Source organism: Ferrovibrio sp. (assembly GCF_019636075.1).
In the GTDB taxonomy this organism is placed as follows: Bacteria; Pseudomonadota; Alphaproteobacteria; order Ferrovibrionales; family Ferrovibrionaceae; genus Ferrovibrio.
This window is the reverse complement of sequence record NZ_JAHBYG010000001.1, coordinates 1-115,343: the sequence shown is the minus strand read 5'-3', so window position 1 is coordinate 115,343 and position 115,343 is coordinate 1. Positions and strand designations below refer to the sequence as shown.

Sequence of the window (115,343 nt, the reverse complement as noted above, 5' to 3'; positions counted from 1 at the left end):
GCCTCGGGCTATGTGCCGAAAAACCAGGCACCCGATTTGCCAGCGAACAAGCATGCCGGAACCCTTTGGTTCAAGCCACTGCGTCGTTTACAATCATATCCACGCGATAATTCACTATCAAGGGGCCGTTCGTATAACTGCACTGTGATTGCCTTTTACTGCGGCATTTCTGCAACAGTTTTGGCCAATTACCGGCAGTCTCCGCCTTTCGAATAATGTGTCGGGGACGATTAGCGGATCAGCGGCGAAAGCGGCGACCAGGCCGGATCGGATGCATCGATCGGAGTCGGCAACTCGCGCTCATTGTAGCCGGTGAGATCGATGGAGAACAGCCGCACCCGCTGGCCGCGACCGCGACCATCCCAGGCCCGCTCACGATAGAACATCAGCACACGGCCATTCGGCGCCCAGGTGGGGGCTTCCTGCACCGACGGCGACGTGCTCAGGATACGCTCGCCGGAGCCATCCGGACGCATCACGCCAATGGCGAAATTCCCCTGGAATTCCTTGGTAAATGCGATCAAATCGCCGCGCGGCGACCAGACCGGGGTGGAATAGCGGCCCTGCCCGAAGGAGATCCGCTTCTGGTCCGACCCATCGGCATTCATCACATAGACCTGCTTGGTGCCGCCACGGTCGGAATTGAAGGTGACCTGGCGCCCGTCGGGCGAGAAAGACGGCGAGGTATCGATGCCGGGATCGGAGGTAAGCCGGCTGCGCGCCCGGGTGCGCAGGTCCATCATGTAGATGTCGGAATTGCCATCCACGGCCAGCGACATGATGACGCGGTTGCCATCAGGCGAGAATCGCGGCGCGAAGGTCATGCCGGGGAAATCGCCCACCAGTTCCTGTTGCCCGGTATCGATGTTGAACAGATACACCCGCGGGCGGTCGTTGAAATACGACAGATAGGTGATTTCCTGCTGGCTCGGGCTGAAACGCGGGGTCAGCACCAGGAATTTGCCATCGGTGAGGAAGCGGTGATTCTCGCCATCCTGATCCATGATCGCCAGGCGCTTCACACGCTGATTCGGCGGGCCGCTTTCGGCCACATAAACCACGCGGGTATCGAAATAGCCGTCTTCGCCGGTCACGCGCTTGTAGATCGCATCGGAAATCAGATGCGCCAGGCGGCGCCAGTTATCCGGCGTGGTGAACAGCGCCAGGCCGGTCATCTGATTTTCAGCCGCCACATCCCATAGCCGGAATTCCCCGCGCAGGCGGCCATCGGCCTGCACTTCCATGCGGCCGGTCACCAGCGCATCCACATTGATCACGCGCCAATCCTGAAAGCGCGGCTGCACCCGCATGGCGGCGGGCTGCTGGATATGCGCCTTGGGATCGGCGGGCGCGAACAGGCCCGAACGCTCCAGATTGGCGCGGATCACGCGGGCCACATCCTGGCCCAGTTTCAGCGCCTGCGGGTTATCGGCATCGAAATCCGAAATCGCGATCGGCACCGGCTTGATATTGCCCTTGGTGATGTCGATCTCCACCCGCGCCTGGGCAGCCGAGCCAAGCAGCGCCGCGAAGATCAGCGCGGCGCCAAAAGCCAGGGAACGGGAAACCAGCGAGCGAGCAGCCAGCGAGCGAGCGGAGAAACGGCCCGTGAATGTCATGAATTGCATTGTTGCCTCGGGTCGAAGTTCAATACGATTTCTTGCGTGAATTTACCAACATCGGTGTTGGGCGGAAACTTGAACGGCACGGCCTTGTGCACCGCGCGGCGCGCCGCTTCGGCGGAAGCGCGGTAATTTTCCTGGGTGTAGAGCTTCACGGCATCGAGCACTTCCGGCTGGGTTTTCAGCGTGCCGTCGGGATTGAGCATGAACTGGATGCGCACCACATGCTCGCGGGCATCGCGGCGGCCGCAATCCAGGTTCCACTTATCGTAAATCTGGCTGGCGATGAAATCCTTCTCGCTGATCGACAGCGGCAGATTCGGATTGCTCGGGCCCTCGGCACGCGGCGCCGGCGCGGGCGGCGCGCGCGAAGCCACCTGCGGCGCCGGCTGGCTGGGTGTGGGTGCTGGCGGGGTTTTCTGCAGGCGGTTCACCAACGCGGCCACATCGGTGAAATTGGTCGTCTTGGGCTGTTGCGGAGCCTGGGTCTGCACCTGGGGCTGCGGCTTGGGCGGCGCGGGTTTTTCAACCGGCTTGGGCGGCGCGGGCGGCGCCTCGGTCTTTTCCACCTTGGGCAACGGCTTGGGCGCAGGCAGCGGTTCCGGCGCCGGCGCGGGCTTGGCGGCCTCCACGGGTTTGGGCGGCTCAGGCGCGGGCGGCGGCGGAGGGGGCGGCGGCGCGGCGGCGGCCGGTGCCGGCTTGGGCGGCTCGGGCTTCACTTCCGGCTTCGGCGGCTCCGGATCCGGCTTGGGTTCGGCCTTGGCTTCCACCGGGCGCGGCTGCACCTTCGGCACATTGCTCTGCTCGGCGATCGGCGCCAATTCGGCCAGGATCACCGGCGGCTCGGCAGGGCGCTCCGGCTCGTAAAAAGGCAGGCCGAAAACTGCGAACAGCACGATGCCCGCATGCAGACCTGCCGAAAATACATACGAGTTACGCTGCACCGAACCTGTCTCCTGTTGCCTCAGCGACGACGCTGCGCCTGGCCAGACCCGCTCCCGGAACCACCCTGGGACGGATTGCCGATCAAGGCCACCTTGGTGTAACCGGCGGCATTCACCACACCCATCACTTCCAGCACCTTGCCGTAATTCACCGCCTGGTCGCCGCGCACGAAAATGCGGCGATCCAGCGCACCCTTGGCAATCGCCTGCAGGCGCGGCACCAGTTGATCCAGCTCCACCGGGGTTTCCTGCAGATAGACCAGGCCCTTGCTGTCGATGGTGATCGACAATGGCTCGTCCTGGCCCTGGATGGCGGCAGCCTGGGTCTTGGGCAGATCAACCTGCACGCCCACGGTGAGCAGCGGTGCGGTGACCATGAACACGATCAGCAGCACCAGCATCACGTCGACCAGCGGCGTGACGTTGATATCCGACATCGGCCGGCGCCGCATGCGGCTGCCGCGTCCTCCGCCCTGAAGCTGAACGGCCATCTCAGTTTGCCTCTTCGTCGAGCTGGCGGCTCATCAACGCCTGGAATTCGCCGGCAAAGCCTTCCAGCCGGATATTCAGCCGGCCGAGATCGTTGGAGAATTTGTTGTAGGCCATCACTGCCGGAATGGCGGCCAGCAGGCCCAAAGCCGTGGCGAACAAGGCTTCGGCGATACCCGGCGCCACCACCGCCAGCGAGGTGTTCTTGCTGGCTGCGATGCTGTGGAAGGAATTCATGATGCCCCAGACGGTGCCGAACAGGCCCACGAACGGCGCCACCGAACCGACAGAGGCGAGAAAGCCGAGATAGCGTTCCAGCCGCTCCATCTCGCGGTCGATGGAAACCCGCATCACCTGGCCGATACGCACCTGCAACGAGCCAAGCCCCTGCTTGCCGCGCACCAGGCCGCGCTCGGTGGAGCGGCGCCATTCGCGCATGGCGGCCACGAACAGCACCGCCATGGGATGCTGCGGGCCATGCTGCGAGATGCGGTCGAACAGCATGTCGAGCGAACCGCCGGACCAGAAATCATGTTCGAACTGGTCGGTGGCAGCCAGGGTCTTGCGGATCTTGATCAGCTTTTCAAAGATGATCGCCCAGGACCAGAAGGATGCCAGCACAAGCATCAGCATGACCGCCTTGACCACCCAGTCGGCCTGCAGAAACAACGCCCACATCGAAAGATCCGCGACGGGTGCATCAGCCCCTAGTTGCGCCGCGTTTACTGTCCTGTCCATGTTCTAACCGTCCTTGCTATCCAGCGTGCCAGAGATTTGCGAAAAATTTGTTGAAAGTGTGGCAAACAGGTCCACAACTTGCCTGGGAACCCGTTTTGGCCGCCCATTGCCGTCGATGCAGGCCAGAACCACCTTGGCGCGCGCCAACTCGTCCAAACCCCGCCAGACCGCCTGGGCCAGCGTGAGCGTGGCACCGGATGCCCCGGAAAACTCGGTCAGAATGGTTAATTCTTCGTGGAGACGGGCCGGCTTGAGGTAATCGATGGCGCAGGATCGCACGGCAAAGGCCAATCCCTGCTCGCGCATCAATTCCTGTTGATCGATACCGGCCCGCAGCAGCACATCCGACCGCCCCCGCTCGATGAAGCGAAGATAATTCGCGTAATACACGATTCCGGCAGCATCGGTATCTTCCCATTGCACCCGCAGCGGATAGCGATGGGGCGCAGTGCCGGGTGCAGTACCGGGTGCAGTGCCGAGTGCAGTGCTGGGCGTGGCTTTGGCGCGGGTTTCAACCATCGGCTTCCTCGTCGGCAAGGAAACCGAGCTGGCTGTCGGCCGGGCGGGCGGGCGCCGGCAAACCCAGATGCGCAAAGGCCTGGGCGGTGAGCAGCCGGCCGCGCGGGGTACGCTGCAAGAAGCCCTGCTGGATCAGATACGGCTCGATGATGTCTTCCAGCGCGTCGCGCGGCTCGGACAACGCGGCGGCGATGGTTTCCACCCCCACCGGGCCGCCACCGAAATCCCGCGCGATGGTGCTGAGATAGCGGCGATCCATGGCATCCAGCCCGCGCGCATCCACCTCCAGCCGGGTGAGCGCGGCATCGGCCTGCACGGCGGAGACCACTTTCGCCTTGGCCACGGCGGCGAAATCGCGCACCCGGCGCAGCAGGCGGCCGGCCACGCGCGGCGTGCCACGGGCCCGCTTGGCGATTTCATGGGCGCCGCTGGCATCCAACTCGAAGCCGAGAATGCGGGCGCCGCGCGACACGATGAATTCGAGTTCGGACACTTCATAGAAATTCAGCCGCAGCGGAATGCCGAAGCGTTCGCGCAGCGGCGTGGTGAGCAGGCCCGAGCGCGTGGTAGCGCCCACCAGGGTGAAGGGCGGCAGGTCGATGCGCACGCTGCGCGCCGACGGCCCCTCGCCGATGATCAGATCGAGCTGGAAATCCTCCATGGCGGGATAGAGAATCTCTTCCACTGCCGGATTGAGGCGGTGGATTTCGTCGATGAACAGCACGTCGCGGGCTTCCAGATTGGTGAGCAGGGCGGCCAGGTCGCCGGCCTTGGCGATCACCGGGCCCGACGTGGCCTTGAAATTCACGCCCAGTTCGCGCGCCACGATCTGCGCCATGGTGGTTTTGCCCAGGCCCGGCGGGCCATGCAGCAACACATGATCCAGCGCATCGCCACGCGCCTTGGCGGCAGAGATGAATATCTGGAGATTCTCGCGCGCCCGCGCCTGGCCGACGAAATCCGACAACACCTGCGGCCGCAGATGACGATCGAGTTCGTCGCCCTCGGCGGATTTGCCTGAAACAATCCGGCTGGCTTCGCTCATTTCGCCAATTCCTTGAGCCCGAGGCGGATCAGCGCGGAAACATCGGCCTTATCGCCCATGCTGCGGGCCGCGACGGTGACAGCGGCAAACGCATCGGCGCGCTTGTAGCCCAGATTGACCAGGGCGGAGAGCGCATCGGCAACCGCGCCGGGCGCCTCGGCCACGGCACCGGCTTCCGGCAGGCCGATGCTGGCCGCGCCGAGTTCGAGGCCGCCGAGCTTGTCCTTCAATTCGGTGATCAGCCGCACGGCAAGCTTCGGCCCCACGCCGTCGCACCGGGTGAGCATCGCCTTGTCGCCGGCCGCCAGCGCGCGGGTGAGTTCATCCGTGGCCAGGCTGCCGAGAATGCCTAAGGCCACCTTGGCGCCCACGCCCTGCACGGTCTGCAGCAGATTGAACCAGGCGCGTTCGCTCTCCGAGGCAAAGCCATAGAGATGGATATGATCCTCGCGCACATGGGTTTCCACGAACAGCTTCACGGCCTCGCCCACACGCGGCAAGGCGCGCAGCGTGCGCGCCGAACAGAACAACTGATAGCCCACGCCGCCCACATCCACGATACAGGCGGTTTCGGAAGCGGAATCCAGCAAGCCGCGCAGCCTGGCGATCATCGGCCTACCTGCGATTGCCTGGCCTGCTGCTTGAGATGGGCGGCGGCATCAGCCATGCGCACCCGCGCCGCCGTGCCGGCCAGATGGGCATGCGCAATCGCCACCGCCAGCGCATCGGCGGCATCGGCGCCGGTCACCGCCACGCCGGGCAGCAAGCGCTTCACCATGGCATGTACCTGGGTTTTTTCGGCATGGCCCACGCCAACAACCGCCTTCTTGATCAGGTTGGGCGCATATTCCGCCACCGGCAGGCCGGCCTGGGCCGGCACCAGCAGCACGATACCGCGGGCCTGACCGAGCTTCAGCGTGGAGGCCGGATTCTGGTTCACGAAAGTCTCTTCCACCGCCGCCGCCTCGGGGCGCCATTCGGCCAGCATTTCGGTCAAGGCGTCGTGCAGGAAGCGCAAGCGATAGGCCAATTCCTCATCCGGGTTGATGCGGATGGTGCCATGAGCCACATGGCTCAGCCGGTTGCCCGCCGCCTCGATCACGCCCCAGCCGGTGGCGCGCAAACCGGGATCAAGACCGATGATGCGCATGGCCTTCAGCAACCGGGCAGGCTCGCCATGACGGCGAGACGGCAGCCTTGCTCAAAAAAACCGATGCAACCGGCCATGATTCCCCGGGCGACTGCCCGCTCCACCGATAAAAGCCTGGCACCGTGCCGCAGGCCCTGGCAGGGCCGGCACAGACACAGCGAATCGGGGATGTTTACCATATTTTCCCGCGTCGGTCGCGCCGGGGAAATGCAAATGCGGCAGGAAAAGCCCGGAAATCGCAAACCGGCCTTCAACTTGCAGCCCCCTGCCCCGCCACCCATATGCAAAGCATAGGATTTTTAAAAACTTTGCGAATACGGCTTGTAATGCGATCACGATACAAATGGATATTGGGCATAACCGGCGGCCTTGCCTTTGGCATCGGCCTTGGGCTGGCCTTTTTCGACTGGAATTGGCTGCGCGGTCCGTTGACCAGCCTGGCCCATCAGAAGACCGGCCGCGAAATCGCCATCGGCGGCATTGCCGGCGAATGGGCGTTGAAACCGCGCTTCAGTTTCGATGCCGTGCATGTCGGCAATCCAGCCTGGGCCGGCAAGGGCGACGTGCTGGTTGCCGAACGCATCGAGGTGGTGATCGACCTGCCGGCCCTGCTGCGCGGCAAGCTGATCCTGCCGGAATTGACCGTGCAGAAGCCCAAGCTGGGCCTGCTGCGCGAGGCGGCAGACAAAGCGAACTGGCTGCTGGACGATAGTACCGACAGCACGGAAACTGGCGGCGATAGCGTGCAGATCGGCCGGCTGCGCATCCGTGATGGTGAAGTCCGCTTCCGCGATACCGTGCTGGGACTGAACGTCCAGGGCAAGATCGCTTCCGGCCTGTCGGGCTCATCCATCGACGATCTGCGCTTTCAGGGGCGTGGCGATTGGCAAAAACAGCCCTTTGCCATCCAACTGACCGGCGGTTCGCTGCTCAGCCTGCGGGAGGCCACGGCCCCCTATCCGCTTGCCGTGGATTTTTCTGCCGGTGACAGCAAGGCACGCATCCGGGGCCATGTGGGCGACCCGCTGCGTTTCGAAGGGCTGGATCTGGAATTGCAGATGCAGGGCCCCAACCTGGCGCTGTTGAGCGAATTGACCGGCATCCCGCTGCCGCTCACCCCGGCCTATGATCTGAAAGCGCAAGTGGGCCGCAAGGGCGCCATCTGGACACTGCGAAACCTGAGCGGCACCATGGGCCGCAGCGATATCGCCGGCAATCTGCAGATCGATATCGGCCGGCCGCGCCTATTCATCGAAGCCGACCTGCGTTCGAAGCGGCTGGATTACCGCGATATGGGCGCGCTGATCGGCGTGGGGCCTCAGGCGCCCGTGGCGCCTCCCGCGATCGCCCAAAACCCTGCGCCAGCCGCCGGCCAGCAATCTCAGCTCACACAACGAACCGCGCCGATACGCGTGCTGCCCGATGCGCCGCTGATGGTAGAGGAAATCCGCCAGGTGGATGCCAAGGTGAAATTCCAGGCCGACCAAGTGGTGGCGCCGAATGCACCGCTAGATGGCGTGAAGCTGACCCTGGATTTGCAAGACGGCGTGCTCAGCCTGGCGCCGCTGGCCTTGGACATCGCCGGCGGGCGGACCGTGGCGCGCATCACGATAGATGCCCGAAAGGATCGCGTGCGCTCGGATTACGATATCGCGCTGATCGGCTTTCAGTTGGAACGGTTTCTCGATGCCGCCGGCATGGCCGGGCGCGGCGAGGGCAAATTACACGGCCGTATCAAGCTGGTCGGCTGGGGCGACAGCCTGCGCAAATCCCTGGCCAGCGCCGATGGCGAAATCAAGCTGACGATGCACCGGGGCAAATTGTCGAATTTGGCGATGGAACTGGTCGGCCTGGATGTGGCGCAGGCCTTGGGTTTTGCGATAGCGGGCGACAAGACCACGCCGATCAATTGCATGGTGGGCGATATCGCCGTGGCCAAGGGCGTGGCCACGCCGAAGCTGTTTTTGCTGGATACCGACGACAGCACGCTCACCATGGAAGGCAATATCGACCTGGCATCCGAAAGCCTGGGCCTGCGGATGCTGGCGCATCCCAAGGATACCAGCCTGCTGAGCCTGCGCGCGCCGATCACCATCGGCGGCCATTTCAGCAAACCATCCATCGGCGTTGAGGGCGCGCCGCTGGCCGCGCGGGCCGCCGGCGCGGTATTGCTGGGTGTGATTTTCACACCCCTGGCCTCGCTGTTGGCCTTCATCGAACCCGGCCTGCAGGGCGACAGCGACTGCGCCACGCTGCTGCAACAGCAGAAGCGCTGACGAAATCAGGAGGCGAGCTTGCTCAGTTCGTCTTCGGAGATTTCGAAATTGGCGTAGACCTGCTGCACGTCGTCGGAATCTTCCAACACGTCGAGCATCTTGATCAGCGTTTCCGCCTTGTCGCCGGCAATCGGCACGCTGTTCTTGGGGCGCCAGATCAGGCGGGCGGATTTCGGTTCGCCCACGGCTTTTTCCAGCGCATCGCGCACAGCGGCGAAATCATCCTGGCTGCACACCACCTCATGCTCCTCGTCGGAGCTTTGGCAATCATCGGCGCCAGCCTCGATGGCGGCATCCATCATCTTGTCGGCCGAGGCGATGCCGGCGGCAAACACGATCTGGCCGATACGATCAAACATGAAGGCCACTGAATTGGTTTCGCCCAGCGCACCGCCATTCTTGGAGAAAGCGGCGCGCACTTCGCCGGCGGTGCGGTTGCGATTGTCGGTCAGCGCCTCCACGATCACCGCAACACCGCCGGGGCCATAGCCCTCGTAACGCACTTCTTCGTAATTATCCTGGCCATCGCCGCCGGCGCCGCGCTTGATGGCGCGATCCACCGTATCCTTGGGCATATTGGCCACGCGGGCGGCCTGGATGGCGGCACGCAAACGGGGATTGGCCGCCGGATCGGGCTGGCCCATCTTGGCCGCCGTGGTCAATTCGCGGATCAGCTTGGTGAATACCTTGGCCTTCTTGGCATCCTGGGCACCTTTGCGGTGCATGATGTTCTTGAATTGTGAATGACCGGCCATGGGCTACCTGCGCAACGAAAGTGTGGGACAAGCGGGAATAAATCCCCCGGCCCCGAAATGCAAGCCACGTCCTAGAAAACTGCGGCGATCCGCTGCCTGAGTGCCGGCAAAAGCCCTTCCCCAAACCAGGGATTGCGCTTCTCCCAGGCCGTGGTGCGCCAGGAGGGATGCGGCAGGGGCAGGAAATCCGGGCCATATTCGGCGAAACGCTGCACGGTTTCGGTCAGGCTGGCGCCGCGCCGTTTGCCCAGATACCGGGCCTGGGCATAAGCGCCGACCAGCAGGGTGAGGCGGATATCGGGCAGTTGGGCCAGCAGGCGCCGATGCCAGAGCGGCGCGCATTCCGGCCGGGGCGGCTTGTCTCCGCCGCGGGCATCCACGCCGGGATAGCAGAAGCCCATGGGCATGATGGCGATGCGGCCGCTGTCGTAGAAGGCTTCGCGCTCGATCCCCAGCCATTGCCGCAGCCGGTCGCCGGAGCGGTCGTTCCAGGGAATGCCGGTTTCATGCACGCGGGTGCCCGGCGCCTGGCCGATGATCAGCAGCCGGGCGGTGGGCGCCACGCGCACCACCGGGCGCGGGCCCAGCGGTAAATTTGCTTCGCAATGCCGGCAGGCCGCAACCTCGGCCAGCAGGGAAGCGAAAATATCAGAGCGTCGCCTGGGCAAGCCGGCCGCCCAGCCGGATCGGCACGATGCGGCTGGCCAAGCCGGTCTTTTCATCGGTTTCGACAAACACCGCGCAAAGCGTGGCCTCGCCATTGGCGGGCTCGAAGCGGCCATTGGCCACCTTGCGCAGAAAGCGATGGATCGGCTCGGCCTTGTCCATGCCGATCACCGAATTGTAGTCGCCGCACATGCCGGCATCGGTTTGGTAGGCCGTGCCGCCGGGCAGGATCTGCGCATCCGCCGTGGGCACATGGCTGTGGGTGCCGCAAACCAGCGAAACCCGGCCATCCAGGAAATGCCCCATCGCCATCTTCTCGGAGGTGGCCTCGCCATGGATATCCACCACGATGGCATCCAGCCCGGCACCGGGGCCGAGGCGATGCTTGGCCAGTTCGGCCTCGATGCCGGCGAAGGGATCGTCCAGCGGATCCATGAACACGCGGCCCATCACCTGGGCTACCAGAATCTTGCGCCCGCGCGGCGTGGTGAATACCGCAGCACCGCGCCCCGGCGTGCCCTTGGGATAATTCAGCGGCCGCAGCAATTTCGGATCGGACTGGATATAGGCCTGGGTTTCGCGTTGATCCCAGGCATGGTTGCCCAGCACGATGGCATCCACGCCGGCTTCGTAGAATTCGGCGCAGATGCGGCTGGTGATACCGAAGCCGGCCGCCGCGTTCTCGCCATTCACGATCACGAAATCCAGTGCCAGGTCGCGGCGCAATTCCGGTATGCGCTTGATCACCGCATCGCGCCCAGACCGGCCGACAATATCTCCGCAATACAAAATCCGCACGTCACCCTACATTTCCGGCGCACCAGATCGCACCGCGTTCCGTTACCACCCAATCCAGCCGCTGGTCTTCCGGCCGCGCCGGTATTGCAGGCGCCTGCTGCACGGCAAAAGCATAACCGACGGCCAATGGCGCCTTGCCGCCATCGCTGCGCAAGGCCGCCAGGGTGGCATCGTAATAGCCCGCCCCCATGCCCAGCCTTTCGCCCTTTACATCGAAACCCACCAAGGGCACCAGCATTATATCCGGCCGCAACGCCGCCGCCTGGGGCCCGGGCGCGGGAATGCCGTAACGTCCGGGCAGCAAAGTTGCGCTTTCGGTCCATTCACGAAAATCCAGCGCTCCGCCCTTCTGAGCCGGCGTCACCGGCAGCAGGATGCGCGCGCCATGCTCTGTCCGCAACCGCGCCAGCAGCGGCCTGGGATCCAGCTCATCGGCCATCGGCCAATAACCGGCGATGGCCAGATCGGGTTTCACCAGATCGGGCTTTAGCGGTATCGCTGCGAGAAAGCGTTCGGCGGCCACCTGTGCAATCGCGGCGCCATTGGCCGCCGCTGCCTCGGCCCGCCGCGCCCGCAACCGCGCCCTCAGCCGCGCCTTCTCGGCATGAACGGCTTCAACAGCGACGGGATCGGGGATAGCTGCCTGCACAATGGAAATTTCGGCTTGAGGGGGAATTATCGATTTTAATCCAAAATGTCGATTTTAGAGATAAATATCGACATTAGAAGTTAAGGTGGACGATGCCCGCCATGGCCGTCGGTATGTATCCAACCTCCTAAGGCCTGGCGTACCAGGTGGGTGCCATATACCCAAGGCCTCGGCCAAGGGCAGGGACAGCTCCCTAAGAGATCGACATTGGCCCCAGGGTTGCGAAAACCAAACGCACCGGGCAGGAACATCGTCCGGCTACAATCTAGGGCGCTTCCAGCTTGGCGGCAATGTCTTCCAGCCGCCGGGCGACGCTGAGCAGAGCTTCGCTGCCGGTTTCGGCCTCGACACGCGCCAGGTTGCCGGATTGCGCGTCGGCCTTGCTGGCCTCTTTCAGCGCGGCCAATTCACGCTGCGCGCCTTCCAGGTCGTCGGCCATGGTAAGCGCGGCCATCAGCAGCAGGCGCGCCTCGCCAACCTGCCCCACCAGGGCCGCCAATTCGCGCACGCGGCCATCCACCAGGCCGGAAAGCCGCTGCACCTGGGCTTCCTCGCCATCATCGCAGCCAATCGGATAGCTGCGGCCGTTCACGGTAACGTTCACCTCTGCCATCGCGCCCTCTCTATTCCACCGGCGCTAGGCTGCCGGCTCGGCCAGGGCCTGCCGCAACCGCGCCATGATGGCATCCAGCCGCTGCAAAAGCTCCGCCTCATAAGCCCGGCATTCGGCCAATTCCGCCTTCAATGCGGCGATTTCATCCGCCGCGGCATCGGAAACCGCGGGTGCCGCTGCGGCTGGCATGGATACGACAGGCGGAGCGTCCACCGGCTCCGGCTGCTTTTCGCGCTCGGCCTGCATGGCGGCAAGCTCGGCACGCAGTGCATCCACCAGATCGGCGCGCTCACGCAGCCCGATAGCCTCTGAGCGCGCTGCCTGCAGGGCCTCGGTGGTGGTGCGCAGTTCCAGGCTGAGCTGGCCATGCTGTTCGCCGAGCGCCCTGAAGGCAACGGCGCGGGATGCCAGAGCGGCATCCAACCGGCGCAAAGCCTGCTCCATCGCGGCAACGGCCGCCGCCATTGCGGTTTCCATGCGATCGTGATGCTTTATGAGGTTGAGTGACAAAGTTAACATGCAGGATAAACTCCGGCGGCCATCACCGTCAACCGAACCAGCCCCCGAACCATCTTCTGAACTACCCCCTGAACTCCCCCCCTGAACCAGATCACCGATCACCGCGAACCGGGCAAGACATGTTTGAATCCCTGCCGATGCTGCACGACCCCTGGTTCTACACCCTCGCAATTCCGGCAGTATTGGTGGTGGGGATGAGCAAGGGCGGCTTCGGGCCCGGCACCGGATTGCTGGCCCTGCCGCTGCTGAGCCTGACAATTCCGCCGCTGCAAGCCGCCGCCATCACCCTGCCGCTGCTGTGCGCCATGGATCTGGCCGGCCTGTGGAGCTATCGCAAGCATTGGGACCGCGCCAACATGGCAATCATTCTGCCAGGCGCATTGGTTGGCATCGTGATCGGCGCATTGACTGCCGATTGGGTGAGCAACCAGGGTGTGCAGATCATCGTCGGCGTGGTGGCGGTGGTGTTCGTTCTGCACAAATGGTTGGGCCGCAACAGCACCGAGCCGATGCCGCGCCATCTCGGTCGCGGCCTGTTCTGGAGTTGCATTTCCGGCTTCACCAGTTTCGTGGCCCATGCCGGTTCGCCGCCGCTGTCGGTCTATCTGCTGCCCCAGCAGATCAACAAGACCATGTTCGTCGGCACCAGCCTGGTTTATTTCGCCGTGCTGAATTACGTGAAGCTGGTGCCCTATGCCTGGCTGGGCCAGCTTAGCGCCGTGAATCTGGGCACCGCGCTGGTGCTGATGCCGGTGGCGGTGACCGGCGTATATCTGGGCATCTGGCTGCACAAATATATCGACGACAAGCTTTTCTACCGCATCGCCTATGGCCTGACCCTGCTATGCGGCCTGAAACTGCTGGCTGACGGCTTCGGGTTTTAACCCGGTTTGCAACTCAGGCAAAAAACATTGGCGGCGCTGGCGGTTGCCCGCAAGCGGCCAAAAAGTTAGCGTTTGCCGCTGAATTTCTGGAGGTGCCCGAAATGGCCTCGATTTACGATCGCGATCTGGACAAGACCCCGGCGAATTACGAGCCGCTGTCGCCCTTGAGCTTTCTGCGCCGCACGGCGGAAGTGTTTCCGCACCGCTTGGCCGTGATCCACGATGCCTGGCGTTATGATTACGCCGCGCTTTACACGCGCAGCCGCCGGCTCGCCTCGGCGCTGGAAAAGCAAGGCATCAAGCCCGGCGATACCGTGGCCATCATCGCCCCCAACACGCCCGCGCATCTGGAAGCGCATTTCGGCGTGCCGGCCACGGGGGCCGTGCTGAATGCCATCAATATCCGCCTGGATGCCGCCGCCATCGCCTTCATCCTGGAACATAGCGAAACCAGGCTGCTGCTGGTGGATGCCGAATTCGCCGGCGTGGCGCGGCAGGCGCTCGAATTGCTGAAAACGCCCAAGCCTATCGTGGTCGATATCGACGATGCCGCCGTGCCGGATGCGAAGCATATCGGCTCCATCGAATACGAAGCCTTCCTGCAGCAGGGCGACCCCAACTACGCCTGGTCTGGGCCGAAGGACGAATGGGATGCCATCGCGCTGGGCTACACATCGGGCACCACCGGCAATCCCAAGGGCGTGGTGACGCATCATCGCGGCGCCTATCTGAATACCATGGGCAATTCCGTGACCTGGAACCTGCCCAAGCATCCGGTCTATCTGTGGACCCTGCCGATGTTCCATTGCAACGGCTGGTGCTTCCCCTGGACCATCACCATGCTGGCCGGCGTGCATGTCTGCCTGCGCAAGGTGGAACCGGCAGCCGTGTTCAACGCCTTCGCCAATCTGGGCGTAACGCATTTCTGCGGCGCCCCCACCGTGCTGACCATGCTGATCAACGCGCCCGAGGATGTGCGGGCCAAGCTGAAGCCCGGCGTGAAATGCATGACCGCCGGCGCGGCGCCGCCGGCCGCGGTGATTGCCGCCATGGAGGAAATGGGCTTCGACATCACCCATGTTTACGGCCTCACCGAAGTATATGGCCCGGCCGTGGTTTGCGACTGGCATGAGGAATGGAACCGGCTGTCGATTTCCGAGCGCGCCGGGCTGAAGGCCCGCCAAGGCGTGCGCTATCACGTTGAGGAAGGGGTTACCGTACTGAATCCCGAAACCATGCAGCCGGTGCCCGCCGATGGCCAGACCATGGGCGAGATCATGTTTCGCGGCAACGTGGTGATGAAGGGCTACCTGAAGAATCCCAAAGCGACGCAAGAAGCCTTCGCCGGCGGCTGGTTCCATTCCGGCGATCTCGGCGTGGTCTATCCGAACGGCTATCTGCAGATCAAGGATCGTTCGAAAGACATCATCATCTCCGGCGGCGAGAATATCTCCACGCTGGAAGTGGAAGGCGTGCTCTACATGCATCCCGATGTGATGGAAGCCGCCGTTGTGGCGCGGCCCGACCCGCATTGGGGCGAAACCCCCTGCGCCTTCGTTACCCTGAAGCAGGGCAGCAAGGCCACGCCTGACGACCTCATCGCCTTCGCGCGCGAACGACTGGCGAAATTCAAGGTGCCGAAAACGGTTGTGTTCAGCGAATTGCCGAAAACATCCACCGGCAAGATTCAGAAATTCGAATTGCGCGAGAGAGCCCGGAAGCTCTGAACGAGCCCCGGGCCACCCACCCGCTTCACACCATCGCCCCACGCCACCATCGCCCCATGCAAGGCGATAGGCGATAGGCGATGGGCGATGGGATGATCGCGGTGTTTATCGTATAGGGCTAGATGGTGAGGCGGTTGATCTCTTCCTTCAACCGCAGTTTCTCGCGCTTGAGCTGAGCAATGCGCGTGCTGTCGGGCAACGGGCGATGCGACTCGTCATCAATCACCGTCTGCAGATGGGCATGTTTTTCGACCAGCGTATCAATGTGAGTTTGCGGCGCGGCATACTGCATGTTTGCATTTTGCATCTGTTGAGCCATCGCGGTCTCCTCCTTGGCAGGTTCGGAGCGCGTCGCCGGGCGGCACTTAGGCGCGGCCGCACCGGGACGCGCACAGACTCATGTAAGCACTCCCCCCTCGCTTTGTCAGTAGGATTCGTGCAAATTATCTTTGACGGATCGATACAGCATGACGCGACGCACAAAACCATCCACAAGATCGGCTTCCGAATCGGCGAAATCCAACGATTCGCCGCAGCGCGCGCGTGATTCGGCGCAGCGGATCATTGTCGGCATCACCGGCGCGTCCGGTGCGATCTATGGTATACGCCTGCTGGAAGCATTGCGCGCCATGGGCATTGAAACCCATCTTGTGCTGACCCGCGCCGCTGAAATGACCATCGCCTACGAAACCAGCCATACCGCAAAAAGCGTGCGGGCATTGGCCAGCAAGACATACCCGCTGGGCGATGTGGGTGCGGCGATTGCATCGGGCTCGTTCCGCACGCTCGGCATGATCATCGCCCCCTGTTCGATGAAAACGCTGAGCGAGATCGCCTACAGCCTTTCAGGCAACCTGCTCACGCGCGCCGCCGATGTGGTGCTGAAGGAACGCCGCAAGCTGGTAGTGATGCCGCGCGAAACGCCGCTGCATCTGGGCCATATCCGCGCCATGGCGGCCGCCACCGAAATCGGCGCCATCATCGCGCCGCCCATGCCGGGTTTCTATGCCAAGCCGAAAAGCCTGGACGACATGATCGACCACAGCATCGGCCGCGCGCTCGATCTGTTCAATCTCGATACCGGCAAGGTGCATCGCTGGAGCGGCAAACCCCCGGCGGATTAAGCGCCCCGTATCCCTGTCGCTTCCCGTATCCCTGTCGGGTCACTGCCCAGGCAAGGCCGGGTCGGCGGTGTAAACCGCGCGCAACAATTGCAGCGCCAAAACATCGGCTTCGCGGCCGGCATTGGGCAGCGTGGCGGTATATTCCGCCAGATGGCGCACCGCTGCCGCCATCTCGTCGGCCTTGCCGCCGAAATGGCTCAGGGCGTGGCTCAATTGCGCCATCGGCTCCAGCGCCAATTGCGCCTGCGCTTCGATGCGCAATTCCAGCTCGATGGTGTCGTCGTAAAGCGGCTGCAGGCTGTCATCCTCCAGCACCATGTTCTTCAGCGCGCGGCGGGCCTGGCGGTAGGGCAGCAGCACGGCATTCACCGGCTTGAGCACGTCGATGGCCCGCTGCATCTCGCCCGGCGCCCAATTGGACAGGCCGAGCCGGGCGCGCCAAAAGCAGAACAACACAAGATTGACATCGGCGCCGTGCAGATCCTGCAGGCTGAGCACCGCCTCTGCCACGCCCGGACGGGTGTAGATGGCGGTGGAAAACGACCAGAAGCCGGTGCCGGTGATGCTCATTCCGTGTTATGCTACCATATGATGTTGCCTGGTAAACCGGCCTGGAAGGCCCGACCAGTCCGGCAGCCTCCGAAGGTGGGCAGAATGAGTTTCACGAGCAGTATCGATACCGAGGAATTGCATAAGCAATTGGCCGATCTGCGCGCCGAACACCGCGATCTGGACGATGCCATCAATGCGCTGGCGGAGCAGGCCCATATCAACCAGATCCAGATTCAGCGGATGAAAAAGAAAAAACTGCTGCTGAAAGACCAGATCATCCGCATCGAAAGCCTGCTGCTGCCCGATATCATCGCCTAACCATCTGATATAAAAAAGAAAAAGGCCGGCGTTTCGGCCGGCCTTCGATATTTACCGGATGTCTGCGGCGATCACGCCACTTCAAACAAGCCGGCCGCGCCCATACCGCCGCCGATGCACATGGTGACCACAACCAGCTTGGCGCCACGGCGCTTGCCTTCGATCAGCGCATGGCCGGTGAGGCGGGCGCCCGAGGTGCCATAGGGATGACCCACGGCGATGGCACCGCCATTCACGTTGAGCTTGTCGTCCGGGATGCCCAGCTTGTCGCGGCTGTAGATCACCTGGCAGGCAAAGGCCTCGTTCAGCTCCCACAGGTCGATATCGGAAACCTTCAGGCCGGCCCGCTCCAGCAGGCGCGGCACGGCATAAACCGGGCCGATGCCCATTTCGTCGGGTTCGCAACCGGCCACGGCGAAACCGCGGAAGATGCCCAGCGGCTGCAGGCCGCGCTTCTCGGCCAGCTTGGCATTCATCACGATGCAGGCCGAAGCGCCATCGGAGAACTGGCTGGCATTACCGGCCGCGATCACGCCGCCGGGGATGGCGGTACGGATCTGCGACACGCCTTCGTAGGTGGTGTCGGCGCGGATGCCTTCATCGGAAGATACGGTGACTTCGCGGGTGACGGTCTGGCCGGTTTCCTTGTCGGTCACCGCCATCAAGGTCTTCACCGGGATGATTTCGTCGTTGAACTTGCCGGCATCGCGGGCGGCGGCAGCACGCTGCTGGCTGCGGGCGCCATAACGATCCTGATCTTCGCGGCTGATATTGTAGCGCTTGGCCACCGTCTCGGCGGTCTGCAACATCGGCCAGTAGATTTCCGGCTTCTTCTCCTCCAGCCACGGATCCTTGAGGTTGGAGACATTCATCTGGTTCTGGGTCAGCGAGATCGATTCCACGCCGCCGGCGGCCATCACCGGCACGCCATCCACGATCACGCGCTGCGCCGCCATGGCGATGGATTGCAAGCCCGAGGAGCAGAAGCGGTTGACGGTGACGCCCGAGGCGGTGATCGGCAGACCGGCGCGCAGCGCGACCTGGCGCGCGATGTTGCTGCCGGTGGCGCCTTCAGGAGTGGCGCAGCCCAGGATCACATCCTCGATCTCGGCCGGATCGACCTTGGCGCGCTCAACCGCAGCGGCCAGCGCAACACCGCCCAGGGTGGCGCCATGGGTCATGTTGAAGCCGCCCTTCCAGGACTTGGCAAGCCCGGTGCGGGCAGTGGATACGATAACAGCCTGGGTCATGGCGTTTTTCCTCCGATGGTGTTCTTTGATCTGGTTGCAGAAGCTACCCCCGCCCCTGCCGGCTTGGCAATCATCCGACAGGGTTACAATCGGCGCTTGACGCTGCGGCAGCCCTTGTTGGGACCAGCCTGCGGCGCGGGCTGATACCACAGCCTGTGGCGCGGGCTTAACGCAATTGCGGCTCCAGCCGGTCCATGGCTTCCGACACCTTGGGCAGCGAGGCGGCGAAACACAGCCGGATGCGCCCCTCGCCGCTATCGCCGAAGGCAATGCCGGGCGCCAGCCCCACTTTGGCGGTTTCCAGCAACTTGAGACAGAAGGCCAGGCTGTCGGTCATGCCATCCACGGCGAAGAAGGCATAGAAGGCGCCTTCCGGCCGCGCCAGGCGCACGCGCGGCAGGCCGGCCAGGCGCTGGAATACCAGATCGCGGGCCTGGCCATAGCGGGCCACCAGGCTGGCGGTATAGGCATCGCCCTGATCCATCGCGGCGATGCCGCCATGCTGCACGAAGGTGGTGGGATGCGAGATGTTGAACTCGGTCATCTTCTCGATCTCGGTCTGCAGGCGCGGCGGCGCGATGATCCAGCCGAGCCGCCAGCCGGTCATCGACCAGCTTTTGGAGAAGGAATTGACGATCACCACCGGATCATCGGGATCCGCTATGGTGAGAAAGCTGGGCGCATAGGGCCGGTCGTAGACGATGCGGGAATAGACTTCATCCGACAGCACCCAGATGCCGCGCGATTTGCAGAAATCCAGGATCGCGCGCAATTCCGCCTCGCTGGCCACCCAGCCGGTCGGGTTGCCCGGGCTGTTGATGGAGATCACCCGGGTATTCTCGTCGCAGGCATCGAACAGGCGGTCGAGATCGAGGCGCCAGCCGCCTTCTGCAGTGGGCGTGAGATCGACCCGGCGCGGTTCGGCGCCCATCACGCGCATGGCCTGCTGGCCATTGGGCCAGACCGGGCCGATGACAATGCCGTTATCGCCCGGCCCGAGCAGGCATTGCGTGACAATCATCAGCGCATTCATGCCGGAAGCCGTGACGGTGATGCGCTCGATGGCCACATCCTGATCGTATGTGCGCTTGAGATAGCGCTGGATCGCCGCGCGCAATTCGGGAATGCCGCGATTGGGGGCATAGAAGGTCTTGCCGGTCTTCACCGCTTCGGCGGCGGCATCGGCGATGAAAGCCGGCGTGGCATCGTCGCCCTCGCCGAACCATAGCGGCAACACATCGCTCATGCCGGCGGCGGCACGATTGACGATGCGGATGCGCGAGCCATTGATGGCCTGGATATGCGAGCGGATCGGCGCGGAGGGAAATTGCGGGTTCATCGGTCCTTGTCCAACAAAGTGAGAAGATCGCGCATGGCGCTATCGGTATCGCGGGCGCCATCCAGCAGGTCGCGGGCCAGATTGTCCAGTGCCGCATCGGGCAAAGCGCCCAGCCGGCGGCGGAACCAATCCTGCGCCAGCCCCAGCAGCAGCCGGCGCAGCCGGGCACGCGGATCCGGGCGCTTGCGCCGGCCCAGCGCCGCGATTGCATCGGCCAGTTCGGCCACGCCCAGGCCCGTGGTGGCCGACGTGCGCAAAACCGGCACGCTGCGGCCTTCGCGCTGCGCCGCCATGGCCGCCAATTGGCGCGCCGAACGCTCGGCGAATGGCAGGTCGGATTTGTTCACCACCAGGATATCGGCGATTTCGAGAATGCCGGCCTTGATGGCCTGCACATCGTCGCCCAGCCCCGGCGCGTTCACCACCACGCGCACATCGGCGATTTCGGCGATCTCCACCTCCGATTGCCCGGTGCCCACGGTTTCCACCACCACCACATCGCGCCCCGCGGCATCGAACACGTCGATCACCCGAGCCGCCGTGCGCGACAGGCCGCCAAGATGGCCACGGCTGGCCAGCGAGCGTACGAAAACCCCGGGATCGGTGGCATGCCGCGACATGCGGATGCGGTCGCCCAGGATGGCGCCGCCGGTGAGCGGGCTGGATGGATCCACCGCCACCACGCCCACGCTGGCATCGCGGCGGCGCAATTCCTCCACATAAGCCGAAACCAGGGTGGATTTGCCGGCGCCGGGCGCACCGGTGAAACCCACCACCAGGGCATGGCCCAGCCTGCCCCGTATGATACGCAAGACGGCCCTGGCATCCGGCGTTTCGTTTTCCACCGCCGTGATCGCCCGGGCCAATGCGGCGCGGTCGCCGGCAAGCAGCCCGGCCAGCCAGGCGGGCGGCGCTTCTGAATCCGGCGGCGAGGCGGTGTTTTGCATTGGCGCAAGTTACGCGCTATGAGAGGCACCCGACAAGCTTTCAGGCCCGCAGCCCGGCGATTACCCAGCATGACCCCCGCATCCCCCTCCAATCCCCCGCCCGCCTTCCATCCGCCCGCTTTCCATCCGCCGCGCCAATATGGCGTGGTGAACTGGCTGGGCCTGTGGACCCTCTATATGAAGGAAGTGCGGCGTTTCCTGGCCGTGGCGACCCAGGCCGTTGTGGCGCCGGTGATCACCACCTTGCTGTTTTTCGCGGTCTTCGCCCTGGCGCTGGGCGGCGCGGTACGCATGGTGGGCGATCTGCATTTCGTGGATTTTCTGGCGCCCGGCCTGATCATGATGGCAACCACGCAGAATGCCTTCGCCAATACCTCATCCTCGATCCTGATCTCGAAGGTTCAGGGCAATATCGTAGACATGCTGATGCCGCCGATCACGCCCGGCGAATTCCTGGTGGCCTATGCCATGGCCGGTGTCACGCGCGGCGTGATGGTGGCGGTTGCCGTTGGCCTGGCCATGGGCCCTTTCATCAGCACCGGCATCCAGCATTGGTGGGCGGCGCTGTATTTCGTGCTGATGGGCTCGCTGGTGCTGTCGCTGCTGGGCATTCTGGCCGGGCTGTGGAGCCAGAAATTCGACCACCTGGCCGCCGTCACCAATTTCGTGATCACGCCGCTGGCCTTCCTGTCGGGCACATTCTATTCGGTGCAGCAATTGCCGCCGGTCTGGCTGGCGGTGGCCCATGCCAACCCGTTCTTCTTCATGATCGACGGCTTTCGCTATGGCATGACCGGCCATGCCGATGGCGATATCCTGCTGGGCGCCATCGCCCTGGGCATTGCCGGCCTGGCTTTGTGGATTTTCTGCCTGATACTGCTGCGCCGCGGCTGGCGCCTGCAAAGCTGATATAGGCCGCCAAAGCCTTATTGTGACGGTACAATTCACCGAATTGACATAAGGCCGTTTTCGCCCATAATTCGCCCTCTCGCCAGCCCGGCAGCGTAATGCCGGGGCTGGCGAAGGTGTTTTTGGGCCGTAGCAAACATTTTTTGGAAAGGATTCTGCCGTGAGCGCATTGATGTCGACCTACGCAAGGGCCCCCCTTGCGTTCGAGCGGGGCGAGGGTTCCTACCTCATGACCGCCGATGGTCGACGTTATCTGGATTTCGCCTCCGGCATCGCCGTTACCGCGCTGGGCCACAATCATCCGCATCTGGTGGCCAAGCTGACCGAGCAGGTGGGCAAGCTGTGGCACACCTCCAACCTGTTCGAGATTCCCGGCCAAGCCAAGCTGGCCGAACGGCTGGTGGCGAACTCCTTTGCCGATGTGGCCTTCTTCTGCAATTCCGGCGCCGAGGCCTGCGAGGGTTCGGTGAAAATCGCGCGCAAATATTTCGCCGCGAAAGGCCAGCCGGAAAAATGGCGCGTCATCACCTTTGATGGCGCCTTCCATGGCCGCACGCTGGCCATGCTGGCAGCCGGCAACAACAAGAAATATCTCGATGGCTTCGGCACCAAGGCCGATGGTTTCGATCATGCGCCGCTGAACGATCTGGCCGCTCTGAAAGCGGCAATCGGGCCGGAAACCTGCGCCATCATGCTGGAGCCGATCCAGGGCGAAGGCGGCATCCGCGCCATCCCCACCGAAACCCTGCGCGCCATCCGCAAGCTGTGCGACGATCACGGCCTGCTGCTGATCATGGATGAAGTACAAACCGGCATGGGCCGCACCGGCAAGCTGTTTGCCCATGAATGGAGCGGCATCACGCCCGATATCATGGCGCTGGCCAAGGGCCTGGGCGGCGGTTTCCCGATGGGCGCCATCCTGGCAACGAAAGACGCCGCCTCGGGCATCGCGCCCGGCACCCATGGCACGACGTTCGGCGGCAACATGCTGGCCATGGCGGCGGGCAATGCCGTGCTGGATGTGATGCTGGCGCCTGGCTTCTTCGAGGATCTGCAGCGCCGCGCCTCCATGTTCAAGCAGCAATTGGCCATGCTGATCGACAAATACCCTACCGTACTGGAAGAAGTGCGCGGTCAGGGTTTCCTGCTGGCGTTGAAAACCAAGGTGCCGAACGGCGATCTGGTGACTGCATTGCAGCAGCAGCAGATGGTTTCGGTATCCGCCGCCGACAACACCGTGCGCTTGCTGCCCTCGCTGCTGATCTCGGAAGCCGAGCTTTCGGAAGCCACAGCCAAACTCGATGCCGCCTGCACAGCGCTGGCCAGCAAAAGCACAGGAAATGCCGCATGAGCGTGCGGCATTTTCTCGACCTGCATCTGCTGTCGGCGGAAACCCTGCGCGGCATCCTGGATCATGCCGCGCGCATGAAGCAGGGCCGCAAGGGCTGGCCGAAGGCAAAGCCCGAACCCGATGCGCCGGCCGCCGGCCGCGTGCTGGCGATGATCTTCGAGAAGCCCTCAACCCGCACACGGCTGAGCTTCGATGTGGCGATGCGGCAATTGGGCGGCGAAACCATCTCGCTGCGCTCCGACGATTTGCAGCTCGGCCGCGGCGAAACCATTGCCGATACCGCCCGCATCCTGTCGGGCATGGTGGATGCCGTGATGCTGCGTACCTCGCTGGCTTCCAACATGCTGGAACTGGCCGGAAATGGCAGCATTCCGGTGATCAACGGCCTGACCGACGACAGCCATCCCTGCCAGGTGATGGCCGATGTGCTGACCTTCGAGGAAAAGCTGGGCCCGATCCGTGGCCGCAAGGTGGCCTGGATCGGCGATGGCAACAACATGGCGCATTCCTGGATCCATGCCGCCGCCCGCTTCGGTTTCAGCATCGATCTGGCCTGCCCGGCCGGCCTGCATCCGGCAGCCGATGTGATGGCCTGGGCCGCCAAGGAAAAGGCCGCCGTGCGCGTGGTGAGCGATCCGCATGAAGCGGTGCGCGATGCCGAATGCGTGCTGGCCGATACCTGGGTTTCCATGGGCCAGGATGAAGAGACGACACGCCGCCATGCCGCCTTGCTGCCGTATCGCGTGGATAGTGCGCTGATGGCGGCGGCGGCGAAGAATGCCATCTTCATGCATTGCCTGCCGGCCCATCGCGGCGAGGAAGTGACCGCCGACGTGATCGACGGCCCGCAATCGGTGGTATTCGACGAGGCGGAAAACCGCCTGCATGCCCAGAAAGCCATCCTGGCCTGGTGTTTCAACGGTTAATGGCGTGAGCTTGCCCGACGACCTTTCCCTCCCCTTTCAGGTGGAGCATTGCGACGTGCGCGGCCGCCTGGTGCGGCTGGGCCCGACCGTGGATGGCGTGCTGGAGCGCCATGGCTATCCCGAGCCGGTGGCGCGTCTGCTGGCCGAGGCGATGACGCTGGCCGCCACCATGGCCACGGCGCTGAAATTCGAGGGTGTGTTCAGCCTGCAGGCCAAAGGCGACGGGCCGGTTTCCACCCTGGTGGCCGATTGCCGCAGCGGCGAGGATGGCGTGCAACCGCATGGCCTGCGCGGCTATGCCGGCTTCGATGCCGACCGCCTGCTGGGCCTGAGCATCGGGCCGGGCGCCGAACTGGTGCCGCTGCTGCTGGGCAAGGGCTATCTGGCCTTCACCATCGATCCCTATGGCGAGGATATGGAGCGCTATCAGGGCATCGTGGATTTGAGCGGCGCCAGCCTGGCCGATGCTGCCCATGCCTATTTCGCGCAATCCGAACAGTTGAATGCCCGCGTCATACTGGCGGCCAAGCGGCGACCGGACCGGTTGGGGCGCTGGCGCTGGCGGGCCGGCGGCATACTGGTGCAGCAATTGCCAGAACAGGCACCGGGACAAACCACCGGCATGGATGCCGCCCTCACCCCGGAAGACCGCGCCGATGCCTGGGACCGCGTGACCGCCCTGACCCAGACCGCCAAGGCCGACGAATTGACCAGCCCGGAATTGTCGCCCAACGATCTGCTCTATCGCCTGTTCCATGAAGACGGCGTGCGGGTTTTCGAAGCCAAGCCGCTGGCGCCGCGCTGCACCTGCAGCGCCGAGCGGCTGGCCGGCGTGCTGGGGTCTTTCACGACGGAAGAAATCGCGGCCATCGTGGAAGACGGGGTGATCGCCGCGAATTGCCAGTTCTGCAACCGGCAATACCGGTTCGATCCAGCGAATTTGGCGGAAATTTCCTCTTAAAAGCCTTGAAATCGCCCCATTCGGCCCCCTAGCTATGGGCCTAGCTTGATTGTCCATAATCGCCAATGGGAGTAGCCGCCATGCGGACCGAGATTTTGCCGCTCCAGACTATTTCTTCGCCCGAATCTTCGCCCAAAGCCGCGTTCAACCGGCGCAGCCTCATGCGCGCCGCGCTGGGCCTGTCCCTGGGCTTGCCGCTGGCCCTGACCGGCTGCCAGACGCCGGAACCGGAGCGCCTGGTGTTGCCGGAAATCAGCTTCGCGCATCGCCCGGTGCTGACTTTCGCTGCCGGCAGCGTGGATACGATCACCGAATTCAAGCCCAGCTTCCAGGATCCTCATATCGAGCATCTGTTGCCGCAGCCGCCGGCCCGGGTGGCCGAACGCTGGGTGCGCGACCGGGTGCGCCTGGATAACAGCCAGCCCAACAGCCTGCGTGTCGTGATCAAAGATGCCAGCGTGATCGAGCAGGACATTGCCAAGACGCCCGGCCTGCGCGGCAATTTCACTACCGACCAGGTTGCCCGCTTCGAGGTGAGCGTGGAAATGGCGGTGGAGTTGCGCGATGCCCGCGGCTTCAAGGTGGGCGAGGCGGCTGCCTCGGCCAAGCGCGCCAACACGCTGAGCGAAAAGGCCACGCTGAATGATCGCGACCGGCTGATCCACGACCTGATCCGCTTGGCCATGAATGATCTGGACGCGGAGCTGGAAAAATCCATCCGCTCGTATATGCCCCTTTACGTTCAGTAAGCCAAGCCTGGACGTTCAGTAAGGGGAACTGGCGGGATTCGGGGCAGGAATGCCCCGAATCCGCTTAAACGATGCGGTCTGGCCGTTTGTTTCCGGCCCGCCAATCTGCTAAGCAAGACGCGAAGGATACGCCCACAAGGATAGGCCCAGAAGGATACGTCCGGGGGGGCAGGCCTGGGGTACAGCCCTAATCGCGCCGGATTGAACCGCATGCCGACTCAGAAAAAACGCCCGCTGGTGGTTGTCACCCGCAAGCTGCCGGATCCGATCGAAACCCGGATGATGGAGCTGTTCGATGCCAAGCTGAACCTGGCCGACAAGCCGCTCAGCCAGGCCGAACTGATCGAGGCGGTGAAAACCGCCGACGTGCTCGTGCCCACCCTTACCGACCGCATCGACGGCGCCGTGCTGGCCCATGCCGGCCCGAATTTCCGCCTGATCGCCAATTTCGGCACCGGCGTGGACCATATCGATCTGGCCGCCGCCCGCCAACGCGGCGTGACCGTGACCAACACCCCCGGCGTGCTGACCGAAGATACCGCCGACATGACCATGGCCTTGATCCTGGCCGTGCCGCGCCGGCTGATCGAAGGCGCCAACGCGCTGCGCAACAGCGGCGGCGAATGGTCTGGCTGGTCGCCCACCTGGATGCTCGGCCAGCGCATCTGGGGCAAACGGCTCGGCATCATCGGCATGGGCCGCATCGGCCAGGCACTGGCCCGCCGCGCCAAGGCTTTCGGCCTGTCGATCCATTACCATAACCGCAAGCGCGTGCATGAAAGCGTGGAGCAGGAACTGGAGGCCACCTATTGGGAGAGCCTGGACCAGATGTTGGCGCGCATGGACATCATCTCGGTGAACTGCCCGCACACGCCGGCCACCTTCCATCTGCTCTCGGCGCGCCGGCTCGACCTGCTGCAGCCGCATGCCTATCTGGTCAACACCGCGCGCGGCGAGGTGATCGACGAGAACGCCCTGATCCGCAAACTGCGCAAGAGCGAGATTGCCGGCGCCGGCCTGGACGTATTCGAGCATGAGCCTTCGGTGAATCCGAAGCTGCTGGAATTGAAAAACGTGGTGCTGCTGCCGCATATGGGCTCGGCAACCCTGGAAGGCCGCGTCGACATGGGCGAGAAGGTGATCATCAACATCAAGACCTTCGCCGACGGCCATGCCCCGCCGGACCGCGTGATCGCCGGGTTGCTCTGAGGCTCACCCCTTGTCGATGGCGGCGAAGCTGACGCCGAGCAGCCAGACGGCTTCGCCATCGGGCGCCAGCACGGGCAGCGACATGGTTTCCAGCGTGCCGCTGTAATCGCCGGAACGCAGTTTGCCCATCAGGAAGACCGGTTTGCGCGACGCCGCCACCTGGTTGGAAAAATCGATGCAGACGCGGGCTTCATCGGGCAGGAAATGTTCGGAGAAGGGCAGCCCGGTGGGATCGGAGCCGAACATCCAAGCGATATTGGTGCCCATCAGGCGATAGCGCCAATCGATGCCATACACGGCATGCGCACCGATCGGTTCGATCACGAAAGTATTGCCGAGCACGCCGATGGCCTGCAGGCGCTCGAAGGTGAAATCCGATCGCGCGGGCAGACTGTCGGCCGGGCATAACTCAACCCATAACGCCGCCATCGCCTGGCAACGCGGATCGACCGGCGCCGGAATCTCGCGGAACAATTCGCTGGTTTCGAGCCGCTCGCCGGTCCGGCCGAATGCATTCTGCATGAATTGCGTCATAAGGGCCCCTTCACCGGTGCCATACTGACACCGGCGGCGCCCTTAATTCAACAAGGCTTCAACTCAGATGTTGATGGCGCGACCATCCACCGCGAGAGCCGCTTCCTTCACCGCCTCGCTCAGAGCCGGATGGGAATGCACGGTGCGGTAGATATCCTCCGCCGACGCGCCGAATTCGATGGCCAGCACCACTTCCTGCAGGATATGGCCGGCATCGGCGCCGATGATATGGCAACCCACGATTTTCTGGGTGGCCGCATCCTCGAGGATCTTCACGAAACCGTCGGTCATGGTCATGGCGCGGGCGCGGGCATTCGCCGTGAAGGGGAATTTGCCCGCCTTGTATTGCACGCCGGCAGCCTTGAGCTCTTCCTCGGTTTTGCCCACGCTGGCCACTTCAGGCCAGGTATAGACCACGCCGGGAATGGCATCGTAGTTGATATGCGGCTTCTGGCCGGCCAGCATTTCGGCCAGCACCACGCCCTCTTCCTCCGCCTTGTGCGCCAGCATGGCGCCACGGATGCAGTCGCCGATGGCATAGACGCCCGGCGCCGTGGTGGCGAAATGATCGTCCACCTTGATGCGACCGCGTTCATCCAGCTCCACGCCGGCCTTGCCCAGGCCGAGACCCTTGGTGTAGGGCCGGCGACCGATCGAGACCAGCACCACATCGGCCGCGATCTCTTCGGCATCGCCGCCCGCTGCCGGCGCCACGGTAAGCGTGACGCCCTTCTTGGAGGCCTTGGCAGCCGTGACCTTGGTGCCGAGCTTGAACTTCATGCCCTGCTTGGCCAGCACGCGCTGCATCTGCTTGGACACTTCACCATCATTGGTGGGCAGGATGCGGTCGAGGAATTCCACCACTGTCACTTCGGCGCCCAGGCGGCTCCAGACCGAACCCAATTCGAGGCCGATCACGCCGCCGCCGATCACCACCATGGTCTTCGGCACGGCAGCCAGCTTGAGCGCGCCGGTGGACGACACCACCTTGTCTTCATCGATATCGATGCCCGGCAGCGGGGTCACTTCGGAGCCCGGCGCCAGAATGATATGCTTGGCGCTCAGCGTATCTTCGCCGACCTGCACCTTTCCGCCGCCCAGCAGGCTGCCCTCGCCCTTGAACCACGTGATCTTGTTCTTCTTGAACAGGAATTCGATGCCCTTGTTGGACGACGTAACCACGCTCTGTTTCTGCGCCATCATGGCCGGCAGATCGAGACCGAGCTTGCCAACGGTGATGCCATGCTGCGCGAAGCCATGAGCGGCTTCGTGATACAGCTCGGAGGAATGCAGCAAAGCCTTGGACGGAATGCAGCCCACATTGGTGCAGGTGCCGCCGAGACCCGGATCCTTCTCGATGCAGGCAACAGAGAAGCCCAACTGCGCCGCCCGGATGGCAGCGGTGTAACCGCCAGGGCCGGCGCCGACAACAACGATATCGAAAGCTTGTTCGCTCATCGGATCACACCTCGAACAGCAGGCGCTGCGGATCTTCGATGCTTTCCTTCACGCGCACCAGGAAGCTGACCGCCTCGCGGCCATCGATGATGCGGTGATCGTAGCTCAGCGCCAGATACATCATCGGGCGGATCACCACCTGGCCGCCAACGGCCATCGGACGATCCTGGATCTTGTGCATGCCCAGGATGGCCGATTGCGGCGGGTTGATGATCGGGGTGCTCATCAGCGAGCCGAACACGCCGCCATTAGTGATGCTGAAGCTGCCGCCCTGCAACTCGTCGATGCCGAGCTTGCCATCGCGGGCGCGCTTGCCGAGATCGGAGATGGTCTTTTCAATGCCGGCGAAAGACTGCTGATCGGCATCGCGGATCACCGGAACCACCAGGCCGGTGGGCGTGGAAACCGCGCAACCGATGTTGAAGTAATTCTTGAAAACGATGTCTTCGCCGTCGATCTCGGCATTCACCGCCGGGAATTCCTTCAGCGCCTGCACGCAGGCCTTCACGAAGAACGACATGAAGCCGAGACGCACGCCGTGCTTCTTCTCGAAGCCATCGACATATTGCTTGCGGGCAGCCATCAGCGCGCTCATGTCCACCTCGTTGAAGGTGGTGAGCATGGCGGCGGTGTTCTGCGCCTCCTTCAGGCGGCGGGCGATCACCTGGCGCAGCTTGGACATGCGCTGGCGCTCTTCGCGCTCGGCATTGGCACGCGGGCCCGAAGGCGCCGCCGGCTTGGCGGCAGCCGGCGCGGGGCCAGAAGCCAGCAGGGCAGCCACATCGCCCTTGGTGACCCGGCCATCCTTGCCGGAGCCGGACACGCCGGAAACATTCACGTTATTCTCGGCAGCCAGTTTGGCGGCAGCCGGCAGCGGCTGGCCAGCGGCCTTGCCGGCTGCAGCAGCCGGGGCGGCAGCAGGCGCCGGTGCAGGAGCCGGGGCAGCAGCGGGCGCCGGCTTGGCAGGCGCGGCAGCGGCCTTGGCACCGCCAGCGCCGGCAGTGATCGTGGCCAGCAGGGCGCCCACCGTGACGGTGGCGCCCTCGGCGGCCAGGATTTCGCCAACGCTGCCGGCTTCCGGCGCATTCACCTCGACCGTGACCTTGTCGGTCTCCAGTTCCACCAGCAACTGGTCGCGAGCGACGCTGTCGCCGGCCTTCACCGACCATTTGCCAACCGTGGCTTCGGAGATCGATTCGGCCAATTGCGGCACGCGGATTTCAACAGCCATGATGCATTCCTCTGTCTAATTCGTGATGCGCCGGCGTGATGCCAAGACCGCTCAGGCGGTCAGGGCATCGTCCACCAGCTTAGCCTGTTGCTGATTATGCTTGCTCATCAGGCCGGTGGCGGGCGAAGCGGCTTCCACCCGACCGGCATAGATCGGACGCTTGGCCTTGAGGCCGAGTTCGATCTGGACCTTCTCCAGATGCGGCTCGACGAAAGTCCAGGCACCCATGTTCTTCGGCTCTTCCTGGGCCCACACCACGGTCTTGGCATTCTTGTAGCGGCCCATCTCGGCCACCAGCGCCTTGTGCGGGAACGGATAGAGCTGCTCGACGCGCAGGATCACGGTATCCTTCAATTCACGCTTCTCGCGCTCCTCGAACAGGTCGTAATAGACCTTGCCGGTGCAGACCACGATGCGCTTGATCTTGTCGTCCGTGCTGGGCTGCTTGTCGTCCCACAGCACGCGGTGGAAGGTGGTGCCCGGGCCCATATCGGCCAGCTTGGACACCGCCAGCTTGTGACGCAGCAGCGATTTCGGCGTCATCAGGATCAGCGGCTTGCGGAACTTGCGGTGCAGCTGCCGGCGCAGGATGTGGAAGTAATTGGCCGGCGTGCTGCAATTGGCCACCTGCATGTTGTCTTCGGCGCAGAGCTGGAGATACCGCTCCAGGCGGGCCGAACTATGCTCAGGCCCCTGGCCCTCATAGCCATGCGGCAACAGCACGGCCAGGCCCGACATGCGCATCCACTTGGCTTCGCCCGACGAGATGAACTGGTCGAACACCACCTGGGCGCCATTGGCGAAATCGCCGAACTGGCCTTCCCACATCACCAGGGTATTCGGCTCGGCCAGGCTGTAGCCGTATTCGTAGCCGAGCACGGCGGCTTCCGACAGCAGGCTGTCGATCACCTCGTAATTGGCCTGGCCTTCCTTGATATGATTGAGCGGCACATAGCGCTCTTCGGTCTGCTGGTCATGCCAGACGCTGTGGCGCTGCGAGAAGGTGCCGCGACCGCAATCCTGGCCCGACAGGCGCACGCCATAGCCTTCCAGCATCAGCGAGCCGAAAGCCAGCGCTTCCGCCGTGGCCCAGTCGATGCCTTCGCCGGCATCGATGGCAGCCTTCTTGGCGGCCAGCTGGCGAGTCAGCGTCTTGTGGATATTGAAACCGTCCGGCACGGTGGTGATGGCTTCGCCCACCTTGCGCAGCGCATCCAGCTCCACCGCCGTGGTGCCGCGACGTTCGTCGCCCGAGGCGATTTCCAGGCCGGTCCATTTGCCTTCCAGCCAATCCGCCTTGTTGGGCTTGAACGACTTGGAGGCTTCCAGTTCTTCTTCCAGCCGATTCTGGAAATCGGTCACCATGCCTTCGGCACCGGCCTCGCTGATGGTGCCCTCTTCCACCAGGCGCTTGGCATAAAGCTGCCGCGTGGTGGGATGGCTGGCGATGGTGCGATACATGATCGGCTGGGTGAAGGACGGATCGTCGGTCTCGTTATGGCCGTGGCGGCGATAACAGAACAGGTCGATCACCACATCCTTCTTGAACATCTGGCGGAACTCGATGGCGATCTTCGCCACATGGGTCACCGCTTCCGGATCGTCGCCATTCACATGGAAGATCGGCGCCTGCACCACCTTGGCGCCATCCGACGGATAGGGCGAGGAACGCGAATAGCTGGGATTGGTGGTGAAACCGATCTGGTTGTTCACGATGATATGGATGGTGCCGCCGGTGCGATAGCCGCGCAGCTCGGAAAGCGCGAAGCATTCCGCCACCACGCCCTGGCCGGCAAAAGCCGCATCGCCATGCAGCAGCACGGTGAGCACCTGCTCGCGCTCGATATCGCCCAACTGGGTCTGCTTGGCGCGCGACTTGCCCAGGCAGACCGGATTGATGATTTCCAGATGCGAGGGATTGGCGGCCAGCGATAGATGCACCTTGTTGCCATCGAATTCACGATCCGACGACACGCCCAAGTGATACTTCACATCGCCCGAACCCTGGAAATCATCCGGGTGATAGGCCATGCCCTTGAATTCGGAGAAGATGGCGCGATAGGGCTTGGCCATCACATTGCCGAGCAGGTTGAGGCGGCCGCGATGCGGCATGCCCAGCTCGATATCCTTCAGGCCGAGCTGGCCGCCGCGCTTGATGATGGCTTCCAGCGCCGGGATCAGCGCTTCGCCGCCTTCCAGGCCGAAACGCTTGGTGCCGGTGAACTTCATGTGGCAGAAGCGCTCGAAAATCTCGGCTTCCACCAGCTTGTTCAGGATCGCGCGCTTGCCCTCGTCGGTGAAGTGCACTTCCTTGTCGCGGCCCTCGATGCGCTGCTGGATCCAGGCCTTCTGTTCCTGGTGATAGATATGCATGAACTCCACGCCGATGGTGGAGCAATAGGTGCGGCGCAGGATTTCCAGGATTTCGCGCAACGAGGCGGTTTCCAAGCCCAGCATGAAATCGATGAAGATCGGCCGGTCCATGTCGGCTTCGGTGAAGCCATAGGATTGCGGTTCCAGCTCGGGATGCGCGCCCGGCGCCTGGATGCCCAGCGGGTCCAGGTTGGCCATCAGATGGCCACGGATGCGGTAATTGCGGATCAGCATGGCAGCGCGGATGGTATCCAGCGCGGCGGCACGGGCATCGGCAGCGGAGGCACCGCCCTTCAAGGCCTTTTCGGCAGCCTTGGCGGCCTTGCCCTGGCTGCCCAGCAGGCCTTCGTCCTCAAGCTGCACCAGCGGCGGATTGGGCTGCCAGCTCGGCTGGCTCTTGGCCTGGGCCGGGCTGGCGAAACTGTCGCCCAGCGCGCCGAAGAATTCGCGCCAGGAGGCATCCACGCTGTTGGGATCGGCGACGAACTTGGCGTAGAGCTCCTCCACGAAGCTGGAATTGCCGCCGTAGAGGAACTGGGTGCGTTCGAGCTGCGCCGTCATGGGGCTTTTCGCGGCGCCGCTTGTTGGCCGGCGCCGCCCTCTTGGAGTTTTGCCGTTACTTTCCGTTCAACAGATCAACCAGAGTGGTACCAAGCGCGGCCGGGCTTTCGGAAACCCGGATACCGGCGGAGCGCATGGCCTCGAGCTTGGTGCCAGCATCGCCCTTGCCGCCGGAAATGATCGCGCCGGCATGGCCCATGCGGCGGCCCGGAGGCGCCGTGCGGCCAGCGATGAAACCCACCGTGGGCTTCTTCACCTTGCTCTTCTTCAGGAAGGCCGCGGCATCTTCCTCGGCCGAACCGCCGATCTCGCCGATCATGATGATCGCCTCGGTCTCGGGATCCTTGAGGAACATGTCCAGGCAGTCGATGAAATTGGTGCCGTTCACCGGATCGCCACCGATGCCGATGCAGGTGGTCTGGCCCAGGCCGGCCGCCGTGGTCTGCGCCACGGCTTCATAGGTCAGCGTGCCGGAACGCGACACGATGCCCACCTTGCCGCGACGATGGATATGGCCGGGCATGATGCCGATCTTGCATTCGCCGGGCGTGATGATGCCGGGGCAATTGGGGCCGATCAGGCGGGTCTTGCTGCCGGCCAGAGCGCGCTTCACGCGCACCATGTCCAGCACCGGGATGCCTTCGGTGATGCAGACCACCAGCTTGAGCTGGGCGTCGATCGCTTCCAGGATCGAATCGGCGGCGAACGGCGGCGGCACATAAATGACGCTGGCGCTGGCCTTGGTCTTCTTCACGGCATCGGCCACGGTATCGAAGACCGGCAGGCCCAGATGCTGGCTGCCGCCCTTGCCGGGCGTGACGCCGCCAACCATCTTGGTGCCGTAGGCAATGGCTTGTTCGGTATGGAAGGTGCCCTGCGAGCCGGTAATGCCCTGGCAGATGACCTTGGTGTCCTTGTTGACGAGAACAGCCATTACGCGGCCTCCTTCACGGCCTTCACCACCTTTTGGGCGGCATCAGCCAAATTGTCGGCAGAGATGATCGGCAGGCCGCTCTCGGCCATGATCTTCTTGCCCAAATCAACATTAGTGCCCTCGAGGCGAACAACAAGCGGCACGGCGAGCTTTACTTCGCGGGCCGCAGCGATCACGCCCTCGGCGATCACGTCGCAGCGCATGATGCCGCCGAAGATGTTCACCAGGATGCCCTTCACATTGGGATCCTTGAGAATGATCTTGAAGGCTGCGGTAACGCGTTCCTTGGTGGCGCCGCCGCCCACATCGAGGAAGTTGGCGGGCTCGGAACCATACAGCTTGATGATGTCCATGGTGGCCATCGCCAGGCCGGCGCCATTCACCATGCAGCCGATCTTGCCGTCCAGCTTCACGTAGTTGAGTTCGTACTTGGCGGCTTCCAGTTCGGACGGATCTTCTTCGTCAGGGTCGCGCATCTCGGCCACATCCTTGTGGCGGAACAGCGCGTTGTCGTCGAAGTTCATCTTGGCATCCAGCGCGATCAGGTCGCCGGCGCCGGTCACCACCAGCGGGTTGATCTCGACGATCGAGGCATCCAGCGCCACGAAAGCCTGATACATCGCGGTGAGGAACTTCACCGCCGCACCCACCTGCTTGTCCTTCAGCTTCAGCGCGAAGGCGATCTTGCGGGCATGGAAGGGCTGCAGGCCGGTAACCGGGTCGATGGCCAGCTTGAAAATCTTCTTGGGATGCTTGGCGGCCACTTCCTCGATGTCCATCCCACCCTCGGTGGAGGCCATCACGGTGACGCGCGAAGTGGCGCGGTCGATCAGCAGGCCGAGATACAGCTCCCGCTTGATGTCGCAGCCTTCCTCGACATAGAGGCGCTTCACCAGCTTGCCTTCGGGGCCGGTCTGATGAGTGACCAGCGTCATGCCCAGCATGTTTTTCGCGGTTTCCTGAACCGCATCGATGGATTTCACCACCTTCACGCCGCCGCCCTTGCCGCGACCGCCGGCATGGATCTGGGCCTTCACGACCCAGACCGGGCCGCCCAGCTCGCGGGCGACCGAAACCGCCTCATCGGGGGTGAATGCCACGCCGCCGCGGGGGACCGCGACGCCATATTTAGCAAGCAGGCTCTTGGCCTGGTATTCATGAATATTCATGCGGACCTTCGGGAATTGGACCGGCGGGAAAAAGACCGGTGGCGAATGCCTCGGTTGTTCTTGGATCGAAGTGCGAGCGAGGTTATAGCAGCCTTCACCAAGGCCGCAACCTTTGCAGTTCCGAAGTCACCGGGTTTTCGACAAAAGTTCCGGTCGCCGGGCAGGCTTCCGGCGGCCCGATATTCACAAGGCATTACAATTTGTTAACAAGCCTAACGGCGGCGCTGCAACTCGCGCATCTGGGCCGGGCGGGGGCCATACTCGAACAGGCTGTCGGGCAGCTCGGGATTGAAATCCAGTTTCGAGAGCGAAATCGTGGTGGGCTGGCCCTGGCCATCCACCACGGTCCAGCCGGTGAATTGCAGCGGCCGGTCGGTAAAAGCCAGCACGATGCGGCCATCCTGGGGCTTGGCGGCATCGGCCAGGGTAACCCGCAGGATGCCGGCGCCACGCTCCAGGCGCGACACCTTCAGCTTGGGATCGTCGAACGAAACCCGGTCGCGCACCAGGATATCCAGCGGGGTGGAGGTGAGCGGCAGCTTATCCACCGACTTCAGCTGGCGGTCTTCCATGGTGATGAAACTGCCATCCGACACGATCAGCAGAGGCGAGGGCTGCTGAGGCGCCGGGGGATCGTATTCGAAGCGGAAGCGACCGGGCCGGCGCATATGCAGCTGGCCTTCCGAGGCGCCGCCATCGGGGGCGACCTGCAGAAAACGGCCCTGCAGGCTGCGCACACCGTTGAAATAATCGGCGATGCGTTGCAAATCCGCCTTGTCGTCGCCGGTATTGGCCAGCCCCGGGCGAGCCAGCAAGGCAACCCCGGCAACGGAGGCGGCAGCGGCCAGCAGGATACGGCGGCGATCCATGATACGTGACATGCTCTTGCTCATAATCCTGGGATAACCGCGCAGTTGGGCGAAATCAAGGCGGCTGCCTGGGCTGGCGGCTTGGGCTATACTGGGCCGCCATAACCATAACCGGGGATTCAGACCGATGATCATGACCACCACCGATTCCGTCGAAGGCCGCCGCATTGTCGGCTATCTGGGTGTGGTTTCCGGCGAAACCGTGATGGGCACCAATATTTTCAAGGATTTCTTCGCCGGCGTGCGCGATATCGTGGGCGGCCGCACCAAGAGCTATGAAGGCGTGCTGAACGACGCCAAGCAGGAAGCGCTGCAAGACATGGCCAAACATGCCGCCAAGCTGGGCGCCAATGCCATCGTTGGTATCGATTTGGACTATGAAGCCATCGGCGGCGGCGGAGATCGCACCTTGCTGATGGTGACCGCCAATGGCACGGCGGTGAAACTGGATTGATGGAAGGTGTGAACCGGCCAATGCAGAGCTGGCCAATGCAGAGCTGGCCGGCGCATAGCCGCTTCGGAACGAATAAATCCTGTGGTTGAATCAACATCGGATCAATTCGGACTGGCAGCAGCGAAGCGATTCTGATTTTCTGCCAGATGATGAACAATCCGGCGATTTCACCCCAGGCAAGCGCCTCCGGCAGCGCTGACAGTATGTATGTCTGCGAGAGCGTGGCCGACCTCTATAACGAGCGCGGCCGGGCCCTGATCGCCCAGATCTGCCGCGACCATCTCGAGGAAAATAAACTTATCCCATTGGAATTGCTTAGCAATAGCGGGCAGGCCCGGCTGATCATGGAAGCCGGCGAGATGCAGTTTGCCGGGCTGATCCAGAAAGTGGCGGTGGGCCAGTCGCAAGCAGTACGCCAGACCGGGGGCGTGGCAGGCAAGGTTGCCCCGGGCAGCCTGTTGCGCGAACGCAGCCTGTTTCTGATGAAACTTTGCGCCAGCGGCCTGGAGCAGTTGATCGCCATCGAGAAGGCATTGCCCCCCGCCCCGCTGGATGCCGCCACCCTGGATCAACTGGCCGCCGCCAGCGACCGCCGGCCGGCCTATGCGGCCCTGGCCAGGCATCTGACCCTCACCGCGTCCTGGACCGACAAGGCCGAACGCTGCTTCAACCTGATCGGCCCGCCCGACCGGCCGAGCGCACCGGCCCAGGCGCTGATGGCATTGGATCTGGCGCTGGCGGAAATTCTGCTGATCCGCACCGCCGTGCCGGAATTGCTGGGCAAAGCGCAAAGCCCGGCGCACCGCCTGCGGCAATTGCTGAGCCTGCTGGACAAACGCTATGCGCTGTCAGAGGGCGAACCGGTGACCGAGCCGGCACAGAAGCTTGGCGCGTTGATGCTGAACACGCCGATGCCGGCGCTGCGCTTCGCCGTGTTGCAGTTGATCCGTCGCCTGCTGGATACCGGCGTGCCGCTGGTGAGCGACGAGCCCGGCGCCGAATTCCGTGCCACTCGGGAAATCTACGATCTGCTGCATCAAGACGCCACGCTGCCCATGGCATTGCAGGCCGACATGCTGATCGAACAGCGCATGCGCCGGTTGGTGACGCGGGAGAATCTGGCCCGCCTGATTGCCGGCGCTTTCTCGGCACCCAAGCTGATGCAGGCCTTGCTGCTGCTGGAACAGGCCGTGGGGCCCAGCCCGCGCGACATCTTGCAGAAATACGCCTTCTATCTGCTGGAGCATCGCGATCTCGACAAGGACTTCACCGACCCCACCAGCAGCCAGGCGGAAAAGCTGGAAATGGCCAATGCCCTGCGCGAACAGGCCGCAAAACATGGCCTGGTATCGGAGCATCGCCGCGAACGCATGCTGGAATTGATCGATGCGTTGATCGGCCGGCTGAAGGCCAGCGAACAGCGCCGTGCGCCGCGCACCATGTGCGGCCCGGAAGACCATGTTGTGCTGGAAGGCATGAAGGCCAACTTGCGCAACTGGAGCGCCATCGGCCTGCTATTCGGCCCCTGCTCGGCTCAGGTGCAGGCCGGCCAGCAACTGCGGCTGACCGTGCGCATCAAGAATCCCAAGATCATGCTGGGCTTCGATGCCGAAGCCGAAGTGGTGCGCGCCGGCGAGGATGGCATGATCGCGGTGAAATACCGCGCATTGGATCGCCAGATCGCCAAAACCATCGCCACGTATTTCGATCCGGTCGGCGCGGCCAGGCATTAGGCTGGCCGCGCCGCCTCCAAAAATCAGCGCTTATTCTGCCGATTGTCGATCAGGTCGTTCACCACCGCCGGGTCGGCGAGCGTGGATGTATCGCCCAGTGCGCCGAATTCATTCTCGGCGATCTTGCGCAGGATGCGGCGCATGATCTTGCCCGAGCGGGTTTTCGGCAGGCCCGGCGCCCATTGGATCAGGTCCGGCGTGGCGATCGGGCCGATCAACGTGCGCACATGCTTCACCAGTTCGGCGCGCAATTCATCGGTGGCGGCGATGCCGGCCTTGAGCGTGACATAGGCATAGATGCCCTGGCCCTTGATGTCGTGCGGATAACCCACCACGGCGGCCTCGGCCACCTTGGCATGAGCCACCAGCGCGCTTTCCACTTCCGCCGTACCCATGCGATGGCCGGATACGTTGATCACATCGTCCACGCGCCCGGTGATCCAGTAATAGCCATCGGCATCGCGGCGGCAGCCATCGCCGGTGAAATACTTGCCCGGGAAGGTGCTGAAATAGGTTTCGATGAAACGCTGATGGTCGCCATAGACCGTGCGCATCTGGCCCGGCCAGCTATCGGCGATGCACAGATTGCCTTCGGTGGCGCCATGCAGCAGCTTGCCTTCGCCATCGACGATTTCCGGCGTCACGCCGAAGAACGGCAAGGTGGCCGAACCCGGCTTTTGCGCGATGGCGCCGGGCAGCGGCGAAATCAGGATGCCGCCGGTTTCGGTCTGCCACCAGGTATCCACGATGGGGCAGCGATTGTCGCCCACCACGCGGTGATACCACAGCCAGGCTTCCGGATTGATCGGCTCACCCACCGAACCCAGCAGGCGCAGCGAGGCGCGGCTGGTCTTCTGCACCGGCGCTTCGCCTTCGCGCATCAAAGCCCTAATGGCTGTGGGCGCGGTGTAGAAGATGTTGACCTTGTGCTTGTCGATCACCTGCCAGAAGCGCGAGGCATCGGGGTAGTTCGGCACGCCCTCGAACATCAGCGTGGTGGCGCCGTTGCTGAGCGGGCCATAGAGGATATAGCTGTGGCCGGTGACCCAGCCCACATCGGCGGTGCACCAGTAGATGTCGCCATCGTGATAATCGAACACATACTGGTGCGTCATCGAGGCATAGACCAGATAGCCGCCGCCGGTATGCAGCACGCCCTTGGGTTTGCCGGTGGAGCCCGAAGTGTAGAGGATGAACAGCGGATCTTCCGCATTCATCGGCTCGGGCGGGCAATCGGCCGCCACCTTGGCGGCTTCCTCGTGCAGCCAGATATCGCGGCCGGCCTCCCAACCGATCTTGCCGCCGGTATGTTTCACCACCAGCACGTTGCGCACATTGGGGCAGGTTTTCAGCGCCGCATCGGTATTGGCCTTCAGCGGCACCGGGCGGCCGCCGCGCAGGCCTTCATCGGCGGTGATGATGAACTGGCTGTCGCAATCCTGGATGCGGTTGGCCAGGCTGTCGGGCGAAAAGCCGCCGAACACCACGCTGTGGATGGCGCCGATACGCGCGCAGGCCAGCATGGCATAGGCCGCCGCCGGGATCATCGGCAGATAGATGGTGACACGGTCGCCCTTCTTGACGCCATGGGCCTTCATCACATTGGCAAGCTTGCACACTTCGGCATGCAGTTGCTTGTAGGTGATGTGTTCGGACTTGGTGGGGTCGTCGCCCTCCCAGATGATGGCGGTCTGGTCGCCGCGTTTTGCCAGATGACGGTCGATGCAATTGGCCGAAACATTCAGCACGCCATCATGGAACCAGCGAATATGCAGGTCTTCCTTGGCGTAGGACACGTCCTTCACCTGAGTATAGGGCTTGATCCAGTCGATGCGCTTGCCCTGCTCGGCCCAGAAGCCCACCGGATCGGCCACCGAACGCTCGTACAACGCCTTGTATTTTGCGTTGTCGATCCAGGCTCGTTTGGCCCAATCGGCGGATACCGGAAACAGCTCGTTCTCGGCCATGGCGCTTCTCCTCCTAGACTATGGTTAGGGCCGGATTATTCACAAAACCGGCCAGAGGCCAAGCCAAACGCCCGCAATTTCGACTAAAGCCTAACGGATTCAGCCAGATGCGGGCCCTGGCAACGCATCGCCGGCTTTTTCCAGAGCAATCAGCAGCCTGTCGAAATCCTGCATCTGCCGGCGTGCCTCATCCTGGGCAATGCGCCAACCCGCCAAGGCCTGGCGCCACAGCACGCGGCCGGCAGGCGTGGCGCGCACCAGACGCTGGCGGCGATCATCGCCTTGCCGCAACTCGGCCAGCCCCGCCTGCAGCAGGCCGGCGAGATTGCGGCTGATCGTGGTGCGGTCGATATCCAGCGCCTCGGCCAGGGTGGAAAGGCGGCTATCGGGCAGCGCCAGCGCCATGCCCAGCAAACTGAACTGCCCGATGCTAAGCCCGAAAGGTGCCATATGGCGCTCGTAAAGCAAGGTGACCCGCCGGCCCAGACGGCGCGCCATGAAACAGGCACAGATTTCCCGCCCATCCGGCTTGGGCGGCGGGAAATGCCGCGGCGCGGATTGGTTCGCCGAGGGCCCCGCCACCGCATCGGAACGGGCCTTGCCTTGTCTGCGAGCTTGCATAATTATGTGTATATACACTTAATTGCCGATCCGGCCAAGAATGCAGCGAGAGGAAACCTGACGATGCCCGCCGCCGAAGCCAAAGCCGCGCCCACCTTCCCCGCTGACGCGCAAGCGCCCACCGGTTTCCGTTTCGAGACCCTGCCGGTGGAAACCCTGCGCGCGATGGACGGCATCGCGCTGTTTCGCGGCATCATGGATGGCAGCCTGCCTGGCGCGCCGATTGCCGAAGTGATGAATATGTGGATTTACGAGGCGGAAATAGGCCGGGTGGTATTCGCCGCCCGCCCGCAACGCCAGCATTACAATCCGATCGGCAGCGTGCATGGCGGCTTTGCCGGCACGATGCTGGACAGCGCCATGAGCTGCGCCGTGCAATCCACCCTGAAAAAAGGCTTCGGCTACACCACGCTGGAATACCGCGTGCATCTGGTGCGCGGAATTTCAGACAGCATCGGCCCGGTTTTCTGCGTCGGCAAAACCGTGAGTGTGGGACGCCAGATCGGCACGGCGGAAGGCCATATCTATGATGCCAACGGCAAACTCTATGCCCATGGCACCACCACCTGCCTGATCTTTCCGATCTGACCCTAAAAGCGCCAGAGCGATTTGTTCAACGCAGCCCGCAGATCGCTGCGGCTGAGGCCGACATCCCGCAGCGTGGCATCATCCAGCGCGACCAACTGGATGCGCCGCTCATAGCCCCGTTGCTTCTCCAGCAACCAGAAAATCGCCGCATACAGCGGGGCCAGCAAATGATGTCGAAAAACCGGCCTGGCAGGGCGCTGCAATTTCAGGGCATGGGCATGCATAGGGGCGGCTGTTCTGTCTGATATCTTCATGGCGCCGGTATAGCGCCGCCGCCGCGGCCGATGCTTCGCTCTGCACCGAAGCATCGGCGATTGCACCGCCTGCAGGCGCCGCACTAGACTTTCCACTCATTGGGAAGCGCCATGACCACTGCCGAACCGCAATTCGCCGCCATCGCCGCCCTGCTGGGCGACCCTGCCCGCGCCAATATCCTGCGCGCGCTGATGGATGGCCGCGCCCGCACGGCCAAGGAGCTTGCAGCCATCGCCGGCGTGACCGCACCCACCGCCAGCGGGCATCTCGGCAAGTTGATGGCGGCCGAACTGCTGACCGTGCTGGCGCAAGGCCGGCACCGCTATTACCGGCTGGCCAACAGCCTGGTGGCCTGTGCCATCGAAAGCCTGATGGCGCTGGCCGGCGAGCGCCCGCTGCCGCGCCATCGGCATAATGCCGCCCTCACCGGCGCGCTGCGCTGCGCCCGCACCTGCTACGACCATCTGGCCGGCCGGCTGGGTGTGCAGATACATGATCATCTGTTGCTGAACGGCCATCTGCTGCCCGGCCATGACAGAAGCGACGGCAACAGCACTGGCCACGACTATCTGGTGAGCGATTCCGGCCGCCTGCTGCTGGCCAGGATTGATATTGATGTGGATGCGGTGGCCCGGCAGCGGCGCGGCTTTGCCCGGCCCTGCCTGGATTGGAGCGAGCGCGTACCGCACCTGGCCGGCGGCCTGGGCGCGGTGATTGCCAGCCACTGTTTCGACCATGGCTGGATCACGCGCCAAGAGGGCAGCCGAGCGGTCCGCCTGACCGATGCCGGCGCCAAGAGCCTGAAATCCCTGTTCGGAATAGAGGCCGGCGACATCGCCGCCGGCAGCCGTTGAAACCGGCTCGCCCGACAGCTATTGTCTGCCCCGGAACGCGGGTGTAGCTCAATGGTAGAGCAGAAGCTTCCCAAGCTTACGACGGGGGTTCGATTCCCCTCACCCGCTCCAAAGCCGCCGCCCGTACCCAGCCGGGCATCATCACCCTATCGCGGCTTTGGCCTTGCGCTTCTTCTGGATTGCCGCGTTCATCGCGGCGGCTTCCCTGGCCACGGCATGGCGCAAGCTATCGTGATCCACCTTGTCGGCTTCTTCGATCGGGATGATCAGGTTGAAGCTGCCAAGGATGCGCTTCTCCGCATCGAAGAGCGGCGCTGCGAAACCATGGCTGCGCTTATCCAACTCTCCCGCCGTTTCAAAAATCGGCTGCCGGCGGATCTCGCCGAGCTTGGTCAGGAATACGCTAAGGCTTTCACCCATATCCGCAGCCTTGATCTCCTGATGCTGCTCGCCGTAAATCCTGGTCAACCGCGTTCTCGACAAATTGGCGAGCACCACTTTGGCAGCCGAGCCGCGGAATAATCCCATCGGCCGGCCGCGCTCGTAGCTGATATCCAACGCTTCAGGCTTGCGAAGCTGGTAGGAAGAAATCAGCCGATCGCCATAAAGGCTGTATATTGCCACCACGCCATGCTCGACCAGACCCAGCAGATAACGGGCATGGGGCGGCGCCAGTTGCAGCAATGGGTCGGAGAGCCGTATTTGTCGATCAAGCTCGATAGCGCGCGGACCCAAGCTATATTCCCCATTGCCGAGCGAGCTCAGCAAACCGTATTCGCACAACAGCTTGAGATAACGATAGATCGTGGAAATCGTCAGCCCGTAGAATTTAGCCAATTCATCCACGTCGCGCGTCGGGCGTTCCACCGTAAAGGCATCGAGCAGGGAGAGCATCTTGCTGGCACTCGCCATGCCGGTAGATGGTTCGCGCCGCACAGGTGTTGGGCCCACAGCCTCTGCATCGGCGCGTTTAGGCCGTCCACGCTTCTGCGGGCTGACTTTGGATTTTGCAACTGACCGCTTCATCTGGCGAGCATTCGGGTATTTTGTTCCGTTGTTATCCAGGGCCCAGAACTTTGCAGCTATCGGATGTGAAATCGATACCGCGCCCAGGCATGCTGGTCAACATGCTTCCGTGAATGTAATCCATGTCCCTCGGCTGATCTGTATCTCTACAAAGACCAGCTGCAATCAATCACTGAAATGACAGGCCACTAAATGCTTGCTGCCGGCCGATTGCAATTCCGGACGGATATCGGAACAGATCGCCTGCGCCTTTGCGCAACGGGTGCGGAAAGCGCAACCGCTCGGCGGATTATACGGGCTCGGCAAATCGCCGGCCAAGTACGGCCGCAATGACAGATCCTTGCGGCGACGATCCAGCGAGGGAACCGAATCGATCAAGGCCCGGGTGTATGGATGCTTGGGCGCCGACCATATCTCCTCACGGGATCCAGCCTCCACGATCCGGCCAAGATACATGACCGCGATCTGATCGGATATCTGCTGTACCACCGACAGGTCATGCGAGATAAAAAGATACGCCACATTCTCGGTCTTCTGCAGGTCCATCAGCAGATTGACGATCTGGCCCTGAACCGACACATCCAAAGCGGAAACCGGCTCATCGCACACGATCAGCCTCGGCTGCAAGGCCAGCGCACGCGCTATGCCTATCCTCTGCCGCTGGCCGCCGGAGAATTCGTGCGGAAAACTGCGCAGCGCCGTTTTCGGCAGCCCCACCCGCTCCAGCAATTCCGCGCTGCGCTGCATGGCCTGCTGTTTGGGCACGCCATTCACCCGCATCGTTTCGGACAGGATGGAACCGATCCGCTTGCGCGGATTCAGCGAGGCGAAAGGATCTTGAAAAATCATCTGCACGAGGGCGCGCAGCGGCCGCCATTGACGGCGCGACAACGCCGTTACTTCATGGCCGCAAATATGCGCACTGCCATTGGTAACCGCATGCAGGCCGGTAATGGCTTTTGCAACGGTCGATTTACCGCAACCCGATTCCCCCACCAAAGCAAGGGTTTCCCCCGACCGTATCTTCAGATCGATGCCCCGCACTGCATTCAGCACGCCACGCGACGTGGCTATATCCACGCTTAATCCGCGAACGTCCAACGCAGGAACCTGGGGTGCACCAATATCCTGCTTTGCAAGCGGGTCAAATGATGCGGCGTTCATTGCAGCATCTCCCGGGAGCGGCAGGCCACGATATGGCTGGCGGTTATACGAACTGTTTCAGGCGCCGAAGCGGCACAGCCTGGTTCCGACGCCGGACAGCGCGCCTCGAAGCGGCAGCCCGGGCCACGCTTCCCGAGTTCCGGTACCGTGCCTTTGATTTCCTTGAAAGCGATACGCTCGGGCGGCTGTCCGATAGCGAAACGCGGCGTGGCCGCCAGCAGAGCCCGCGTATAGGGATGTTTCGGGGTTTTCAGGATTTCATCCACCCCACCCGATTCCACCACTTTGCCGGCATACATCACCACAACATCGTCAGCCAATTCCGCCACAACACCCAAGTTATGCGTGATGATAAGAATGGTAAGGCTCAGCTCTGCCTGCAAATCCGCAAGCAAACGCAGAATCTGCAGCTGGATGGTCACATCCAACGCCGTAGTCGGCTCATCGGCAATCAACAATTTCGGCTTGCGGCAAAGCGCCATGGCAATCATAACGCGTTGCCGCATTCCGCCGGACAGGCTGTGCGGATATTCCTGCAATCGGCTTACCGCATCTGGGATGCCTACCTTCTGCAACATGGAGAGCGCGATTTCGTCGGCTTTCTCTGTGCTGCAGCCGAAAGCCATGATTGCGGCCTCCTGCAATTGCCGCCCGATCGTCATCAAAGGGTTGAGCGATGTCATGGGGTCTTGGAAAACCATCGCCATGCTTTTCGCGCGCAATTGCCGGAGGCGGCGTTCGGATGCCCCCACAAGATCCTCGCCATCGAACGAAATCTGGCCAGAAGCGATCTGCATGCTCGGCGGCAGCAAGCCGACAATCGAAGACGCCGTGATGGATTTGCCGCAACCTGACTCACCAACCACGGCAACCACGCGCCCGGCCTGGATGCTGAAGGAGACATCCTGCAAAACATCGACCGGAGCGCCGCTGCGCAGCAGGTTCACGGTCAGGTTCCGTATGTCCAGTAGTGCCTGCATATCTTCCGTTTGCGCCATGGTCAGGAACTGCTGCGTGGATTCAGCACATCATTGATGCCATCGCCCAGCAAATTGATGGCCAACACGGTGATGAAGATGGCGATACCGGGCAATACGCAAAGATAAGGCGCCGTGCGCAGGGATTCGCGACCCACGCCTATCATCGTCCCCCAGGTGATCTGATTCGGGTCGCCCAGGCCAAGGAAAGATAAGGCCGCCTCGCTCAGAATGGCATTCGCCACCAGGATCGAAGCCATCACCACCACCGGCGTGATCGCATTGGGCAGGATTTGCAAGAAAATGATGCGCATATCGCCCATCCCGGAAAGTATGCAGGCCTGCACATATTCGCGCTCTCGCAGCGAGAGGAATTCCGCGCGCGTGAGGCGGGCAATCGGGGGCCAGGAAACCAAGGCAATGGCGATAACGATGGTAACCGTACTCGGGCCGGCAATGGCGACCAGAACCAACAGGAAAATGAAGGAAGGTATGGTCTGGAAGGTTTCCGTGCAGCGCATCAGGAAATCATCGGCCGCGCCGCGATAGTAACCCGCCACCGCGCCCAGCAATACGCCGATCATCATCGCCGCGCAGCTGGCCGCCAAGCCGATCAGCAAAGAAAGCCGCGCACCGTATATCAGCCCCGCCGCCACATCTCGCCCCAATGCATCGGTGCCCAGCAGATATTCGCTTTCCTCCAACGGTTCCAGGAATGGCGCGGCGACCATCGACCATGGATCGGTACCGTAAACCGCCGGTCCGAATATTGCTATGATGGCGAGAAGGGCGAGGATAACAGCCGCCAATACGGCCGGTCCGCGGCGCCGGAAACGATGCAGCCAATGCGTCTGCCCGATCATGCGCGCTTCCTGATTCGGGGATCGATCACTGTATAAAGGAAGTCCGTCAATAAATTGATGGCAATGACCAGCAAGCTCGACATGAAAAGGATGCCTTGCAGCAAATTATAGTCGCGTTGGCTGATGGCCTCGAACGCAAGACGCCCCAGGCCCGGCCAGGCGAAAACGGCTTCCACCACAACCGCGCCCCCCAATGCCGCACCGAATTGCAGGGAAAACATCGTTGCCACAGGCAACAAGGCATTGCGCAAGGCGTGGCGGAACAGAACCGTATGGCCGGCCAAACCCTTTGAACGGGCCGTGCGGATATAATCCTGGCTCAAAGCGTCGAGCACGGAAGCGCGGGCAAGCCGCGCATAGGTGGCGAAATAGAATAAACCGAGCGTTACCGCGGGCAACACGAGATGCCGCAACACATCGATCAGATAAGCCAATCCCGTAGCCGTGGATCCCGATGTCGTCATCCCGCTGGCCGGCAGAATGCCTCCGCCCACCGCCAGAAGAACCACCAGCATCAGCCCCAGCCAGAACATCGGCGTTGCATAGCCCACCAATGCAAGAACGGAAATCGTGTAGTCCAACAGGCTGTTTTGCCTGGAGGCGGCCACTGTGCCGGCAACAACCCCTAGCAGCAACGCACCGAACAAGGCCGTACCGACCAGCAGCATGGTCGGCCCGATACGGCCCGCGATCAGATCTATCACCGGCATGTTATGCCGGAAGGAATAGCCTAGATCGAATTGCAGCAAGCGCGACATATAATGAAACAGTTGCACCGGCAGCGGCTGATCCAAGCCGAACTTCTGACGCAGTTCCGCGGTGTAGCCGGCATCTGCAACCCCGGCTTCGCCCGCCAACACATCGACGGCATCGCCTGGCGTGGAATGAATCACCAGAAAATTGATAATGGCGATCATCCCAATGGTTATTGCCAGACGGAAAACCTTGGTGATGACGGGGCGAAGCATGGATTGCAAAGCGGCTACACCTCAACTAGCGGAATCGCTGTGGTTACTTGGATATCCACAGATCGGCAAAGGAACCGAACACACCATAGCCATCGCTGCCATAGCCCTGCAAACGCTTATGCAAAACCGTGGCGTAATTAATATTGGCTAAGGGAATGATCGGAAGCTCTTCCATGGCAATGGACTGAACCTGCTTCCAAAGATCGATGCGCTGCTGATTGGTCGGCGCAACACCCGCAGCAACCAGCAACTCATCCACCTTGGGGTTAGCATAGCCCGATGCATTGGAGAATGGCACACCCTTTATGATGTTCTTCCCCCAGAACATGCGCTGCACGCCCACGGCCGGATCCGTCATGCCGAAAATAATGTAGGCAGAAGTTTCGTAGTCGTTTTCGGTGTATACCCGCTTCAACCAGCTCGGAAAATCCTGATTGCGCAGTTGTACGTTGATGCCGACCTCGGCCAATGCCTGCTTGAGATAGCGTGCAAGGCGCTGGTAATTCTCATCGAAGGGCATCACATCATGGGTGATTTCCATGCGGAAACCATTGGCGCCCTTCTTCAGGCCGGCCTCATCGAGCAGTTGCTCGGCTTTCTTCTTGTCGTAGGCATAGCCAGCTAATTTGCTGTCGTAGAATTCCTTGGATGCCTGCGGCACGATGGAATTCACCGGATTGCCAAGACCGAACCAGATGTTGTCGCCGATGAATTTGCGGTTGATCGCATGGGCAATCGCCTTGCGGACACGCACATCCTGGAATTTCGGCGACCGCGTGTTGAACTCGAAATACATGATGCCCGCCAAGGCATCATAGCCATCCGTGCGCACCTCAAGATCCTTCAAGCCGCGATAGCGCTTCAGATCCGTAAGCGGAATCGGGTTCATGCCGGCGATATCGATCTCGCCGCTCTCGAAGGCCGCCGCACGCGCCGACGGATCCGGAATGAAGCGCACGATCAGGCGATCCAGATAGGGCATGCCTGAAGCCCAATAATCGGGATTGCGCTCCAGCAGGATTTCCTGACCCTTTTTCCACTCGACGAACTTGAACGGGCCGGTGCCGATCGGTGCATTGCCCGCCGGATTGCTGCGCGGATCGCTGCCATCGAAGATATGCTTGGGCAGGATCGGCATTTCCGGGCCGGTAAAGGACTTCAACGCATAAAGCGAAGGCGCCGAAAAATTCAGAACCGCCGTCAGCGGAGACGGGGTATCCACCGAAGCAAGATTGGCCAGGATAGAACGGCCGCGCGGGTGGTATTTCTTGATCACTTCCTCAAGGGTGTATTTCACATCCTCGGACGTGAATGGCTTGCCGTCATGCCACTTCACATTCGGGCGAAGCTGCAGACTCAGGGTCTTGCCGTCTTCGCTCAGCTTGTAGGAAAGCGCCAAGCCCGGCGTCAGGTTCAAATCCTTATCCAGATTGAACAGACCATCGAATATCTTGGTGGCAACAAGCTGTACCTGGCTTGCGGTGTTGAGCTGCGCCAGCAAGGTGGGCGGCTCAGGCACCACCACGAAGGATGCCGTGCCGCCGCGCTGCGGCGTCGGATTGGCGGCAAAGGCATTGGTGGTTAAAGCGACCGCGGTAGCGGCCAGAAACGCGAGATTACGAAAGAAGCGTGCCATTTGGTCGAATCTCCTTTTCTAGATGCCGAGGTTCGCGTTTACGACAGGTAGTCGCCGCGCGCCTCGTAGGATTCCTGGAACTTCCACTCCTTCAGAGGTTCCCCCTTTGCGAGTTTCTTTAATTCTCGCAACCATACTTTCCGGCAAAGCGCGACACCGATATCAGCGGTGCCCATGATTTCCGGCGGCCGGTTTGCCGGGTTTCCAATGCCTTTCTGGGCAAAGTCGTCGGTCAGCCAGAGGGTTTTCACCTTCTCGGCATCCATCTCATCGAAACGCAGCTCGCCGGAGAGCATCTTGTCCGCCAGCATTTCGCGCGTCGCGTCGTCATTCATGGTGAGTTTTCGTTTGCGTTCATCTTCGCGCGCCATGTAGCCGGCGAATTCCTCCGCCCCCAGTCGCACGATTACGACGGTGAACTGGATATGATGATCATCGTCTATCGGCATCCACCAGGCGATGAATTCGCGGAACGCCACGGCCTGGTCATTCGGCGGCCCCTTCACATAAGCCACATTCGGCATGCCGACATACTGAACGATCTTGTTGCCGCTGACCGGGCGTTCGCCGCGGAATTCGACGCCCCACTCGTTTTCTTTCGCCGTTATCACCGGACCATCGCGATACTCATCCCAACGGCCAGTGATATCGGCATGCAGATAGGCAAGATGGCTTAGATCACCGAGATTCTCCAGATTGTTGAAGAAATTCGATGGCCGCGTATAGCTTTCGAACTGCAGGTTGATGTTCTCCCCATCGAAACGCGAATAGGTGGGAAAATCCGGCGCCGGCGCTTGATCCTCGCCCAGATAGGCGAAGATCAAACCGAGATACTCGCGCGTGGGATAGCTGCGCAGCTTCACCTTGTCGCAAAAGCTTTTGCGTTCGGCCGGCTGTTCGATGCACTGGCCTGAGGATGCGAATTTCCAGCCATGATACACGCAGCGCAGGTCGTCGCCCTCGATCCATGCCGCCACCATCGGTGTGGCGCGGTGCGGACAATGGGGATCAACCACATAAGCCGCACCGCTCTGGCCGCGATAAATCACATATTCGCGATTGAAATAACGCACCGATTTCGAGCGGCCAACGGCCACATCATGGCTATGCGCAACCGGCTGCCAAAAGCGCCGCATATAGCGGCCGACGAGGCTATGCTCTCCCACGCGACCAAGATCGGCGAAGGAAACATTGGTTTCCGGCTTTGCCGGCGCTTCTGCGGCAGATGCGTGATTCATCTCTGGCTTTGTCAGCATGCGAACCTCTCAACGATTGGGGCTGGCCGGAATGGCATTCCACCAATCCGGCAAGGTATCGGGCGTGAAGGGGGATAGGTCGCCGTCTTCTTCCGGCGGATACTGCAGTTCGATATGGTTTCCATCCGGATCGTAGAGATTGATCTGCTTGATCCCGATATCCTTTACCACGATGACCGAATACGGCACGCCGATGCGGCGCAGTTTGGCGAGCATCGCGGGCATGTCCTGGCCCAGAAAAGCGAAATGCTCGATCTGCAGCCTCTCGCCGTCGTCGCAGTAATCAGCGGGAACCTCCACCAGATGCACACAGGGAATATCGCCCATATACATCCACGCGCCCTTCTCGAAAGGCGGCGGAAAATATGGACGAAACCCTTGGCGCAAATCGATCACCTCGGTGAAGAACCGAATGCTTCGCTCCAGATTGTTGGTGCGCAGGTTGACGTGATCGAGGCGGAGCAGCAATTGCTTCATGGGATTAGTCCGTTTCACCCTCTGCATACAGGCAGGCCCGGCCGAGATTGGCGACACTGATATCCGCAGTGTAAGGCAGCATCAAACTGCCGCAGCGCGCATCACGGAACATGCGCTCCAGCGGCAATGATTTCTGCAAAGCGCTTCCGCCGCATATGCGAATGGCCTCAAAGCCGATTTGCGCCGCCCCTTCCATTACGGTGTATTGCGCAACATACATGCGCTGCAGCGCTTCATTGCTCGGGTTCGGCCCGGCTTCCTTGATGGCGCGCAGCCAATTTGCACGCGCGGATTCCAGCTTGATGCGCAGATGCGCCGTATCGATCTGCTTTTGCGCGATATTGCGGCGCTTGATCGGCGGCATGCCCGGCACTTCACCGCGCAAGTAGCTCACAACAAAATCGAATATCGCCTCGGCCAAGCCCATGTAAGTGCAGGTCAGTTGCATATAGAGATGCGGCCAAACCTTCCGGCTCTGGAATGCCGATCCATGCGGCATGAGAATTTCATTCTCCGGGACGAAAACATCCTTGAACAGCAGCGTGCGCGAATTCGTGCCCCGCATGCCCAGCGTATCCCATTCGCCAGCCACCGAAACGCCAGGGCTGTTGGAAGCGATGCTGAGCATGACGATATCGCCGAAATCAGGCTGCTTGCCATCGGCAATCTCGGTGCAGCTTACGCCGTAATAATCGGCATGGCCGGCAAGAGAGGCGAAAACCTTTTTACCATTCACGATCCAGCCGCCTTCCACGCGCTTTGCCGTGGTGGAAAATAAGGCCTGGGAGGGATCGAGGCCTATTTCCGAGAATGGCAGGGCGTAGACTTTGCCCTGGCGGGCGGCGCGCTCGAAATGCATCTTCTGGCGGCGCTGATGCTGCATCTTGATTTCAAGCGGCAAATCAAAGCTGTCGAACACAAAGCCCGTCAGCATCATGCAGCCGCAATGCATGTTGAAGGTAAGCGCCGTGGTGGCGCAATATTTCGAAAGATGCGGCACGGTCTGCATATACGTGGCGAAATCCGCTCCCAAGCCGCCATGAGCAGCCGGCACCACAAGGCCCAACAGGCCCGCTTGCCGCAAAGCATCGTAACTGGCGGTGGGAAACGTGCCCTCTCGGTCCCAACGCGCCGCATTGGGGGCCAGAGAATCGCGCCCCACCCTTTCTGCCAGGGCAATCAATGCATCCAGGCTCATCGCAGCCTTGCCGTTCGATGCTTTCGGCGCCGGTACCATATCTTCATGCGCAACCATCACATCACCCAATCAATTGCTTGCCGGCGCGGTGGATTTGAAAGAGGGCCGCTGCGAAAAAACAGCGAACCAGGCGGCCAATTTCGGATGCGCAGCACGCCAATCTTCGTGCGGGAATCTGATATCCAGATATCCCAGCGTTGCCGCCACAGCGATTGCCCCGATATGTACGCCATCCAAGCTGGCAACCTGGCCTTCCAGCCAATCAAGTCCGGCATCGGAAGAACGCTTCCACAAAACCATGTCTTCCGGGCTTTGCCTTTCAACGGGACGCAGGGATTCGTTGCGGCGCGGGATCAACGCATCGATGATGCCATCCGCGACCGCCTGCAGGCGCAATGCGATGAAACGCGGCTCGCCGGAAGCCGGCAGGATATTCTGCCCCGGCTTGCTCGCAATCAAATATTCCGCGATGACCGGACTGTCGAACAGCGTGAAACCTTCGCGCACCACAAGCGCCGGAATACGAAACAGCGGATTTACGGCGGCAAAACCCGGATCGGCCTGGCGCACGGCGATAGGCTGCAAGCTCACAGCATCCTGCATGCCGAGTTCGACCAGCACCATCCGCACCTTGCGCGAATATGGGGAGAATTCACTGTAATATAACTGCATGGCTCGTCTTCATCGTTGCTAAGTTGCTACTGTCTGTGGTGCAATCGCAGCGGCTTCCTGGCGGCGGCCCCATTCTGCAAAGGAGCCGTCATACACCGCCATTTCGCCAAGACCTGCCTTCTGGGCGGCAAAAGCCAGAATGGCTGCCGCGATTCCCGAGCCGCAGGTGGCAATCAGGCGGCGCTCTCTCAATGCAGCGCGCTCCAGCCCCGTTGCCGCCTCGAATGCTTTTAGGATTTCTTCGTCGGATTTGAGCAACCCTCCAGGCAACATCAACGCGCTTGCCGGCAGGCTGCAGCTATTCGGGATGGCACCGCGCGCCTTGGTCCATGGCTCTGACGCCTCGCCCCGGAAACGATCGGCGGGCCTGCCATCGATCAACAGATCCTTTGCTTGCAATGCTACGATGCCATCATAAGCAACAACCAGATGATCTCTGGGTTTAAGGTGCGGTAGAGCGGTTAGCCGCGCGGCCTTCCCCTGGCCCTGCTCGATCGGCAGATTCCTGGCAATCCAGGCAGGAAAGCCCCCGGACAGAATCCGCACATCATCGAATCCGAAACGGCGCAAGCTCCACCACACACGTGGGGCGGAGCGCAGGCCATGACGGTCGTAGATCACGATAGGTTTGCGGCCCGTGACGCCCAAGCTGGCGATATAAGCTGAGAATTCCTGTTGCGTCGGCAACATATGCGGCAATGCCGTATTGCGGTCGGCGCAAGCCTCGATATCGAAGAACCGCGCGCCGGGAATATGCCCCGCCTCATAAAGCGCGGCCGCATTCTCGGGTTCCGCAGCTGCGTAATACCCAGCATCAAGGATATCCGCCGAACCGGCCTGCTGCATGGGCAGAAATTCATCCACGGAGAGAAGATCCGCACCGTTCGTCATCTGCTCAGACCGCCGCTCGTTGAAGCGCAAGCTGCGTGAATCTACCGTCGCAAAACACCAGGGCTTCCGCGTCGGATGCCGCAAAATCGATCAACCTGGCAATATGAACCGTATGATCGCCAGTGGGATAAGCCGCATAAGGCACGCATTCGAAACGGACGGCAGCCTGCTTCAGTCTTGGCGGAGAACCAGCCTCCATCTCCCAATCCTGTGGGCCGAATATCCGCCCCTGCCGCCCAGCGAAATCCACCGCCAAGCGATGCTGCTGCAGGTTCAACACATTGATGCAATAGCGGCGGATATCTCGAAATGCCTCGTAATAGCTTGAGCGCTGATCGAGCGACCACAAGACAAGCGGCGGATTAAGTGAAACCGATGAGAAGGAATTGATCGTTAGCCCGATATTGCCGCCTTGCGGACTGCATGCGGTGAGAATTGCAACGCCGGTGGCAAAACGACCGAGGGCATTGCGCAGCCGACGGACATCCCGATCGGCCAAGACTTGCCGATTGCCATCGCCTCGCGGCAATGCGCTGCATTCCACCCCTCTCATCATATAAACCGCACCCCGCAGACATATGTTAGGAATTTTTTGTATTTCTTATATTATGGTATTTACAGAATATCGATCAACATATTTTTTCATGATGTGGGAATTTAGATGAAACGTGGCTTTATCAGCCTCCCCAACGGGCATCTGCACATTTGCAGTGCAGGGCAAGGGCCATGGCTGCTCTGTTTGCATGAATCGCCACGCTCTGGGCGGCAATTCGCAGAAGAAATGCAACAATGGCGACAGAGCTTCACTATCCTGGCGCCGGATACGCCCGGATATGGCCTATCGGATCATTTGCAAAACAACGATCCCGGCATCGCCGATTTCGCCGACGCAATTGCCAATCTACTCATTGCGTTACAGGCACCGCCGGTCGTCGTGCTTGGCCGGCATACCGGCGCATTGATTGCCGCCGAATTGGCCGCGCGACACCCTAAACGCGTGCATGCTTTGCTGCTGCAGGGGTATCCGATCCCTTCGCCAGATAGTCGTGCGTTATATCTGGAGCGCTATTTTCAAGAACCGAATCTGGACTGGAGCGGAGCCTATGCAATCTGGTGGTGGTACCGGCTACGCGAGCAACATATCCATTGGCCATGGTTTGCACAGGGCCAGTCGCGCGCGCGCGCCATGCCCCCCTCACCCGCAGATTTGCATCTCCGCTACATAGAATGGTTGGAATCCGGCCCGCATTATATCAGCGCCTATTTGCCGGCCTTCCGGGAAGACAGCCTGCAGCGATTAGCACACGTGCACTGCCCAATGATTTTCTGCAGCGATGCCAGCGATTCTCTGCATGGCACAAGGCTTCGCCTGCCTGAGAATTGCCGGCATGAAGAGCTAAGCGCGGATCCCGCGCTGCGGAGCGGGGAGCTATTGGCCTTGCTGCGCGAACTGAGTATCGGCATATCCGGCATTAATCAGCCCAAGGTGAATATACCGCAGGCAACCGAACGGTATTACCTGGCTCAGGATGACGCCAGGATACATGTGAGGGAATACAACCCCGCACAACAAGCATCCGAGCCAGCCATTCTGCTTTTGCCGCCCTGGCCGGGCTCGCATCGCGATGTTGCCGAACTAGCCAGCCTGCTTGCGCGCAAACGGCGTGTCATCGTCGTCGACCTTCCGGGCCAAGGAGATGGCGCACCATTATCGGCCGAGATGCAAACGCCGGACAGCCTTCTGGCGCATATGAGCAATGCTTTGGAGAAAGCCATTTCTTATCTTGGCCTTGAAAGGCCCCATGTCATTGCGCATCAAGGCAGCGCGCGCATCCTGCAATATCTCTGTACGACGCGGCGAAACCAATTCGGTCGCATCGCCATGCTCGCGCCGCGCATGTCTCCGCAAGACAAGACATCCGAATTCAGATGCGGCGACATGATGATGGAAAACGGAGCCCATCTCATGCAGATCTGGCATGATCTGCGACAAGCTGAATTGTTCTTTCCCGCAGACTCCAGTCATCCCGACCAGGCCCTGGCAGCTGGCCGTTCTTTGTCTCCGCAAATTTTATGGCGCCGCTTTATCGGCGCTGTAAAACACACCCATATCCATTCCATGGTATTGCAGGCCGGCAGGCAATTCGGCGAACAACGCGCCGATGCGGATATGCTGGTTCTGGACAATGATGATAAAGGCTTGCAGCCATTTTCCAGCCATTGCCTTACAGAAATTCTCCGCGACGACAGCCCCGAAACGGCAGCGAATAGGCTGAGCGCATTCCTGAACCTGGCACCATCTTCATTCGGCTTCGAGCCAAATATCCGGTAAATCCTGTAATGCGCAGGTTGGGCAGTGGGCTCAGGTGGGCCCGCCTTCAGAAGCGGAACACGCCATAACCCGCTTCTCCCAACGGTGCACAGAGCGATGCCGAGATCGCCATGCCAAGGGCATTGCGGGTATCTATCGGGTCGATCAGCCCATCATCCCACAATTCCGATGTGGCGTAATAGGCCGACAATTGATCCTGATAGGCCTGCAAGGTTTCCCGATAGACCTGTTCCACCTCGGCTTCGCTGGATGTCTGCCCGCTCCGCTGCATCTGGCGCAACTTCACATCGGCTAGCGTGCGAGCGGCTTGTTCGCCCCCCATTACGCCGATCTGATGATTGGGCCAGGAAAACAGCAGACGCGCATCGAAAGCCCTGCCGCACATGCCATAATTTCCAGCCCCGAAGGAGCCATGGCACATGACGGTGAATTTGGGCACCCGCGTGCAGCTCTGCGCCATGATCATCTTGGCGCCATCCTTGGCGATGCCCTTTTCCTCATATTGTCGGCCCACCATGTAGCCGGTGATATTCTGCAGGAAAATGATTGGCGTGCGGTTCTGGTCGCAAAGTTCGATGAAATGTGCGGCTTTCAACGAACTATCGTTGAACAAAACGCCATTATTGCCAAGGATACCCACCTTCCAGCCATGGATATTGGCATAGCCGCAAATCAGCGTGGATCCGTAGGATGGCTGGTATTCATGGAAACGGCTGCCATCCACCAAACGGGCAATCACTTCCCGGATATCGAAGGTTTTCTTGATGTCGTCGGGGATGATGCCATAAAGCTCTTCTGCGGCATAAAGCGGTGTTTCTGGCGTTGAGCGCTGCAAGGACCATTTCGGCGCTGTATCCCACTGCGCCACAATATCCCGGCCGATCGCTATCGCCTGCGCTTCATTGCCCGCTGCATAATCGCAAACGCCGCTGATGCTGGTATGCATGTCGGCTCCGCCCAATTCCTGCACACCCACCACTTCACCCGTTGCGGCTTTTACCAATGGTGGTCCACCGAGAAAGACCGCGCCATTGCCGCGCACGATCACGTTGTAATCGCTCAAGGCCGGAATATATGCCCCGCCCGCAGTGCATTGGCCGAAAACCAGCGACAATTGCTTTACGCCCATTTTAGACAAAATCGACTGATTGCGGAAAATACGGCCTGCTGCCTGCCTATCGGGAAAGATTTGATCCTGCAGCGGCAAAAAACCACCAGCGGAATCGCAAAGATGGATCACCGGCAAATGATTCTCTATGGCAATATCCAATAACCGCACGATCTTCTTCACCGTATGCGGATACCAGGCCCCGCCTTTCACCGAAGGATCATCCGCGCGGATCAACACCTCGCGCCCAGCCACGATGCCAAGACCTGAAACGCAGCCGGCGCTGGGCGCTTCGCCGCCATAAGCGCGATTGGCAGCCAAGGTGGAGAATTCGAGAAAAGGCGTGCAAGGATCCAGCAATGCCTCGATGCGCTGGCGCGCCGTCATCTTGCCATCACGCGCCAGACGATCGAGATCGCGCTGCGGGCGCAATTCCCGCGCCTGCTGCTGCTTTTCGCGCAACTCTGCGGCCAATCGGCGATTATGCCGATAATGCTGTTTGAAATTCGCGCTGGTGGTGTCGATATTGGATCTGAAAACGGACATACCCTACTCCATCTGCCCTTACGCCAACGGCCTCAGGTCGCTTCCGGCCGCAGCGAAACCAGCACCGCGCCTTTCTCAAACACCGCCTGTTCGGCTACGTGAATGCAATCCACGATGCCATTACGCGGGGCTATTATGGCAGTCTGCATTTTCATGCTTTCGATGGTGATAATGGTCTGCCCCTTCAAAAGTTCCTGCCCCTCGCTGCAAGCAATCGAGACCACCATGCCTGGCATGACGGCACTGATGCTATCCCGGTCGCCGCCTTCATCTTCAGCATTACCGCCCAGAGCTTCTTGCCGCAGCCGGAGGGTCTTACCATTCAGGCGCAAGAAACATTCACCGCCCTGGCGATAACGCCACCCGGCATAAACCACGCCATTCACAGCAAGACGTATGGGGCCATTCTCCCCATCAGCATCAACGGATACCATTGCCGGCACATCATTAATCCGCATCTGCAAGCCATTGCGGCGGCCGGTCAATTCCACTGCCAATATATGATCGCCATGCCTAAGGATTTCCGGCATCAATTCCTCCAATGGCCAAGGCTGGCGTGAAAATCGGAGATGCCGAACGCAGCGAGACGAAAACCGTTATCGCCTAAAACCGCTGCAATTGCGGCTGCCCGCTCCAGGTCTGCCGGCCAAGCGTCGCGCAACAACGCACCGCTGTGGTCTGCCAGAAAACCAGTATGCAAATCGCCCTGAAGAAAAGCCGCATGATCTACAATGCGCGCCAGGTAATCCAAATTGGTATCCAAACCGAGTATGGCGGTCTGCTGCAAAGCCTGTAGCAACTTGTCGATCGTCGCCGCACGCGAGTTGTCATGCGCAATCAATTTGGCCAGCATGGAATCGAATGCCGGCGTGATCGCCTGTCCCTGGCTAAGCCCGGAATCGAAACGCGCCAGTTCCGATGGAGGCTCGGCCAGCAATCCGATCAGGCCGATGGCAGGCGCAAAATCATTCTCCGGGTCTTCAGCGCAGATGCGCACCTCGATGGCATGGCCAGTTGGGCGTAAATCCTGTTGCCTGATCCCAATCCCCTGACCTGCGGCAATGCGGAATTGCAGTTCCACCAGATCAAGGCCGTAAATCATCTCGGTGACGGGATGCTCTACCTGCAAACGCGTGTTCATCTCCAGAAAGAAGAAGTCTCCGCCCGGCGATAGGATGAATTCAACCGTGCCGGCATTGCGATAGCGCGCCGCCTTGACCAGATCGACCGCCGCGGCGCAAATGCGCTGCCGCAAGCCTTCCTCGAGATTGGCGGCAGGTGCTTCTTCAACGATTTTCTGGAAACGGCGCTGAATCGAACATTCCCGTTCGCCCAGATGAATCGCGTTGCCTTCGCCATCGCCGAAGACCTGCACTTCGATATGGCGGGGGCGCTCGATATACCGCTCGGCATAGATGCGGCCGGAACCGAAATAACGCTGCGCTTCCGAGGCTGCGATTCCAGCGCGCGCAGCAAGCTCTCCTGCATCGCGCACGATGCTCATTCCCTTACCGCCGCCGCCGGCCGAGGCTTTTATCAGCAATGGGAAACCGAGTTTGCCGGCTTCCGCCACGAAATTGTGCATATCGCCATCATGCGACACGGCTCGCGATACGGGCACCCCGCAAGCAATAGCGAATTCACGCGAGCGGACTTTGTCGCCCATCAGGCGGATAGCGGCGGCATCGGGGCCAATGAATGCGATGCCTGCCTGCTGGCAGGCCTCGGCAAAATCGGCATTCTCCGATAGGAAGCCGTAGCCCGGGTGGATGCAATCGGCTCCGTATTTTTGCGCGATGGAAATCAGGCCTGCCGCATCCAGATAAGCTGCTGCCGGGCTGGGGCCATCGATCTCCACGGCAATATCCGCCATGGCCACATGGCGGGCCAGGCGATCTTCATGGCAATAAAGCGCGATGCTTTTGATGCCAAGCCGCTGTGCCGTGCGGATGATGCGGCAGGCAATTTCACCGCGATTGGCAATCAAGACAGTGTTGAACATGGGAGGCAATTTTCTGCTTTCCAGTCAGGCCGGGAGGCGCCATCGCACCTCCCGGAACCGAACTCAGTATTCAGCGAACGGAGTGCGTTCGACCAGCTTGTTTTCCGTCGACATCACTTCGATCACACGGATCGCTTTGGCGGCGATGTGATCTTTGCCGAAAGACAACGGGGGCGTAATGCCGGTGGTATCCACATTCTTGTTGCTGGCCAGCTTTTCGCTCACGCAATCGCGGGTAACGTTCTTGCCGCAGGTCTTGATGGCATTGAACATCAGCAGGCTGCTCACATAGGCGGTCACCGAATAACGGCTCATATCCGCCTGCTCCGCAGCACTGAGATACTGCGTTGCCAATTTGCGGAAATGCGCCGTACCTTCGCTATCCAGGGTCGACACATAATCGGCCGAGAAATAATTCATGCCGGTCGCTGCGGCCAGCTTGACCACAGGGGCCAGCATGCCAGTGGGCACCGATGTGACGGGGATGTTGAGCTGATATTTCATCAGCTCTTTCATCATCGCCGGAGTCTCGACCACCGGACCGCCGGAAATCAGCCAGCCGATGCCGCTGGAGCGGAGCTTCAGAACCTCGGCGCTGAAATCCGACTGACCCCGCTTGAAGCGGATCGGCGGAATGGTCTCCACCTTCAATTCTGCCTCGGCGCGCTTAAATGCCAATTCCACCTGGTTGCCGAAATCATCATCCTGGCGCAGCAGACCGAGTTTGCCCTTGGGGCTGCGGTTTTCCTTGATGTATTTCAGTTGGGCAAACAGCATGTCTTCATAGGATGCGCCCAGCATGAAAATATTGGGGCGCACCGGATTCACCGCCGCCAAACTGGGCGACAGAGTGACGATGGTGGGCACTTTTTCTTCTTCCAGCACCGGCAGCATGGCTGCCAGGCCGGCATTGCCGCTGGTGCCGATCAGGGCGAACATGCCATCCGCCAGCATCTTCTTCAGCGATTGGAACGAGCGTGCCGGTACATAACCGTCATCCTCGGTCACAACCTTGATCTTGCGGCCATTGATGCCTCCAGCCGCGTTGATCTCGGCCGCGGCCACCACAGTGCCGAGATGCGCCGCGCGGCCGGTTATCGCCGCGGCTCCCGACATCGGCAGCACATTGCCGATGACAATCTCGGTATCCGTTACACCCTGGCCCGATGCCCATGCCGGACCCGTTGCCCAGACCATGGCTGCTGCGGCCATGATGCCAAGGCTATGCATTGTGCGTTTCATGCGTTCCTCCGGTTATATTTTCGTTCAGATGGGGAGAGGCCAGTTGATCCAATACCTTTTTGTTTTCATCCAAATACCAACCAAGCCGCCGGACTCGACGCGTAGAATGATGATGACAATGGCGCCAATCAGAAGGCCGCGAACTTCGTAGACATAGTTCGAATAGGCGGTCTTCATTTCCGGGGTAAGGAAATCCAGCAGGATGCGCACGCCCTCCGGCAGAAGCACGATGAAGGCGGCGCCAAGAATCGAGCCCGCCACCGAACCGAGGCCGCCGACGATAATCATCGCCAAGGCTTCGATGCTGATCAGCAGGTCAAAAACTTCGACGTTGATGAAACGCAGGCGCAATGTGGTGAGCGCGCCGGCGAGCCCGACAATCGACGAACTGACGAAAAAAGCGAGCAGTTTGTAATGCACCAGATTGATGCCCATCACCTGGGCGGCGATGTCGTGATCGCGGATGGCTATCCAGGCGCGGCCGATACGGGTGCGCATCACATTCAGCGCAAACAGCGAAACCAGCAGCAACAATATGCCGACGAAATAATAGAATCCCACATCGCTGGCGATATCCATGCCCAGCATGGTCGGATTGGCGATACGCACGCCGAATGGGCCATGGGTCAGATTTTCGGAATACAATATGAAATGCGTGACGATCAGCGAAAAAGCCAAGGTGGTGATGGCAAGATACAATCCCTTCAGGCGCAAGGACGGCACGCCAATCACCAAGCTGAGCAACCCGGTGAAAATCGCCGCAGCGGGCATCGCCGCCTCAGCCGGCCAGCCATAATCGGCCATCAGCAAAGCGCAGGTATAGGCGCCCACGGCCAGAAAGCCAGCCTGTCCCAACGATATCAGCCCGGTCGTGCCCGTAAGCAAATTCAAGCCGATGGCGCCGATAGCCGCGATACCCACAGCAGAGGCCATTACCAATGTATAAGTCGGCACCAGGCCAGGCAAAGCCAGCAGCAGCAGGATCAACAGGCCGACCCAAAACCAGGTGATCGGATTGTCGCTCAGCGCCACAAGCTGGCGGTAATCTTCGACTGCATGTCCGCTGCGCATCACACTCTCTCAAGATCGCGCCGTCCGAACAGGCCGTAAGGCCTGATCATCAGGACCAGGATGATGATGACAAAGCCGGAAATCTCCTTGAGACCCTGGCCGATATAGCCTTCCGACAGATTGGCCGAGACGCCGACCAGCAGGCCACCCAAAGCCGAGCCCAAAGGCGCATCCAGGCCGCCCAGGATGCTGGCGGGAAAAGATTGCAGACCAAGGAACCACATGCTGGGCGAGCGCGAGAAAGCCAGTGCGAAGCAGACGCCGGCCAAAGCGGCAATAATGCTGGAAATCGCCCAGGCCAGGGAGTGGATGCGCCGCACATTGATGCCCATCAGCAGCGCTGCGCTTTCATCCAGCGCCGTGGCGCGCATGGCCGTGCCGACGCGGGTGAAGCGCATGAAGGCCCAGATGCCGACCGACACCAGCAGGAAAACAGCCAAGGCGAAAACCTGTTCGGAGAACAGAACGACGGGTCCGATTTCCAACAAGCCGCCCTTCACGGACGCATCGAACCCTTCGGCATTCACCCCCCAGAGCAGGATGGTGAGGCTGCGGATGACGATCGCCAATCCCATCGTGGCCATGATGATGGCAAAGGGCGGTTCCCCCATCATCGGACGGATGATGGCGTATTCCACCAACCCTCCGATCAATGCGGCAATCACGCAAACCAATGGCAGCATCAACCAGAATGGCAGGGCCAAGGTCATGCCCAACGACCAGGCGATATAGGCGGTGAGCATCATCATCTCGCCTTGTGCGAAATTCACCACGCCTGTGGTTTTGTAGATCACCGAAAAGGCCATGGCGATCAGGCCATACATGGCGCCCAACACAAGGCCGCTGGCGGTTATATTGAGCAGGTAGTCCATCACGAAGCGCCCACGGATTGATAGATACGCTGGATTTCGGCGGCATAGATCTTTTCAATGGCAGAACGGCGTACCTTCATCGTGGCCGTCACCTCGCCATCGTCGTGATCAAGCTGCTTGGGCAGGATTTCGAATTTTCGAATGCTTTCCACGCGGGCGAATTCGGTATTCACCTCGGCGATCCAGGCGCCTATAAGCTCGCGCACCTCGGGCAGACCGCTCAGGCTTTTGTAGTTCGTATAAGCCAGGCCCCTGCCCTGCGCCCATTTTCCCACGGTGTCGTAGTCGATTTCGATCAACGTGCTGAGGAAATGCCTGCCGTCGCCGATCAGAATCGCCTCACGCACATAGATCGAATCCTTCAATCGGTTCTCGATCAGCGATGGCGTAACATTCTTGCCGCCGCTGGTGATGATGATGTCTTTCTTGCGGTCGGTCACATAAAGCGAGCCATCTTCTGTCAAGCGGCCGATATCGCCGGTATGCATCCAGCCATTATGTACGGCCTGCTGAAAGGCCGCTTCATCGTTGAGATAACCGCTGAACATCGCCCGCGTACGCACCAGGATTTCGCCATCAGGCCCAAGTTGCTGTTCGAAAGTGGGCAGCGGCCTGCCCACCGATCCATGCAGGGTGTTGCCCGCGTGCTGGCTATGCGACACGCCGCAAAGCTCGGTCATGCCGTAGACCTGGTAAACCCGGATGCCAATTCCCCAAAAGAACCGCAGCACTTCGGGCGAGATCGGCGCACCGCCGCACAGGCAGATGCGGGCGCGATCCAGGCCGAGGCGTTTTTGCAGCGCACGGAAACAGATAGCCCAGAGCGCAAAAGCCAGCAGCCGATCCGTCATGCCGGAAAACCGGCCGCCCCTGGCCAGCCGCCGATCGGCAATGCCGCCGCCCAAGGCTAAACAGCGCTGCAATACCCAACGCGGCAGGGCCCGGGTATCCTGCATACGCACCATGATGGATTGCTGCAGCTTCTCCCAGATACGCGGCACGCCCAGGAAAGCGCGCGGCGCCACTTCGCGCAAATCGCGCGCTACGGTATCCACCGATTCCGCGAAGCTGACCGAACTGCCATTGACAAGCTGCATCACCGTGGAACAAAGCCGCTCCGCCACATGGCAAAGCGGCAAATAGGCCAGAACGCTCCAACTATCACTGTCTATGCCATGCAGCCGGCGGATCTGCATCGCGCCATGGATCAGGCCGCGATGGCTGAGCATGGCTCCTTTGGGCAGCCCGGTTGTGCCTGATGTATAGACGATAACGGCAATATCCTCGGGCGAAAGCGCATCGATCATCGCTTCGACAGCCGGCTCACCGGCCTCGCGCTCACGACGGCCAAGCGCTAGCAAATCTTCGAAGCTCATGAGCATGGGATGGTCGTATTTGCGCATGCCCTTCATATCGACGCAGATGATCTTGCGCAGATTGGGCAATGCGCCGCCTTTATCCAGCACATCGAACATCTTGTCGGTCTGCTCCTGGTCGCCGCAAACGACGAAGGCGCTGCCGGAATGTTGTAGGATATAGCGCAGTTCCGGCCAGGGATTGGTGGGATATACCCCGATGCAGGAACCGCCGAGTGCTTGGGTGGCGAGATCGGCATACATCCATTCCGGGCTGTCATCCCCGGCTATGGCGAGAAAATCGCCACGTTTGAAGCCGAGCGCAGACAAGCCAAGTGCACAATCCAGCACATTGCGATAATATTCGGCAAAGCTGATCCGGCGCCAAATCCCCAGATGTTTCTCACGCAAGGCCGTCGCACCGGGCATGCTGCGCGCCCAATGGCGCAACAGGCCCGGCAGGGTCATTATTTCCATATTATCCGGCAGACGTGCAGCCATGCTCAGGCTCTCCCCAGATAGGCCTTGATCACGGCGTCGGATGCGGAAACCTCGGCTGGCGTGCCGTCGGCAATCAACTGCCCGTAATTCAGCACCGTTACGCGGTCGGAGATATCCATCACGAAATGCATATCGTGCTCGATCATCAGGATGGTGATATCGAGGGTTTCGTTGATATCGAGAATGAAGCGGCCGATATCTTCGGTTTCCTCGCCATTCATGCCGGACACCATTTCATCCAGCAGCATCAGCTTCGGCCCCACTGCAAGCGCGCGCCCCAGCTCCACGCGTTTTTGCAGGCCGTATGACAGCGCCCCCACCGGCGTATCCCGCAGATCCTCGATCTCCAGGAATTCGATGATTTCTTCCACTTTTTCGCGCGCGCGGATTTCCTCCTGCCGCGCGCGACCGAAGAAAATGCCGGCTTCGAGTAAGCCGGTGCGGGTGCGATGATGCATGCCGACCAGCAGATTCTGCACCACCGTGGCATGGCCAAACACCGCGAGATTCTGGAACGTGCGGCCGATGCCAAGGCCGGCCAAACGGTCTGGCCGGGTCTTGTGCAATGGATGTTCCTCGAACAGTAATTCGCCCTCGCTGGGCTGCACCAGGGCGCTGATCATATTGAACATCGTGGTTTTGCCGGCGCCATTCGGGCCGATCAGCGCATGAATATTGCCGCGTTGGATATCGAAGCTGACATCATTGACCGCCACCAGGCCGCCAAAGCGCTTAGACACATTACGCACTTGCAACAAAGCACTCATGACAGCCACCGCTTACGGCGTTTGTAGTGCTTCACGTCGCGAAAGCTGCGCCGGCCGCCGCCCGTGGCGCTGCCGAGATAGAATTCCTGGATATCGCGATTGGAGGCTAGCTTGTCGGCCGGCCCATCCAACACAACGCGGCCATTTTCCAGCACATAACCATAATGCGCCACGTCCAGGGCCTGCACGGCATTCTGTTCCACGAAGAGGACGGACAGACCCTCTTCCTTGTTCAAGCGCACGATGGTCTCGAAAATGATCTGCACCACCTGCGGCGCCAGCCCCAATGAAGGCTCATCCAACATAAGCAATCGCGGGCGCGACAGCAGCGCACGGCCGACGGCAACCATCTGCTGCTCGCCGCCGGAAAGCAGGCCCGCCAATTCGCTGCGCCGGTTGGCAATGCGGGGGAACAGATCGTAGATCCGCTGCAAGCCATTGGCGATTTCGCCGCGCTGGCGGGTATAGGCCCCCATCACCAGATTTTCTTCCACGGTCATGGTATCGAACAGCCGGCGCCCTTCCGGGATATGGATCAATCCGCTGCGCACGATATGGTCCGCCGATGCACGGGTTAAATCCTGGCCATCGAACCGAATGCTGCCATGCAGCACCTCGCCATCCTCGGGATAGAGAATGTTGGAAATGGCTTTCAGCAGAGTGGATTTTCCGGCGCCATTCGGCCCCAGCAAGGCGACAATCCCGCCTTCCGGCACGGTAATCGATACATCGCGCACAGCCTCGATGGTTTTGTCGTAAAGGATTTGCACATTGGTGACGTTGAGGATGTCGGCCATGATCAGGCCCCGCCATCTAATCGGCCATTCAGCCGGTCTACGGATTTTTCCAGCCGCATCATGGTGGCTTCCAGGCGCGCCAGGCCGGCGCTTTCGGCGCTATGGTTCGCAAAGCTGCGATAGACCACATCCGTGATCATATCGGCTGTGGCTTCGGGATCGAAATTGCCCACGCCGGATACATAACGCCAGGTATGATGCTCGATGCAGCCATAGATCAGATCGCGCACAATCACCAATGGCAACTCGCGCCACAATTCTCCGCTGGCAATCCCGCTTTCCACGATTTCCAGCACATGGCGCGTATAGCGGCGATTGAGTTCATGCACCGGAGAATTCAGATAATCAGGGCTTACGCGGATCTGCCGGAAGAAAATGGAGACCAACTCCGGATTCTCATGAATCGATTTGAGGTGATGCCAGATCATGAAGCGCAGGCGATTCCATAAGCCGCGCACCCCGGCGAGCTGGCGGTCGTAATCCGCCAGAACCTCCTCGTACCAAAGCTCGACCACGCGCAACAACAATTCGCGTTTGCTATCGAAAAAGCGATAAATCGAACCTTCCACCAAACCGGCGCGCTGAGCGATCTCGGTAATAGAAGTGTCGTCGTAGCCACGCTCACGAAATACCGCACGTGCTGCCGCCAGAATATCGGCCAACCGCTTTTCACGCGGCTGGCGCGTGCGGATCTGGCTGGGGCGGATCGGGCTGGGATTGGCGCTCATTCAGCCGCACTCGCCATCTTTGGGGCGTTGTCGGCAGCAATCGCATCATGCTGCAACCACGCCGCAGGCACAGGCACGTGGAAATCCATCAATATCTGCGCATAGGTCTTGCCTTGGGGATCATGGCGCAGCGAAGCCATGCCGCCGCCGCCCAGGGCTTTGTGCAGCATGAAATTGAACCCATGCAGGCCGGGCCAATCGAAACGCCGCACCGGACCCTCTGCCAGATGCGCGAAATATTCCCCAACCGCCTGCGCCGTGAGCGCCGCGGCAATCGCCGGCAGAAAATCCGGGTGCCGCGCCAAAACACCGATATTGGCAATGTCGCCTTTGTCGCCGGAACGGCCATGGGCGATGCGGATCAGCGGCACAGCGATAAGATCGCCAGACAACGGCGCCGAAAGCGGATCGGGCAATATCGCAGAGGCCGGTTGCGGCCGCACGGGAATATCCGGCATGGCCACAGCATGGCGCCGGCCCTGGAAATCAACCTCAGGCAACGCCCTGTCTTTCGGCAGCAGAAAGGAAAACAATCGCACCACCGGGGTGACGGCCGGCCGGCCGCCGGCAAACCCCGTCAGCCCCTGGGCCATGGCCGTGCCGGCGGGAAAGATTTCCCGCGCGAAAAGTTCGAGGGCGCGCTTATCCGCATGGGACGCTGCTATCTTGATAATGGCTTCGCGCGTAGCGCCCGCGCGGCCATGCGGCCCATAGATCGCTTCCGCCCCCAGAATTTCTACCGATGTGGCGGAAAAATCCGCCAGACCCGCTTCGCGGATCAACCGCCTGCTGCGCGACAGCACGGCCTCGGCCACGGCCCGGCCTTTTTGTGCCGCTTCGCGTCCGCCGATCATCATCATCGCAGTGGCACGATAACCATCGGCATAGGTGGCACTCACCTTGTATTCGCCACCAGGGGCGCTGCCACGTGCGCCACTTACCTGCACACGATCCGGCCCAACCTGCCGCAGATCGATTTGCGAGAAATCGCACACCACATCCGGCAGCGCATAAGCCGCCGGATCTCCCACTTCGTAAACCACTTGTTCGGCAATCGTGGCCGGCGTGATCAAGCCGCCGGTGCCGGATGGTTTGGTGACGACAAAGCTGCCATCGGCGGAAACCTCGGCAATCGGGAAACCCATATGGTCCCAGCCCGGCACCTCGCGCCAATCGGTGTATAAGCCACCCGTGGCCTGGGCGCCGCATTCCAGGATATGGCCCACCAGGCTGCCAGCCGAAAGCCGGTCGTAATCCTCGGGCGACCAGCCGAATTCGTGCATCAAGGGCGCCAATGCCAGTGCACTGTCGGTTACGCGGCCGGTCACCACGATATCGGCACCAAGCTGCAACGCCTTCACGATACCCGGCGCGCCGAAATAGGCGTTGGCGCTGAGCAGGCGCGTCGGCATCGGCGTGCCGCTGAACATCTCGGACACGCCCTCGGCCCGCAATACTTCTGCCTGCGGCAACAGATCGTCGCCCAAAACCGCTGCGACTTTCAACGACAGGCCAGCGGCATCGATCGCCGCCTGCAGGGCATCGCGACAAGCCAGCGGATTGACGCCACCGGCATTGGTGATCACCCGTATGCGGCGCGCCGACAATTCAGCCAATAGCGGCTGCATGGCGTGCAGCACGAAATCGGTGGCATATCCAAGCTCCGGCGCCTTGGCCTTGGCCCGCACCAGCAGCGACATGGTGACTTCGGCCAGGTAATCCATGATCAGGTAGTCGATGCCGCCAGACAGCACCAACTGGCGCGGCCCTTCGGCGGAATCGCCCCAAAAGCCGCCACCGCAGCCGATGCGTATGACTGCAGGCCCATTCATGCCGCAGCCCCGGCCTGCAAGGGTAGGCGTAGCTTATTCCCCTTTAGATTGGTATTGCAGGCAACAGCTTCCCGGCCGCGCCCAATGCCCCTGGCATCGCGCAAATGCTTCTCTCCCTGTTCGATGCGATATCTCGCATCGGTTTGAATGAACATAATTCATTATCTTTCGGATTGTCAAGCAGGCGTTTCACGGGCGAATGGAGCGCCTGTTTCCGGATCGCCAAAAAATATTATAGTTTATTGATATAATTGTATTTATTTAATAATTCAACGCCAATCCAACCCCTCCCGCAGAAACAGTGAACGGCTTTCTTATCACCCGTATTCGGTAAAAAATTGACTCTGATTCATTCTCTTAATATATCTCACTCATTAATTGTCAGGGCCGGCAGGCACATACGCTGATGCTGCGAGAAGCTCTGCGGAACAAGGGAGGGAAGACGCCGCCATGCAAAATCCAATCAAAGAAAATTCTACTAATAGTAGCAATCATCAAATTGGGCCGGGCTTTTCCCTCACTCCGGAACAGCAGGAAATCCTGGATGGCGTAGACCGCTTTGCTAAGCGCGAGCTATACCCCTTGGCACGCCGGATGGACGACGAGGAATGGTGGCCTGAAGGCATCATGCGGCGCTTCGGCGAACTGGGCTATCTCGGCATCACCATCCCGGAATCCCATGGCGGCCAGGGTGCCGATCTGCTGACCAGCGGCCTGGTGCTGCAAGCCATATCGCGCTGGAACGGCGCCATCTCGTTGGCCTGGATCGCGCATGACAATCTTTGCCTGAACAACCTGTTCCATCATGGCAACGAAGATCAACGCCAGCGCTTCGTGCCCAAGCTTTGCAGTGGCGAATTCATCGGCGCCCTGGGCCTTACCGAACCCGGAGCGGGCTCAGATGCCCTAGGCTCGATGACCACCACCGCACGCCGCGAAGGCGACAATTACATCCTGAACGGCCGCAAGATTTACATCACCAACGGATCGATAGCCGATGTGCTGCTGATCTATGCCAAAACCTCGCCTGAAAAGGGCCCGCATGGCATTTCCGCCTTCCTGGTGGAAAAGGATTTCCCCGGCTTCGGCGTGGCGCAAAAACTGGTGAAGATGGGTTTCCGCGGCAGCCAGACGGCCGAGCTGGTATTCGACAATTGCGTGGTGCCGGCCCGCAATCGGCTAGGTGCGGAGAACGAAGGATTGAAGATCGTGATGAGCGGACTAGATCTCGAACGCTCTATGATCTCTCCGATCTGCCTCGGCATCTGCGAACGCGCCCTCACGCTCTCCATCGAATATGCAAAAACCCGCAAGCAATTCGGCAAGCCGATTGCAGCCTTCCAGCATATCCAGGGCAAGATCGCCGAAATCTATGCCCTGACCGAGAGCATGCGCGCCCTTACCTACCGGGTTCTGGCCGAGGCAGGCGCAATGACGACCGGCGAACAGGGGCGCGGCAGCATTCATGCGCTGACCGCCGCTTCGGTGATGATGGCGGCCAATGGCATGAACCGAGTGCTTGATGAGGCGGTGCAAATTCATGGCGGCAGCGGCTATATTTGGGAAAGCGAAATCAACCGCCTGTTCCGCTGCACCAAGCTGTTGGAAATCGGGGCCGGCACCACGGAAGTGCGGAAAATGATTATTGCCGGCGAATTGTTGCGCTAAGCTCGCCCCTGATTTCGGCCAAGAGGAATCGCGGTATGCAGATGGCTATGCGGCAGGCTTCGACCACCGCCTCAGAAGCAGTATCCGCCGTGGGGCATGCCGCCCCCGGTTGGTATCAGACGGCCATAGCGGCGCAAACGCAAAGCCGCTACCTCAACGTGAGCGGAGCCCGCATCCATTATCGCGTCTGGCAGGATGCTTCGGCGCCAGGCGCGGCGGATGCAAAGCGCGGTTTGGTTTTCGTGCATGGCAGCGCGGCGCATAGCCATTGGTGGGACCATATCGCGCCCTGTTTCGGCGAAGATCACAGCCTGGCCGCGCTCGATCTCAGCGGCATGGGCGAAAGCGATTCGCGGCAACATTACGATATCGAAACCTATGCCGCCGAGTTGGCCGCCATATTGCTAGACAGCGGATTCTGCGCTGCCGGCCGGCCCAAGCCGATCATCGTCGCGCATAGTTTCGGCGCTTTCGTTGCAGCCCATGCCGCGCACCGCCATTCAGACCGCTTCGGCGGCTTGATAATCGTCGATTCCCATCTTGCGGTGCCGGAAGGTCTGCGCCGGGATGTGCATTTTCCCTTCATCGTCTCGCCACGACATTATGCCTCAGCCGAAGAAGCCCTGGCCCGGTTTCGGCTGATTCCGCCACAGCCATCGCCCAATCCGTATATTGTTCAACGCATTGCCCAGCATTCCCTGAAACAGACCGAAGCGGGCTGGACATGGAAATTCGATGGCAGCCAATTCGCTGAAGGCAATGTCGGCACCGATATCTTCTATTCCACCGAAGCGCTGCTGCGGGAGATCCGCATCTCGGCGGCGATAATCCATGGCAGCGAAAGCGTGCTTGTGAATGCTGCAATCGCACGCCATACCGCAGCCTGCTTCGGCAGCGCCGTGCCGGTGATCGAGATACCAGGCGGCCATCATCATTTGATGATCGACCAGCCGGTTGCCTTGATTGCCGCAATCCGCGCCCTTCTGGCCGCTGGTTTTGCCGCAGAACGGCCCATAAATGAATAGTATTCATATTATCATTCCGTGGTGTTTATAGGCTTAAAGTATAGGCGTGTGTGATTTCCTGCTTTCTTGTTGACAAGACAGGCAGGAGAAAATATGAATCTAATTCACTATCGAGGGCGGAGGCTTTCATGGCGCGTGAACCGGCAGCGAAAAATGGGCGGAGACAAGACCGCGAACAACAGATTCTGGCGGCCGCCCGCAAGCTGTTCCGCGAACGCAGCTTCGATGGCACCAACATCTCCGATATCGCTGCCAAGGCCGGCACTGCTACGGGCACGGTCTATCTCTATGCCGAGGATAAAACGCATCTGCTGCATCAGGTGCTCGCCGCCTTCGTGGAAGACCTGACGCAGGAATTGGAGGAGGGCCTCACCCATCTGCATGATCCGCTCGAGCGCGTGCGCTATGTGGTGGGCAAGCATCTGGAAACTCTGCTGGCCGAGCCGGAACTCTGCGCTCTGTTCGTGCGTGAAGTGCATATGGGCGGGCGCAGCGGTTCGCGCCTGATGCAATCGCTGAAGCAGCGCTATTCCAGCGTATTGACCAAGGTGCTGGATGAAGCCATGAGCGCCGGCGCCATCCGCGCGGATATCCCGTTGGGTGTCGCCCGCAGCGTGGTATTCGGCGGGCTCGAACAACTCACCCTGAAAACCTGGACCGGCCGCGCCCCGGTGGACTTGCGTTCGGGCACCGAAGGATTGATGCGCGTGCTGCTGCCTCATTCGGCCGCCAATGAACCGGCAGCGCCGCAAACCATAGATGTCGCATTGAAGCGGCTGGAAGCCATAGCCGACAGGATGGAGCGCAGCCTGCCGGACGATAAGAAAAAACGCGCGGAGGAAACCGATGAGTGACAATGATCGCTTCACGGCCTCGGGCATCGGCCTGAAGCCGTATTACACCCGCGAAGATTTTGCCGAAACCACGGAAGCGCGCCGCCCCGCCATGCCGGGCAAGCCGGATTACAGCCGCGGCATTTTCGAACAGGGCTATCGTTCCGCCCCGTGGATCGAAAGCTTTGCTTGTGGCTATAGCCTGCCGGAAGAGACCAATAAACGCGCCAAATTCCTCGCCCGCACCGGCCAGAAGGGTTTCCAGGGTCGCGCTTCGATCAATCTGGTTTTCGACCGCCCCACCTTCTGCGGCCTGGATAGCGACCATCCGCTGGCCGAAAGCGAAGTAGGCAATATCGGCGTCATCATCGACTCGCTCGACGATATGGAGCGGCTGTTCAAGGATTTCCCGCTCGACAACCTGAATGTCGGCTTGATCGTGGATCGCTCCGGCCCCTTCATCATGGCGATGTATATCGCGCTGGCCGATCGCCAGGGCATCCCACGCGACAAGCTGCGCGGCATCGTCACCAACAATCCCCTCACCGATATGTTCTGTAGCAAGACGCCGATGTTTCCGGCCCAGGCCAGCATGCGCCTGATGGCCGATTGCATAGCGTTCTGCGCGCAGGAAACGCCGAAATTCAACACTTGCCGCATCAATGCCTACAATACGCGTGAACTGGGTGCCAATGCGATCCAGGAAGTCGGCTTCAACCTGGCCATCGCCCGCGCCGTGGTGAAGGAGGGCGTGAAACTGGGCATGACGCCGGACGATGTGGCCCGCCGCATCAATTATCAATTCAGCCAAGGTCCGGATTTCTTCGAGGATATCTGCAAGGTGCGCGCCGCCCGCCGCATCTGGACCCGCATCCTGATCGATGAATTCGGCATCAAGGACCATACCGCCGCGCGACTGAAAATCCATTCGCAGACCGCCGGCTCCAGCCTCACAGCGCAGGAACCGCTGAACAATATCGCCCGCATCGCCATCCAGGTGGTGCAGGCCGCGCTATCGGGCACCCAGAGCATGCATGTGGATGCTTATGACGAAGCCTTGGGCATTCCCACCGAAGAATCCGTACGCGTTGCCGTAAAGACTTCAAAGATCGTGATGCATGAAACCGGCATCTGCAATGTGGCCGATCCTCTGGGCGGTTCTTATTATGTCGAAGCGCTGACTGACGAGATCGAACGTCGCTGTGTGGAAGTGATGGACGAAGTCGAACGGCTGGGCGGCGTGGCCGTAGCGCTGGATACCGGCTATTTCGAACAGGAAATCGCCAACACTTCGTATCTGGAAAACCGCGAATACGAATCCGGCCGCAAGATCAAGGTGGGCGTGAATGCCTATCGTGAGGAAAATAGCTCCAGTTTCGGTGAAGTGGTCTTCCGGCCTGACGACGCGGTTTCCGCCATCGCCGTGAAGCGCGTGAAGCAGCTTCGCGCCCAGCGCGATCAGAAGGCGGCGCAAGCCTGCATCGAAGCGATCAAGCAGGCGGTGCGCAACAACGAACCGGTGATGCCGCGTTATGTGGAAGCCGCGAAGGCCAATGTCACCTTGGGCGAAATGGTAAGCGCGGTGGAATCCGTGGTCGGCCGGTTCCAATACATGCCCATCATCCCGAATGTCGCCTGAGGCAGATCATGCAAGAGAAACCCATTATCCGCATATTGCTGGCCAAACCCGGCTTGTGCACCCATGAAACCGGCGTAAAGCTGCTGGCCGCCGGCCTGCGCGATTCCGGCATGGAAGTGATCTATACCGGCGTATTCCAGGAGAAAGACAACATCGCCCGCGTGGCGCTGCAGGAGGACGTGGATGTCGTCGGCCTCAGCTATCTCAATGGCGGCCATGTGGCGCTGACCAAGGGCGTGATCGGCGCGTTGCAGGAAGTCGGGCGCGGCGATATCCCGGTGATCGTCGGCGGCATCATCCCCAAAGCCGATATTGAACCATTGCATGCCATCGGCGTGGCGGGGGTTTATGGCCCCGGCACGGCGATACCCGACATCGCAGAGGATATCCGCCGCATCGTCAGGGAAGCCTCCGCAGCGCCCGCCCTGGCGCCATGACGGCGCTGCCCCAGGCCGAGTTGCTGGAGCGTATGCGGGCCGGGGAGATCGGCGCGCTGGCGCGCATTATCAGCATCGTGGAGAATGAACGGCCGGGGTTCGAGCCTTTGCTGCGCGGACTGTATGCCCTGCCCGCCCGCAGCAACGCGATCGGCTTCACCGGTCCGCCGGGCGCCGGCAAATCCACCCTGATCAATGCCGTAATCCGCTGCCTGCGCCAGCGCGGTAAAACCGTGGGCATCATTGCCGTGGATCCATCCAGCCCGATCACCGGCGGCGCCATCCTGGGCGATCGCATCCGCATGGGCGAACATGTGAAGGATGACGGCGTATTTGCCCGCTCTCTGGGCTCGCGCGGTCATCTCGGCGGTGTATCGCGTGCTACCCGGCGCATCGTCGATTTGCTGCGGCGCTCCTGCCTGGATGTGGTGATCGTGGAAACCGTCGGCACCGGACAGTCGGAAGTCGAAATAGCCAAGATCGCCGATGTGAAGCTGGTGGTGAATGCCCCGGGCCTGGGGGACGATATCCAGGCCATCAAAGCCGGCATCCTGGAAATCGCCGATATCATGGTGGTGAACAAATCCGATCTGCCCGCCGCCGCCAGCACCAAACGACATCTGGAAATGATGCTGATGCTGCGCGCCGCCAACCGCGACGTTCCCGTGCTGGCCACGTCGCCGCTGCGCAATGAGGGCATAGAGGCCCTGGTGGATACCGCCGAGAGCCTGCTTGCCAGCCGCATACCGCTAGATTCCGCCAGCAATCGCGCCGATATCCGCAACATGATTGCCGAGCATGTGGCCAACACCGCCCGCCGGCGGCTGGGCCTGGATGGCGATCCGGCCCTGGCCGCGCAGATAGACGCGCTTTGCGATGCCTTTGCCGTTGGCGAATTGGGCATGAACGAGATCACCGCGCGGGCTTTGCGGCTGCTGGCCTGAGTAGTTTTACAGTATAGGAGCGCCTGCCTTGAAGAACGCCATCGAACTGATCCAGGACAACGACATTTCCATCCTCACAATGGATGATGGCAAGGTGAATCCCTTCTCCTTCGAAACCATCGCCCAATTCGAGAGCTGCCTCGATCGCGTGCCGCAGGATAAAGGCGCTTTGCTGATCGCCGGCCGGCCTGGGATTTTTTCCGCCGGTTTCGATTTGCGGGTGGTGCGCGGCGGCAGCAATGCGTTGTTACTGGACCTTGTTGAGCGCGGCGTGAATCTGCTGATCCGGGTGGCGCGCTTCCCCCGCCCTGTGGTGCTGGAATGCCACGGCCACAGCGTGGCGCTGGGCGCCTTTATGATGCTGGCGGCGGATTACCGCTTAGGCGCCGCCGGCGATTTTCAGATCGGCCTGAATGAAGTGCGCAACGGCCTGCCATTACCCAATTGCTTCCGCGTGCTGGCGCGCCATCGCATTCCCAATGCCTGGTTCGATCGCGCCTATATGCAAGCCGAAATGTATGCGCCCGAGGCCGCGATTGCCCCCGGCTTTCTCGACGAAGTGGTACCCGCAGCCGATCTGCGCACGGCCAGTCTTGCCCAGGCGCGCCGTCTGGCCACCCTGCCGCATCCTGCCTATCAGGTGGCGAAAGAGCGTGACCGCAACCGCCTGGCCCTCGCCATGCTGGAAGATTTCCGCGCCGATGCCATGAACGCATTTGCCGCCACCCTTTCGGATAGCGGCAATGCCACGCGCTCGGCCAATATCGCTTGATGGCTTAGGAGGCCGCTAACCGGCCTCCTCGAAAACTTCCGTCAGCCGCATAGTGGCTTCGGTCATTTCCTCCATCATCTCGCGCACGATCTCGCGTGCCGAAAGCGAGACATTCATCGCCCCCACGATCTGGCCAACCGGCGAAGTGATCAGCGCGCCGGCCCCGGTGCTACCATCCACCTTGCCGGATGCCGCGCTGGCAGCAATACGCTCGATATAATCGGCGATCAGCGCAGTCTGAAGCGGCGCCGGCAACGGCGCGGGGGCTTCCGGCCTGTCCCATTCATCGGACCAGGCCGTGCGCAGGAAGCGCGCATATTTCCCGGTAAAACACTTTGCGCGCACGGTCTCGTCGGAACCGGCTTCCAGCAATTTCTGCTTCATCACCGGCAAGAGATCGGACTCGGTGGAGGTGAGCCAGACCGAGCCGCACCAGACGCCCTGGGCGCCCAGCGCCAGCGCTGCGGCCACTTGCCGGCCACGTCCGATGCCGCCGGCCGCCAGCACCGGCAGCGGCGCCACGGCATCAGCCACTTCCGGCACCAGCACCATGCTGCCGATCTCGCCGGTATGGCCGCCCGCCTCATAAGAGGCTGCCACCACGAAATCGACGCCAGCCTGTTTATGACGGATGGCATGTTTGGCCTTGCCGGCCAAGGCGCCGATCAGCATGCCGCGCGCATGCGCCTTTTCGATCAATTGCGCTGGCGGCGTGCCGAGCGCGCTGACGAATACCTTCGGATTGTATTTGAACACCAGTTCCAGGATGGCGGCATTCTGCTCGGGGGTAAATTTGGTATCGCCCAGCAGGCCATGCAATTGATCGGCATTGGGATCCAGCGGCGGTACGCCAAATCGCTGCATCATCCCGTCCAGGAAGCGACGATGCTCGGCGGGAATACGCGCTTGCTTTTCCTCCTCGCTCACTTCCACATAGCTCATCGGCAACAACAGATCGATGCCATAGGGCTTGTCGCCCACCTGGCGCTCGATCCAGCGCAGATCGATCTCCACCTGCTCGGGCGTGTTCAAGGCTCCGCCATAAACGCCGATGCCGCCGGCATTCGACACCGCCGCCACCACATCCCGGCAATGTGAGAATGCGAAAATCGGATATTTGATGCCCAATTGCCGGCAAATAGCGGTCGTCATGACCTAGCCTCCCTGTATCTTCGATCTTTATACAGAGATAATGAACTATATTCACTTACCAATCAAGTCTGCATCATATATTCGCTATATATTCCGAAATATAAGGAAATATTCTATATGAACTATATTCATATATTGAGTGAAAACGTCGGAAAATGGCCGAAGCGGGCACCCACGCGACCCACTTATCAGCGATATTGTCCACCGAGGGCATCACGGCTGAAAAACCAGCCTGACCTTGCCGGCTTGCATGGCGGGGAATTCCTGCGGCTGATGCGGCCTAAGCAGCTTTAAACAGCCGCCAAGAATATCTCAGCCGAAACGCCTGAATGGCGGCTGACGCTCCAGCTCCATACCGGCCACCGGCGCACCGCCTTTGATCACAAGGCGGTGGTTCTCGGTTTCGGATGCGCAGGTGATATCGGTCAGCGGATCCCCACGCACGATCAACATGTCGGCGATAAAGCCCGGCGCAAGAGAACCGCGCGTGTCCAACCGCAGCAGCTCCGCCGCAATCGAGGTGCCGCTGCACAGCGCATCCACCGGACGCATGCCGCAGCCGACCATATGCGCCAGTTCCCGAGCATTCTTGCCATGCGGATTACAGATCGTGCCGGTATCCGCGCCCATGGCGATCTTGCCGCCGGCCTTGTAATACATGGCGACGGAGTCGCGCGCTTTGGCGGCAACCCGCCGCGCACGCTCCATCGATGCCGGCGGCACGGCTTCCGGGTTCAACAGAATCTGCTCGAGTGCGGCGAGCGTGGGCACCAGGTAGGTGCCCTTCTCCAGCATGATCCCGACAGCCTCATCGTTGAGAACGGTGCCATGCTCGATCGAGGTGACGCCGGCCCGCGCCGCATTGATAATGCCCTTGGTACCGATCGCATGCGCAGCGCTTGGGCGGCGGAACCGCTCCGCTTCGGTAACGCCCGCGATCAATTCCTCGACGGTATATTGCGGATCCTCGATATCGCTGCCCGGATGCAGCACCGCGCCGGTAGCCATCAGCTTGATGCAGTCGCAGCCGCGATAGATCTGTTCACGCACGGCGGTGATCACTTCCTGCGGGCCATCGGCAACCCGGCCTATCTTCCACTTCGTGCCGCCGGTCATGCAGATGACCTTGCCTGAAACGCGGATGAACGGGCCGAGGAAGCGGCCGGAATTGCAGGCATCCCGCACCGCGAATTCCACGAATTCCACGCCGCCGCAATCGCGCACCGAGGTGATGCCGCCCTGCAATGTTTTCTGCGCATTCTCCAACGCTTCCAGCGTGATCTTGCCGAAATCGAATTCGCGAGCAGCAGCGGCTTTGCCGTCGCCAGACATGGTCAGATGCACATGGCAATCGATCAGGCCCGGCATGAGCGTATCCCCGCCGAGATCGAATTTGGGGCCGCCATAGCCATCGAAATCGGGCTCCGGGCCGATCGCCCGGATAATCCCCTCCTCGACCAGCACTGCAAAGCCGACAGGGGCCGCATTCCGCCCATCGAAAATGCGCCCGTTTCTATACAGCATATCCGCAAGCCCCTTTAGCTGCAGCGATACCCGGCCGCGTATGGATCAGTGCGTGCCGGGCACCACACCGGTAACCTTGCAATCGGCATCGACATGGATGGTGTCGAAATGCCGCGGCACGATCACCTGCGCATTCGGCGATGCGGCATTCACTTCCGCCACGAAAGTATCCGCCTGCTTGAGCGCGGCATCCTGCGATGCGCCGTAAGGATAGGCCTGCACGTCCCAATGCGTGGCCACCACCACGGGCGGGTGGCCCAGGCGGCGTAAAAGGCGGCCGGTATAATCATAGATATGCAGGCGCGGCGCGGCGGCAGCGACCAGAACCATGGTCGTTTCGAGATCGTACAACTCGCGCTCGATATAATTCATCGAACCGAACATCAGGATGCGATGCTTGCCCCAGCGCAGGTAATAGCCCAACGTGCCGCCTTCGCAATACTGGCACATCTGCATCGGCACGGAGATGCCGCGCGGCACCACCCCTGATTCGAAATAGCGCTTTTCCAGCAGCGGCGAATGCAGGCTCGGCAGCACGCGCATGGAAAAGCCATCGAACTGATAATCCTCGCCGCCCTTGACGGTGATCAACTGATGGTTCGCCACGCCATTGGCGCGTGCGATGTTGGTCGTGCTCTCCGTACCCATCACCAAGGATTTATATTTCTTGGCGATGTGCGGCATATCCATGCAGTGATTGAAATGCGAATGCGAATGCACGATCAAATCCGCGCCATGGATATGCTTGTCGATCAGCGCGGTTTCGGAAGGCAGTGCATCCGTATCGAGAAAAACCGGCCGATTGTCGCCAGGCGCCGTCGGCGAATCCGCAGCCCCCAGGAAGCGACCGGAATACCGTAGACGCGTGAAATACGGATCGAGAAGGATCGTGGTCTTCCCGTCGGTAATCCGCCAAGCCGCAGCCCCGTAATGGGTCAATTGCAGACTGACATCCTGCTGATCACTCACACTCATACTACCCTCCTGCTGACTAGCCAGTCTTGCGTCGCACATGCTATATGACAAATACAGTTTTTTACCAAATTGATATAAGAAATATATCGATGACCATTGATCTACGCCAAATTCGGCAGTTTGTCGCCGTTGCGGAGGAACTGAGCTTCCGCAATGCCGCAATCCGGCTGAACATGTCTCAGCCACCCCTGAGCACCGCGATCCGCCTGCTGGAGCAGGAACTCGGCGAAACCCTGCTTGACCGCAACAGCCGCAGCGTGCGCCTCACCCAGGTGGGCGAGGTTTTTCTGCGCGAAGCCCGGCGAACCCTGGCGCAAGCAGAGCATGCCATCAATCTCGCCCGCCGCACCGGCGATGGCATTGTCGGCAGCCTGCGCATCACTTTCGTTGCCAGCGCAGCACTCGGGATATTGCCTCAGCTGGTACGGCGCTTCCGCAATCAGCATCCCGAAGCCGCAATCAGCCTCGATAGCGACACCACAGGCAGCCAGATCGCTGCCCTGCGGCACGGCCGATCGGATATCGCATTGGTGGTGGTTCCCCTGCAGGACCGGTCCGGCATCGAACTGATTCCCTTTCGTCAGGAAAGGATGATGCTTGCCGTGCCGCACGATCATTGGCTTGCGAAACATGAAACAGTAGAGATCGGTCGGCTTACCGAGGAAACTTTCGTAACCTTTCCCTTTTCGGAGGGCCCAGGCTTCGAAAGCCAGTTTCTCTCCGCCTGCCAGCGGGCAGGCTTTTCACCGACCATACGGCAGGAAGTGTCGCAGATGCTGACCAAGATCATGCTGGTTGCCACAGGGGTGGGCATCGCGCTTGTGCCGGCCGCCTTCAGCAGCGTTCCAATGCCGGACGTAGTGTTTCTTCCCATTCTGGAACATGGCAAGCCGCTGGTCTACGACATGGCGTTTGCCATGCCCGAACGGCACGACAACCCTCTGGTGAAACGCTTTCTGGAAACCGCCGCCGCCTTTGCCTTGCCGAAAGCGGAATGACCGCCCGAGGCTTGCAGATATTTCAAGCGCTCATCACCAGATGGCCCGGCATAACCTCGCTCCATTCTCGCTGCGGCGGTTCGTAGCCGAGCGGATGAATCGGATTTCGCAGCTCTTCGATGGGCTGACGCCGCCTTTCGCCACGACGGGCCGGATCCGGCACCGGCACGGCGGAAAGTAGCTTCTTCGTATAGGCATGCTGCGGATTGGTGAAAATCTGCTCGCGCGCACCGATTTCGACGATCTCGCCCATATACATCACCGCAACGCGGTGGCTCATACGCTCCACAACCGCCATATCATGGCTGATGAACAGCAAGGCAATGCCGTAACGCTCCTGCAAATCCATCAGCAGATTACAGACCTGCGCCTTGATCGAAACATCCAGCGCCGACACGCTTTCGTCGGCAACGATGAGCTTCGGCTTCAGGCCCAGCACACGAGCAATGGCCACGCGCTGGCGCTGGCCGCCGGAGAATTCATGCGGGTATCGCCCCAGCATGGCAGGATCCAGGCCAACCTGCCTGAGCAGTTCGGCTGCCATGTCCCGCGCACCTTTCCGGTCGACGATCTTGTGCTTCAGCAGCGGTTCCATGACGGTTTGAGCAATCGTCATGCGGGGATTGAGGCTGGAGAACGGATCCTGGAAAATCATCTGTCCGCTGCGGCGCAGCCCCAGCATCTCTGCATGGGCAAGGCCGCGCACATTCATACCATCCAGCAACACCTCGCCGGATTTGGGTTCGACCAACCGCAGGATGGCACGGCCGGTTGTGGATTTGCCGCAGCCGGATTCGCCGACCAGGCTCAAGGTCTCGCCCTTCAGCAGATCGAAGGAAACATTTTCCACGGCATGAACCACACCGGTCGGGCGACCGAAAATATCCGAACCCGATTTGAATCGCACCACCAGATTACGAACCGACAGCAGCGGACCGCCCCGCCCACTCACCTGGGAAGCGACCGGCGGCAAAGGCTTTATTTCCCCGGTCGTCGGATCTACTTCAGGAAACCGCAGCGGCTGCGCTTCACCCTGCATGGACCCGATGCGCGGCACGGCGGCCAGCAATGCCCGCGTATAGGGATGGGTACCGCGTGCAAAGATATTTTCCGTCGTACCCGCTTCCACCTGCGCACCGCGCAGCATCACCAGGGTACGATCCGCGATCTCGGCAACCACGCCCATATCATGCGTGATGAACAGCATCGCCATCTGCTCTTCGCGCTGCAATTCCTTGATCAGATCGAGGATCTGCCCTTGGATCGTCACATCGAGTGCTGTTGTCGGCTCGTCAGCGATCAACAAGCGTGGGCGTGCCGCAAGCGCCATGGCGATCATGATGCGTTGGCGCATGCCGCCAGAGAACTGATGCGGATATTCGTCGATCCGAGTGACGGCATTGGGAATACGTACGCGATCCATCATCGCAAGTGCCGCCTTGCGCGCCTCAGCCTTCGAAAGCCCCTTATGGCGCATCAGCACCTCGCCGATCTGGCGCCCAACGGTGAAAACCGGATTGAGCGACGTCATCGGCTCCTGAAAGATCATCGAGACATCGCGCCCACGTACAAGGCACATATCGGCCTCGGAAAGCGTGAGCAATTCACGTCCGTCGAGTTTGATCGAGCCCTCCAGGCGCGAGCCGGCCGGATCGAGCAGCCGCATGATCGACATCGACGTAACGCTCTTGCCAGAGCCGCTTTCCCCCACGATCGCCAAGGTCTCGCCCGGAGCGATATCGAAGGAAATATTCTGCACGATGCTTTTCCACCCGCCATCGACGCGAAACGCGGTGGTGAGGTTTTTTACGGAAAGGACAGGTGCGCCCGCGTCTGCCGTCATCTCAGCGTCCCACTGCGTAAGCCTGCATCAGCCTTGGCGTTGCCGCCGCGCGGAGCAGACCGCCATCATCGCGCCGCGCCGCCGTCAGCCGCCCAATATCCCATTCCCCGGCAACGGTGAGATCATGGCCGCGCCGACGCAACTCGGCGATCACATCCGCGCCAATGCGCGATTCGATCATCAACCCGGCCGGAACCCGCGTGCGGGGGAAAAACGAACCCGGGAAATGCGTCGAATGGAATAGCGGTTGGTCGATTGTCGCCTGCAGGTTAAAGCCGTGATTGACATAACGCAGGAAGAAAACCAGCTGCCATTGATCCTGCTGATCGCCCCCCGGGGTACCGAAAGCAAGCCGGGGCTTGCCATCCTGCAAGGCGATGGACGGCGTAAGCGTGGTGCGCGGACGCTTGCCCGGCGCCAGCGAAGACGGCAGCCCTTCGGTCAGCCAGAACATCTGCGCCCGCGAATTGAGGCAGAAGCCAAGCTCCGGGATGATCGGCGAGCTTTGCAGCCAGCCGCCGGACGGCGTGGCCGAAACCATGTTGCCCCAGCGATCGATTACATCGATATGGACCGTATCGCCCTTGCGTTCGCTCAGATGCGCCATGGTCGGCTCATACACCGCACCGGAACCGAGCTGATCGAGCAGACCGAGCGTCAGGTCGCGCTGTGCCTCGAAACCCGCAATCCTGCCAGGCAGCAGATCCCGCGATGCCGTTGCGCCGATCAGCTTGCGCCGCTCAGCAGCATATTCGGCGCTCAACAGCGTATCCATCGGCACTTCGCTGAAAGCCGGATCGCCGTAATAAACCTCGCGGTCGGCATAGGCGAGTTTCATCGCTTCGGCTACGACATGCACGAAATCCGCGCCATTCGGATCCATCGCGGCAAGATCGATGCCCTCAAGGATTTTAAGTGCCTGCAGCAAAACCGGCCCCTGCCCCCAAGGCCCGGTCTTGGCAACGGTCCAATCCTTGTAGCCGCCGAATTGCGGCGCTTCCACCGTGGCCTTCCAATTGGCGAGGTCATCCGCGTTGAGCACGCCGCGATGCTTCTTGCCACTGGCATCCATCACTTCGGTGTTGCGCGCGAATTGATCGATCGCTTCGGCGATGAAGCCACGATAGAAGGCATCGCGGGCCGCTTCGATGCCGGCCTCGCGGTTCGGCTTCGCATCGGCCTCTTGCAACACCCTGGTCCAGGTCTGGGCGAGAACCGGATTGCAAAACAATGCACCAGGCTTCGGCAAGTTGCCGCCAGGCACCCAGGTAGCATACGAGGTCGGCCACTCCGCCTTGAAGAAATCGGCAAGACCGGCAATCGTCGATGCCACGCGATCGAGCATCGGATGGCCGTGTTCGGCATAATAGATTGCCGGCTCCAGCACGGTGCGCAGCGGCAGACTACCGTAATCACGCAGCATGAGCATCCAGGCATCGAATGAGCCGGGAATCACTGTAGAAAGCAACCCATCGCCCGGGATGAGATTAAGGCCCTCGGCGCGATAATGCGCGATAGTGGCCCCCGCAGGCGCGGGGCCTTGCCCGCAGATCACTTCGGTCTTGCCGGTTTTCGCGGAATGAATGATGGCCGGCAGATCGCCTGCCGGGCCATTCAGATGCGGCTCCAGAACCTGCAGCACGAAACCGGTGGCAACCGCGGCATCGAAAGCATTGCCGCCCAGTTCGAGCATGCGCATACCGACCGCGGAAGCGATCCAATGGGTGGAAGTGACGACGCCGAAGGTACCGACGATTTCAGGACGTGTTGTGAAAACTGTCATCTTGCGTTCGTTTGTGTTGCGTTAATTTTCGCGCGGGTCGAGAGCATCGCGCAGCCCATCGCCAAGCAGGTTGAAGCCGATTACCATGAGGAAGATCGCGGCTCCGGGCCACATCGCCATCCAGGGTGCCTGACTGAGGAAATTCTTCGCCGTACTGAGCATGGAGCCCCAACTGGCTTCCGGCGCCTGCTGCCCCAGGCCGAGAAACGAAAGGCTCGCTTCGGCAAGGATCGCCGTGGCCACGGTCAATGTGGCCTGCACAATAATCGGCGGCAGGATATTGGGCAGAATGTAGCGGCTCATGATCTCGATATGGCCAAGACCGACCGAGCGGGCACCCTCGATATACTCTTCGCTGCGCACGGCCAGAACCTGTCCACGCGTCAGCCTTATGAAGATGGGCACCGCCGAAAAGCCGATGGCGATCATCGCGTTGGTAAGGCTTGGGCCAAGAAAGGCCGCGAGCGCGATGGCCATGACCAGGAAGGGCAAGGCGAGCAATGCATCGGTGAAGCGCGAAATCACGACATCGATCCAGCCACCGAAATACCCGGAGATCAATCCAATCGGCACACCCAGTATTGCGGCGATGGCAACCGAGACCACACCGGCAAGCAACGAGGATTGCGCGCCCCAGATCATGCGCGAGAGGATATCCCGCCCCAGTTCGTCGGTGCCCATCCAATACATCGCCGAAGGCGGCTTACGTATCGCTGTCCAACTGGTTTGCAGGTAGTCGGCGATGGGCAAAACCGGCGCCAGCAGCGCCATTGCGGAAATGATCGAAACGATCACGAGGCCGGCAACGGCGGCGCGGTTGCGCCGGAATTTTTGCCAGCCGCGGCTACGCGTCTCTGTCGCGGGCGAGGCTATCACGCTCGATATCGTCATAGCGAGGCCCGGATGCGCGGATTGAAAACACCGTAAAGGATATCGGCGACGAGATTCACCAGCAGGAAACCGACCGCGGTGCACAGCACAACGCCTTGCACAACGGCATAGTCGCGGTTGAACACCGCATCGACGGTGAGCTTGCCAAAACCCGGGATGGCGAAAATCTGTTCGGTCAGCACCGCTCCGGCCATCAATTCGCCGAACAGAATTGCGGTCAGTGTGATGATCGGCAGGATCGCATTACGGAACGAATGGCTGAGAATCACTTCGCGGCTGGTGAGCCCCTTGGCGCGCGCGGTGCGGATATAATCCGATTTCAAAACCTCCAGCATTGCGGAGCGTGTATGCCGCATGATCGTTGCCGCCAGTGCAGTGCCCAGCACGAAGGATGGCATCAACATGGTTTTGATCGATCGGACGGGATCGCTGAAAAGCGGCTCATAACCCGATGCCGGCAACCAGCCGAGATTCACCGAAATCAGCAGAATCAACATGATGCCGAGCCAGAAATTCGGGATCGACATGCCGGATATCGCAACCAAATTGGCCAGCCAATCGAATACGGTGTTCTTGTAAACTGCGGCAATGATGCCTGTGGGAATACCCACGATCAGCGCGATGGCAATCGACATCAGCGCCAATTGCAGCGTAACCGGCAATTTCTCTACGATCAGGTCCAGAACAGGCTGGCTGGTGCGCAGCGATATACCGAAATCGCCGGTCAGAACCGCCCCCAGCCAGCGGGCATATTGCAACGGCAGCGGATCGTTCAGGTGATAATGTTCGCGCAGGAAATCCAGCGTCGCGGGGTCGCGGTCCTCGCCCGCCAGCGCCAATATCGGGTCGCCGGGCAGCAGTTTCTGCAACAGGAACACGATCACCGAAATGATGACCAATGTGGGCAGCGCAACCAGAATTCTTTTGCTGATATATGGAAGCATGTTTCGTCGTTGCCATTGGTCTAATGGCGACCGGCATGCCCCATTCTTGCCGAGGCATGCCTGCGCCCTTGAAAGGTTGCGACCGGGGCTTTCCCGGCCGCGCCCGCCTCACCCCTCGCGGCAAACCGCGAGGGGTGAAATCGGATTACTTCTTCAACGTCACGCCGCTGAGGCGGATCATACCATCGGGATAAAGCTCGAAACCCGTCACGCCCTTCTTCATACCGTAAACATACGATTCGTGAGCGAGATAGATAATCGGCAATTCATCCACAAGGGTAGCCGTGGCGGCATCGTAGAGCGCCTTGCGTTTATCATAATCGACCGTCGTGCGTGCCGCGTTCAATGCGGTATCGACATCCTTGTTGCAATACCGCATGTCGTTCAGGCCCGCGCCGCAGGTAATGAACTGATGGATGCTGCCATCGGGATCCGGGCGGCCGGACCAGTTCATACGGCTCAGTTCGTATTTCCCGGCCCGCTGTTCAGACAGCAGGGTGGCGAATTCGGTCGCACGCAGCTTCACATCGAAGCCGGCTTCGGCCGTCATCGCCTGGATGACCTGCATCATCTGGGTCACAACCGGATTATTCGGGTGCTGAAGTTCCACCTCGACACGCTTATGGCCGGCGGCAGCCAGCAGCGCTTTTGCACCCTTGATGTCGCGCTCTTCGACCGGGAATTTCTTGTTGTACCAGATGCTGCTCGGCGGGAAGGGCTGGTTGCCGGCACTCGCCTTACCATCGTAGACGATTTGGATCAGCGCCTTGCGGTCGATCGCCTTGGAGAAAGCCTGGCGTACGCGCTTATCCTGGCCGATCGGCGTCTTGGCACGGTCGCCGTTACCGACATTCACATAGATCGAGATGTAGCCAAGGCTGACCACATCCACCACCTTCAGATTCGGATCCGCCGTGGCAATGCCGGCATCGGTTGCTGCCATGCGTTCGATCAAATCCAGATCGCCCGAGCGCAGATTGGTAAGGCGCACGGTAGAATCCGGCAGCGGCAGGAAGGTCAGCTTGTCGAAATGATAATTCTTGGCATCCCGATGCTGAGGGAATTTTTCCAGCACGATGCGGTCCTGCTGGATGCGCTCGACGAAGCGGTAGGGACCGGAGCAAATCGGCTTGAGGGCGAGTTTCGCACCGGCCTCCTTTGCTGCCGTCGGCGAAACCATCATGCCGGCACGATCGGAAAACTGCGACAGCAGCGACGCATCGGGCTGCTTCAGCTTGATCGTGATCTGATAGGGACCAGTCACCTCAACGGTGTCGATGGAAGCCAGCTCCGACTTGCGAACGGATTCCGGCAAAGTTTTGCTGCGCATGATATTGTAGGCGGCAGCTTCTGCATTGAACGGCGTGCCATCATGGAAAACGGCATTGCTGACGAGGTTCATCACGAGCGTAAGGCCATCAGCCGACAATTTCCAGTCGGTGGCTAGCTGCGGCACGATCTGAACATCCTTGGAGATGTCGACAAGCTTATCGCACAGGCTGGTATAAACCAGGCGGCTGGCAAAGGTGCGCGACTGCGCCGGATCGAGCGCATCCGAATCGTCTTGCATGCCGATGCGGAGATCCACAGCCATTGCCGGCCCCGCAACGGCCAGTGCCAGAACGGCACCAAAGGCATATTTGTAAAATCCAAATTTTTTCATCTTTCTAGCGCTCCATTGATTTTGAGTTCAGGACCTTCGGTAGCAATTATCGCCGGGCCGATCGCATCATCGAGCGATGTCTGGCGTATCAGCAATTCCTGGATCATGAGCAAGTGCCGCCGCATCGCCTCGCCCGCCGATACCGGATCTCGCCTTGCTATGCATTCCACGATTTCCAGATGCTGGTGCGTTACGGCATCGGCCGTACGACCGACACTTCTGGCCCGCTCGCGGATCGCACGCCAGGCATCATCTTGACGCACCCGGTTCACCGCATCGAAGAGGGAGAGAAACAAGCGGTTTCCAGCGGCCTGCGCAATCAAACGGTGCAGCAGGCCATCCCAGAGCTCACGCTCGTCGAAATCGGTCAATTGACCGATTTTAACCGCCAGGGCACGCATGCGCGCCACATGCTCTGTCCGCGCTCGCATGGCAGCCAATTGCGCCAATTGCGGCTCAAGCCGCAACCGCACTTCCATGATCTCGATGAAATCGGTTCCCGAAGCATCGACGCGCTGGGGCCCCAGGCTGGCGGCCTGCCTGCCGAAAAAGGTTCCGGCACCCTGCCGGCGCGACACAACGCCCTCGGCTTCCAATGCTTCCAATGCCCGGCGTACTGCCCGGCGCCCTACGCCGAACAGCGCTGCGAACTGGCGTTCGGTAGGAAGTTTGCTATCCGGAGGGATGTCATTGGTTCGCAAATATTGGCGCAGACGATCAAGCGCGGCATCCGAATTGCCATCGCCTTCATCGAATTCCACCACAGAACTATTGCCGAGAACGCCGCCCATTTCGAACCAATTACCCCCATTGGTCCGAAGCTATCATTTCAAAAAAATCCAAGTCAAGCATCAAAAATTGATCACCTATTGCGCAAAATATAGGCTATTTGCGCATTTTCATACTTCCGATGGCATAGCATGCCGCGAACCTTTATTCGAACCAATTTTCTTTTACTTCTGCGTAAATTCTTTTTGCGTATTCCACTGATGCATCTCAGAGCATGGCGACCCGCATGGTCCATGACCCATGCAAGCAGACTTCATCCATTTCCATGTGGAATGGGTTTACCGATTCGAGGGGGAGGCCGTCGGGCTGCTAAGCCATATAGCGCCAGTGCCGGAAGCGGCAGCTTGCCGCTAAGCGCCCAGCGCCGAGAGATCCGCACTAGAGAAGCCAGCAGCCCGCAGATTCTCGACTGAATATCCGGCACTCAACAGACTAGCCGCCGAAGCCCCGCCTTGCCGCAGGGTTGCGGCCGAAAAACCCGCCTCACGCAGGGCGCTGGCGGAATAATTCGCCCGCAATGTTTCAATCGGGAAGCCCGCGGTACGCATTTCATTGGGCCCGAAACCCATCGAGCGAAGCTTGGCCGGGTTGATGCCTGCCTTCAGCAACTCATCCGCCGAGACGCGGCCATGGCGGGCATCCGCCACAATCACCGAGGCTGGAATGTCGCTGAGGCTAAGGCCGCTTTGCAGCATTTCGCTGGTGGAAAAACCCATCTGCTGCAATGCGGCGGGTGAAACGCCGGCTGCGCTCAGAGAGGCAAGAGAAACGCCGGCGGCGCGAAGCTCGGCTGCGTTCACTTTCGCAGTGGCCAGGGTCTGCAAATCCACATAGCCGATCTCAAGCATGTGCTTCAAGGAAACGCCGCTGTCGATAAGGTCGCGAACGCTCTTATTCTGCACCGCCAATACCTGGCGCGACAAAGTGTTATGCTGTTCGCGCGCAGCCTCTGCCATCTGCGCCATTCCGGCTTTCAGGCGATCCGTCTCCGAGGCAAGCGTATTTTTGATTTCTTCGCTCGCCTGATTAACCTTTTCATCTATCGCCGCTTTGGCAGCGGTTGCAAACTTATCGGTATTGGCCACTTCCTCCATGATTTTGGCCATCTGCTCGGCAGTCGCGTTGTTAAGCTGATCCTGCCATTTGCCGCTTTTCATATCTTCCATCTGCACCAGAAGGCCCGCATTCTCCTTCTGGAACTTCTCGACCATCGCAATGGCAAATTCCCCCTCGTTGCTGGCGCCGGTGTATTGCCAGATACCACGCTGGGCAAACATCGCTGCAGGCGATTGCACAATGGGCGGAGTCAGTGATTTCACATATGTGTTCGCCCAACCAAGCGCGCCTTTCAGCGGAGCGCCTGGAAGCCAATATATGACGGCCGTCATTGCAACATTCAAAGGATTGTCGTAGCGGTCTTGTCCATGCGCCGTGGCACGGAATTCTTCGCCGCGGCGAATGATTTCCTGAATGGCGGGGTAATTGGAGCGCTGTTCGGCCGAGAGCGCGGCGAATTCTGGCGTATCTATCGCGGCCAGAATTTCACCCAGCGATGCCTTGCTATAATCGATATCTGGCAAGGTTGGCCAGACAGCAGGCGGCGCCAGATTCTTTGCACGCTGCTCCATGGCCTGCGCCAGATACGCCGCCTTTTCATTGAACTCGACTTCCTTCGCACTCGGCGTCGTCGAAACCGTATTGAATGAGGCCGAGGCCGGCGGCGGCAGTTGATCCGTGGTGGTAGACACTTCAGCCACTACGGGGGCCGCCGGCGACGCTTGTGGCATGGCCGGTGGCGTTCGCGGCTCGGCCGGTTTTTCCACCGCAACCTCTACTGGCCTCGCCGGTTCCGGCAACGGAGCGAAGAAGGCATCAAGTTCCGCGGCCGGGAAACCGGCTTTAAGCAAGTCATCCGGCGCATATCCGGCATCGGCGAGATCGACGAGCGAATAACCGAGATCGCGCAAGGTGGATGCGGGGATGCCAGCACCGTGAAGATCGGCGACGGAATAGCCTGCGCCTACAATATTGCCCGGCGGAATCCCTTGCAGATCAAGCGCCGAGAAGCCCTCACGCCGCAATGCGGAAACCGGATAGCCTTGCTGCCAAAGATCGTCGACCGACCACCCTGATGCAACAAAATCCGAAGCAGTGAAACCGGCGGCACGCAGGTCTGCCAGGCCGTAACCGCTGGCTCTCAGATCACTCAGCGGTACGCCGGCAGACTTGAGTTCGGCCAGCGAATACCCCGCCGCGCCCAAATCCTTGATGCCATAACCAGCCGCCAACATATCGCCGATGCTGTATCCGGCTTCCTTCACATAGACCGGCGAGTAACGGCCGGCCTTGATATCGGCCAAGGGTATCCCGGCCGCACGCAGTTCCTCGACACTATAACCCGCCGCCCGCAAATTGCTGATCGAATAACCAAACTCTATTGCGGTGAGTGGGGATTCGCCCAGGCTGCGCAAATCCGCAAGTCTGGGCCGGCCATCGCTTGATATCGGCAATGAAACCGTTTGCACGGTGTTTTCAACATCGCGGCTGAGCGAGGCGCCATCGGTGGAGGCCTGGGTGCGCCGCGCCTGATCGGCCACGGAATTTCCAGAGCTTGAACCGCCGCTGCTGCTACTGCTGCTGCTAAAGCCGCCGACATCGGTGCCCGCGACACTGTAGGTGAAGCCGTTTCCGGTGGCCGGAAGGTTGCTGCAATTGACGCTTGGCGAACTGGAGCAGCTATAGCGCTCGAAGCCGGTTAATGCACCGCGCGTATCGTTCGCCGGATTGCTGGTGCGAACCAGCCAGCGGCCAGCGGTGGCATTGATGCTGCCGCCATTATTGGTGAAGCGGACGCCGGAAAGCGTGATCGCGGTGCCGCTGGCGCTGCTGCTGATCGAAGCGCCGTTATCCAATGTGATAGTGCCGTTGCTCATAATCCGCACAGGCGTGGTGAATGCCGTAAGCGTGCCGCCGATGGTGACGGCGCCAGAAGAGAACGTACCGATATTGAGCAATGTGGAGGTCTGAAAGCGGCGCAGTACGGCGTCGCTGATATTCAGCAATCCGGCCCCTGTGCCGATGCCGATGCTGCCCGGCAAGGTGGATGGGTAAATGGTTGCCTGCGTGCTGGCTGTCACCGTTGTGGTATTGCTGGCGCCAAGGCTGTCCGCGCGGATATTGATATTTGCCGCCTTCAGTGTGGTGGTATTTGTCGAATCGAGCTGGACATCACTGGCAGTGAGATTGACATAGCTGGTGGTTGGCGAGCTGCTCACGCCATCCCAGCCCAATGCCACGGTGGCGCCGCCATTCGGCGTGGAGAAGCCGATCTTGCCACCACTTGCCGTGAAGCCGATGCCGCCGCTGGTGGAGTAAATGGCGGTTTGCTGCGCGCCGCCTTCGAAGGAAATGCCATAAGCCGGGTTCGTGCTGGTGCCGGCCTGGGTGCCGGTTACGGTGATGGCTCCGCTGCCGGTGGATATTTCTGCGCCGCTACCGAAATTGATGCCAGAGCTGAAGGCGTTGGTGCCTCCGGTGCTGTCGCCGCCGATACCCGTCAGCTCGATCTGGCCGCTGCCGGTGGTGGAAATCTGCGAACCGCTGGCGATATCGATGCCGATGGCATTGGCGACATTATCGGCACCCTTGCCGCGCAGGTTCATCGATCCGCCGCCGGCATTGATGATACTGCCGTTGATGAACAAGCCACGCCCGCCATTGCTGCCGGCCACGCCTTGCGCAGTGCTGGATGTGCCGCCGCCGGTCATGTTCACGCCGCCGCCACGCGTGATGATCGAAGAATTGCTGCCGATATAGATGCCGCCGCTGGCACCGGCCTGGAACTGCACGGCCAGGGCATTGCTGCCCGAAGTAGCCGCTATGGATGTATTATCGGCCAACGATATGCCGCCATCCGCTTGCACCTTGAAGATCGTGCCGCCGACCGCCGTCACCGTTGGGGTGATGCTGGAATTGATGAACACATCGCCATTGCCCGCCGCGCAGGATGCGTAAGAACTGGGGCAACCGCTAGTGTTCAAAGTGACATTGGTGGTTGCCAGGGCTGTGCTGAGCGCGCTGGCACCGCTCACGCCGATGGTCAGATCGTTGGGATCAAGCAGCCATGTACCTGCCCGGCCATTGGCGGCGCTGGCATCCACTGCGGCGCCGTTGCCGATATCCAGCAGGATACCCGAGGTTTCGATAAAGCCGCCATCGCCGCTCAAACTGCCGCCGCGGGCCCGCGCCTGGCCGCTGAAGCGGGTATCCTGGCTGAAGAAGGTGATGCTGCCGCCATCGCCGTTCTGCCCAGCCGAAGCCGAGAATGTACTGCCGGCATTCACCACAAGCGAAGCACTGCCCCAGTTGCCGATGGCCATGCTGCCGCCAGCGCCCTGGTTGCCATCAGCGGTGACGCTTGCATCCGTCAGCGTGATGGCACCGCCGGCATTGGCCGTGATCGTGCCGCCGCTGGTGCCATTGGCGGAAACCGTGCCGCCGATAGTCAGCGCGCCGCTGGCCTCCAGCACGATCTCGCCGCCGCGCTCCACCAGGCTATCGGCCCGGATCACGCCGCTGGTATTGATGGCACCGCTGGTCAGCGTATCCAGCGCCTTGGCGGTGAGTATCACCCGACCACCCTCGGCCACCACCATGGCGCGGTTGTCTATCAGCGCTTGAACCGTCGCCGGCTCCACCTGCAGCGACAGATTCTGCCCGATCTGCATCACCACGGTTTCGCCAGCCGCCAGCGCCACACTGCCAAGCCGCGCGGAGATCAGCCCCTCATTGCGCAGGTCCGGCGCCAGCAGCGCGATATAGCCACGCTCAGTGGCAGTCAGGCTGCCCTGGTTGATGATCTGCCCGGTACTGCCATTGCGCTGAAAGCGATAGTTTTCGGCCATGAAATCGTCGTCGCGGATGCTCATGGTCGAGGCGACCAGGCCGCCGACATTGATCTGCGCATCGCGGCCAAACACGATGCCCGACGGATTGACCAGGAAAACCTGTCCATTGGCGGTGAGTTTACCCAGAATCTCCGAAACGCTGCCGCCGGTGACGCGGTTGAGCGTTGCGGCATTGCTGCTGGGCTGATTGAAATTGACCCAGGCTTGGCTACCGATATTGAAACTCTGCCAGTTGATGATGCCGCTCTGGGTGCTCTGCGTCACATCCATCCGGGCGCCGGATTGCGTGATCGTGGCAGTGCCGGCCACAACGCTGCCCCCGGTGGGCAACGCGTTCGTAGCCACCTGTGCCTGCGCAACCAACGGCAGCATCAGGGCGGAGCAGATGAGCAGCCAATGCTTAATCCTACGCATGCTCAAATCCCTTAAAATTGCCACACGGCTTGCAGCCATGCGCGATAGCGGTGCTTATGGCCGTCGCTGTCATGGCCCGAGGCATCATGGCCGGCATTGCGGCCGATCACCTTTGCCAGCGTGCTGGTGATGGTCAGGGATTGTATCGGCGACCATGCCAGGGCCATACCGAACCCCTGGAGAGTGTAGCTGTTCGGCATATCGCTGCGCGGCTGCCAGTTGATCCAGGGATCCGTATGCTGACGCAGAAAACCAAGATCGTAGAAGCCGGTGAGCTTGATATCGTCTTCGATTTTCCACTGCAATTCGAGCCCAAGCCGCGCGCCGCTATCGCCGCTGCCCTCGCCGCTAGGATAAGCACGCACGCGATCCATGCCGCCAAGCGAGAATTTTTCCGAACTATCCAGATTGTCGCCAGATACCTGCCCCTCAATCGTCGTCACCAATGTCCAGGCTTCATCCAGCTTTTGTTGGCGCGTGGCACTGGCCGCCAGCTTGGTGTAGAAGCCTGCCGTGCCGGCGGTAACCCGGTCGTTGGCCGCGCTGTCGGGAGAGCGATCCAGATTGAGATGTCCGGTCGTTCCGGTCAGCGACAGGCTGTTATTGCCGCCGCCGAAAAATTCATCCACCACGGTTGCCGACAGCCCCAGTGAGGCGCTATTGATTCGCTTATCGTTCAGCGTTGCGCTGGCGGCACGATCCTGCATCATCTTGAAGTCGTAAGCGCCAGATAATGTCAGCGACATGTCGCTGCCGCGCATCAATGGATAGATCGCATTACTGCCGGCGCTAAGGCTGTAGCCATTCAAATCGAGATTGGCGAAACGACCGCCGACATCGTATTTCAAAGCCGATCCGTTTATGCCCACTACCAGACCGGAATAGCCCACCGGCATCATCGCCGCCAGGCGGGCATAGCGCGTGCCTTCGCTTACCAGCGCCACCGCTGAATATTTTTCACCAAGCCCGAAGGGATTCTCGGCGGAGATCGTAGCCAGACCGCGCAATATGCCGGTTGAACTGGAACCGCCATTATCCAACGTCGCCGAGCCGCTCCAAAGCGGCTTATCCTCCAGCAGAAGGATGGCGTCGGTTTCGCCCTCCTTCTCGCCCGCCCGCAGGCTTGCTTCCGCCTTCACGCCCGGCACATCCTTGAGCACGGCAACGGCTTCGTCCATGGCGCCGAGATCGAGGGTCTCGCCCGGCGGCAGACGATTCTCGATGATGCCGATCGCCAGATCGGGATTGAGGCGGGTTTTGCTGGCTGGATCCACCTTCACCCTGCCGAGCTTGCCTTGCATCAGCACGATCTCAACCACGCCATCGCGTATGGTTTGCGGCGGCAGATAGGCATGCGCCAGCTTGCCTTTTTTGCGGCTGTAGTCGCTCAGCTTACGCGCCGCCGCCTGCAACTCCGAAAAACCCAGCCGTTTGCCGGTATAGCCCTGCAGCAAGGGAAGCAATTCTTCCACCGGTATGCTGTCGGACTTGATGCGGAATTCCTTTACATATACCGACTGGCCCTTCTTCTCCGGCAATGTCTGCTCGGCCGGCGGCTGCGTAATCGGCGCCAAAGGTGCAGGGGCCGGCTGGCTACGGCCGGTCGCGCGTTCGGTTTCGCGCAAAATACTGCCTGCATCCTGCGCTAACGCAGGCCCGGATGCCGCAAATGCAAACAGCAATGCAGAAAGGCATGAGAATGCACGCGAAGCACGCATTCTAAAGGCGTGCTCCTGCACATCAATTCGGTAGCAGATAGCCTGCGCACCAATTCGGCTGCAGATTGTACGTGCACTCATGGGGAACTCGGCATTGGCCAACGACTTTTGGCCAAACTATCCCCCTGCATTCAGCAGCAGCAACAATTCAATTCTCGCCGAATCTTTCAGAATCTTTCAGGCGGACGGAATTATGCCGTAGTCATGGCTCAATTCGACACGGCGCGCTGAATATATAGCCCTGACCATATATCATTTTGATCGGCGGGTCGGTTTCTGCCGCCTGCCGAATTTTACGGCGCAGTCGGTTAACAACAGTATCCAGATTGCGAAAATCCGCGGCAGCCTGCGGCCGGACAATTGCCTGCGCCAGCCAATCCCGGGAGCAGGGTTGGCCGACGCGTTCGAAAAGTGCAGTCAGAAAAGACAATTCCGTTGCCGTCAGCTTGATTGCTTTTCCGCCTGGCGCCGCCAAGTGCCAATCGACCGTATTGAGGCACCACGTGCCTGCCTCATTGAGGCCGGGCTTGGCCGGATTCGACAAGCGGCGCAGCAGGCTTTGCACGCCGGCACGGATTTCCTGCAACGAGGCCGGTTTCACCAAATATAGATCGGCGCCGCTGTCGAAGCCCGTGATGCGATCTTCTCGCTCGCCCAGGGCTGTCAGCATGATCACGCCGCAATCGCAGCGACCGCGTATATCCCGCGCCATGTCGAAGCCGCTGCCGTCAGACAACCCGACATCGAGGATGACGACATCGGGGGCGGCTTCGGCATCCAGCACCTCGATCAATTCGCGGCAGCTGGCAACACCCTTGCTGGCATATCCCAGCAAGGAGAGATACTCCACGAGATCCTGGCGCAATGCCGGTTCGTCTTCGACAACTAAGATACGGTTCATGCCGATACGGTAGGGTTGTGCAATGGAATGCCGGGCAACGGCAGGTATATCGTAGCGATCGTCCCACCGCCCGGCGCCGGCCGCAGAGCAAGCCGACCGTTATGAAAATCCAGCAATCGGCGCGTGTTGTAAAGCCCGAGCCCAGTGCCGGTTGCCGCCGCCGTATTCGATGCACGAAAGAAACGGCTGCCGATGGACGAAGCCTCTTCCTCCGGGATACCGATCCCGCGATCCCTTACCGACAGCACAATCTCATCCGCCTGCCACGACACGGTTACATCTATTGCCGCATTCTCTGGCGAATACTTGAGCGCATTGTCGATCAGATTGATCAACGCCGTGGCAAGCATCTGAAGGTCGCCGTAATAGTGCGGAAAGTCCGGCGCGAGCGAGAAGTGCAATCGCGCGGCATCATCCAGGCCGTCGAAATGCTCCCGCACCCTGGCAATCAGGTCCGGCTGCATCACCTCCTCAGGCTGAACCACACCCTTTTCGTGCCGATCCGTCGCCAGAAACCGCTCGGTGAAGCGCACCAGGCGCTGTACCGCGCCATGAATGGTCTCTACACGCTGCGTAACCGCCGGCAGAGATTTTTCGGTTACCACATCGATCATCTCGGCGGAACGGTCGATAATACTCAAAGGCGTGCGGAATTCATGCGTCACCATGCGCAACAGCTGGCGCTGTTCCTTACGCGCGGATTTTTCCGCCTCAAGGGCTTTCGACGCCATCTCTTGAAGCTGTTTGCGTTCCTCGACCTCGAGAGACAGGGCATTGTTACGCGCATGCAAATCGGCCTGCAGGCGATATCCGACCATCCCGAGAACGACCAGAAACATGCAGCTCATGACGAAGTGGAAAAAGAAATAATACCAACCTTGAAGGATCGCTTCGTTCGAGCCGCCGCGCCCATACATCAGCTGAATGGTGATGGCGCTGCGCAAAACAAGTGCACAAAATTGTATGGTTATCACTGCCAGGCCGATCCATCGGATCAATCGCGGCTGGCTTATATCGCGCAACAGAATTACGAAGATGGCAATCGATATGATAATCCCGAGAGCATTGCTCGCCAGCACCCGCAGCCCGACATTATCCGGATCGATCAGCATGGTGATAGGCCAGAATACGGCCGTGAATGCGACGCAGGCAATCAGGATGCGCGGAAATCCCGATTGATTGAGCAGCCTGCCCAGGCCATATACCACCAAAGCGCTGGCTGCCGTGATGATAACGTTATGGGCTATGATGTTGAGGTTGACAAATCCGCTGAAGAGGCCACGAAAGATCAGCAACAGCATCGCAATGCCGTAGCACAGGAAGCCAGCGGCAAAATACTTGATGATAGGCAACTGCCGTTGCGTCAGCCAGACCACCAGAAACACGCAACCCTGCAACAACAGGGTAAGCGTGATCATCAAAACGCTGGTGCCGATGTCGAGCATACCCAATCCACTGGTTCAAAGGCCTTGGGTAGGCGACAAAAAACAAGGAAGCCGTGCCCGCCCGCATAACGGTCTGGCGGCGATATTAGTTTAGCGACGGGCTATCAGGCAATGGCAGGGCAAAACCCGGCCTATTGCGGCGCTATTTTCAGGCCCGGGCCATCACTGCGCGGACATGCTGTTCCGCCACGCCGACAAAGGCGGGCTCGTTTATATGATGCGGCACCCGGATCAGCTTATGGCTATCGGAAACCAGGAAATGCCGCTCGAAAGCGGCAAACAGCGCAGCGTTGGCCGCCGGGTCGTGGAATTTCTGCCCCGGCGCATCCAGCATAGATGTGCCGCCCTCAGGCAGCAGCAGGCGCACCGGCCCCGAGGATGCATTCAACTTGGCCGATATCCAGGCCGCGATCCGCTGCAATTCTTCCGCGGTTGTGCGCATCAGGGTGACATTGGCATTATGGGCGTGAAACAAACGGCCGCTATACTGCGAGGGAATGGTTTCCGGCGCCCAGAAATTGACCATATCCAGCGCGCCGCAGGAGCCCACCCAGGGAATGCCGGTTCGGGCCACCACATCGAAACGCTCCGGCCCCGCCGTGCACACGCCGCCCAGCAGATGATCCGCCGCCTCGGTGGTGGTGATATCCACCATGCCCTGCAGCAGGCCGGCCCCGGCAATCGCCTCCAGCGACCGCCCGCCAGGTCCATTGGCATGAAATACCTGACATTCGAAATCGTTGCTCAGCCGCGCCGTGAGTTGCTGGATGCAGGGCGTGGTGACGCCGAACATGCTGAAACCCAAAGCCGGCCGGCTATCGGCCTGCACGGGCACGGCATGGCGCATCATGCCGGCCAGGGCATGGGCCGCATTGCCCAGGATCACGCGAGACAGACGGTTTAGGCCGGATATATCGGTGACCGGATACATCATCGTGATATCGTGCACACCCACAAAAGGCCCGACATCGCCGGCAGCCAATGTGGAAACCATCAGCTTGGGCAGGCCGATCGGCTGCCCCCGCATGGCCGGCGCGATGATCGATGTTCCGCCCGAGCCGCCAAGCCCGAGCATACCACCGACATCCCGGCGCGCCGCCATGAACCCCAGCAAAGCCTGCGTCATGGCAGTGACGGCCGCACCCCGATCACCCAGATTCAGCACGGCCGTTCGGCCCTGGGGGTGATAATCGGCAACCGCTTCGGCGCTGTAATCGGCATCCGCCGCCGGCATGTGGGTGCCCACATCCACCGTTACAACCGGCAGATTCGCGGCGCGCAACAACCCCGCCACATAATTCAGTTCAGCGGCTTTGGTGTCGAATGTGCCAATCACATAGGCTGTGCCAGCCATGGCGGTGCCAGCTATCGGCTTTTCTTCTTGTTGGCCACTTTCACCGCGCCCTCGAAGGCGAACCGGAAAGTGTCGCTCACGGTCTGATGCACGCTGGCGGCATCGGCCGGCGCCACATCGTATTCGGCCCACCATTCGCCGAAGGTTTTGTTGCCCTCGGTGATCGGCTTCAGCCGCATCTCGGCAACGTAATTCTGCACCGGCAGAGTGGCTTCCAGGATGCGATAGGCGCAAACATGCTCGCGATCTGAAAGGGTAAGCAATTCCTCGCGGATATGGCCGCCCTCATGGGTATAGAAATCGCGCACGCAGCCGATCTGGTCGGAAGGCTTGCCGCCCTCGATCTCGCTCTTGGAAAAGAACGGGTGATAGACCGGCAAGGCGTTGAAATCGCGCAGAACAGCCCAGGCCTCCTCCAGCGGAATATCCATCACGGCGCTGATATAGACGCGTGCCATTGTCACTTCCCTCCCTTTTGCTTCAATGAGGCCAGGCCCTTGAAGCTTTTTATATGATTGGTAATCGCGGTTTCGACCGGCAGCCGCTCTACGCTGCTGGCGCCATAGAAACCGTTACAATGGTGGCTGTTTCGCAACACAAAGTCGACATCCTCGGGCGAGGAAACCGGCCCGCCATGGGCAATGATGATCACATCCTTGCGCACATGCCGCGCCGCCTCGGCCCATTCATCGATCAGTTTTACCGATTGCTCCAGGGTTTTTGCCGTGGTGGCGCCGATGCTGCCACCGGTGGTCACCCCCATATGCGGCACGATGATATCGGCTCCGGCCTTGGCCATCTCCACCGCTTCGTCGGCGGAAAACACATAAGGTGTGGTCAGCAGATCCAGTTCATGGGCCTGGCGGATCATATCGATCTCGCTGGAGAAGTTGATGCCGGTTTCTTCCAGGCTGATGCGGAAGGTACCGTCGATGATGCCGACGGTGGGGAAATTCTGCACGCCCGAAAAGCCCAGTTCCTTCAGCTTCTTCAGGAATACCGGCATGATCACGAAGGGATCCGTACCGTTTACGCCGGCAATCACCGGCGTTTTCTTGCAGACCGGCAGGATTTCGCCGGCCATCTCCACCACGATATCGTTGGCATTGCCATAGGCCAGCAAGCCTGCCGAGGAGGCGCGGCCGGCCATACGATAGCGGCCGGAATTATAGACGATGATCAGGTCGATCCCGCCCGCTTCCTCGCATTTCGCCGAGATGCCGGTGCCGGCACCGCCGCCGATGATCGGTTCGCCACGCCGGATCATGTCTTGGAAGCGTTGCACAATGGCTGCGCGTTCAAATCTGGGCATTCTTCTGTTCCTTAACAATACGCCGCGACGCAAACCGCGTGGCAAGCAGATGATCGATTTCGCCGAGCACGCCGCGGCGGAATAACAGCACGCAGGCAATGAAGATCAGGCCCACCGCAACCGTGACCCAGGCGCCTAAAGCATCGAAATAATGGCGCAGTGCCGAGATGATGATCGCGCCGATGGCTGGGCCGAAAACGGAATTCATGCCGCCCAGCAGGGTCATCAGGATTACGTCGCCAGACAAATGCCAATGCACGTCGGTCAACGATGCCAGACGGAACACCACGCATTTCAGCGAACCGGCCAAGCCCGACAAGCCGGCCGACAGCGCAAAGGCCATGATCTTGTAACGATTGACCGCATACCCCAGCGACCGGGCGCGCGGCTCGTGTTCGCGGATTGCGCGCAACACCTCGCCGAAAGGTGAATTCACGATGCGGTGGATCAGCCATAACCCGCCGCAAGTGCTGGCCAGCACCAAGAAATAAAGCGATAGATCGCTATTCATATCGATCAGGCCGAGCAGCTTACCGCGCGGGATCGGCTGCATGCCGTCTTCCGCACCGGTAAAAGGCGCCTGCAAAAAAGTGAAATACACCATCTGCGCCAATGCCAGCGTGATCATGGCCAGATAGATGCCCTGGCGACGGATTGCCAACACGCCAAACACCGCGCCTAGCAACGCCGAGAACAGCACCCCCGCAAGGATGGCAATCTCCGTGCTCAACCCCATATCGCGCAGGGCATAGCCGGTGATATAGGCCGAGGAGCCGAAGAAGGCAGCATGGCCGAACGACACGATGCCGGTATGTCCCAGCAACAGATTGAAGGCGCAGGCAAACAACACAAAGCACATCACCTTCATCACGAAAATCGGATAGATGATTTCCGGCACGAAAGGCACCGCCACCAGGGCGGCCAGCAACAAGGCCAGCAGGCTGCGCTTGATGGCGGGCGAAAGCAGCAACGCAACCATCAGCCCTCCTCCCGCCCGAACAGGCCGGCCGGACGCAACAGCAGCACCAGCGCCATCACCAGAAACACCACCGTGGTTGAGGCTTCGGAATAATACACCTTGGTCAGGCCCTCGATCACGCCAAGGCCCAGGCCGGTAATCGCCGAGCCGAATACGGAACCAAGCCCGCCGATCACCACGATGGCGAAAACGATGATCACCAGATCGGAGCCCATCGACGGACTGACTTGCTGGATCGGCGCGGCCAACACACCGGCAAAACCGGCCAAAGCTACACCCGCGCCATAGGTGAGCGTGAGCAATACCGGGACATTGATGCCGAAAGCCTGGGTCAGTTCCGGGCGCTCGGTGGCGGCCCGCAGATAGGCACCCATGCGGGTTTTCTCGATCACGATCCAGGTGCCGGCGCACACCACAACCGCCACCAGAATCACGAAGGCGCGATAGATCGGTAAAATCATGAATCCCAGATTCCAAACGCCACGCAATGCCTCCGGCGTGGCAAAGCGCTGGCCGGAAGACCCCATGGCAACGCGGAAACCGCCTTCCAACACCAGCACCATGCCGAAGGTAAGCAGCAGGCCATAGAGCGGATCAAGCCGATAGATGCGGCGCAAGGCCACACGCTCGAACACCACGCCAAGAAAACCGACAATCAGCGGCACCAGGATCATGGCAGGCCAATAGCCGATGCCAAGATCGCGACCGATCAGGAAAGCCACGAAGGCGCCCACCATGAAAAACGCACCATGGGCAAAATTCACAATGCGGAGCAGACCAAAGATGATGGCAAGGCCCAGGCTGAGCACGGCATAAAATGCCCCATTGACCAAGCCGAGCATGATCTGGCCGAGGAATGCCTGATGCGGAATACCGAAGATTTCCATTCGGCCTGGTTACTCCACTGCAAAGACGGATTCACTAGAAGATCGGCTACAAAAAATGCATTCCAGGCCGGTTGCCAGACAGGCAAGCCGACCTGGAATGTCATCTAAGCGGTTACTTCTTCACCAAGTCGCACTTGCTATCGGCCAGCGGCTGGAAAGCCTGTTCGGCCGGAATCGTGGCAACCGGCTTCAGATAATCCCACGCTGCCTTGGATTCAGCCGGAGATTTCACCTGCCAGAGATACATGTCGTGCATGAAACGGCCATCCACGCGCACCTTGCCGCTTTTGGTGAACATGTCGCTCACCGTCATTTCGCGCATCTTGGCCGAGACCTTGTCGGCATTGTCGGTGCCGGCTGCCTTGACCGCGTTCAGATAGAACATGGTGGAGGAATAATCGGCCGCCTGCGCCATATTGGGCATCTTGCCGACACGATCATAGAAGCGCTTGGCGAATTTGCGCGTCTCGTCGTTCATGTCCCAATACCAGGCATTGGTCAGCATCAGCCCCTGGGCGGTCTGCAGGCCGAGCGAATGCACATCCTCGATCCAGAGCAGCAAAGCCGCCAGCTTCTGGTTCTTGGTGGCGCCGAACTCGGCTGCCGCCTTGATGGCGTTGACCGCATCCGCGCCGGTGGAAGCCACGCCGATGATTTCCGCCTTCGAGGCCTGCGCCTGCAGGATGTAGGAGGAGAAATCGGTGGTGGCGAGCGGATGGCGGGCGGCGCCGACGACGCGGCCCTTGTTGGCCCGCACCACATCCGACACCTGCTGTTCCAGGCCGATGCCGAAGGCGAAGTCGACGGTGAGGAAGAACCAGCTCTTGCCGCCCTGCTCCACCACGGCCTTGCCGGTGCCATGCGCCAGCGAATAGGCATCGTAGGCATAATGGATGGCATAGGGCGAACAAAGTTCGTTGGTGATGCCCATATTGGAGGCGCCATTCACGATGATATGGCGCTTCTTTTCCTTGGCCACGGCAGCAACGGCACGCGCCACGCCGGAATTGGCCAAATCGTTGATCAGGTCCACCCCTCCGGTGTCGAACCATTCGCGCGCCTTGGCGGCGCCCACATCGGGCTTGTTCAGATGGTCGGCAAAGATCACATCGATCTTCTTGCCCAACACGTTGCCGCCGAAATCCTCGGCGGCCATCTTCACGGCCTCGACGGCGCCCTTGCCGGAGAGATCGTTGTAGATGCCCGACATATCGGCGAGCACGCCGATACGCACAACATCATCGGAAACCTGGGCAGCAGCGCTACCTGCTCCCAAAGCCAGCATCGAAGCGGCCGCAACCGCCACTCGCAGAGTGTTTTGCATGAATTCCTCCCATTGTTACTACTTCCCGGTTATTATTGTTTTCCACTCTATCCGATACCAGGAAAGTTTTAACATGGGTAGTTTACACGAGAACCTATCTGAAACACACATTGTCGGTCGCAACACGCATCAACTTATGGTGCGTGCGGAGGAATGCAGCGCGCTGGCCACGCGGGAAATTTCGCATGTCGGCGTGGGCGATGCCGCCGCACCCTATCGCATTGTCAGAACCCACCTGAGCGGCACCTATGTGCATGCCAGCCTTGGCGGCGAGGGCCGCATCCTGCTGGATGGGCGCTGGCGCCCGCATCGCGCCGGCATGGTATCGCTGGCGCCGGCTCATGTGCTGCATGCCTTTCACGCCATCCCTTCCAAACGCTGGCAATATTGCTGGGTGCGCTATATGCCGCAATCGCCGCGTTCGGCTATCGGCTTCATGGCGCCGGTGATGCGGCAATTCGATGCCGAACCGCTGCGGCATGCAATTCTGGGCCTGTATCAGGAAGTGCAGAGCCAGGCCAATTCAGGCTCGGCAATGCTGTGGATCGACTTGATCGAGCATTACATAAACCGCTTTGCCGAGCCATTGCAGCGCGAAGACAGGCTGCGGGCATTATGGGAAAAAGTACGCACCGATCTGGGCCGCGACTGGACCGTAAGTTCGTTGGCGCGGCTGGCCAATATCAGCGGCGAGCATCTGCGCCGCCTGTGCCAGGCCAGCCTGGGCCGCAGCCCGATGCAACAGCTCACCTATTTGCGTATCCAGCATGCCGCGCATCGGCTGGCCACCACATCAACCAAAATCGAGGATGTGGCGCTGCAAGTTGGCTACCAGAATCCCTTCGCTTTCTCCAACACCTTCAAGCGGATGACGGGATTCCGGCCTTCGCATTTCCGTAACCGGCGCAATCAAGGCCGCGATTCAGACGCCTAAAAGGCCCACTACGCGCTCGAAATCGCCATGCATATCGGCATTTTCAAGGGTTTCCACGATCTGGCCGCGCTCCATCACGTAATGCCTGTCGGCAACCGTGCTGGCAAAGCGCACATTCTGCTCCACCATCAGGATGGTAAAGCCCGCTGCCTTCAAGCGGCGGATCACCCCGCCGATCTGCTCCACCACCACCGGCGCCAGGCCCTCGGTGGGTTCATCCAAGAGCAGCAGCGGTGCACCCGTGCGCAAAATGCGGCCGATCGCCAGCATCTGCTGTTCGCCGCCGGAAAGCTTCATACCAGGGCTCTTGAAACGCTCGCGGAGATTGGGAAACAGATCCAACACCATTTCCACACTCATGCCACCCGGCCGCACCACTGGCGGCAGCAGCAGGTTTTCCTGCACATCCAGCGAAGCATAAATGCCGCGATCTTCCGGGCAAAAGCCGATGCCAAGCCGGGCGATTTCATGCGACGGCGCGGCAATGATCTCGGTGCCCTCGAAACGGATCGAGCCGCTGCGCCGGGGCACTGTGCCCATGATGGCCTTCAAGGTGGTGGATTTGCCCGCGCCATTGCGGCCCAGCAGGGTGACCAACTCGCCCCGCCGCACCGAAAGATTCACCCCATGCAGGATATGGCTTTGGCCATACCAGGCCTGCAAATCGCGGATTTCCAACATCGTATCAGGCATGGCCGGCCGCTCCGATATAGGCTTCGATCACCCGCGAATCCTTCGAAACCGTGGCGTAATCGCCCTCGGCCAACACTTCGCCACGGGTCAACACCGTGATGCGATCACAAAGATCGGCCACTACGCCAAGATTATGCTCCACCATCAGCACCGTGCGGCCCTGGGCCACTTTGCGGATCAGCGCGGTGATGCGCCCCACATCCTCATGCCCCATGCCGGCCATCGGCTCGTCCAGCAGCATCACTTCCGGCTCCAGCGCCAGGGTTGTTGCCAGTTCCAGGGCGCGTTTGCGGCCATAGGAAAGCTCCGATGCCGTCACATCGGCCACGTCTTCCATGCCCACCGCCGCGATCAGCTCACGCGCACGCGGCTCCAGCGCACGCAACACCTGATTGCTGCGCCAGAAATCGAATGAAGCGCCACGCCGGCGCTGCACCGCCAGGCGCACATTCTCCAGTACCGTGAGGTTGGAAAATACCGCGGAAATCTGGAACGAACGCACCAACCCAAGCCGCGCAACCGCATCGGCGCCCAAATTGGTTATATCGCGCCCCTTGAAGCGGATGGCACCGGCACTGGGCGCCATGAATTTGGTGATCAGGTTGAAGCAGGTGGTCTTGCCGGCGCCGTTGGGCCCGATCAGCGCGTGAATGGTGCCGCGCTTGATTGCCAGCGATACATTCGACACCGCCTTGAAGCCGCCGAACTGCTTGGTGAGGCCGTCTGCCTCCAGAATGCTTTCCGCCACATCATCCTCCCACTCGGCAGCCTTCTCATGTTGCTGCTCGTATCCTGAGGCGATTTACACGGAACCGATCTGGATTGCCAACAGAAATATTTCCGATCAACCGAGAAGCCCTCGGCATGAAGGCGCGTTTAACGCGATTGTGTAGCCATCAGTTGCGCCAGATCGACGGCCTGATTTCTAATATCGGTGATCGCCGTGCATTCCAGGCGCATACCGCGCAAAGGCGGACCCAGCGAATACAAGCCCGGCACGGCCTTACCATCCGCATCAAGCATCTGCCCATCGGGATCGGCATCCAGGCCCATGCCGGAAGCATCGGGACGGATCAGGCCTGCCTGCTGCATGTCGCGCAACAGCACGGCTTCGGCATCATCCTGCCGTGGCCCGGTGCATAGAATCAGCGCATCGGCTTGCAGGGTTTCGCTATCCGCTGCAAACCGCCGGCGCATATCCACGGCCAGGCCATCATCGCGCGCGGCAACACCGATAAAGCGGCCCTTCACCACATGCAGCCGACCGGCTTGCTGATCGGCCTGCAATTCCGCAGCGGTTTCCGGCGGCATACGGAAACGATGGGCATCCCAGAATGTGCGGCCATGGCGCACAAAGCGGCGGCGCGCATCGTCATCCAGGTTCTCCCACAGGCTGCGCGTGATCGGGCGCAGCGATTCGAATACTTCCTGCCAATCGCCGCTCGGAGATTGCCGGCTGCTCTGCCGCAGTTGATGCAACAGCCTGGATAGCCGCAGCGGCCGGGCCTGAGCATTCACCACCGGTTCGCCAGGACGTGCCGCGCTGCGCGGCGCAGGCACCACGCCATGGCGCGAAATCGCCACGATCTCGCCTTCATAACCAACCCGGCGCAACGACATCACGGTATCCGCCATGGTGAGGCCGGTACCGGCAATCAGCACGCGGCTTTTCCCGTGCGCACCCGTCAATCCGCCAATACCGGGCAATTTTCCAATCCCGGCAAGCGCATCGAGATTCCAGGGATTGTCGAATATACGGCCAAGACGATAGGCCTCATCCAGTCCCGGCAAACAAAGGCTCGGCACCGGCAATGATCCCACCGAAAGCACCACCTTGCCGCAATCCAGCGTTTGTCCGTCGCTTAAGCGCAAACGAAAGCCGCCATCCAGACGCGACAAAGCATCCACCCTGGCGCGATGCCGCACCAGCCTGGGGCCGGCAGAGCGCATCTCGGCTTCATACAGCAGGGCCGCCGCATAGATGCCAAACAGTTTGCGTGGCAGATAGCTTTCCGCATTGGCCGTGGCGGTTTGCGGGAAATCGAGTTGCGGGCCATGAATCGCAGCCCATTGCCACCAATGGTCGGGGTCGTCTGGCAACAGGCTGGCGCGATCTGCGGTTACGTTCAGGCTATGCCAGGGCGCGGCCAGGCCGTAGGCGATGCCGCCGCCGGTCAATTCCTCGGGTTCGATCAGGTGCAAAGTGGTGTCTTCGGCCGGCATACGCAGCATGGCCACGCAAAAGGCTGCGCCGCTCAACCCGCCGCCGATGATGCCGATATGCTGTGTCATCCAGCCCATACCCAAATTTTTCTAATGTAAAACAACAATATTTCCAAATGTCCGTAGCAACGGCAGCGCTCTACTTTTACCACCGCCCGTTTCTACACTCCATGGAGATACCGATATGAAAATTACCCGCAGGCAATTCGGCCTGGGCGCTGCAGTTTTGTCTGCCGGCCCAGCTTTACCAGCATTGGCCGCGAACGAAGTGAACGAAGTACGATTCGCCCGCCAGCTTGGCCTCGGCTATCTGCAACTTTATGTCATGCAGGAATTGAATCTGGTCGAAAAACATGCAGCCAGTCTCGGTTTGCCGAATCTGAAGGCGACCTACCGTCCGCTTGGCAGCCCGGCGGCAATCAACGACGCCCTGCTTGCCAATACCGTGGATTATGGCGCGGCTGGCGTTACCCCCTTCATCATCCTGTGGGACAAGACCCGAGCGAATATCAAGGTGAAGGCCGTGGGCGGCCTGAATGCCCAGCCGGCTTTCCTGAACAGCAACAATCCCGCCATCAAATCGCTGCATGACTTCACCGAGAAGGATCGCATCGCCGTACCGGCGGTCAAGCTTTCGCTACAAGCCATCCTGCTGCAGATGGCGGCGGAAAAGACCTTCGGCCCGGGCCAGCAGAATCGCCTGGACCACCTGACGGTTTCATTGGCGCATCCTGATGGCACCGCGGCGCTGTTGGCCGGCCGCACGGAAATCACCGCGCATTTCACCAGTCCACCCTTCCAGTATCAGCAATTGCAGGATCCCAAAATCCATCGCGTGCTGAGCTCCTACGACATCACCGATGGCCCGGCGTCGTTCAGCGCCATCTGGGCCACGGAGAAATTCCGCGCCACTAATCCCACGGTGCATAAGGCAGTGGTGGCAGCACTGGAAGAAGCCACGCGCTTCATCAATGAAAACCACACCGAAGCAGCGAAAATCTTCATCAAGCTCGACAATTCCAAACTGCCGCTGGAATTCGTGGTCAGCCAGTTGAAGGACCCCGACATCATCTTTTCCACCGCGCCGCGCAATTTCGAGAAATTTTCAGATTTCCTGCATCGGATCGGCTCGATCCAAGCCAAACCGACCTGGCGCGATCTGGTATTCGAGGAAGCGCATAGCAAAGCCGGCAGTTGATCCACTTTATCAGACAAACGAAATGGGGCCGGTCAATATGCCGGCCCCATTTGCATTCCCCCATTTACATTTCTGGTGCCGGTAGCGGGTGGGAAGCCGGCATCAGAACGGAGGAACACCTAAAACTACAGATGTACTTTATGCAGGCGCCATTCCAGCAGGCTTTTCAGGATCAGCGTCACAATAGCCAGCATGGCCAGCAGCGAGGCCACGGCAAAAGCCGCCACGAAATTATATTCGTTGTACAGAATCTCCACATGCAACGGCATGGTGTTGGTGATGCCGCGCACATGGCCAGACACCACGGATACCGCGCCGAATTCGCCCATTGCACGGGCATTGCAAAGCAGCAGGCCATAGAGCAGGCCCCATTTGATATTTGGCAAGGTGACGCGCCAGAAAGTCTGCCAGCCGGATGCCCCCAGCACGATGGCGGCCTCTTCCTCCTGCGTGCCCTGCTCCTGCATCACCGGGATCAGTTCGCGCGCCACAAAGGGGAAGGTGACGAACATGGTAGCCAGCACAATCCCCGGCACGGCAAAGATGATTTTGATATCATGCTCTTTCAGCCAGGGCCCGAACCAGCCCTGCAGACCGAACATCAGCACAAAGACCAGACCGGAAATCACCGGCGATACCGAAAACGGCAGATCGATCAGCGTGATGAGGAAACTCTTGCCGCGAAATTCGAATTTGGTGATCGCCCAGGCAGCCATGACGCCGAAGACCAGATTAAGCGGCACGACGATGGCAGCGGTGAGCAGGGTGAGCCGTATGGACGCCAGCGCGATCGGATCGACCAACGCTGCGACATACGCATCCCAACCGCGCGATAAGGCTTCGGTAAACACGATCACCAATGGCAAGGCAATGAATATGGCCAGAAAGCCCAATGCCAGCGCTATCAGCAAGCCACGCAGAAACACGCCGCCGACGCGGTTGGCCGGGCGGGAGGCTTCGCGGCCCGGTCGAGTGGCAATAGCAACCATACTTTAAGCCCCCTTCTCGCGGCGTTCGGCCCAATGCTGTACCGAATTGATCAGCAACAGCAGCAGGAAGGATGCCACCAACAGCGCCACAGCGATGGCGGTTGCCTCGGCATAGGCGAATTCCTCCAGCTTGATCACCACCAGCAACGGCGCGATTTCGGAAATCCCCGGCAGATTCCCCGCGATGAAAATCACCGAGCCGTATTCACCCAAGCCGCGCGCCAGCGCCAAGGCAAAACCGGTGATGGTGGCCGGCATCAGGCTCGGCCAGATCACCCGGGAGAATACCTGCCAGCGTGTGGCGCCCAGACTTTCGGCTGCCTCCTCGAATTCCTTATGGAAATCCTGCAGCACCGGCTGCACCGTGCGCACCACGAAAGGCAGGCCGATGAATACCAGTGCCATCACGATACCCAGCGGCGTGAAGGCCACCTTGATGCCCAAGGCCGCCAGCGGCGCGCCCAACCAGCCATTCTCTGCCCACAGCGCAGTGAGCGCTATGCCGGCAATGGCGGTGGGCAGCGCGAAGGGAATATCCACCAACGCATCCACCGCGCGGCGGCCGGGAAATTCATATCGCACCAAAACCCAGGCCACCAACAGGCCGAACACGGCATTGACCACGGCAGCGGCGAATGCCGTGCCGAAGCTGAGCCGAAGCGAAGCCAGCACACGGGGCGACTGGATGGTGTTGATGAAGGCATCCCAGCCCAGGGTGGCGGATTTAAGGAATAATCCGGCCAGCGGGATCAATACAATCAGCGCCGTCCAGGCCAGAGTGATACCAAGCGTGATACCGAAACCCGGTATCACGCCGTGGGTGGGCCTGAAAGGCAATCGCGACACTATAGACGCACTCACGCGACAGCCCTCCTGAAGCTTGGCCTGATCAGTTGCCGGGTTTGTAGATCTGATCGAACACGCCGCCATCGCCGAAATGCAGCGGCTGCGCCTTCGACCAGCCACCGAATTGCTGGTCAATGGTGAACAGTTCAACCTTGGTGAAGGTGCCGGCATGCTTGTCGGCTACTTCCTTCAGGCGTGGACGGTAGTAATTCTTCGCCGCGATTTCCTGACCCGCCGGGGTATACAGGAATTTCAGATATTCCTCGGCCAATTTGCGGCTGCCGCGCTTGTCAACCACCTTGTCCACAACCGCTACCGGCGGCTCGGCCAGGATGGAAATGCTCGGCACCACGATGTCGAACTTGTCCTTGCCCAGTTCATTCACCGCCAGGAAGGCCTCGTTTTCCCAACTCAGAAACACATCGCCCAAGCCACGGGTGGTGAACGTGATCAAGGCACCGCGGGCGCCGGTATCCAGCACAGGCACATTCTTGAACAACGCCTGCACATATTTGCGGCCAGCATCCTTGTCGCCGGGATTCTTGCGTTCGGCATAGCCCCAGCCAGCCAGATAATTCCAGCGCGCGCCGCCCGAGGTTTTCGGATTGGGGGTAATCACCTTGACATCGGAACGGATCAAGTCGTCCCAATCCTTGATTTTCTTCGGATTGCCCTTACGGACCAGAAACACGATGGTGGAGGTGTATGGCGAAGCATTATCGGGCAAGCGCTTCTGCCAATCCTTGGCCAACAATCCATGCTCGGCCACGGCATCGATATCATAGGCCAGCGCCAGGGTGACCACATCGGCATCCAGGCCGTCGATCACCGAGCGAGCCTGCTTGCCAGAGCCGCCATGGCTCTGGTTGATGGTCAGTTTCTGGCCGCCATTATTGGCCGCCCAATGCTTGGCGAATGCGGCATTGAAATCCTGGTACAGTTCGCGCGTCGGATCGTAAGACACGTTCAGCAGCGTGTTGGGCTGAGTTTGCGCTTGAGCGAGCGACATGATCGCCGCCGAGAGTGCAAGGCCAAGGCCCACACCGGCCAGACGCCAGGTGGTTTTCTTCGAGAAGATCGACATCGGATGACTCCGCTTTTGATGGATTTTGATGGATCGGTTTTTTGCAACGGGGGAATGGATCAAACGGGCTTATCGCCCTTCACTGTGGTGCGATACAAAGTGCGGCGTTGATCGGGCGGACAGCCAACCGCAAGATGGATGGTGGCACGGTTATCCCAGAACAGCAGATCGCCTGGCTGCCATTTGTGGCGATAGAGAAATTCCGGCCGTGTGGAATGCGCGAACAGGAATTTCAGCAATTCGTCGCTCTCGCCCTCCGGCAGGCCCTCGATGCGCGCTGCAAAACCCTCGCTGACGAACAGCGCTTTACGGCCGGTTTCGGGATGCACCCGCACGATGGGATGGGAAACCGGCGCCACCTGAGCCAATTGCTCCGGCGTCAGCGCATTGCGGGCATTGGAGCGTGCACGCAGGTCATCGTATTTCAGCGTATAGGAATGCACGGCACGGCGGCCTTCGATACGCTGCTTGATCGGATCTGGCAGCGTTTCATAAGCCAGATACATATTGGCGAAGATCGTATCGCCTTCGGTGGCCGGTAATTCCTGGGCATGCAGCAGAGAGCCCAGGCTAGGCTCTTCCTTGTAGGAAAGATCGGAATGCCAATAACGACCGGCGTCGCCCAGGCCGATCTTCCGGCCATTCTCCACCACATTCGACACCACCAGGATTTCCGGGTGGCCGGAAAGATGGAATTCCTTCAAAACGTGGATCTGCAATTCGCCGAACCGCCGGCTGAAAGCAATATGCTGCTGCGGCGTGAGATTGAACTGATTGCGGAAAACCAGCACCTGGGCATCCAGGAAGGATTTACGCAGCGCATCGAATGCCGCGTCGCTCAAAGGCGCCGAGAGATCCAGATTGATGATTTCGCCGCCCAGCGGAGCATCGAAATGGCGATAGGCGAAACCGAATTCAGGCTGTAGCGCACCCATGGATTTTCCCTTCTATCTTTAGCGCTGCATGCCCCAGCGGCGCACGGTGATGCGCTCGATGGTGCGAAAGATCACGCTCTCCACCGCCAGGCCGATCACGATGACGGTGAGCAGCCCCGCAAACACGGTGGGGATTTCGAGCTGATTGCGATTTTCGAAAATAAACCAGCCAAGGCCGCCGCCACCCGACGACACGCCAAACACCAATTCGGCGGCAATCAGTGTGCGCCAGGCAAAGGCCCAGCCGATTTTCAAGCCGGTGAGAATGGCCGGAAAAGCCGCCGGGATCAGGATTTGCACAGCGAAGCGCAGATGGCGCAACCCGAAGCTCTGACCAGCTAGACGCAAGGTTTCGCTCACACCCTGAAAACCGGTATAGGCATTCAGCGCCAAAGGCCACAGCACGGCATGAATCAGCACGAAGATCAGACTTTTTTCGCCAAGACCGAACCACAGCAAAGCCAGCGGCAGCAAGGCAATCGCCGGCAGCGGATTGAACATCGCGGTCAGCAGATTCAACAAATCCGTGCCCAGCCGTGTGGATATCGCCAGCAGCGTGAGGATGGCGGCCACCGCAATGCCCGCGGCATAGCCCATCAGCAAAAGCTTGATCGAGGTCCAGGCCCGCAACAGCAACGGGCCGCGCGCCACCGAATCCCACCAGGCTTCCAGGGTGGAACCAAAACTGGGCAGCACCAGATTATTATCGAGCCAAAGGGCATAAACCTGCCAGATCGCCGCCAATATCAGCAGCAGGCTGAATTGGCGGATCGGATCCAGGGCATAGATGCGCTCATACCATGGCAATGTCTGCACGATACGCAGATCGGCCGGCACTTCGGCCACCGGGCGGATGAATTCCGCGCGTTCCAGCGGCGCTTGGCGGTGCAAAACCTGACTAGCCATGAGCGCGCCTCGATACGGTTTTGCCGGCCTGTGCGGCAGTTTGCGCATCATCCTCGTCGAACAGCAGATGATGAATGCGCCGGCCAAGCGCCGATTGCGCTTCGCCGCCAGCCTCGCCATGCCGCGACGGCACATTCAACTCGGCGCGCACACGGCCCGGATGCGGCGATAGCAGCAGGATACGGCTGCCCACCACAATGGCTTCCTCGATGGAATGGGTGACGAATAACAGCGTGAAGCCGACATCGTCCCACAGCCGCAGCAATTCTTCCTGCATCTTGCGGCGGGTGAGCGCATCGAGCGCGGCGAAAGGTTCGTCCATCAGCAGGATTTTCGGCTCAAGCGCCATGGCGCGGGCAATCGCCACGCGCTGCTTCATGCCGCCGGAAAGCGTATGCGGGTAGGCCTCGGAAAAGCCGCTGAGGCCCACGCGGGCGAGATAGCTTTCAGCCTTCTCACGCGCCAGCTTGCGATCGGTGCCATTAGCCACCAGCGGGAAGGCGATATTCTCGCGCACGGTCTTCCAGGGCATCAACTGGTCGAATTCCTGAAACACCATCACACGATCCGGTCCCGGCTGACGCACGGAAGCGCCATCTAGCAGAATCTCGCCTTCGGTGGGTGCGATGAATCCGGCAATCGATTTTAGCAGCGTGGATTTGCCGCAACCCGATGGCCCCAGCAACACGAAACGGTCGCCGGAATGCACATCGAAACTTACCCGGTGGGTGGCGGTTACCAGGCGGTCTGCGGTCTTGTATTGAACCGTAACACCCCGGATCGCCAGCAAAGGATGCGGCAACACCGCTATGCTTGCCGCGCTCATGGGTCAGCTACCCTTCTCGTCGTGCAGATCGGCGAAGAAATAATCGCGCCAATCGGCCGGCTTGTTTTTCAGCGTACCCACGCGATACAGAAAATCGGCAATCTTGCTGGTGTTTTGCGGGGTCAACGTATACTTGATGGTTGGGTCGGCCAGCAGTTTGCTCACCCACCCCTCACCCAGTTTGGATTTTTCCTCGTCCACGAAAATGCGTGCCGCGGCCGCCGGATCCTTGGCGATCAGGTCGTGTCCCTCGCGGAAAGCCTCGAACACGGCCCGGAAGGTTTTGGGGTTGGCGTTGCGGAATTTGCTGGTGGTGTAAACCGACGTGACCGTGGTGGGGCCACCGAAAATCTCGTAGGACGAAGTGACGCGGCGGATCGCCGGATTTTCAAGCTGCTGATGGTTGAACGGCGGCGTGGTGAAATGCGCGGTGATTTCCGAACGGCCGCCCAACAGGGCCACCGTGGCATCGGGATGCGGCAGGGCCACGGTTAGGCTGTCCAGCTTTTCATGCTGGCCAACGCCGAATTCCTTTTCCACTGCGATTTGCAGCATCACCGCCTGGATAGAGGATTTTACCGAAGGAACCGCAATGCGATCCTTGGGGCCGAAATCGCGCAGCGTCTTCACTGCCGGATTGTTGGTGTTGAGGAAGGTGGAGGAGGCATCGAGGCCGC

General features: G+C 60.6%; 106 protein-coding genes, 1 tRNA gene, 1 other RNA gene and 1 pseudogene. 27 read left to right on the top strand and 82 right to left on the bottom strand.

The window, feature by feature from the left end; translation table 11 throughout:
- Window positions 1-230: 230 nt before the first annotated feature.
- The 8 genes from tolB to ruvC are packed head-to-tail and all read right to left on the bottom strand — an operon-like array spanning window position 231 to window position 6,507.
- The gene (tolB, locus tag KF827_RS00545) at window positions 231-1,619 is read right to left on the bottom strand and encodes a Tol-Pal system beta propeller repeat protein TolB (RefSeq protein ID WP_290998045.1); all 1,389 of its coding nucleotides are present in this window, start codon (window positions 1,617-1,619) and stop codon (window positions 231-233) included.
- Window positions 1,616-2,566 carry a hypothetical protein gene (locus tag KF827_RS00540; RefSeq protein ID WP_290998042.1) on the bottom strand — a complete coding sequence of 317 codons (951 nt, stop codon included), beginning with the start codon at window positions 2,564-2,566 and terminating at the stop codon, window positions 1,616-1,618. The genes tolB and KF827_RS00540 overlap by 4 nt, the downstream gene beginning before the upstream one ends.
- A 20-nt stretch (window positions 2,567-2,586) precedes the next feature.
- Window positions 2,587-3,057, bottom strand: coding sequence for a protein TolR (tolR, locus tag KF827_RS00535; protein ID WP_290998039.1), 471 nt, complete (start codon window positions 3,055-3,057; stop codon window positions 2,587-2,589).
- 1 nt (window position 3,058) lies between these two features.
- The gene (gene tolQ / locus KF827_RS00530; RefSeq protein ID WP_290998036.1) at window positions 3,059-3,793 is read right to left on the bottom strand and encodes a protein TolQ; all 735 of its coding nucleotides are present in this window, start codon (window positions 3,791-3,793) and stop codon (window positions 3,059-3,061) included.
- A 3-nt stretch (window positions 3,794-3,796) separates the two neighbouring features.
- A complete protein-coding gene (locus KF827_RS00525; protein ID WP_290998033.1) occupies window positions 3,797-4,312 on the bottom strand; it encodes a YbgC/FadM family acyl-CoA thioesterase in 516 nt (171 codons plus the stop codon).
- Window positions 4,305-5,357 carry a Holliday junction branch migration DNA helicase RuvB gene (ruvB, locus tag KF827_RS00520; protein ID WP_290998030.1) on the bottom strand — a complete coding sequence of 351 codons (1,053 nt, stop codon included), beginning with the start codon at window positions 5,355-5,357 and terminating at the stop codon, window positions 4,305-4,307. Before ruvB ends, KF827_RS00525 begins: the two co-directional genes overlap by 8 nt.
- On the bottom strand, window positions 5,354-5,968 hold the full coding sequence (ruvA, locus tag KF827_RS00515; RefSeq protein WP_290998027.1) for a Holliday junction branch migration protein RuvA: 615 nt from the start codon (window positions 5,966-5,968) through the stop codon (window positions 5,354-5,356). The genes ruvB and ruvA overlap by 4 nt, the downstream gene beginning before the upstream one ends.
- Entirely contained in the window at window positions 5,965-6,507 is a 543-nt protein-coding gene (gene ruvC / locus KF827_RS00510) for a crossover junction endodeoxyribonuclease RuvC (protein WP_290998024.1), read from the bottom strand. The genes ruvA and ruvC overlap by 4 nt, the downstream gene beginning before the upstream one ends.
- Window positions 6,508-6,833: 326 nt before the next feature.
- Here ruvC and KF827_RS00505 point away from each other — a divergent pair, with 326 nt between their 5' ends.
- On the top strand, window positions 6,834-8,783 hold the full coding sequence (locus KF827_RS00505) for an AsmA family protein (protein WP_290998023.1): 1,950 nt from the start codon (window positions 6,834-6,836) through the stop codon (window positions 8,781-8,783).
- Window positions 8,784-8,788: 5 nt separating this feature from the next.
- Here the strand turns inward: KF827_RS00505 and KF827_RS00500 are convergent, their stop codons facing one another.
- The 7 genes from KF827_RS00500 to KF827_RS00470 all read right to left on the bottom strand — a co-directional run bounded on the left by KF827_RS00500 (window position 8,789) and on the right by KF827_RS00470 (window position 12,729).
- Window positions 8,789-9,538 (bottom strand): YebC/PmpR family DNA-binding transcriptional regulator, encoded by a 750-nt coding sequence (locus KF827_RS00500; RefSeq protein ID WP_290998020.1) that lies wholly within the window; start codon window positions 9,536-9,538, stop codon window positions 8,789-8,791.
- 71 nt (window positions 9,539-9,609) lie between these two features.
- On the bottom strand, window positions 9,610-10,206 hold the full coding sequence (locus tag KF827_RS00495; protein WP_290998017.1) for a uracil-DNA glycosylase family protein: 597 nt from the start codon (window positions 10,204-10,206) through the stop codon (window positions 9,610-9,612).
- Window positions 10,187-11,002: a TIGR00282 family metallophosphoesterase gene (locus KF827_RS00490; RefSeq protein WP_290998014.1), complete on the bottom strand. Its 816-nt coding sequence runs from the start codon at window positions 11,000-11,002 to the stop codon at window positions 10,187-10,189. The genes KF827_RS00495 and KF827_RS00490 overlap by 20 nt, the downstream gene beginning before the upstream one ends.
- A gap of 1 nt (window position 11,003) precedes the next feature.
- On the bottom strand, window positions 11,004-11,651 hold the full coding sequence (locus tag KF827_RS00485) for a 5-formyltetrahydrofolate cyclo-ligase (RefSeq protein ID WP_290998010.1): 648 nt from the start codon (window positions 11,649-11,651) through the stop codon (window positions 11,004-11,006).
- Between the two features lie 89 nt (window positions 11,652-11,740).
- Window positions 11,741-11,902, bottom strand: a non-coding RNA gene (gene ssrS, locus KF827_RS00480) — 6S RNA.
- A 14-nt stretch (window positions 11,903-11,916) separates the two neighbouring features.
- A complete protein-coding gene (locus tag KF827_RS00475) occupies window positions 11,917-12,264 on the bottom strand; it encodes a cell division protein ZapA (protein WP_290998007.1) in 348 nt (115 codons plus the stop codon).
- 24 nt (window positions 12,265-12,288) lie between these two features.
- Window positions 12,289-12,729, bottom strand: a complete 441-nt coding sequence (locus KF827_RS00470) for a hypothetical protein (protein WP_290998003.1) — start codon at window positions 12,727-12,729, stop codon at window positions 12,289-12,291.
- 173 nt (window positions 12,730-12,902) lie between these two features.
- Between KF827_RS00470 and KF827_RS00465 the strand changes: the two genes are divergently transcribed.
- Together KF827_RS00465 and KF827_RS00460 are read left to right on the top strand one after the other, a co-directional pair.
- The gene (locus KF827_RS00465) at window positions 12,903-13,667 is read left to right on the top strand and encodes a sulfite exporter TauE/SafE family protein (protein ID WP_290998000.1); all 765 of its coding nucleotides are present in this window, start codon (window positions 12,903-12,905) and stop codon (window positions 13,665-13,667) included.
- A gap of 101 nt (window positions 13,668-13,768) precedes the next feature.
- Window positions 13,769-15,394: an acyl-CoA synthetase gene (locus KF827_RS00460; RefSeq protein ID WP_290997997.1), complete on the top strand. Its 1,626-nt coding sequence runs from the start codon at window positions 13,769-13,771 to the stop codon at window positions 15,392-15,394.
- Between the two features lie 118 nt (window positions 15,395-15,512).
- Here KF827_RS00460 and KF827_RS00455 read toward each other — a convergent pair whose 3' ends face one another.
- Window positions 15,513-15,713 carry a DUF465 domain-containing protein gene (locus KF827_RS00455; protein ID WP_290997994.1) on the bottom strand — a complete coding sequence of 67 codons (201 nt, stop codon included), beginning with the start codon at window positions 15,711-15,713 and terminating at the stop codon, window positions 15,513-15,515.
- Between the two features lie 148 nt (window positions 15,714-15,861).
- Between KF827_RS00455 and KF827_RS00450 the strand changes: the two genes are divergently transcribed.
- Window positions 15,862-16,518, top strand: coding sequence for a UbiX family flavin prenyltransferase (locus KF827_RS00450; protein WP_290997991.1), 657 nt, complete (start codon window positions 15,862-15,864; stop codon window positions 16,516-16,518).
- Window positions 16,519-16,557: 39 nt separating this feature from the next.
- Here KF827_RS00450 and KF827_RS00445 read toward each other — a convergent pair whose 3' ends face one another.
- Window positions 16,558-17,088 (bottom strand): TIGR02444 family protein, encoded by a 531-nt coding sequence (locus KF827_RS00445; RefSeq protein WP_290997986.1) that lies wholly within the window; start codon window positions 17,086-17,088, stop codon window positions 16,558-16,560.
- An 84-nt stretch (window positions 17,089-17,172) separates the two neighbouring features.
- Between KF827_RS00445 and KF827_RS00440 the strand changes: the two genes are divergently transcribed.
- Complete coding sequence (locus KF827_RS00440) at window positions 17,173-17,388, top strand: DUF465 domain-containing protein (RefSeq protein WP_290997983.1); 216 nt, start codon at window positions 17,173-17,175, stop codon at window positions 17,386-17,388.
- 71 nt (window positions 17,389-17,459) lie between these two features.
- On the opposite strand, the gene KF827_RS00435 is transcribed toward KF827_RS00440, so the two are convergent.
- The 3 genes from KF827_RS00435 to meaB (KF827_RS00425) all read right to left on the bottom strand — a co-directional run bounded on the left by KF827_RS00435 (window position 17,460) and on the right by meaB (KF827_RS00425) (window position 20,924).
- The gene (locus KF827_RS00435; RefSeq protein WP_290997980.1) at window positions 17,460-18,638 is read right to left on the bottom strand and encodes an acetyl-CoA C-acyltransferase; all 1,179 of its coding nucleotides are present in this window, start codon (window positions 18,636-18,638) and stop codon (window positions 17,460-17,462) included.
- Window positions 18,639-18,804: 166 nt separating this feature from the next.
- Window positions 18,805-19,977, bottom strand: coding sequence for a pyridoxal phosphate-dependent aminotransferase (locus tag KF827_RS00430; protein ID WP_290997977.1), 1,173 nt, complete (start codon window positions 19,975-19,977; stop codon window positions 18,805-18,807).
- Window positions 19,974-20,924: a methylmalonyl Co-A mutase-associated GTPase MeaB gene (gene meaB / locus KF827_RS00425; protein ID WP_290997974.1), complete on the bottom strand. Its 951-nt coding sequence runs from the start codon at window positions 20,922-20,924 to the stop codon at window positions 19,974-19,976. The genes KF827_RS00430 and meaB (KF827_RS00425) overlap by 4 nt, the downstream gene beginning before the upstream one ends.
- Window positions 20,925-20,993: 69 nt before the next feature.
- Between meaB (KF827_RS00425) and KF827_RS00420 the strand changes: the two genes are divergently transcribed.
- From KF827_RS00420 to KF827_RS00395, 6 genes are all read left to right on the top strand, one after another.
- On the top strand, window positions 20,994-21,833 hold the full coding sequence (locus tag KF827_RS00420) for an ABC transporter permease (RefSeq protein WP_290997972.1): 840 nt from the start codon (window positions 20,994-20,996) through the stop codon (window positions 21,831-21,833).
- Between the two features lie 172 nt (window positions 21,834-22,005).
- Window positions 22,006-23,184 carry an aspartate aminotransferase family protein gene (locus KF827_RS00415; protein ID WP_290998536.1) on the top strand — a complete coding sequence of 393 codons (1,179 nt, stop codon included), beginning with the start codon at window positions 22,006-22,008 and terminating at the stop codon, window positions 23,182-23,184.
- Window positions 23,181-24,110, top strand: coding sequence for an ornithine carbamoyltransferase (argF, locus tag KF827_RS00410; RefSeq protein ID WP_290997963.1), 930 nt, complete (start codon window positions 23,181-23,183; stop codon window positions 24,108-24,110). Before KF827_RS00415 ends, argF begins: the two co-directional genes overlap by 4 nt.
- A 4-nt stretch (window positions 24,111-24,114) precedes the next feature.
- The gene (locus KF827_RS00405) at window positions 24,115-25,071 is read left to right on the top strand and encodes an Hsp33 family molecular chaperone HslO (protein WP_290997960.1); all 957 of its coding nucleotides are present in this window, start codon (window positions 24,115-24,117) and stop codon (window positions 25,069-25,071) included.
- A gap of 161 nt (window positions 25,072-25,232) precedes the next feature.
- Entirely contained in the window at window positions 25,233-25,820 is a 588-nt protein-coding gene (locus KF827_RS00400; protein WP_290997957.1) for a hypothetical protein, read from the top strand.
- A gap of 210 nt (window positions 25,821-26,030) precedes the next feature.
- Window positions 26,031-27,029 carry a D-glycerate dehydrogenase gene (locus KF827_RS00395; protein ID WP_290997953.1) on the top strand — a complete coding sequence of 333 codons (999 nt, stop codon included), beginning with the start codon at window positions 26,031-26,033 and terminating at the stop codon, window positions 27,027-27,029.
- A gap of 3 nt (window positions 27,030-27,032) precedes the next feature.
- Here KF827_RS00395 and KF827_RS00390 read toward each other — a convergent pair whose 3' ends face one another.
- The 7 genes from KF827_RS00390 to KF827_RS00360 form a co-directional block, all read right to left on the bottom strand.
- A complete protein-coding gene (locus tag KF827_RS00390; RefSeq protein WP_290997950.1) occupies window positions 27,033-27,563 on the bottom strand; it encodes a PAS domain-containing protein in 531 nt (176 codons plus the stop codon).
- A 63-nt stretch (window positions 27,564-27,626) separates the two neighbouring features.
- Window positions 27,627-29,021: a dihydrolipoyl dehydrogenase gene (gene lpdA / locus KF827_RS00385; RefSeq protein WP_290997947.1), complete on the bottom strand. Its 1,395-nt coding sequence runs from the start codon at window positions 29,019-29,021 to the stop codon at window positions 27,627-27,629.
- A gap of 4 nt (window positions 29,022-29,025) precedes the next feature.
- Complete coding sequence (gene odhB / locus KF827_RS00380) at window positions 29,026-30,252, bottom strand: 2-oxoglutarate dehydrogenase complex dihydrolipoyllysine-residue succinyltransferase (RefSeq protein ID WP_290997944.1); 1,227 nt, start codon at window positions 30,250-30,252, stop codon at window positions 29,026-29,028.
- 51 nt (window positions 30,253-30,303) lie between these two features.
- The gene (locus KF827_RS00375) at window positions 30,304-33,186 is read right to left on the bottom strand and encodes a 2-oxoglutarate dehydrogenase E1 component (RefSeq protein WP_290997941.1); all 2,883 of its coding nucleotides are present in this window, start codon (window positions 33,184-33,186) and stop codon (window positions 30,304-30,306) included.
- Between the two features lie 55 nt (window positions 33,187-33,241).
- Window positions 33,242-34,120: a succinate--CoA ligase subunit alpha gene (gene sucD / locus KF827_RS00370; RefSeq protein WP_290997939.1), complete on the bottom strand. Its 879-nt coding sequence runs from the start codon at window positions 34,118-34,120 to the stop codon at window positions 33,242-33,244.
- The gene (gene sucC / locus KF827_RS00365) at window positions 34,120-35,289 is read right to left on the bottom strand and encodes an ADP-forming succinate--CoA ligase subunit beta (RefSeq protein ID WP_290997936.1); all 1,170 of its coding nucleotides are present in this window, start codon (window positions 35,287-35,289) and stop codon (window positions 34,120-34,122) included. Before sucC ends, sucD begins: the two co-directional genes overlap by 1 nt.
- Window positions 35,290-35,501: 212 nt before the next feature.
- On the bottom strand, window positions 35,502-36,170 hold the full coding sequence (locus KF827_RS00360; protein WP_290997933.1) for an outer membrane lipoprotein carrier protein LolA: 669 nt from the start codon (window positions 36,168-36,170) through the stop codon (window positions 35,502-35,504).
- A gap of 115 nt (window positions 36,171-36,285) precedes the next feature.
- Here KF827_RS00360 and KF827_RS00355 point away from each other — a divergent pair, with 115 nt between their 5' ends.
- Together KF827_RS00355 and KF827_RS00350 are read left to right on the top strand one after the other, a co-directional pair.
- Window positions 36,286-36,612: a YbjQ family protein gene (locus KF827_RS00355; protein WP_290997930.1), complete on the top strand. Its 327-nt coding sequence runs from the start codon at window positions 36,286-36,288 to the stop codon at window positions 36,610-36,612.
- A gap of 146 nt (window positions 36,613-36,758) precedes the next feature.
- Window positions 36,759-38,345, top strand: coding sequence for a hypothetical protein (locus KF827_RS00350; RefSeq protein WP_290997927.1), 1,587 nt, complete (start codon window positions 36,759-36,761; stop codon window positions 38,343-38,345).
- A 23-nt stretch (window positions 38,346-38,368) separates the two neighbouring features.
- Here KF827_RS00350 and acs read toward each other — a convergent pair whose 3' ends face one another.
- Both acs and KF827_RS00340 read right to left on the bottom strand, forming a co-directional pair.
- Window positions 38,369-40,312 carry an acetate--CoA ligase gene (acs, locus tag KF827_RS00345; RefSeq protein WP_290997922.1) on the bottom strand — a complete coding sequence of 648 codons (1,944 nt, stop codon included), beginning with the start codon at window positions 40,310-40,312 and terminating at the stop codon, window positions 38,369-38,371.
- A 99-nt stretch (window positions 40,313-40,411) separates the two neighbouring features.
- Window positions 40,412-40,810: a MarR family transcriptional regulator gene (locus KF827_RS00340; RefSeq protein ID WP_290997918.1), complete on the bottom strand. Its 399-nt coding sequence runs from the start codon at window positions 40,808-40,810 to the stop codon at window positions 40,412-40,414.
- A gap of 186 nt (window positions 40,811-40,996) precedes the next feature.
- Between KF827_RS00340 and KF827_RS00335 the strand changes: the two genes are divergently transcribed.
- Window positions 40,997-41,521, top strand: a complete 525-nt coding sequence (locus tag KF827_RS00335) for a PaaI family thioesterase (RefSeq protein ID WP_290997915.1) — start codon at window positions 40,997-40,999, stop codon at window positions 41,519-41,521.
- Between the two features lie 2 nt (window positions 41,522-41,523).
- Here the strand turns inward: KF827_RS00335 and KF827_RS00330 are convergent, their stop codons facing one another.
- Window positions 41,524-41,745, bottom strand: coding sequence for a DUF1127 domain-containing protein (locus KF827_RS00330; RefSeq protein ID WP_290997912.1), 222 nt, complete (start codon window positions 41,743-41,745; stop codon window positions 41,524-41,526).
- A gap of 141 nt (window positions 41,746-41,886) precedes the next feature.
- Here KF827_RS00330 and KF827_RS00325 point away from each other — a divergent pair, with 141 nt between their 5' ends.
- Window positions 41,887-42,630, top strand: a complete 744-nt coding sequence (locus tag KF827_RS00325) for a helix-turn-helix transcriptional regulator (protein WP_290997909.1) — start codon at window positions 41,887-41,889, stop codon at window positions 42,628-42,630.
- A 37-nt stretch (window positions 42,631-42,667) separates the two neighbouring features.
- A tRNA-Gly gene (locus KF827_RS00320) sits at window positions 42,668-42,741 on the top strand.
- A 30-nt stretch (window positions 42,742-42,771) separates the two neighbouring features.
- Here the strand turns inward: KF827_RS00320 and KF827_RS00315 are convergent.
- The 12 genes from KF827_RS00315 to KF827_RS00260 form a co-directional block, all read right to left on the bottom strand.
- Entirely contained in the window at window positions 42,772-43,542 is a 771-nt protein-coding gene (locus KF827_RS00315; protein WP_290997906.1) for an IclR family transcriptional regulator, read from the bottom strand.
- Window positions 43,543-43,821: 279 nt separating this feature from the next.
- A complete protein-coding gene (locus KF827_RS00310) occupies window positions 43,822-44,736 on the bottom strand; it encodes an ABC transporter ATP-binding protein (protein ID WP_290997903.1) in 915 nt (304 codons plus the stop codon).
- 80 nt (window positions 44,737-44,816) lie between these two features.
- Window positions 44,817-45,818, bottom strand: a complete 1,002-nt coding sequence (locus KF827_RS00305; RefSeq protein ID WP_290997900.1) for an ABC transporter ATP-binding protein — start codon at window positions 45,816-45,818, stop codon at window positions 44,817-44,819.
- A gap of 2 nt (window positions 45,819-45,820) precedes the next feature.
- Entirely contained in the window at window positions 45,821-46,660 is an 840-nt protein-coding gene (locus KF827_RS00300; RefSeq protein ID WP_290997896.1) for an ABC transporter permease, read from the bottom strand.
- Window positions 46,657-47,628 carry an ABC transporter permease gene (locus KF827_RS00295; RefSeq protein ID WP_290997891.1) on the bottom strand — a complete coding sequence of 324 codons (972 nt, stop codon included), beginning with the start codon at window positions 47,626-47,628 and terminating at the stop codon, window positions 46,657-46,659. The genes KF827_RS00300 and KF827_RS00295 overlap by 4 nt, the downstream gene beginning before the upstream one ends.
- 43 nt (window positions 47,629-47,671) lie before the next feature.
- Window positions 47,672-49,264, bottom strand: a complete 1,593-nt coding sequence (locus KF827_RS00290; RefSeq protein WP_290997888.1) for an ABC transporter substrate-binding protein — start codon at window positions 49,262-49,264, stop codon at window positions 47,672-47,674.
- Window positions 49,265-49,302: 38 nt separating this feature from the next.
- Window positions 49,303-50,520, bottom strand: coding sequence for a Rieske 2Fe-2S domain-containing protein (locus KF827_RS00285; RefSeq protein WP_290997885.1), 1,218 nt, complete (start codon window positions 50,518-50,520; stop codon window positions 49,303-49,305).
- A 9-nt stretch (window positions 50,521-50,529) separates the two neighbouring features.
- Window positions 50,530-50,997, bottom strand: coding sequence for a VOC family protein (locus KF827_RS00280; protein ID WP_290997880.1), 468 nt, complete (start codon window positions 50,995-50,997; stop codon window positions 50,530-50,532).
- Window positions 50,998-51,001: 4 nt separating this feature from the next.
- Window positions 51,002-52,252: an acyl-CoA dehydrogenase family protein gene (locus KF827_RS00275; protein WP_290997877.1), complete on the bottom strand. Its 1,251-nt coding sequence runs from the start codon at window positions 52,250-52,252 to the stop codon at window positions 51,002-51,004.
- 12 nt (window positions 52,253-52,264) lie between these two features.
- Window positions 52,265-52,867, bottom strand: a complete 603-nt coding sequence (locus KF827_RS00270; protein ID WP_290997874.1) for a glutathione S-transferase family protein — start codon at window positions 52,865-52,867, stop codon at window positions 52,265-52,267.
- An 18-nt stretch (window positions 52,868-52,885) separates the two neighbouring features.
- Window positions 52,886-53,758: a sulfurtransferase gene (locus KF827_RS00265; RefSeq protein ID WP_290997871.1), complete on the bottom strand. Its 873-nt coding sequence runs from the start codon at window positions 53,756-53,758 to the stop codon at window positions 52,886-52,888.
- Window positions 53,759-53,762: 4 nt separating this feature from the next.
- Complete coding sequence (locus KF827_RS00260) at window positions 53,763-54,257, bottom strand: flavin reductase family protein (protein WP_290997868.1); 495 nt, start codon at window positions 54,255-54,257, stop codon at window positions 53,763-53,765.
- Between the two features lie 162 nt (window positions 54,258-54,419).
- Between KF827_RS00260 and KF827_RS00255 the strand changes: the two genes are divergently transcribed.
- Window positions 54,420-56,090, top strand: coding sequence for an alpha/beta hydrolase (locus KF827_RS00255; RefSeq protein ID WP_290997865.1), 1,671 nt, complete (start codon window positions 54,420-54,422; stop codon window positions 56,088-56,090).
- Window positions 56,091-56,136: 46 nt separating this feature from the next.
- On the opposite strand, the gene KF827_RS00250 is transcribed toward KF827_RS00255, so the two are convergent.
- The 11 genes from KF827_RS00250 to KF827_RS00200 all read right to left on the bottom strand — a co-directional run bounded on the left by KF827_RS00250 (window position 56,137) and on the right by KF827_RS00200 (window position 68,911).
- Window positions 56,137-57,744 carry an acyl-CoA carboxylase subunit beta gene (locus tag KF827_RS00250; RefSeq protein WP_290997863.1) on the bottom strand — a complete coding sequence of 536 codons (1,608 nt, stop codon included), beginning with the start codon at window positions 57,742-57,744 and terminating at the stop codon, window positions 56,137-56,139.
- A gap of 32 nt (window positions 57,745-57,776) precedes the next feature.
- Complete coding sequence (locus KF827_RS00245) at window positions 57,777-58,274, bottom strand: biotin/lipoyl-containing protein (RefSeq protein ID WP_290997860.1); 498 nt, start codon at window positions 58,272-58,274, stop codon at window positions 57,777-57,779.
- The gene (locus KF827_RS00240; protein ID WP_290997857.1) at window positions 58,274-59,746 is read right to left on the bottom strand and encodes a biotin carboxylase N-terminal domain-containing protein; all 1,473 of its coding nucleotides are present in this window, start codon (window positions 59,744-59,746) and stop codon (window positions 58,274-58,276) included. The genes KF827_RS00245 and KF827_RS00240 overlap by 1 nt, the downstream gene beginning before the upstream one ends.
- Before the next feature lie 63 nt (window positions 59,747-59,809).
- Window positions 59,810-60,988 carry an ABC transporter substrate-binding protein gene (locus tag KF827_RS00235; RefSeq protein WP_290997852.1) on the bottom strand — a complete coding sequence of 393 codons (1,179 nt, stop codon included), beginning with the start codon at window positions 60,986-60,988 and terminating at the stop codon, window positions 59,810-59,812.
- 24 nt (window positions 60,989-61,012) lie between these two features.
- Entirely contained in the window at window positions 61,013-62,059 is a 1,047-nt protein-coding gene (locus tag KF827_RS00230) for a branched-chain amino acid ABC transporter permease (protein ID WP_290997850.1), read from the bottom strand.
- Window positions 62,059-62,931, bottom strand: a complete 873-nt coding sequence (locus KF827_RS00225; protein WP_290997847.1) for a branched-chain amino acid ABC transporter permease — start codon at window positions 62,929-62,931, stop codon at window positions 62,059-62,061. The genes KF827_RS00230 and KF827_RS00225 overlap by 1 nt, the downstream gene beginning before the upstream one ends.
- The gene (locus KF827_RS00220; protein ID WP_290997844.1) at window positions 62,931-64,787 is read right to left on the bottom strand and encodes a long-chain fatty acid--CoA ligase; all 1,857 of its coding nucleotides are present in this window, start codon (window positions 64,785-64,787) and stop codon (window positions 62,931-62,933) included. The genes KF827_RS00225 and KF827_RS00220 overlap by 1 nt, the downstream gene beginning before the upstream one ends.
- Window positions 64,788-64,789: 2 nt before the next feature.
- Window positions 64,790-65,554 (bottom strand): ABC transporter ATP-binding protein, encoded by a 765-nt coding sequence (locus tag KF827_RS00215; RefSeq protein WP_367273100.1) that lies wholly within the window; start codon window positions 65,552-65,554, stop codon window positions 64,790-64,792.
- Window positions 65,551-66,351 (bottom strand): ABC transporter ATP-binding protein, encoded by an 801-nt coding sequence (locus tag KF827_RS00210; protein WP_290997836.1) that lies wholly within the window; start codon window positions 66,349-66,351, stop codon window positions 65,551-65,553. Before KF827_RS00210 ends, KF827_RS00215 begins: the two co-directional genes overlap by 4 nt.
- 2 nt (window positions 66,352-66,353) lie before the next feature.
- A complete protein-coding gene (locus KF827_RS00205; RefSeq protein ID WP_290997833.1) occupies window positions 66,354-67,079 on the bottom strand; it encodes a TetR/AcrR family transcriptional regulator in 726 nt (241 codons plus the stop codon).
- Entirely contained in the window at window positions 67,076-68,911 is a 1,836-nt protein-coding gene (locus tag KF827_RS00200) for an acyclic terpene utilization AtuA family protein (RefSeq protein WP_290997830.1), read from the bottom strand. Before KF827_RS00200 ends, KF827_RS00205 begins: the two co-directional genes overlap by 4 nt.
- Window positions 68,912-69,361: 450 nt before the next feature.
- Between KF827_RS00200 and KF827_RS00195 the strand changes: the two genes are divergently transcribed.
- From KF827_RS00195 to KF827_RS00165, 7 genes are all read left to right on the top strand, one after another.
- The gene (locus tag KF827_RS00195; RefSeq protein WP_290997827.1) at window positions 69,362-70,579 is read left to right on the top strand and encodes an acyl-CoA dehydrogenase family protein; all 1,218 of its coding nucleotides are present in this window, start codon (window positions 69,362-69,364) and stop codon (window positions 70,577-70,579) included.
- Between the two features lie 35 nt (window positions 70,580-70,614).
- The gene (locus KF827_RS00190) at window positions 70,615-71,604 is read left to right on the top strand and encodes an alpha/beta hydrolase (RefSeq protein ID WP_290997824.1); all 990 of its coding nucleotides are present in this window, start codon (window positions 70,615-70,617) and stop codon (window positions 71,602-71,604) included.
- Between the two features lie 128 nt (window positions 71,605-71,732).
- Window positions 71,733-72,458: a TetR/AcrR family transcriptional regulator gene (locus tag KF827_RS00185; RefSeq protein ID WP_290997820.1), complete on the top strand. Its 726-nt coding sequence runs from the start codon at window positions 71,733-71,735 to the stop codon at window positions 72,456-72,458.
- Complete coding sequence (locus KF827_RS00180; protein WP_290997816.1) at window positions 72,451-74,076, top strand: methylmalonyl-CoA mutase family protein; 1,626 nt, start codon at window positions 72,451-72,453, stop codon at window positions 74,074-74,076. The genes KF827_RS00185 and KF827_RS00180 overlap by 8 nt, the downstream gene beginning before the upstream one ends.
- Before the next feature lie 8 nt (window positions 74,077-74,084).
- The gene (locus KF827_RS00175) at window positions 74,085-74,513 is read left to right on the top strand and encodes a cobalamin-dependent protein (protein ID WP_290997813.1); all 429 of its coding nucleotides are present in this window, start codon (window positions 74,085-74,087) and stop codon (window positions 74,511-74,513) included.
- Window positions 74,510-75,457 (top strand): methylmalonyl Co-A mutase-associated GTPase MeaB, encoded by a 948-nt coding sequence (gene meaB, locus KF827_RS00170; protein ID WP_290997809.1) that lies wholly within the window; start codon window positions 74,510-74,512, stop codon window positions 75,455-75,457. The genes KF827_RS00175 and meaB (KF827_RS00170) overlap by 4 nt, the downstream gene beginning before the upstream one ends.
- Window positions 75,458-75,485: 28 nt before the next feature.
- Window positions 75,486-76,229 carry a crotonase/enoyl-CoA hydratase family protein gene (locus tag KF827_RS00165; RefSeq protein WP_290997807.1) on the top strand — a complete coding sequence of 248 codons (744 nt, stop codon included), beginning with the start codon at window positions 75,486-75,488 and terminating at the stop codon, window positions 76,227-76,229.
- A 15-nt stretch (window positions 76,230-76,244) separates the two neighbouring features.
- Here KF827_RS00165 and KF827_RS00160 read toward each other — a convergent pair whose 3' ends face one another.
- The 3 genes from KF827_RS00160 to KF827_RS00150 all read right to left on the bottom strand — a co-directional run bounded on the left by KF827_RS00160 (window position 76,245) and on the right by KF827_RS00150 (window position 79,880).
- Window positions 76,245-77,381, bottom strand: a complete 1,137-nt coding sequence (locus tag KF827_RS00160; RefSeq protein ID WP_290997804.1) for a nitronate monooxygenase family protein — start codon at window positions 77,379-77,381, stop codon at window positions 76,245-76,247.
- Between the two features lie 312 nt (window positions 77,382-77,693).
- On the bottom strand, window positions 77,694-78,905 hold the full coding sequence (locus KF827_RS00155; RefSeq protein ID WP_290997801.1) for an amidohydrolase family protein: 1,212 nt from the start codon (window positions 78,903-78,905) through the stop codon (window positions 77,694-77,696).
- Between the two features lie 45 nt (window positions 78,906-78,950).
- Window positions 78,951-79,880 (bottom strand): MBL fold metallo-hydrolase, encoded by a 930-nt coding sequence (locus KF827_RS00150; RefSeq protein WP_290997798.1) that lies wholly within the window; start codon window positions 79,878-79,880, stop codon window positions 78,951-78,953.
- Between the two features lie 44 nt (window positions 79,881-79,924).
- On the opposite strand from KF827_RS00150, the gene KF827_RS00145 reads away from it, so the two are divergent.
- Window positions 79,925-80,878, top strand: a complete 954-nt coding sequence (locus KF827_RS00145) for a LysR family transcriptional regulator (protein WP_367273099.1) — start codon at window positions 79,925-79,927, stop codon at window positions 80,876-80,878.
- Between the two features lie 22 nt (window positions 80,879-80,900).
- Here KF827_RS00145 and KF827_RS00140 read toward each other — a convergent pair whose 3' ends face one another.
- From KF827_RS00140 to KF827_RS00065, 16 genes are all read right to left on the bottom strand, one after another.
- Window positions 80,901-82,721, bottom strand: a complete 1,821-nt coding sequence (locus KF827_RS00140; RefSeq protein ID WP_290997792.1) for an ABC transporter ATP-binding protein — start codon at window positions 82,719-82,721, stop codon at window positions 80,901-80,903.
- Between the two features lies 1 nt (window position 82,722).
- Complete coding sequence (locus tag KF827_RS00135; protein ID WP_290997788.1) at window positions 82,723-84,504, bottom strand: gamma-glutamyltransferase family protein; 1,782 nt, start codon at window positions 84,502-84,504, stop codon at window positions 82,723-82,725.
- A 21-nt stretch (window positions 84,505-84,525) separates the two neighbouring features.
- Window positions 84,526-85,380: an ABC transporter permease gene (locus tag KF827_RS00130; protein ID WP_290997785.1), complete on the bottom strand. Its 855-nt coding sequence runs from the start codon at window positions 85,378-85,380 to the stop codon at window positions 84,526-84,528.
- An 11-nt stretch (window positions 85,381-85,391) separates the two neighbouring features.
- Window positions 85,392-86,339: an ABC transporter permease gene (locus tag KF827_RS00125; protein ID WP_290997782.1), complete on the bottom strand. Its 948-nt coding sequence runs from the start codon at window positions 86,337-86,339 to the stop codon at window positions 85,392-85,394.
- Window positions 86,340-86,484: 145 nt separating this feature from the next.
- Window positions 86,485-87,933: an ABC transporter substrate-binding protein gene (locus KF827_RS00120; RefSeq protein WP_290997779.1), complete on the bottom strand. Its 1,449-nt coding sequence runs from the start codon at window positions 87,931-87,933 to the stop codon at window positions 86,485-86,487.
- Between the two features lie 65 nt (window positions 87,934-87,998).
- Complete coding sequence (locus KF827_RS00115; RefSeq protein WP_290997776.1) at window positions 87,999-88,793, bottom strand: FadR/GntR family transcriptional regulator; 795 nt, start codon at window positions 88,791-88,793, stop codon at window positions 87,999-88,001.
- 348 nt (window positions 88,794-89,141) lie between these two features.
- The gene (locus KF827_RS00110) at window positions 89,142-94,112 is read right to left on the bottom strand and encodes a filamentous hemagglutinin N-terminal domain-containing protein (RefSeq protein ID WP_290997773.1); all 4,971 of its coding nucleotides are present in this window, start codon (window positions 94,110-94,112) and stop codon (window positions 89,142-89,144) included.
- Between the two features lie 11 nt (window positions 94,113-94,123).
- Window positions 94,124-95,737 carry a ShlB/FhaC/HecB family hemolysin secretion/activation protein gene (locus KF827_RS00105; RefSeq protein WP_290997770.1) on the bottom strand — a complete coding sequence of 538 codons (1,614 nt, stop codon included), beginning with the start codon at window positions 95,735-95,737 and terminating at the stop codon, window positions 94,124-94,126.
- Window positions 95,738-96,032: 295 nt separating this feature from the next.
- Window positions 96,033-96,731 carry a response regulator transcription factor gene (locus KF827_RS00100; protein ID WP_290997767.1) on the bottom strand — a complete coding sequence of 233 codons (699 nt, stop codon included), beginning with the start codon at window positions 96,729-96,731 and terminating at the stop codon, window positions 96,033-96,035.
- Window positions 96,728-98,176, bottom strand: coding sequence for a HAMP domain-containing sensor histidine kinase (locus tag KF827_RS00095; RefSeq protein ID WP_290997764.1), 1,449 nt, complete (start codon window positions 98,174-98,176; stop codon window positions 96,728-96,730). The genes KF827_RS00100 and KF827_RS00095 overlap by 4 nt, the downstream gene beginning before the upstream one ends.
- Window positions 98,177-98,324: 148 nt before the next feature.
- On the bottom strand, window positions 98,325-99,530 hold the full coding sequence (locus tag KF827_RS00090; protein ID WP_290997761.1) for a Tm-1-like ATP-binding domain-containing protein: 1,206 nt from the start codon (window positions 99,528-99,530) through the stop codon (window positions 98,325-98,327).
- Window positions 99,531-99,541: 11 nt separating this feature from the next.
- Entirely contained in the window at window positions 99,542-99,988 is a 447-nt protein-coding gene (locus tag KF827_RS00085; RefSeq protein ID WP_290997758.1) for an SRPBCC family protein, read from the bottom strand.
- A 2-nt stretch (window positions 99,989-99,990) separates the two neighbouring features.
- Window positions 99,991-100,842 (bottom strand): phosphoenolpyruvate hydrolase family protein, encoded by an 852-nt coding sequence (locus KF827_RS00080; protein ID WP_290997755.1) that lies wholly within the window; start codon window positions 100,840-100,842, stop codon window positions 99,991-99,993.
- On the bottom strand, window positions 100,829-101,821 hold the full coding sequence (locus KF827_RS00075) for a branched-chain amino acid ABC transporter permease (protein WP_290997751.1): 993 nt from the start codon (window positions 101,819-101,821) through the stop codon (window positions 100,829-100,831). The genes KF827_RS00080 and KF827_RS00075 overlap by 14 nt, the downstream gene beginning before the upstream one ends.
- Window positions 101,821-102,708: a branched-chain amino acid ABC transporter permease gene (locus tag KF827_RS00070; RefSeq protein WP_290997748.1), complete on the bottom strand. Its 888-nt coding sequence runs from the start codon at window positions 102,706-102,708 to the stop codon at window positions 101,821-101,823. Before KF827_RS00070 ends, KF827_RS00075 begins: the two co-directional genes overlap by 1 nt.
- A 112-nt stretch (window positions 102,709-102,820) precedes the next feature.
- A complete protein-coding gene (locus KF827_RS00065; RefSeq protein ID WP_290997743.1) occupies window positions 102,821-104,032 on the bottom strand; it encodes an ABC transporter substrate-binding protein in 1,212 nt (403 codons plus the stop codon).
- A 136-nt stretch (window positions 104,033-104,168) separates the two neighbouring features.
- Between KF827_RS00065 and KF827_RS00060 the strand changes: the two genes are divergently transcribed.
- Window positions 104,169-104,966 (top strand): AraC family transcriptional regulator, encoded by a 798-nt coding sequence (locus KF827_RS00060; RefSeq protein WP_290997740.1) that lies wholly within the window; start codon window positions 104,169-104,171, stop codon window positions 104,964-104,966.
- Here KF827_RS00060 and KF827_RS00055 read toward each other — a convergent pair.
- From KF827_RS00055 to KF827_RS00045, 3 genes are all read right to left on the bottom strand, one after another.
- On the bottom strand, window positions 104,955-105,659 hold the full coding sequence (locus KF827_RS00055) for an ABC transporter ATP-binding protein (protein WP_290997737.1): 705 nt from the start codon (window positions 105,657-105,659) through the stop codon (window positions 104,955-104,957). The genes KF827_RS00060 and KF827_RS00055 overlap by 12 nt on opposite strands.
- Window positions 105,652-106,407: an ABC transporter ATP-binding protein gene (locus KF827_RS00050; RefSeq protein WP_290997734.1), complete on the bottom strand. Its 756-nt coding sequence runs from the start codon at window positions 106,405-106,407 to the stop codon at window positions 105,652-105,654. The genes KF827_RS00055 and KF827_RS00050 overlap by 8 nt, the downstream gene beginning before the upstream one ends.
- Window positions 106,408-106,535: 128 nt before the next feature.
- Window positions 106,536-107,951, bottom strand: a complete 1,416-nt coding sequence (locus tag KF827_RS00045) for an FAD/NAD(P)-binding protein (RefSeq protein WP_290997730.1) — start codon at window positions 107,949-107,951, stop codon at window positions 106,536-106,538.
- 115 nt (window positions 107,952-108,066) lie between these two features.
- Between KF827_RS00045 and KF827_RS00040 the strand changes: the two genes are divergently transcribed.
- Window positions 108,067-109,080, top strand: coding sequence for an ABC transporter substrate-binding protein (locus tag KF827_RS00040; RefSeq protein ID WP_290997726.1), 1,014 nt, complete (start codon window positions 108,067-108,069; stop codon window positions 109,078-109,080).
- 125 nt (window positions 109,081-109,205) lie between these two features.
- Here KF827_RS00040 and cysW read toward each other — a convergent pair whose 3' ends face one another.
- From cysW to KF827_RS00005, 7 genes and pseudogenes are all read right to left on the bottom strand, one after another.
- Window positions 109,206-110,069, bottom strand: a complete 864-nt coding sequence (gene cysW / locus KF827_RS00035; protein WP_290997723.1) for a sulfate ABC transporter permease subunit CysW — start codon at window positions 110,067-110,069, stop codon at window positions 109,206-109,208.
- Between the two features lie 3 nt (window positions 110,070-110,072).
- On the bottom strand, window positions 110,073-110,930 hold the full coding sequence (gene cysT / locus KF827_RS00030) for a sulfate ABC transporter permease subunit CysT (protein WP_290997720.1): 858 nt from the start codon (window positions 110,928-110,930) through the stop codon (window positions 110,073-110,075).
- Window positions 110,931-110,958: 28 nt separating this feature from the next.
- Window positions 110,959-111,999 (bottom strand): sulfate ABC transporter substrate-binding protein, encoded by a 1,041-nt coding sequence (locus KF827_RS00025; RefSeq protein WP_290997717.1) that lies wholly within the window; start codon window positions 111,997-111,999, stop codon window positions 110,959-110,961.
- A 59-nt stretch (window positions 112,000-112,058) separates the two neighbouring features.
- Window positions 112,059-112,934, bottom strand: a complete 876-nt coding sequence (locus KF827_RS00020) for a TauD/TfdA family dioxygenase (RefSeq protein ID WP_290997713.1) — start codon at window positions 112,932-112,934, stop codon at window positions 112,059-112,061.
- A gap of 18 nt (window positions 112,935-112,952) precedes the next feature.
- Window positions 112,953-113,840: an ABC transporter permease gene (locus KF827_RS00015; RefSeq protein WP_290997710.1), complete on the bottom strand. Its 888-nt coding sequence runs from the start codon at window positions 113,838-113,840 to the stop codon at window positions 112,953-112,955.
- A complete protein-coding gene (locus KF827_RS00010) occupies window positions 113,833-114,666 on the bottom strand; it encodes an ABC transporter ATP-binding protein (protein WP_290997707.1) in 834 nt (277 codons plus the stop codon). Before KF827_RS00010 ends, KF827_RS00015 begins: the two co-directional genes overlap by 8 nt.
- A 3-nt stretch (window positions 114,667-114,669) precedes the next feature.
- Window positions 114,670-115,343, bottom strand: a pseudogene (locus KF827_RS00005) (ABC transporter substrate-binding protein); the annotation flags it as partial.

Coding starts and splice junctions, on each gene's coding strand:
- tolB (WP_290998045.1), bottom strand. CDS start 1,619: ATGACATTCACGGGCCGTTTCTCCGCTCGCTCGCTGGCTGCTCGCTCG.
- tolR (WP_290998039.1), bottom strand. CDS start 3,057: ATGGCCGTTCAGCTTCAGGGCGGAGGACGCGGCAGCCGCATGCGGCGC.
- tolQ (WP_290998036.1), bottom strand. CDS start 3,793: ATGGACAGGACAGTAAACGCGGCGCAACTAGGGGCTGATGCACCCGTC.
- KF827_RS00525 (WP_290998033.1), bottom strand. CDS start 4,312: ATGGTTGAAACCCGCGCCAAAGCCACGCCCAGCACTGCACTCGGCACT.
- ruvB (WP_290998030.1), bottom strand. CDS start 5,357: ATGAGCGAAGCCAGCCGGATTGTTTCAGGCAAATCCGCCGAGGGCGAC.
- ruvA (WP_290998027.1), bottom strand. CDS start 5,968: ATGATCGCCAGGCTGCGCGGCTTGCTGGATTCCGCTTCCGAAACCGCC.
- ruvC (WP_290998024.1), bottom strand. CDS start 6,507: ATGCGCATCATCGGTCTTGATCCCGGTTTGCGCGCCACCGGCTGGGGC.
- KF827_RS00505 (WP_290998023.1), top strand. CDS start 6,834: ATGCGATCACGATACAAATGGATATTGGGCATAACCGGCGGCCTTGCC.
- KF827_RS00500 (WP_290998020.1), bottom strand. CDS start 9,538: ATGGCCGGTCATTCACAATTCAAGAACATCATGCACCGCAAAGGTGCC.
- KF827_RS00475 (WP_290998007.1), bottom strand. CDS start 12,264: ATGGCAGAGGTGAACGTTACCGTGAACGGCCGCAGCTATCCGATTGGC.
- KF827_RS00470 (WP_290998003.1), bottom strand. CDS start 12,729: ATGGCGGCGGCCGTTGCCGCGATGGAGCAGGCTTTGCGCCGGTTGGAT.
- KF827_RS00465 (WP_290998000.1), top strand. CDS start 12,903: ATGTTTGAATCCCTGCCGATGCTGCACGACCCCTGGTTCTACACCCTC.
- KF827_RS00460 (WP_290997997.1), top strand. CDS start 13,769: ATGGCCTCGATTTACGATCGCGATCTGGACAAGACCCCGGCGAATTAC.
- KF827_RS00455 (WP_290997994.1), bottom strand. CDS start 15,713: ATGGCTCAACAGATGCAAAATGCAAACATGCAGTATGCCGCGCCGCAA.
- KF827_RS00450 (WP_290997991.1), top strand. CDS start 15,862: ATGACGCGACGCACAAAACCATCCACAAGATCGGCTTCCGAATCGGCG.
- KF827_RS00445 (WP_290997986.1), bottom strand. CDS start 17,088: ATGAGCATCACCGGCACCGGCTTCTGGTCGTTTTCCACCGCCATCTAC.
- KF827_RS00440 (WP_290997983.1), top strand. CDS start 17,173: ATGAGTTTCACGAGCAGTATCGATACCGAGGAATTGCATAAGCAATTG.
- KF827_RS00435 (WP_290997980.1), bottom strand. CDS start 18,638: ATGACCCAGGCTGTTATCGTATCCACTGCCCGCACCGGGCTTGCCAAG.
- KF827_RS00430 (WP_290997977.1), bottom strand. CDS start 19,977: ATGAACCCGCAATTTCCCTCCGCGCCGATCCGCTCGCATATCCAGGCC.
- meaB (WP_290997974.1), bottom strand. CDS start 20,924: ATGCAAAACACCGCCTCGCCGCCGGATTCAGAAGCGCCGCCCGCCTGG.
- KF827_RS00420 (WP_290997972.1), top strand. CDS start 20,994: ATGACCCCCGCATCCCCCTCCAATCCCCCGCCCGCCTTCCATCCGCCC.
- KF827_RS00415 (WP_290998536.1), top strand. CDS start 22,006: ATGTCGACCTACGCAAGGGCCCCCCTTGCGTTCGAGCGGGGCGAGGGT.
- argF (WP_290997963.1), top strand. CDS start 23,181: ATGAGCGTGCGGCATTTTCTCGACCTGCATCTGCTGTCGGCGGAAACC.
- KF827_RS00400 (WP_290997957.1), top strand. CDS start 25,233: ATGCGCGCCGCGCTGGGCCTGTCCCTGGGCTTGCCGCTGGCCCTGACC.
- KF827_RS00395 (WP_290997953.1), top strand. CDS start 26,031: ATGCCGACTCAGAAAAAACGCCCGCTGGTGGTTGTCACCCGCAAGCTG.
- KF827_RS00390 (WP_290997950.1), bottom strand. CDS start 27,563: ATGACGCAATTCATGCAGAATGCATTCGGCCGGACCGGCGAGCGGCTC.
- lpdA (WP_290997947.1), bottom strand. CDS start 29,021: ATGAGCGAACAAGCTTTCGATATCGTTGTTGTCGGCGCCGGCCCTGGC.
- odhB (WP_290997944.1), bottom strand. CDS start 30,252: ATGGCTGTTGAAATCCGCGTGCCGCAATTGGCCGAATCGATCTCCGAA.
- KF827_RS00375 (WP_290997941.1), bottom strand. CDS start 33,186: ATGACGGCGCAGCTCGAACGCACCCAGTTCCTCTACGGCGGCAATTCC.
- sucD (WP_290997939.1), bottom strand. CDS start 34,120: ATGGCTGTTCTCGTCAACAAGGACACCAAGGTCATCTGCCAGGGCATT.
- sucC (WP_290997936.1), bottom strand. CDS start 35,289: ATGAATATTCATGAATACCAGGCCAAGAGCCTGCTTGCTAAATATGGC.
- KF827_RS00360 (WP_290997933.1), bottom strand. CDS start 36,170: ATGTCACGTATCATGGATCGCCGCCGTATCCTGCTGGCCGCTGCCGCC.
- KF827_RS00355 (WP_290997930.1), top strand. CDS start 36,286: ATGATCATGACCACCACCGATTCCGTCGAAGGCCGCCGCATTGTCGGC.
- KF827_RS00350 (WP_290997927.1), top strand. CDS start 36,759: ATGATGAACAATCCGGCGATTTCACCCCAGGCAAGCGCCTCCGGCAGC.
- acs (WP_290997922.1), bottom strand. CDS start 40,312: ATGGCCGAGAACGAGCTGTTTCCGGTATCCGCCGATTGGGCCAAACGA.
- KF827_RS00340 (WP_290997918.1), bottom strand. CDS start 40,810: ATGGCGCGCCGTCTGGGCCGGCGGGTCACCTTGCTTTACGAGCGCCAT.
- KF827_RS00335 (WP_290997915.1), top strand. CDS start 40,997: ATGCCCGCCGCCGAAGCCAAAGCCGCGCCCACCTTCCCCGCTGACGCG.
- KF827_RS00330 (WP_290997912.1), bottom strand. CDS start 41,745: ATGCATGCCCATGCCCTGAAATTGCAGCGCCCTGCCAGGCCGGTTTTT.
- KF827_RS00325 (WP_290997909.1), top strand. CDS start 41,887: ATGACCACTGCCGAACCGCAATTCGCCGCCATCGCCGCCCTGCTGGGC.
- KF827_RS00315 (WP_290997906.1), bottom strand. CDS start 43,542: ATGGCGAGTGCCAGCAAGATGCTCTCCCTGCTCGATGCCTTTACGGTG.
- KF827_RS00305 (WP_290997900.1), bottom strand. CDS start 45,818: ATGGCGCAAACGGAAGATATGCAGGCACTACTGGACATACGGAACCTG.
- KF827_RS00300 (WP_290997896.1), bottom strand. CDS start 46,660: ATGATCGGGCAGACGCATTGGCTGCATCGTTTCCGGCGCCGCGGACCG.
- KF827_RS00295 (WP_290997891.1), bottom strand. CDS start 47,628: ATGCTTCGCCCCGTCATCACCAAGGTTTTCCGTCTGGCAATAACCATT.
- KF827_RS00290 (WP_290997888.1), bottom strand. CDS start 49,264: ATGGCACGCTTCTTTCGTAATCTCGCGTTTCTGGCCGCTACCGCGGTC.
- KF827_RS00285 (WP_290997885.1), bottom strand. CDS start 50,520: ATGCTGACAAAGCCAGAGATGAATCACGCATCTGCCGCAGAAGCGCCG.
- KF827_RS00280 (WP_290997880.1), bottom strand. CDS start 50,997: ATGAAGCAATTGCTGCTCCGCCTCGATCACGTCAACCTGCGCACCAAC.
- KF827_RS00275 (WP_290997877.1), bottom strand. CDS start 52,252: ATGGTTGCGCATGAAGATATGGTACCGGCGCCGAAAGCATCGAACGGC.
- KF827_RS00270 (WP_290997874.1), bottom strand. CDS start 52,867: ATGCAGTTATATTACAGTGAATTCTCCCCATATTCGCGCAAGGTGCGG.
- KF827_RS00265 (WP_290997871.1), bottom strand. CDS start 53,758: ATGACGAACGGTGCGGATCTTCTCTCCGTGGATGAATTTCTGCCCATG.
- KF827_RS00255 (WP_290997865.1), top strand. CDS start 54,420: ATGAAACGTGGCTTTATCAGCCTCCCCAACGGGCATCTGCACATTTGC.
- KF827_RS00250 (WP_290997863.1), bottom strand. CDS start 57,744: ATGTCCGTTTTCAGATCCAATATCGACACCACCAGCGCGAATTTCAAA.
- KF827_RS00245 (WP_290997860.1), bottom strand. CDS start 58,274: ATGCCGGAAATCCTTAGGCATGGCGATCATATATTGGCAGTGGAATTG.
- KF827_RS00240 (WP_290997857.1), bottom strand. CDS start 59,746: ATGTTCAACACTGTCTTGATTGCCAATCGCGGTGAAATTGCCTGCCGC.
- KF827_RS00235 (WP_290997852.1), bottom strand. CDS start 60,988: ATGAAACGCACAATGCATAGCCTTGGCATCATGGCCGCAGCAGCCATG.
- KF827_RS00230 (WP_290997850.1), bottom strand. CDS start 62,059: ATGCGCAGCGGACATGCAGTCGAAGATTACCGCCAGCTTGTGGCGCTG.
- KF827_RS00225 (WP_290997847.1), bottom strand. CDS start 62,931: ATGGACTACCTGCTCAATATAACCGCCAGCGGCCTTGTGTTGGGCGCC.
- KF827_RS00220 (WP_290997844.1), bottom strand. CDS start 64,787: ATGGCTGCACGTCTGCCGGATAATATGGAAATAATGACCCTGCCGGGC.
- KF827_RS00215 (WP_367273100.1), bottom strand. CDS start 65,554: ATGAGTGCTTTGTTGCAAGTGCGTAATGTGTCTAAGCGCTTTGGCGGC.
- KF827_RS00210 (WP_290997836.1), bottom strand. CDS start 66,351: ATGGCCGACATCCTCAACGTCACCAATGTGCAAATCCTTTACGACAAA.
- KF827_RS00205 (WP_290997833.1), bottom strand. CDS start 67,079: ATGAGCGCCAATCCCAGCCCGATCCGCCCCAGCCAGATCCGCACGCGC.
- KF827_RS00200 (WP_290997830.1), bottom strand. CDS start 68,911: ATGAATGGGCCTGCAGTCATACGCATCGGCTGCGGTGGCGGCTTTTGG.
- KF827_RS00195 (WP_290997827.1), top strand. CDS start 69,362: ATGCAAAATCCAATCAAAGAAAATTCTACTAATAGTAGCAATCATCAA.
- KF827_RS00190 (WP_290997824.1), top strand. CDS start 70,615: ATGCAGATGGCTATGCGGCAGGCTTCGACCACCGCCTCAGAAGCAGTA.
- KF827_RS00185 (WP_290997820.1), top strand. CDS start 71,733: ATGGCGCGTGAACCGGCAGCGAAAAATGGGCGGAGACAAGACCGCGAA.
- KF827_RS00180 (WP_290997816.1), top strand. CDS start 72,451: ATGAGTGACAATGATCGCTTCACGGCCTCGGGCATCGGCCTGAAGCCG.
- KF827_RS00175 (WP_290997813.1), top strand. CDS start 74,085: ATGCAAGAGAAACCCATTATCCGCATATTGCTGGCCAAACCCGGCTTG.
- meaB (WP_290997809.1), top strand. CDS start 74,510: ATGACGGCGCTGCCCCAGGCCGAGTTGCTGGAGCGTATGCGGGCCGGG.
- KF827_RS00160 (WP_290997804.1), bottom strand. CDS start 77,381: ATGACGACCGCTATTTGCCGGCAATTGGGCATCAAATATCCGATTTTC.
- KF827_RS00155 (WP_290997801.1), bottom strand. CDS start 78,905: ATGCTGTATAGAAACGGGCGCATTTTCGATGGGCGGAATGCGGCCCCT.
- KF827_RS00150 (WP_290997798.1), bottom strand. CDS start 79,880: ATGAGTGTGAGTGATCAGCAGGATGTCAGTCTGCAATTGACCCATTAC.
- KF827_RS00145 (WP_367273099.1), top strand. CDS start 79,925: ATGACAAATACAGTTTTTTACCAAATTGATATAAGAAATATATCGATG.
- KF827_RS00140 (WP_290997792.1), bottom strand. CDS start 82,721: ATGACGGCAGACGCGGGCGCACCTGTCCTTTCCGTAAAAAACCTCACC.
- KF827_RS00135 (WP_290997788.1), bottom strand. CDS start 84,504: ATGACAGTTTTCACAACACGTCCTGAAATCGTCGGTACCTTCGGCGTC.
- KF827_RS00125 (WP_290997782.1), bottom strand. CDS start 86,339: ATGCTTCCATATATCAGCAAAAGAATTCTGGTTGCGCTGCCCACATTG.
- KF827_RS00120 (WP_290997779.1), bottom strand. CDS start 87,933: ATGGCTGTGGATCTCCGCATCGGCATGCAAGACGATTCGGATGCGCTC.
- KF827_RS00115 (WP_290997776.1), bottom strand. CDS start 88,793: ATGGGCGGCGTTCTCGGCAATAGTTCTGTGGTGGAATTCGATGAAGGC.
- KF827_RS00110 (WP_290997773.1), bottom strand. CDS start 94,112: ATGCGTAGGATTAAGCATTGGCTGCTCATCTGCTCCGCCCTGATGCTG.
- KF827_RS00100 (WP_290997767.1), bottom strand. CDS start 96,731: ATGAACCGTATCTTAGTTGTCGAAGACGAACCGGCATTGCGCCAGGAT.
- KF827_RS00095 (WP_290997764.1), bottom strand. CDS start 98,176: ATGCTCGACATCGGCACCAGCGTTTTGATGATCACGCTTACCCTGTTG.
- KF827_RS00090 (WP_290997761.1), bottom strand. CDS start 99,530: ATGGCTGGCACAGCCTATGTGATTGGCACATTCGACACCAAAGCCGCT.
- KF827_RS00085 (WP_290997758.1), bottom strand. CDS start 99,988: ATGGCACGCGTCTATATCAGCGCCGTGATGGATATTCCGCTGGAGGAG.
- KF827_RS00080 (WP_290997755.1), bottom strand. CDS start 100,842: ATGCCCAGATTTGAACGCGCAGCCATTGTGCAACGCTTCCAAGACATG.
- KF827_RS00075 (WP_290997751.1), bottom strand. CDS start 101,821: ATGGTTGCGTTGCTGCTTTCGCCCGCCATCAAGCGCAGCCTGCTGGCC.
- KF827_RS00070 (WP_290997748.1), bottom strand. CDS start 102,708: ATGGAAATCTTCGGTATTCCGCATCAGGCATTCCTCGGCCAGATCATG.
- KF827_RS00065 (WP_290997743.1), bottom strand. CDS start 104,032: ATGCAAAACACTCTGCGAGTGGCGGTTGCGGCCGCTTCGATGCTGGCT.
- KF827_RS00060 (WP_290997740.1), top strand. CDS start 104,169: ATGGTGCGTGCGGAGGAATGCAGCGCGCTGGCCACGCGGGAAATTTCG.
- KF827_RS00055 (WP_290997737.1), bottom strand. CDS start 105,659: ATGCCTGATACGATGTTGGAAATCCGCGATTTGCAGGCCTGGTATGGC.
- KF827_RS00045 (WP_290997730.1), bottom strand. CDS start 107,951: ATGACACAGCATATCGGCATCATCGGCGGCGGGTTGAGCGGCGCAGCC.
- KF827_RS00040 (WP_290997726.1), top strand. CDS start 108,067: ATGAAAATTACCCGCAGGCAATTCGGCCTGGGCGCTGCAGTTTTGTCT.
- cysW (WP_290997723.1), bottom strand. CDS start 110,069: ATGGTTGCTATTGCCACTCGACCGGGCCGCGAAGCCTCCCGCCCGGCC.
- KF827_RS00025 (WP_290997717.1), bottom strand. CDS start 111,999: ATGTCGATCTTCTCGAAGAAAACCACCTGGCGTCTGGCCGGTGTGGGC.
- KF827_RS00020 (WP_290997713.1), bottom strand. CDS start 112,934: ATGGGTGCGCTACAGCCTGAATTCGGTTTCGCCTATCGCCATTTCGAT.
- KF827_RS00015 (WP_290997710.1), bottom strand. CDS start 113,840: ATGGCTAGTCAGGTTTTGCACCGCCAAGCGCCGCTGGAACGCGCGGAA.
- KF827_RS00010 (WP_290997707.1), bottom strand. CDS start 114,666: ATGAGCGCGGCAAGCATAGCGGTGTTGCCGCATCCTTTGCTGGCGATC.